Annotated in this window: 97 protein-coding genes and 6 pseudogenes (2 of these 103 cut by a window edge); 87 read left to right on the plus strand and 16 right to left on the minus strand. The window is 47.5% G+C overall.

The genetic code is table 11. The features are described 5' to 3' along the window. The 5 genes from ACIFQM_RS05330 to ACIFQM_RS05350 all read left to right on the plus strand — a co-directional run. Positions 1–392 carry the end of a pyridoxal-phosphate-dependent aminotransferase family protein gene (locus ACIFQM_RS05330; protein ID WP_430065107.1) on the plus strand. The gene continues 841 nt to the left of window position 1, outside the view, so 392 of the gene's 1233 nt are visible here — the last part of the coding sequence; its start codon lies off the left edge, out of view; it ends in the stop codon at positions 390–392. A 6-nt stretch (positions 393–398) separates the two neighbouring features. After that, a complete protein-coding gene (locus ACIFQM_RS05335; protein ID WP_430065109.1) occupies positions 399–1817 on the plus strand; it encodes an NAD(P)-binding domain-containing protein in 1419 nt (472 codons plus the stop codon). A 103-nt stretch (positions 1818–1920) separates the two neighbouring features. Continuing rightward, on the plus strand, positions 1921–2373 hold the full coding sequence (locus ACIFQM_RS05340; protein WP_430048078.1) for a nucleoside deaminase: 453 nt from the start codon (positions 1921–1923) through the stop codon (positions 2371–2373). 249 nt (positions 2374–2622) lie between these two features. Continuing rightward, positions 2623–2778, plus strand: coding sequence for a hypothetical protein (locus ACIFQM_RS05345; RefSeq protein WP_430039284.1), 156 nt, complete (start codon positions 2623–2625; stop codon positions 2776–2778). A gap of 174 nt (positions 2779–2952) precedes the next feature. After that, complete coding sequence (locus ACIFQM_RS05350) at positions 2953–3462, plus strand: hypothetical protein (protein WP_430039282.1); 510 nt, start codon at positions 2953–2955, stop codon at positions 3460–3462. A gap of 80 nt (positions 3463–3542) precedes the next feature. On the opposite strand, the gene ACIFQM_RS05355 is transcribed toward ACIFQM_RS05350, so the two are convergent. After that, positions 3543–4169 (minus strand): FMN-dependent NADH-azoreductase, encoded by a 627-nt coding sequence (locus ACIFQM_RS05355; RefSeq protein WP_430039280.1) that lies wholly within the window; start codon positions 4167–4169, stop codon positions 3543–3545. Positions 4170–4444: 275 nt separating this feature from the next. Here ACIFQM_RS05355 and murI point away from each other — a divergent pair, with 275 nt between their 5' ends. The 4 genes from murI (at position 4445) to ACIFQM_RS05375 (ending at position 8488) form a co-directional block, all read left to right on the plus strand. Next, positions 4445–5248: a glutamate racemase gene (murI, locus tag ACIFQM_RS05360; RefSeq protein ID WP_430039278.1), complete on the plus strand. Its 804-nt coding sequence runs from the start codon at positions 4445–4447 to the stop codon at positions 5246–5248. Between the two features lie 155 nt (positions 5249–5403). Further along, on the plus strand, positions 5404–5826 hold the full coding sequence (fosB, locus tag ACIFQM_RS05365) for a metallothiol transferase FosB (protein ID WP_430039276.1): 423 nt from the start codon (positions 5404–5406) through the stop codon (positions 5824–5826). Between the two features lie 65 nt (positions 5827–5891). After that, the gene (locus ACIFQM_RS05370) at positions 5892–7292 is read left to right on the plus strand and encodes an MATE family efflux transporter (RefSeq protein WP_430065111.1); all 1401 of its coding nucleotides are present in this window, start codon (positions 5892–5894) and stop codon (positions 7290–7292) included. 215 nt (positions 7293–7507) lie between these two features. Further along, positions 7508–8488: a S8 family peptidase gene (locus ACIFQM_RS05375; RefSeq protein ID WP_430065113.1), complete on the plus strand. Its 981-nt coding sequence runs from the start codon at positions 7508–7510 to the stop codon at positions 8486–8488. Between the two features lie 263 nt (positions 8489–8751). Here the strand turns inward: ACIFQM_RS05375 and budA are convergent, their stop codons facing one another. Next, positions 8752–9498, minus strand: a complete 747-nt coding sequence (gene budA, locus ACIFQM_RS05380; protein ID WP_430039270.1) for an acetolactate decarboxylase — start codon at positions 9496–9498, stop codon at positions 8752–8754. A 110-nt stretch (positions 9499–9608) separates the two neighbouring features. Further along, positions 9609–11306 (minus strand): acetolactate synthase AlsS, encoded by a 1698-nt coding sequence (gene alsS, locus ACIFQM_RS05385; RefSeq protein WP_430048081.1) that lies wholly within the window; start codon positions 11304–11306, stop codon positions 9609–9611. A gap of 527 nt (positions 11307–11833) precedes the next feature. Between alsS and uxaC the strand changes: the two genes are divergently transcribed. The 3 genes from uxaC to ACIFQM_RS05400 all read left to right on the plus strand — a co-directional run bounded on the left by uxaC (position 11834) and on the right by ACIFQM_RS05400 (position 15900). Continuing rightward, positions 11834–13258, plus strand: coding sequence for a glucuronate isomerase (gene uxaC, locus ACIFQM_RS05390; protein WP_430039268.1), 1425 nt, complete (start codon positions 11834–11836; stop codon positions 13256–13258). 149 nt (positions 13259–13407) lie between these two features. Next, on the plus strand, positions 13408–14808 hold the full coding sequence (locus ACIFQM_RS05395; protein ID WP_430039266.1) for a glycoside-pentoside-hexuronide (GPH):cation symporter: 1401 nt from the start codon (positions 13408–13410) through the stop codon (positions 14806–14808). Positions 14809–14895: 87 nt separating this feature from the next. Beyond that, entirely contained in the window at positions 14896–15900 is a 1005-nt protein-coding gene (locus tag ACIFQM_RS05400; protein WP_430039264.1) for a LacI family DNA-binding transcriptional regulator, read from the plus strand. A gap of 102 nt (positions 15901–16002) precedes the next feature. On the opposite strand, the gene poxB is transcribed toward ACIFQM_RS05400, so the two are convergent. After that, positions 16003–17727, minus strand: coding sequence for a ubiquinone-dependent pyruvate dehydrogenase (gene poxB, locus ACIFQM_RS05405; RefSeq protein ID WP_430039262.1), 1725 nt, complete (start codon positions 17725–17727; stop codon positions 16003–16005). Positions 17728–18000: 273 nt separating this feature from the next. On the opposite strand from poxB, the gene ACIFQM_RS05410 reads away from it, so the two are divergent. The 3 genes from ACIFQM_RS05410 to ACIFQM_RS05420 all read left to right on the plus strand — a co-directional run bounded on the left by ACIFQM_RS05410 (position 18001) and on the right by ACIFQM_RS05420 (position 22146). Then, positions 18001–19494 (plus strand): tagaturonate reductase, encoded by a 1494-nt coding sequence (locus tag ACIFQM_RS05410; protein ID WP_430039260.1) that lies wholly within the window; start codon positions 18001–18003, stop codon positions 19492–19494. A gap of 17 nt (positions 19495–19511) precedes the next feature. Then, positions 19512–21011: a UxaA family hydrolase gene (locus ACIFQM_RS05415; protein WP_430039258.1), complete on the plus strand. Its 1500-nt coding sequence runs from the start codon at positions 19512–19514 to the stop codon at positions 21009–21011. 277 nt (positions 21012–21288) lie between these two features. Then, positions 21289–22146, plus strand: a complete 858-nt coding sequence (locus ACIFQM_RS05420; RefSeq protein ID WP_430039256.1) for a DNA-binding protein — start codon at positions 21289–21291, stop codon at positions 22144–22146. A 191-nt stretch (positions 22147–22337) separates the two neighbouring features. Here ACIFQM_RS05420 and ACIFQM_RS05425 read toward each other — a convergent pair whose 3' ends face one another. Next, entirely contained in the window at positions 22338–23228 is an 891-nt protein-coding gene (locus ACIFQM_RS05425; RefSeq protein ID WP_430048051.1) for a hypothetical protein, read from the minus strand. A 222-nt stretch (positions 23229–23450) separates the two neighbouring features. Here ACIFQM_RS05425 and ACIFQM_RS05430 point away from each other — a divergent pair, with 222 nt between their 5' ends. The 5 genes from ACIFQM_RS05430 to ACIFQM_RS05450 all read left to right on the plus strand — a co-directional run bounded on the left by ACIFQM_RS05430 (position 23451) and on the right by ACIFQM_RS05450 (position 30245). Beyond that, the gene (locus ACIFQM_RS05430; RefSeq protein ID WP_430039252.1) at positions 23451–24263 is read left to right on the plus strand and encodes a DUF3891 family protein; all 813 of its coding nucleotides are present in this window, start codon (positions 23451–23453) and stop codon (positions 24261–24263) included. A gap of 468 nt (positions 24264–24731) precedes the next feature. Further along, the gene (locus ACIFQM_RS05435; RefSeq protein WP_430039250.1) at positions 24732–25877 is read left to right on the plus strand and encodes a glucose-1-phosphate adenylyltransferase; all 1146 of its coding nucleotides are present in this window, start codon (positions 24732–24734) and stop codon (positions 25875–25877) included. A 23-nt stretch (positions 25878–25900) separates the two neighbouring features. After that, on the plus strand, positions 25901–27004 hold the full coding sequence (gene glgD, locus ACIFQM_RS05440; RefSeq protein ID WP_430065115.1) for a glucose-1-phosphate adenylyltransferase subunit GlgD: 1104 nt from the start codon (positions 25901–25903) through the stop codon (positions 27002–27004). A gap of 46 nt (positions 27005–27050) precedes the next feature. Beyond that, positions 27051–29504 carry a glycogen/starch/alpha-glucan phosphorylase gene (locus tag ACIFQM_RS05445; RefSeq protein WP_430065117.1) on the plus strand — a complete coding sequence of 818 codons (2454 nt, stop codon included), beginning with the start codon at positions 27051–27053 and terminating at the stop codon, positions 29502–29504. A 189-nt stretch (positions 29505–29693) separates the two neighbouring features. Beyond that, complete coding sequence (locus ACIFQM_RS05450; protein WP_430039244.1) at positions 29694–30245, plus strand: DUF2062 domain-containing protein; 552 nt, start codon at positions 29694–29696, stop codon at positions 30243–30245. Positions 30246–30437: 192 nt separating this feature from the next. Here ACIFQM_RS05450 and ACIFQM_RS05455 read toward each other — a convergent pair. Then, positions 30438–31125 (minus strand): annotated as a pseudogene (locus tag ACIFQM_RS05455) (Rpn family recombination-promoting nuclease/putative transposase). A 167-nt stretch (positions 31126–31292) separates the two neighbouring features. On the opposite strand from ACIFQM_RS05455, the gene ACIFQM_RS05460 reads away from it, so the two are divergent. The 3 genes from ACIFQM_RS05460 to ACIFQM_RS05470 all read left to right on the plus strand — a co-directional run bounded on the left by ACIFQM_RS05460 (position 31293) and on the right by ACIFQM_RS05470 (position 36716). Then, positions 31293–33968, plus strand: coding sequence for a YhgE/Pip family protein (locus ACIFQM_RS05460; protein ID WP_430065119.1), 2676 nt, complete (start codon positions 31293–31295; stop codon positions 33966–33968). 285 nt (positions 33969–34253) lie between these two features. After that, the gene (locus ACIFQM_RS05465) at positions 34254–35228 is read left to right on the plus strand and encodes an aldo/keto reductase (RefSeq protein ID WP_430039240.1); all 975 of its coding nucleotides are present in this window, start codon (positions 34254–34256) and stop codon (positions 35226–35228) included. 276 nt (positions 35229–35504) lie between these two features. Beyond that, positions 35505–36716, plus strand: coding sequence for a GTP-binding protein (locus tag ACIFQM_RS05470; RefSeq protein WP_430039238.1), 1212 nt, complete (start codon positions 35505–35507; stop codon positions 36714–36716). 30 nt (positions 36717–36746) lie between these two features. Here ACIFQM_RS05470 and ACIFQM_RS05475 read toward each other — a convergent pair whose 3' ends face one another. Next, positions 36747–37622, minus strand: a complete 876-nt coding sequence (locus ACIFQM_RS05475; RefSeq protein WP_430039236.1) for a LysR family transcriptional regulator — start codon at positions 37620–37622, stop codon at positions 36747–36749. A 154-nt stretch (positions 37623–37776) separates the two neighbouring features. Here ACIFQM_RS05475 and ACIFQM_RS05480 point away from each other — a divergent pair, with 154 nt between their 5' ends. Then, complete coding sequence (locus ACIFQM_RS05480) at positions 37777–38106, plus strand: antibiotic biosynthesis monooxygenase family protein (RefSeq protein WP_430039234.1); 330 nt, start codon at positions 37777–37779, stop codon at positions 38104–38106. Between the two features lie 111 nt (positions 38107–38217). Here ACIFQM_RS05480 and ACIFQM_RS05485 read toward each other — a convergent pair whose 3' ends face one another. Beyond that, entirely contained in the window at positions 38218–39087 is an 870-nt protein-coding gene (locus ACIFQM_RS05485) for a DUF421 domain-containing protein (protein ID WP_430039232.1), read from the minus strand. 250 nt (positions 39088–39337) lie between these two features. On the opposite strand from ACIFQM_RS05485, the gene ACIFQM_RS05490 reads away from it, so the two are divergent. The 15 genes and pseudogenes from ACIFQM_RS05490 to ACIFQM_RS05560 all read left to right on the plus strand — a co-directional run bounded on the left by ACIFQM_RS05490 (position 39338) and on the right by ACIFQM_RS05560 (position 52317). Then, positions 39338–39607, plus strand: coding sequence for a glutaredoxin family protein (locus ACIFQM_RS05490; RefSeq protein WP_430039230.1), 270 nt, complete (start codon positions 39338–39340; stop codon positions 39605–39607). Positions 39608–39700: 93 nt separating this feature from the next. After that, on the plus strand, positions 39701–41041 hold the full coding sequence (locus ACIFQM_RS05495) for an LLM class flavin-dependent oxidoreductase (protein WP_430039228.1): 1341 nt from the start codon (positions 39701–39703) through the stop codon (positions 41039–41041). Between the two features lie 17 nt (positions 41042–41058). Continuing rightward, the gene (ssuE, locus tag ACIFQM_RS05500) at positions 41059–41586 is read left to right on the plus strand and encodes an NADPH-dependent FMN reductase (RefSeq protein ID WP_430039226.1); all 528 of its coding nucleotides are present in this window, start codon (positions 41059–41061) and stop codon (positions 41584–41586) included. A 111-nt stretch (positions 41587–41697) separates the two neighbouring features. Further along, positions 41698–42585: a LysR family transcriptional regulator gene (locus tag ACIFQM_RS05505; protein WP_430039224.1), complete on the plus strand. Its 888-nt coding sequence runs from the start codon at positions 41698–41700 to the stop codon at positions 42583–42585. Positions 42586–42786: 201 nt separating this feature from the next. After that, positions 42787–43638 (plus strand): transporter substrate-binding domain-containing protein, encoded by an 852-nt coding sequence (locus tag ACIFQM_RS05510; RefSeq protein WP_430039222.1) that lies wholly within the window; start codon positions 42787–42789, stop codon positions 43636–43638. 77 nt (positions 43639–43715) lie between these two features. Continuing rightward, positions 43716–44492 (plus strand): amino acid ABC transporter permease, encoded by a 777-nt coding sequence (locus ACIFQM_RS05515; protein ID WP_430039220.1) that lies wholly within the window; start codon positions 43716–43718, stop codon positions 44490–44492. Then, positions 44489–45199: an amino acid ABC transporter permease gene (locus tag ACIFQM_RS05520; RefSeq protein ID WP_044645547.1), complete on the plus strand. Its 711-nt coding sequence runs from the start codon at positions 44489–44491 to the stop codon at positions 45197–45199. The genes ACIFQM_RS05515 and ACIFQM_RS05520 overlap by 4 nt, the downstream gene beginning before the upstream one ends. Beyond that, positions 45196–45948, plus strand: coding sequence for an amino acid ABC transporter ATP-binding protein (locus ACIFQM_RS05525; protein ID WP_430039216.1), 753 nt, complete (start codon positions 45196–45198; stop codon positions 45946–45948). The genes ACIFQM_RS05520 and ACIFQM_RS05525 overlap by 4 nt, the downstream gene beginning before the upstream one ends. A gap of 15 nt (positions 45949–45963) precedes the next feature. After that, positions 45964–46980 carry an LLM class flavin-dependent oxidoreductase gene (locus ACIFQM_RS05530; protein ID WP_430039214.1) on the plus strand — a complete coding sequence of 339 codons (1017 nt, stop codon included), beginning with the start codon at positions 45964–45966 and terminating at the stop codon, positions 46978–46980. Positions 46981–47036: 56 nt separating this feature from the next. Continuing rightward, the gene (locus ACIFQM_RS05535; protein ID WP_430039212.1) at positions 47037–48194 is read left to right on the plus strand and encodes an amidohydrolase; all 1158 of its coding nucleotides are present in this window, start codon (positions 47037–47039) and stop codon (positions 48192–48194) included. Between the two features lie 246 nt (positions 48195–48440). Then, positions 48441–49376 (plus strand): dockerin, encoded by a 936-nt coding sequence (locus ACIFQM_RS05540; protein ID WP_430039211.1) that lies wholly within the window; start codon positions 48441–48443, stop codon positions 49374–49376. Between the two features lie 372 nt (positions 49377–49748). Beyond that, on the plus strand, positions 49749–51158 hold the full coding sequence (locus tag ACIFQM_RS05545; protein WP_430039209.1) for a discoidin domain-containing protein: 1410 nt from the start codon (positions 49749–49751) through the stop codon (positions 51156–51158). A gap of 64 nt (positions 51159–51222) precedes the next feature. Next, positions 51223–51402: pseudogene (locus ACIFQM_RS05550) on the plus strand (diguanylate cyclase); the annotation flags it as partial. A 49-nt stretch (positions 51403–51451) separates the two neighbouring features. Then, positions 51452–52196: pseudogene (locus ACIFQM_RS05555) on the plus strand (ABC transporter ATP-binding protein). Next, positions 52150–52317, plus strand: a complete 168-nt coding sequence (locus tag ACIFQM_RS05560) for a hypothetical protein (protein ID WP_430048083.1) — start codon at positions 52150–52152, stop codon at positions 52315–52317. The pseudogene ACIFQM_RS05555 and the gene ACIFQM_RS05560 overlap by 47 nt, the downstream one beginning before the upstream one ends. Here ACIFQM_RS05560 and ACIFQM_RS05565 read toward each other — a convergent pair. Continuing rightward, a complete protein-coding gene (locus ACIFQM_RS05565; RefSeq protein WP_430039207.1) occupies positions 52292–52879 on the minus strand; it encodes a TIGR00730 family Rossman fold protein in 588 nt (195 codons plus the stop codon). The two genes, ACIFQM_RS05560 and ACIFQM_RS05565, sit on opposite strands and share 26 nt — an antisense overlap. Positions 52880–52973: 94 nt before the next feature. Between ACIFQM_RS05565 and ACIFQM_RS05570 the strand changes: the two genes are divergently transcribed. The 12 genes from ACIFQM_RS05570 to ACIFQM_RS05625 all read left to right on the plus strand — a co-directional run bounded on the left by ACIFQM_RS05570 (position 52974) and on the right by ACIFQM_RS05625 (position 69512). Further along, entirely contained in the window at positions 52974–53294 is a 321-nt protein-coding gene (locus ACIFQM_RS05570) for a MazG nucleotide pyrophosphohydrolase domain-containing protein (RefSeq protein ID WP_025685550.1), read from the plus strand. A gap of 299 nt (positions 53295–53593) precedes the next feature. Next, positions 53594–53863 carry a 30S ribosomal protein S14 gene (rpsN, locus tag ACIFQM_RS05575; RefSeq protein ID WP_134909863.1) on the plus strand — a complete coding sequence of 90 codons (270 nt, stop codon included), beginning with the start codon at positions 53594–53596 and terminating at the stop codon, positions 53861–53863. 235 nt (positions 53864–54098) lie between these two features. Further along, complete coding sequence (locus tag ACIFQM_RS05580) at positions 54099–55091, plus strand: cation diffusion facilitator family transporter (RefSeq protein WP_430039205.1); 993 nt, start codon at positions 54099–54101, stop codon at positions 55089–55091. A gap of 205 nt (positions 55092–55296) precedes the next feature. Next, entirely contained in the window at positions 55297–57213 is a 1917-nt protein-coding gene (locus ACIFQM_RS05585; RefSeq protein WP_430039203.1) for a hypothetical protein, read from the plus strand. Between the two features lie 16 nt (positions 57214–57229). Beyond that, positions 57230–59140, plus strand: coding sequence for a glycosyl hydrolase (locus ACIFQM_RS05590; RefSeq protein WP_430039201.1), 1911 nt, complete (start codon positions 57230–57232; stop codon positions 59138–59140). 54 nt (positions 59141–59194) lie between these two features. Then, complete coding sequence (locus tag ACIFQM_RS05595; protein ID WP_430039199.1) at positions 59195–60316, plus strand: glycoside hydrolase family 88 protein; 1122 nt, start codon at positions 59195–59197, stop codon at positions 60314–60316. 392 nt (positions 60317–60708) lie between these two features. Next, on the plus strand, positions 60709–61227 hold the full coding sequence (locus ACIFQM_RS05600) for an RDD family protein (protein WP_430039197.1): 519 nt from the start codon (positions 60709–60711) through the stop codon (positions 61225–61227). Between the two features lie 375 nt (positions 61228–61602). Beyond that, positions 61603–63570, plus strand: a complete 1968-nt coding sequence (locus tag ACIFQM_RS05605) for an ATP-dependent DNA helicase (protein ID WP_430039195.1) — start codon at positions 61603–61605, stop codon at positions 63568–63570. Continuing rightward, positions 63564–63863 carry a DUF6509 family protein gene (locus ACIFQM_RS05610; protein ID WP_430039193.1) on the plus strand — a complete coding sequence of 100 codons (300 nt, stop codon included), beginning with the start codon at positions 63564–63566 and terminating at the stop codon, positions 63861–63863. Before ACIFQM_RS05605 ends, ACIFQM_RS05610 begins: the two co-directional genes overlap by 7 nt. 282 nt (positions 63864–64145) lie before the next feature. Then, positions 64146–65069 carry a PLP-dependent cysteine synthase family protein gene (locus ACIFQM_RS05615; protein WP_430039191.1) on the plus strand — a complete coding sequence of 308 codons (924 nt, stop codon included), beginning with the start codon at positions 64146–64148 and terminating at the stop codon, positions 65067–65069. A 1-nt stretch (position 65070) separates the two neighbouring features. Then, the gene (locus ACIFQM_RS05620) at positions 65071–66207 is read left to right on the plus strand and encodes a bifunctional cystathionine gamma-lyase/homocysteine desulfhydrase (RefSeq protein ID WP_430039189.1); all 1137 of its coding nucleotides are present in this window, start codon (positions 65071–65073) and stop codon (positions 66205–66207) included. A 557-nt stretch (positions 66208–66764) separates the two neighbouring features. Next, positions 66765–69512, plus strand: coding sequence for a PHB depolymerase family esterase (locus ACIFQM_RS05625; protein ID WP_430039187.1), 2748 nt, complete (start codon positions 66765–66767; stop codon positions 69510–69512). Between the two features lie 122 nt (positions 69513–69634). Here the strand turns inward: ACIFQM_RS05625 and ACIFQM_RS05630 are convergent, their stop codons facing one another. Beyond that, positions 69635–70552 carry a hypothetical protein gene (locus tag ACIFQM_RS05630; protein ID WP_430039186.1) on the minus strand — a complete coding sequence of 306 codons (918 nt, stop codon included), beginning with the start codon at positions 70550–70552 and terminating at the stop codon, positions 69635–69637. A 445-nt stretch (positions 70553–70997) separates the two neighbouring features. On the opposite strand from ACIFQM_RS05630, the gene ACIFQM_RS05635 reads away from it, so the two are divergent. From ACIFQM_RS05635 to ACIFQM_RS05695, 13 genes are all read left to right on the plus strand, one after another. Continuing rightward, on the plus strand, positions 70998–72803 hold the full coding sequence (locus ACIFQM_RS05635) for a vWA domain-containing protein (RefSeq protein WP_430039184.1): 1806 nt from the start codon (positions 70998–71000) through the stop codon (positions 72801–72803). Positions 72804–72827: 24 nt separating this feature from the next. Next, entirely contained in the window at positions 72828–76217 is a 3390-nt protein-coding gene (locus tag ACIFQM_RS05640) for a tubulin-like doman-containing protein (RefSeq protein WP_430039182.1), read from the plus strand. A gap of 3 nt (positions 76218–76220) precedes the next feature. Beyond that, the gene (locus ACIFQM_RS05645; protein ID WP_430039180.1) at positions 76221–78587 is read left to right on the plus strand and encodes a transcription initiation factor TFIID; all 2367 of its coding nucleotides are present in this window, start codon (positions 76221–76223) and stop codon (positions 78585–78587) included. 70 nt (positions 78588–78657) lie between these two features. Then, on the plus strand, positions 78658–79947 hold the full coding sequence (locus tag ACIFQM_RS05650; protein ID WP_430039178.1) for a vWA domain-containing protein: 1290 nt from the start codon (positions 78658–78660) through the stop codon (positions 79945–79947). An 18-nt stretch (positions 79948–79965) separates the two neighbouring features. Continuing rightward, on the plus strand, positions 79966–80619 hold the full coding sequence (locus ACIFQM_RS05655) for a beta-mannanase (protein ID WP_430039176.1): 654 nt from the start codon (positions 79966–79968) through the stop codon (positions 80617–80619). 16 nt (positions 80620–80635) lie between these two features. Next, a complete protein-coding gene (locus tag ACIFQM_RS05660) occupies positions 80636–81901 on the plus strand; it encodes a TRAFAC clade GTPase domain-containing protein (RefSeq protein WP_430039174.1) in 1266 nt (421 codons plus the stop codon). Further along, positions 81898–84867: a hypothetical protein gene (locus ACIFQM_RS05665; protein ID WP_430039172.1), complete on the plus strand. Its 2970-nt coding sequence runs from the start codon at positions 81898–81900 to the stop codon at positions 84865–84867. Before ACIFQM_RS05660 ends, ACIFQM_RS05665 begins: the two co-directional genes overlap by 4 nt. A gap of 185 nt (positions 84868–85052) precedes the next feature. Further along, a complete protein-coding gene (locus ACIFQM_RS05670) occupies positions 85053–85520 on the plus strand; it encodes a MarR family winged helix-turn-helix transcriptional regulator (RefSeq protein WP_430039170.1) in 468 nt (155 codons plus the stop codon). 81 nt (positions 85521–85601) lie between these two features. Beyond that, entirely contained in the window at positions 85602–86984 is a 1383-nt protein-coding gene (locus ACIFQM_RS05675) for an MFS transporter (protein WP_430039168.1), read from the plus strand. A gap of 80 nt (positions 86985–87064) precedes the next feature. Beyond that, positions 87065–87634 (plus strand): hypothetical protein, encoded by a 570-nt coding sequence (locus tag ACIFQM_RS05680; protein ID WP_430039166.1) that lies wholly within the window; start codon positions 87065–87067, stop codon positions 87632–87634. A gap of 68 nt (positions 87635–87702) precedes the next feature. Beyond that, positions 87703–87852, plus strand: coding sequence for a 50S ribosomal protein L33 (rpmG, locus tag ACIFQM_RS05685; RefSeq protein ID WP_007430271.1), 150 nt, complete (start codon positions 87703–87705; stop codon positions 87850–87852). A gap of 93 nt (positions 87853–87945) precedes the next feature. Beyond that, entirely contained in the window at positions 87946–88413 is a 468-nt protein-coding gene (locus ACIFQM_RS05690) for a hypothetical protein (RefSeq protein WP_430048072.1), read from the plus strand. A 22-nt stretch (positions 88414–88435) separates the two neighbouring features. Beyond that, a complete protein-coding gene (locus ACIFQM_RS05695; protein ID WP_014281334.1) occupies positions 88436–88678 on the plus strand; it encodes a type B 50S ribosomal protein L31 in 243 nt (80 codons plus the stop codon). A gap of 267 nt (positions 88679–88945) precedes the next feature. Here ACIFQM_RS05695 and ACIFQM_RS05700 read toward each other — a convergent pair whose 3' ends face one another. From ACIFQM_RS05700 to ACIFQM_RS05710, 3 genes are read right to left on the minus strand one after another with little or no spacing between them, the layout of a single operon-like run. After that, positions 88946–90058 (minus strand): CobW family GTP-binding protein, encoded by a 1113-nt coding sequence (locus tag ACIFQM_RS05700; RefSeq protein WP_430039162.1) that lies wholly within the window; start codon positions 90056–90058, stop codon positions 88946–88948. Positions 90059–90076: 18 nt separating this feature from the next. Next, complete coding sequence (locus ACIFQM_RS05705; protein WP_430039160.1) at positions 90077–91054, minus strand: TIGR03943 family putative permease subunit; 978 nt, start codon at positions 91052–91054, stop codon at positions 90077–90079. 8 nt (positions 91055–91062) lie between these two features. Further along, positions 91063–92064: a permease gene (locus tag ACIFQM_RS05710; protein WP_430039158.1), complete on the minus strand. Its 1002-nt coding sequence runs from the start codon at positions 92062–92064 to the stop codon at positions 91063–91065. Between the two features lie 256 nt (positions 92065–92320). Between ACIFQM_RS05710 and ACIFQM_RS05715 the strand changes: the two genes are divergently transcribed. The 5 genes and pseudogenes from ACIFQM_RS05715 to ACIFQM_RS05735 all read left to right on the plus strand — a co-directional run bounded on the left by ACIFQM_RS05715 (position 92321) and on the right by ACIFQM_RS05735 (position 96354). Continuing rightward, entirely contained in the window at positions 92321–93334 is a 1014-nt protein-coding gene (locus tag ACIFQM_RS05715) for a CobW family GTP-binding protein (RefSeq protein WP_430039156.1), read from the plus strand. A 35-nt stretch (positions 93335–93369) separates the two neighbouring features. Next, positions 93370–93576 (plus strand): annotated as a pseudogene (locus ACIFQM_RS05720) (ABC transporter substrate-binding protein); the annotation flags it as partial. A gap of 234 nt (positions 93577–93810) precedes the next feature. Continuing rightward, positions 93811–94518, plus strand: a complete 708-nt coding sequence (locus tag ACIFQM_RS05725; RefSeq protein ID WP_025685519.1) for a metal ABC transporter ATP-binding protein — start codon at positions 93811–93813, stop codon at positions 94516–94518. Continuing rightward, the gene (locus ACIFQM_RS05730; RefSeq protein ID WP_430065122.1) at positions 94464–95312 is read left to right on the plus strand and encodes a metal ABC transporter permease; all 849 of its coding nucleotides are present in this window, start codon (positions 94464–94466) and stop codon (positions 95310–95312) included. Before ACIFQM_RS05725 ends, ACIFQM_RS05730 begins: the two co-directional genes overlap by 55 nt. 49 nt (positions 95313–95361) lie before the next feature. Next, a complete protein-coding gene (locus ACIFQM_RS05735) occupies positions 95362–96354 on the plus strand; it encodes a metal ABC transporter substrate-binding protein (RefSeq protein WP_430048074.1) in 993 nt (330 codons plus the stop codon). A 215-nt stretch (positions 96355–96569) separates the two neighbouring features. Here the strand turns inward: ACIFQM_RS05735 and ACIFQM_RS05740 are convergent, their stop codons facing one another. Then, positions 96570–96821 (minus strand): helix-turn-helix domain-containing protein, encoded by a 252-nt coding sequence (locus ACIFQM_RS05740; protein WP_430039150.1) that lies wholly within the window; start codon positions 96819–96821, stop codon positions 96570–96572. 170 nt (positions 96822–96991) lie between these two features. Here ACIFQM_RS05740 and ACIFQM_RS05745 point away from each other — a divergent pair, with 170 nt between their 5' ends. The 6 genes from ACIFQM_RS05745 (at position 96992) to ACIFQM_RS05770 (ending at position 100060) form a co-directional block, all read left to right on the plus strand. After that, entirely contained in the window at positions 96992–97345 is a 354-nt protein-coding gene (locus ACIFQM_RS05745; RefSeq protein WP_430039148.1) for a hypothetical protein, read from the plus strand. A gap of 404 nt (positions 97346–97749) precedes the next feature. Next, positions 97750–98112, plus strand: coding sequence for a response regulator (locus ACIFQM_RS05750; RefSeq protein ID WP_430039146.1), 363 nt, complete (start codon positions 97750–97752; stop codon positions 98110–98112). A gap of 158 nt (positions 98113–98270) precedes the next feature. Further along, positions 98271–98759, plus strand: a complete 489-nt coding sequence (locus ACIFQM_RS05755) for a hypothetical protein (RefSeq protein ID WP_430039337.1) — start codon at positions 98271–98273, stop codon at positions 98757–98759. 335 nt (positions 98760–99094) lie between these two features. Then, on the plus strand, positions 99095–99382 hold the full coding sequence (locus ACIFQM_RS05760) for a transposase (protein ID WP_430046442.1): 288 nt from the start codon (positions 99095–99097) through the stop codon (positions 99380–99382). Positions 99383–99419: 37 nt separating this feature from the next. Then, on the plus strand, positions 99420–99563 hold the full coding sequence (locus ACIFQM_RS05765; protein ID WP_430065124.1) for a helix-turn-helix domain-containing protein: 144 nt from the start codon (positions 99420–99422) through the stop codon (positions 99561–99563). A 182-nt stretch (positions 99564–99745) separates the two neighbouring features. Next, the gene (locus tag ACIFQM_RS05770) at positions 99746–100060 is read left to right on the plus strand and encodes a zinc ribbon domain-containing protein (protein ID WP_430039142.1); all 315 of its coding nucleotides are present in this window, start codon (positions 99746–99748) and stop codon (positions 100058–100060) included. Between the two features lie 45 nt (positions 100061–100105). Here ACIFQM_RS05770 and ACIFQM_RS05775 read toward each other — a convergent pair whose 3' ends face one another. Then, entirely contained in the window at positions 100106–100981 is an 876-nt protein-coding gene (locus ACIFQM_RS05775; protein ID WP_430039140.1) for a hypothetical protein, read from the minus strand. A gap of 336 nt (positions 100982–101317) precedes the next feature. Here ACIFQM_RS05775 and ACIFQM_RS05780 point away from each other — a divergent pair, with 336 nt between their 5' ends. Both ACIFQM_RS05780 and ACIFQM_RS05785 read left to right on the plus strand, forming a co-directional pair. After that, the gene (locus tag ACIFQM_RS05780) at positions 101318–101512 is read left to right on the plus strand and encodes a hypothetical protein (protein WP_014281351.1); all 195 of its coding nucleotides are present in this window, start codon (positions 101318–101320) and stop codon (positions 101510–101512) included. A 12-nt stretch (positions 101513–101524) separates the two neighbouring features. Next, the gene (locus tag ACIFQM_RS05785; protein ID WP_430039136.1) at positions 101525–101860 is read left to right on the plus strand and encodes a YolD-like family protein; all 336 of its coding nucleotides are present in this window, start codon (positions 101525–101527) and stop codon (positions 101858–101860) included. A gap of 132 nt (positions 101861–101992) precedes the next feature. Here the strand turns inward: ACIFQM_RS05785 and ACIFQM_RS05790 are convergent. Beyond that, a pseudogene (locus ACIFQM_RS05790) lies at positions 101993–102193 on the minus strand (aminoglycoside 6-adenylyltransferase); the annotation flags it as partial. Positions 102194–102375: 182 nt separating this feature from the next. Between ACIFQM_RS05790 and ACIFQM_RS05795 the strand changes: the two are divergent. The 10 genes and pseudogenes from ACIFQM_RS05795 to ACIFQM_RS05840 all read left to right on the plus strand — a co-directional run. Beyond that, positions 102376–102687: pseudogene (locus tag ACIFQM_RS05795) on the plus strand (aminotransferase class III-fold pyridoxal phosphate-dependent enzyme); the annotation flags it as partial. Between the two features lie 51 nt (positions 102688–102738). Further along, entirely contained in the window at positions 102739–104208 is a 1470-nt protein-coding gene (locus ACIFQM_RS05800) for an MDR family MFS transporter (protein WP_430065126.1), read from the plus strand. Between the two features lie 25 nt (positions 104209–104233). Then, the gene (locus tag ACIFQM_RS05805; protein ID WP_430065128.1) at positions 104234–106195 is read left to right on the plus strand and encodes an IucA/IucC family protein; all 1962 of its coding nucleotides are present in this window, start codon (positions 104234–104236) and stop codon (positions 106193–106195) included. Then, entirely contained in the window at positions 106186–108075 is a 1890-nt protein-coding gene (locus ACIFQM_RS05810; protein ID WP_430065130.1) for an IucA/IucC family protein, read from the plus strand. The genes ACIFQM_RS05805 and ACIFQM_RS05810 overlap by 10 nt, the downstream gene beginning before the upstream one ends. Next, positions 108069–108830: an HpcH/HpaI aldolase family protein gene (locus ACIFQM_RS05815; RefSeq protein WP_430065131.1), complete on the plus strand. Its 762-nt coding sequence runs from the start codon at positions 108069–108071 to the stop codon at positions 108828–108830. Before ACIFQM_RS05810 ends, ACIFQM_RS05815 begins: the two co-directional genes overlap by 7 nt. A 24-nt stretch (positions 108831–108854) precedes the next feature. Beyond that, positions 108855–110087, plus strand: a complete 1233-nt coding sequence (locus ACIFQM_RS05820; RefSeq protein WP_430046423.1) for a type III PLP-dependent enzyme — start codon at positions 108855–108857, stop codon at positions 110085–110087. Positions 110088–110221: 134 nt separating this feature from the next. Continuing rightward, positions 110222–112267: an IucA/IucC family protein gene (locus ACIFQM_RS05825; protein ID WP_430065133.1), complete on the plus strand. Its 2046-nt coding sequence runs from the start codon at positions 110222–110224 to the stop codon at positions 112265–112267. A 106-nt stretch (positions 112268–112373) separates the two neighbouring features. Beyond that, the gene (locus ACIFQM_RS05830; protein WP_430065135.1) at positions 112374–113990 is read left to right on the plus strand and encodes a helix-turn-helix domain-containing protein; all 1617 of its coding nucleotides are present in this window, start codon (positions 112374–112376) and stop codon (positions 113988–113990) included. Between the two features lie 97 nt (positions 113991–114087). Then, complete coding sequence (locus ACIFQM_RS05835) at positions 114088–115092, plus strand: ABC transporter substrate-binding protein (RefSeq protein ID WP_430039120.1); 1005 nt, start codon at positions 114088–114090, stop codon at positions 115090–115092. A gap of 110 nt (positions 115093–115202) precedes the next feature. After that, positions 115203–115343 carry the 5' end (the start) of a FecCD family ABC transporter permease gene (locus ACIFQM_RS05840; RefSeq protein WP_430039118.1) on the plus strand. The gene runs 864 nt beyond the window's last position, so 141 of the gene's 1005 nt are visible here — the first part of the coding sequence; its start codon is at positions 115203–115205; its stop codon lies beyond the right edge, outside the window.

Consider the following 115343-nt stretch of genomic DNA (forward strand, 5'->3'; position numbering starts at 1 on the left):
TCGTATTGGAAGAAGGGTTGGAGCAGCGTTTTGCCCGCCATCTGGAGCATGAAGCGGCATTGGTGGCTGGAATTCGTGCGATGGGATTAACGCTGTTTGGCGATCCTGGCTGCAAGATGCCGATGGTTACGTGCGTTAATATACCGGACGGCGTTGACGGCGAATCTGTTCGGACGATGCTTCTTCACGAATTCGGCATTGAAATCGCCAGCTCGTTCGGGTCGCTCAAAGGGAAAATATGGCGGATCGGCACTATGGGGTATAGCTGCAATAAAAAAAATGTGCTGCACTTGCTTGGAGCGCTTGAGGCCGCATTGCTCCGTCATCGCGTCCCCGTTCATATCGGAGCTGCTTCGCAGGCCGCATTGGACGTTTATAGCAGAAAGGAATGAGCAAGCATGAGCCTAAAGGCTTTAAACGAACGGGTAATAACCGATCTTTCGTATCTCAACTTCAGGGGACCTAACTGGGTTCGCCCCCTGAGCCATCCTGAGGGGCATGTCTATGACGTTGTGATCGTCGGCGGCGGACAATGTGGTTTGGGCGCAGCCTTCGGCCTTTTGCGAGAACGTGTTTCCAACATTCTCGTTATCGACGAAAACAAGGAAGGCTCCGAAGGACCGTGGGAAACCTATGCCCGCATGGTGACGTTGAGAACACCCAAGTATTTGACCTCCATCGACCTGGGGATTCCTTCGCTGACCTTTCGCTCCTGGTGGGAGGCACAAGCCGGGCAGAAAGGCTGGGAAGAGGTGGTCAAGATTCCGCGGAGCGACTGGATGAATTACTTGCGCTGGTATCGAAAAATCCTTGATCTGCCTGTGGTTAATGAGGTCAGGCTGAAGCAGATCGAGCCCGTGGAGGGTGGGGTTCACCGCCTGCATATCGAAGGGGCGGGAGCGCCATCTGCTCAATTGCTGGCCCGCAAGGTTGTGTTGGCCACCGGTATTCAGGGCGGCGGAGAATGGTATGTTCCGCCCGTGATTGCTGATAAACTGCCGCACCGCCTATATGCCCACACCTCGGAAACCATTGATTTTGATTCGCTGAAAGGTAAGAGAATCGCTATATTGGGCGGTGGGGCTTCGGCCTTTGATAATGCCAATTTCGCACTAGCCGAAGGAGTGGCTGAGGTCCATATTTTTGTTCGCCGAAAGGAACTGCCCAGGATCAACCCGATCCGTCAAATGGAATTGTCCGGCATGATTGAACGGTTTGCTACGCTGTCGGATGCCGAGAAATATGCGGTGATCGCCCATTTTTTCAAGCACAGTCAGCCGCCGACCAATGACACCTTTGAGCGCGCGGTTTCATGGCCCGGTTTCCAATTGCATTTGGGTGCGCCATGGCTTGATGTGGAGGCTGCGGACGAAGGGGCGACAGTAACTGTGCCTCAAGGCAAATTTACCTTTGATTTTCTTGTTATCAGCACAGGTCTCCTCTCTGATCCGGCTTTGCGACCGGAGTTGAGGCTTGTCGAAAGCCACATTGCTCGTTGGGCAGACCGCTATAAGGCCCCGAAAGCAGTAGCTAATCCCTTGCTTGATGCACATCCTTATTTGAGTCCGGGCTTTGCTTTCTCGAGCCGCGATGACAAGGACCCAAAACTGCTGAATGGACTGTTTGCTTTTAACTATGCTGCTTTGGTCAGCTGCGGGCTCTCGGCTTCTGCCATTTCTGGCATGAGATTTGCTATACCCAAGCTCGCGTCGGCAGTAGCAGATCAGCTATTCATCGATGATCGAGATGAGATTCTGAAAGACTTCTTTGCCTATGATAAGGCTGAATTTGTTGGCGAGTGGCCGAAAAAGGCATGAACCAAGGGTTAAAACTAACACAAGGCTGATACTATCGTTTTTATTGGATGAATGACCTTGAAATGAATAGCAGGAGGATGATCCCGTGAGTAATGAAAACTTAATGACTCAAGCAATCCAGTTAGCCCAGCAAAATGTTGTTTCTGGTCATGGTGGCCCGTTCGGTGCCATTGTAGTTAAGGATGGGAAAATTATCGGAAGAGGGGTTAATGAAGTTACCTCGTACTGCGATCCTACAGCACATGCAGAAGTACAGGCTATACGAGAAGCATGTAAGCATTTAAATGATTTTCAATTAAATGGTTGTGTGATCTATACAAGCTGTGAACCATGTCCAATGTGTATTGGGGCCATTTATTGGGCAAGACCTGATGCAGTCTACTACGCATGTACAAAAGAAGAAGCAGCAATCATCGGATTTGACGACCAATTTATATATGAACAAATTGCTTTGCCTATGGAAGATCGTTCAATAATTATGAGTCAAATATACTCGCCCAAAAGCAAGCTGCCTTTTGAAACATGGAGCACATCAGTTCAAAAAATAGAATATTAATACTATCATTTACTGAAATTATGAATATTTCTTACTAAACTATTAGTATCCTTTACATCATAAGTCAACATGATTGCCACCATTGATTGAAGTTCGATGGTGGCTTGTTATGGTGCATGATCGTATGGACACTTAAGATACGAATAATTTCGGCTGAAAAAGGGTACATATGTTATAAACAGAACAATGATTAGGCAAATTCAGGACAAGCTTGCGGATTGAATATATTTTACAAGAGGAGGAGCAGCTATGAAAATTATCATTACGCAAAAGGAAGCTGCCGACAAAGGAATCTGGACAGAGATTATGAGTATGTTCGCTGTAACCAAAGAGGACGAGGTATGGCAAAATGAAGAGTTTATTCTCACCGAAGAACAGGCACGTCAGGTCGGATTGATCAAATAAAAAGCCGTAGATAAGACATGTAAGCAAGTTTTAAGACCAAGTCTTAAAAAATCGTAACTTCTTTTTTATGGTTCTGATACACTTTTTAACCGTACAACGTTTATAGTAAGTGCATAAGGGTAATGAAGCTTACAGACACCGTGTACATACCCAGACGGTAAGGAGAGATCAGACATGATGAGACTAGCTTCGAAATGGACAATATTGGCTTTAATGATGATGCTGATGACGGCAGTGGGAGCAACAGCACAAGGCTACACGCCCGTAACACCTGCTGAAAATCAGGAGACCGTATATATAAACCAATTGGAGATGCATAACGGACAAATCTATTTGTCGGCAGATCCGATTGAATGGTATGAAGGTAAGGCAGCAGACAAGGCGTTCTTGGAGCATGAAGGAAACACAGGATTGGACGGAGCACCAGACGGTTACTACATCGTGAATAATTCCGTGCAAAATGACGTGTACCAGGTTGCCCCAGATGCTTCGGTAGAGGTACAAATTTATGATCATACAGGTCGCATAGAAGATACAGATGTAAAATGGAATGAATCCATCCCTTTGGCACAGTTTGAAAAAGATTTTGCCAAAAAAGATGTATTGGATCTCAGCCAATTTCCATACCATGTAACGTTGCGTGAGGGTAAGGTTGTTAAAATCGTGCAGCAGTTTATTCCTTAATATACAAGGTATTGCATAACAAATAAGAGGATATCCATCCCAAATAGGGGCGGATATCCTCTTCTGTCATATATATGGATTTAGAAGGATTTTGCAGCTTCTGTTGCACTTTGTACAGCAGCTTCAACAATGGCTTGTGCTTGATCTGGAGCTTGGTTATGTCCTTCCAGTACAACCTTCACGATGTCTTTCACACCGAAGAAGGATAAGATGTTGCTCATGAAGTTCAAAGACATTTCAGCAGCAGCAGCAGGGCCTTCGGAGTATACGCCGCCTCTTGCATTCAACAGGGCTACTTTAGTTTCAGTTACGAGACCAACTGGACCCTCAGCAGTGTATTTGAACGTTTTACCAGCTTGGTTCAGGTAGTCAATGTAAGTATGCAGTACAGCTGGAATCGTCATGTTCCAAAGCGGGAAAGCGAATACGACTTTGTCTGCCGCCAGGAATTGATCAAGGTAGCCGTTAGCTACGCCCGTCAGGCGAGCTTCTTCAGCGTTCAGCTCCAAGCCTCTAGCGGATTTGAACATGCCGTTAATCATGTTGGCGTTCAAATAAGGAAGCTCGACGGAGAACAGGTCCAGTTCAGTGATTTCATCGGATGGATGGGAAGCTTTGTAGCTTTCCACGAAAGCGTTATACAATTTAACGGTTGCCGATTCTTCGGCTGTACGATCATTAGCTTTGACAAATAGTACTTTAGACATGATTTATTTCCCCCTAGGTAAGTTAAGTAAGTCATTTACCTCGTAATATTACAATATAAAGATAATATCTGTCAACACTTTTATATTAAATTAATTTTAATAAGCTACTTAATTTTTTTCACTGTAAAATTCATGTGTTTCTTTTGCAAAATATCAGTTTTGCGGTAAAATTTAAGTATGAGCTGAGTTAGAAGAATGGATTCCATAGGCGAAAATGAAATTACCATGTAGTCAGCAGAATAGGTACATCAGATGAACGAAAAAAGGTGAGTAGCTTGAAGATTGGTTTTTTTGATTCAGGATTGGGTGGAATTACAGTATTATCTGAGGCCTTACGACGGCTGCCAAACGAAAATTTTGTATACTTGGCGGATACGCTTCATGTTCCTTACGGGACGAAAACACCGCAGGAGGTGTGCGGATACGTCAAGGCTTCGGTACAAACGATTTTAAAAGAGGATGTTAAGGCGCTGGTCATTGCCTGTAATACAGCCACGAGTATCGCGGTTGCGGAGCTGAGGAACGAATACGATATTCCGATCATTGGCATGGAGCCGGCCGTGAAGCCTGCGGTGGAGATGAATCGAGCGAATGGTAAAAGAGTGCTGGTGTTAGCGACGCCGTTGACATTAAAACAATCCGGTTTTGCAGCGCTGGTGTCCAGAGTTGACGATCATGGAAGTGTAGATTCGTTGCCCTTGCCCGAGCTGGTGCATTATTGTGAGCAGTTACATTTTGACCGGACAATAATGGCTGAATATTTTAACCGCAAGCTGTCTGCGTTCGATCTGACCTTATACGGTACGGTCGTTTTGGGGTGCACACACTATCCTTTTTATAAGGAGATCTTGAAGGGGCTGCTGCCTTCCCATATTCAGCTAATCGACGGGAGTCAGGGAACGGTCAGACGGTTAAAACAGGTGCTGTCTGAGCGCAATTTGCTGGTATCTCCGGCAAAAGCAGGTCAATCGCAGGAGGGACACATTACGTTCCTGTGTACCAGTCAGGATGAGGACTATGTCCATAAAATGGAGCGTGCGCTTGAAATTTATGCGGAGCATGAAAAGATTTCTTTTTAAAGCAGGTGCGGCTGGCGAACGGATTGAATCATAGCGATGAATCGTAGCGTCAGTCGCGTAGTGAATCAGAGGCATGATGGAGGGGAGGCTTCGATCAATATACAGAAGCGTGGACTTATTGGCTGAACAGGGTTCGCTGAAAGGAATAGGGTAATATGAGTATACAAGGATGGAATCATATTTGCTTTTCGGTGTCAGATTTGGAGAAGTCGATACATTTTTATCAAAATGTATTAGATGGAAAGCTGCTTGTCAAAGGACGTAAGCTAGCTTATCTGGACTGTCTGGGCATGTGGCTGGCTCTCAATGTGGAGGAGGATATTCCGAGAAATGAAATTCATCATTCCTATACGCATGTTGCATTTTCGGTAGCGGAAGCGGATTTTGAGGATATGCTTAACAAGCTGAGAGCTTTCAATGTCACAATTTTGCCCGGACGAGAGCGGAATGAACAGGACAAAAGGTCAGTCTATTTTACAGATCCGGACGGACATAAGTTTGAATTCCATACAGGACAATTGCAGGATCGCCTGGAATATTATAAAAATGAGAAGAGGCACATGACTTTTTATGATTGAGTAAGCGGTATCCATATGAATGTCCGAGCATATACAGGGTTCACATCTGGGAGGAATACAGAAGTATGTCACTTTCGCAGGAAAGCGGCTCCAAGCAAGCACAAGTCGTGAAAACGATGACAGTTTTTGCAATCACTTGGCCGATCTTTATAGAAATGCTGTTTCATATCTTAATGGGTAGCGTGGATACGTTCATGCTGAGCCATGTGTCGGACGAGGTTGTGTCAGCTGTGGGTGTGTCGAGACAGCTGATTGAATTTACGATTATTTTGTTCAATCTGCTTGGTCTTGGAGTAGGTGTCATCATCGCTCAGCTATTGGGTGCGCAAAAGCATGTGGATGCGAGCCGTGTAACGGCCTCGGCCCTGACCTTCAATCTGGTATTCGGTTTGGCGCTGAGCTTGATGTTTATTGTAAGCCGGGATTTTCTGCTGTCCTTTTACCATATTACCCCGACGATTAAGGAAAATGCCGAGATCTATATGATGCTGGCAGGGGGTTCGCTGTTTCTGGAAGCGCTTATGCTAACCGCAGGTCCGGTGATTCGTTCACACGGTTTTACGAAAGATACGATGATCGTGGGCATTGGTATGAACATTTTGCATATTGTGGGGAATGCGTTGCTAATTTACGGCTGGTTTGGTCTGCCGCAAATGGGCGTGGCTGGAGCAGCGATTTCAACAGTAATTAGCCGCGCTGTAGCCTGTGTCTGGATTTTTATATTGCTGTACAAACGTGTAAGTGCGCCGATTCGCCTCCAGTATTATGTACAGCTTCAATGGAGCAAGCTGGTGGCCATCCTGAAAATCGGCATCCCGGCGGGACTGGAATGGTTGTCTTATCAGCTCAGCCAAATGATGGTGACCCGGTTTGTCAGCTTCATGGGCACAACGGCGATTGCTACTCATTTTTATACGAATACGATTGTGTACTTTTTTATGGTGTTCGGCATGGCAGTGGGCGAGGGGACGGAAATTATTGTTGCTCGCCTGATAGGTGCAGGAGATAAGGAGAAGGCGTATCACCAACTGCTGCGTAGCCTGAAATGGTCACTGGTCATTACGATTGCGGTGATTGTGGGGGTATCCTTTTTCCGATATGAAGTGATGGCGATCTTTTCGGATGAGCCGGCGATTATTCAACTGGGGGCAGCGATTTTGCTGTTCTGTATATTGCTGGAGCCGGGCCGTGTGTTCAACCATGTCGTCATTAACTCCTTGCGGGCGGCGGGGGATGTACAGTTTCCCTTGATGATGGCGATCATCTCGATGTGGGGGATCAAAATTCCATTGGCATATGTGCTGGGTATTCATCTGGGATATGGTGTGCTTGGGGTGTGGATTGCGCATGCCTGCGATGAGTGGGTACGAGGCATTTTCCACTACCTGCGCTGGAAAGGTCGGAAATGGCAGCACAAGTCGCTGTTGTCCAAGGTTGAGCTTCAAGCGGATTCGTTGTCAGGCTGACACTTGATGCTGTAGTTGCTCAGGCACCACTATACATAGGCATTCTCCATGGATATGGGGGATGCTTGTTTTTTTACAAAAATAAGCAAAAAGGGGATGTTCAAGATTTCCAAAAATTGCTAGAATATAGTAACCTCGAACAAGAGCTTCAGTAGAGGTTTTCAAAGTTTCAGAGACGGATGGTTTCCGATTGAATCCATGAAGGAGGGAATAGGATGGAACGCAAAGTGCATATCATTCCTTACCAAGTGATCAAGCAGGAGCGACAGGTGAATGAAATACCGCGAGGGGTGGAGCTGATTCAGGCCCCTGCGATGTGGAGCCGAACCCGAGGCCAGGGAGTGAAGGTGGCAGTACTGGATACGGGCTGTGATGCGAACCATCCTGATTTGAAGGAACGCATTATTGGTGGCCGGAACTTCACGGATGATGATGACAGTGATCCAAACATTTTTACGGATTACAACGGTCACGGTACGCATGTGGCAGGTACAATCGCGGCAGCAGAAAATGAGGATGGTGTGGTGGGTGTCGCCCCGGAGGCGGATTTACTCATTATCAAGGTGCTGAACAAGCAAGGCTCCGGTCAATACGACTGGATCATTCAGGGGATTCATTATGCGATTGAGCAAAAGGCAGATATCATCTCGATGTCGCTTGGCGGCCCCGAGGACGTGCCTGAGCTGCATGAAGCGGTGCAGAAGGCGGTAGCGAACCATATTTTGGTCGTCTGCGCAGCAGGTAATGAGGGTGACGGTGACGACAGAACGGACGAGCTGGGCTATCCTGGCTGCTATAATGAGGTGATCAGCGTAGGCGCTGTAAACTTTGACAGACATGCTTCCGATTTCAGCAACTCCAACAATGAGGTGGATTTGGTTGCGCCGGGAGAAGATATTCTGTCTACCATTCCGGGAGGAAAATACGCGACCTTCAGCGGTACTTCAATGGCTACTCCACATGTGGCTGGGGTTTTGGCGCTGATTAAGCCGTTGGCGAACGCGAGCTTTGAACGGAATCTCACCGAGCCGGAGCTATACGCCCAGCTGATCAAACGCACCATTCCGCTCGGCCATTCTGCCAAGCTGGAAGGCAACGGTCTGCTGTACTTGACGGCAGTCGAGGAGCTTTCCCGTATTTTCGACGCTCAGCGTGTAGCGGGAATATTGAGTGCAGGATCATTACATGTTAAATAAGCCGTAACTTCTGTTATATAGCGGTTCTCCTGAGGGGGAGCCCCAATGCTCGAAAGTACAATATATAGACGCACTAAACCGTTTCGATCAATATATTGCTGATTTGAAATCGTTCTTAGGATTTATGCAAAATACTCTATTAAAAAGATCGCAGCCGGAGAGCATCAAGCATCTCTTCCGGGCTGCGATCTTTTGGTTTCTGTAGGAGGTAGAATCTCATTTATAACAAATTCCATTGTATCTTCATGAGTCATACCCTGTGATTATTGCGCACCCTCAGTAATGGCGATTTCTTTCTCCAGATTTTCTCTGGACAGATTGGCGGTCAAATAATCGAGTGTATTGGGCAGGACGAGGTGCAGATTGGATTTTTGACAAACACGGATTGTGCACTTGTCGACAACAAAATCAAAGACATGCCCGCCTCCGGTACGCTCGTCGTTAATAAAGTGCAAATGGAACCCGGCCACTCCAATTCCTTGAGCATATGCAGGTGTCCAAAACCCGGTAATTACGCCGGAAGCGTCGTTAAAAGTGAAGGTGGGCTGTGATTTGGTCGCTTCGATAAAAGGTTTGTAAGGCTTCACTTGGTGAGGCACGGTGCGTGTCTTCACTTCACGAAAAGTGCCATCCATACGGAAGGCGTAGAACAGATTACGACTTGGAAACAGCTTTAGCAGCAGGGCTTCCAGCTCTTCACGATGTATGGGATGGTCAATAGTATATGTGAAATCTTCGCGGAAAAAGGTGACAGTGGAAAAGGGAGTTGTCTCTTCCGGTTTTACACGATGGGCCGTACCGTCTGGAAGCAAGTGATAAAATTCGCCATCAAACGCAATCATCTCACCATTCAGTTGATCGAAGGTGCCGAGCCCGAAATCCCCGTGCTTTTGCAGTTCCTTGAAGGTAACGACTCCGTCATAAAGACCATCCAATAAAGCGAGCATGGTGGACGTTTGATAAATATCATGATCAGTTTTTTGCTTTGTTTCCAGTTCTGCAACGGTCATGGAAATACACTTCCTTTTGTGATTGGATGCATTTATTTTCTTTCTTTTTCATAAAAAATGTTAAACGCCATTCATTGTCACCAAGTCGTCACGTTTGGGCAACTGTGAAGTCAGTTTAACTGATTGGGCAGCAGTTTACGTCCCAGCTGGATATTATCCTGATAATCAATCGGAATATCGACGACCACGGGGCCATCGGTATGTAGTGCCTGTTGCAATACGCTTTCCAGTTCTTCAGGGGAATGCACACGCAATCCGGTTGCCCCGAAGCTTTCGGCATATTTTACGACATCCACATCTCCAAATTCTACGCCGGAGGTTCTGCCATATTTAATCCGTTGTTGAAAAGCGACCATGTCGTAGGTGCCGTCTCTCCATACGATGTGTACAAGTGGGGAGTTGAGACGTACGGCGGTTTCAAGCTCCATGGATGAGAAAAGAAATCCTCCGTCGCCGGAAATGGAAACGACTTTTTGACCAGGATTGACGAGAGTGGCAGCAATGCCCCAGGGAAGAGCTACACCCAGCGTCTGCATCCCGTTACTGAACAGAAGGCGACGCGGCTCATAGGATCGGAAATACCGGGCCATCCAAATGTAGTGGGAACCCACATCGCAGGTGACCGTGACATGATCATCAATCAGGCTGCGCAGAGTACGAATGAATTGTAATGGATGAACCAGATAGTCGTGCTTGCGGACAGGGGCGGCAGCTTGTTCGTTTAGATCGTGGCGGAGACGGTTCAGTTGGGCGCATGAGGTTTCAGACAGCTTTAATGCAGGCAATTCTTCTGCGAGACTGCGCACGATCAGAGCTATATTCCCGATCAGTTCGTAATCCGGTTGATAATCATGGTCGATATCCGCCTGATGATCATCCAGATGAATCAGGGTTCGGTTTGCAGGAATGTTCCAGTTTTTCGGATCGTATTCAATGGGGTCATAGCCAATGGTCAGCACCAAATCTGCGGCTCCAAGGAGCATGTCACCCGGCTGATTGTGGAACAAGCCCACTCGGCCAAAATAATGTTCCTCCAGTTCGCGGGAAATGGCTCCGGCAGCCTGGAAGGTTTCAACGACAGGCAGATCTGTATTCTGAATGAGTGCGCGGATGGCTGTTGTAGCTTCGGGAGTGCTGGCTTTCATACCGAGTAAGAGAACAGGTAACTTGGCATGGCTGATTTGGCCAGCTACTTGTTTGATAAGTCCGGCTGGTGCGGTTCCAAGCTGTGGGAGGGAAAGCTTCTCAATGGCGGTTACTTCGGATGACGAAGTCAAAACGTCCTGGGGTAGACTTACAAAGGTTGCTCCAGGCTGTGCTGAGGTCGCAATCCGAAATGCGTTGGTAATGGCTTCTGGCACACTATCGGGATGCTCCACTTCCACACTGTATTTGGTGATAGGCTCGAATAACCCGGCGCTATCCATGGATTGGTGGGTGCGCTTCAAACGTTCGGATCTTGGAACTGCACCAGCAAGAGCGACGACGGGATCACTTTCCGCATTTGCGGTGACAAGTCCTGTAGCCAAATTCGATGCACCGGGGCCGGAGGTAACGAGACATACGCCAGGTTTACCCGTTAGGCGACCGACGGCAGCTGCCATAAAGGCGGCATTTTGCTCGTGACGGCATACGATCAGCTCCGGGCCGCGTTCTTGAAGGACATCAAATACCGAGTCAATCTTGGCACCTGGAATACCAAAAATGTGTGTTACACCTTGTTTAATCAAGCAATCGACAACGAGGTCAGCTCCTTTTGTACCGGTTTTAGTATGGATAGCTTGCACTTTTGTGCTCAACGCGATCACCTCTTCTTTTGGAATATGATAATGACTTACTTTCAATGTAAAACATTGGTTGTATATTACAATTATAATACATAAACTGGTATTTTCAAGAGAAATATTTTCTGAAAAAGATTGAAAATTTATAAAAACGTTTTCAAAGAGCGGTTCAAGAGGGAAAATCAAAAAAATGAATATAGAGTCTGTGCAAGCCGCGCTATAGTCTGAAAATAAAGTTGGACGGAGTAAACAGATCTGCTGAAGCTGAGGCCAGGTCTTTTTTTTGCTCCTTCTCATGATAAAAATCACTTTCCTCTGCAAAGGATAGCGGTTACAATATAATTGTTGTTAACGTAAACATTAAATTTAAGGAGAAGTAATCAAGGGTGATTCGACATACAGGTATCGTATTATAGCGGTTTGATCTGATATAATCAGGTAACCTGCTATGCGTCATTGAATGCTATTACTGGATAGCAGAAAGATCGAATTCATTTTTGTTCACGTTAACAATTATCAGGAAACATGATTATAGAAGGGATGAATGAGCCATGACCAAAGCATTTTTAGACGACAACTTTTTGTTGAGCAATCCGACTGCTGAAATTTTGTATCATCAGTACGCCAAGGATTTGCCGATTCTCGACTATCATTGTCATTTAAGTCCACAGGAAATTTACGAAAATAAAACGTTCAAAAACATTACGGAAGCATGGCTGTACGGGGATCATTACAAGTGGAGACTCATGCGGGCCAATGGAGTTGAAGAACGCCTGATTACCGGAGATGCGGAAGACTATGACAAATTTTTGGCTTGGGCCAAAACCGTACCTACACTGATCGGCAACCCGCTGTATCATTGGACGCATTTGGAGCTTCAGCGCTTTTTTGGTGTCCATGAGCTGTTGAACGAACAGAATGCGCCTGTAATTTGGGAAAAGGTGAACCAAAAGCTGCAAGGAAAGGGCTTTGGGGCACGTGATCTGATTGTGAATTCAAAGGTAACCGTTGTGTGCACTACCGATGATCCGACGGACCATCTCGAATATCATAAGCAAATCGGCAAGCTGGCTGATTTTCCGGTGGCTGTACTGCCAAGCTTCCGTCCGGACAAAGCGCTGGAGATTAATCGTGAGACATTCCAGCCCTGGGTGGCTCGATTGGGTGAAGTGAGCGGACTGGATGTTTCCGGTCTGGAAGGGTTTTTGAACGCGCTGGCGAGCCGGGTACGTCACTTCCATGCTGTCGGAGGACGGGTGTCCGATCATGCGCTGGATACAGTCGTTTATGAAGAAACGACACGTGAGGAAGCGGCAACGATATACAGCAAGGCGCTGGAGGAAGGTAATGTAACTCCATTAGAAGAAGCGAAATACAAATCGTACGTTCTGGTATTCCTTGGAAAACAGTATGCAGAGCATGGCTGGGCTATGCAGTACCATATTCACGCGCTGCGTAATAATAACACTGCCATGTTCCGGCGCTTGGGACCAGATACAGGCTATGATGCGGTTAATGACGGCTCCATCGCTCGTCCGCTGGCGGCATTGCTGGACGCACAGGAGCTGGCAGGTGGTCTGCCGCGAACTATTTTATATTCGCTCAACTCAGTTGATTATCCGGTGCTGGCAAGTCTTGCAGGCTGCTTCCAGTCCGGCGGAACAGCAGGGAAAATCCAGTTTGGCACTGCATGGTGGTATAACGATCATATCGAAGGCATGCAGGAGCAGATGAAGCTGCTGGCCAACTATGGAGTGCTGTCTCGCTTTATCGGTATGCTAACGGATTCTCGCAGCTTCCTATCCTACACACGGCACGAATATTTCCGCCGGATACTGTGTGATCTGATCGGAACGTGGGTACAAGAAGGCAAGGCGCCTGAGGATCTGGAGCTGCTTGGAGAGATGGTACAAAATATTAGCTACAACAATGCCAAGCAATATTTTAATTTCCCGACGGTGGTACACAGCAAGTGATGCTATACAGGATGAACTTGTAAATTCACATTTCAATAGATACCCTTGCCTGGAGTATGTTCAAGCTCCGGGTAAGGTGGATTGAAAACAGAATACGTATCCATTAAGAATGTGAAAGTAATCACAAAAAATAGAGGAGTGAGCAGGGTATGGGAGTGCCTATCGTTCAGGAGAGCATCCAAACTGACAACAAGACAGGTGAGCATATCAGCCTGAAAGAAAAGATTTCTTATGGTATGGGTGACTTTGGAAACGGATTCATGTTTGATCTGGGACAGTTGTACCTGTTGAAATTCTTTACGGATGTAGCAGGCGTTTCAGCAGGAGCAGCCGCAGGTATTTTTCTGGTCAGCAAGCTGTTTGCTGCCATCTGCGATCCTATTGTCGGGTCCTTTGTCGACTATCGCAAGCATATTGGTCCACGCGGGAAATTCAGACCCTTTCTTATCGTTGGAAGCGTCCTCCTTGCTATTCTTACGGTTCTTACCTTTATTTCGCCGAACATCTCACCAACGGGCAAGCTTATTTATGCCTATGCGTCCTATATGATCTGGGGAGTTGGGTATTCCATTGTGAATATTCCGTATGGTTCACTAGGGGCGGCTATTACGCAGGATACCATTCAACGTGCTTCATTATCTTCCTTCCGTCAGGCAGGCTCACTGGGAGCATTATTCGTAACCAGTGTCATCGTTATGCCGCTTATTTTACTGTTTCCCAACCATCATGTGGGATATCCTATTGTGATGGGAATCATGTCATTCATTGGTGTGATCGCTTTTATGATATGCTATCGGGGAACGAAGGAACGTATTGTTAGTCAGTCAAGTCCCAAGGAAAAACTCTCTTTTGGCGTGATCGTGCATACCTTTACGACCAACAAGCCTCTGTTGGTACTCGTGTTGATGACGATTTTTACCATATCCGCGTACAATATCAAGTCCGCGCTGCTGATCTATTTTGCCGAATATAATTTGGGGCATGTAGAATTAATGGCTTATATGAATTTTATTATTATTGGTTCGTCGTTGCTGGGTGTGTTGTTCTTGCCCAAACTGGTGCGGCGCTTCGGTAAACGAAAAACAGCCATGCTTGGGATGCTGGTCAGTGTCATTGCCGACTCTATGAACTTCTTTATGCCATCGAATGTATATATTTTCACCATTCTAGCCAGTATTTCGTTCATTGGTATTAGTATTCCTAACGGGGTTACCTGGGCCTTTGTCTCCGATATCATTGATTATGGTGAATGGTCATCCGGGGAGCGGAAAGAAGGGATTACTTACTCGCTGTTTAATTTTTCACGCAAATTGGCTCAATCCTTATCCGGCTTTCTTTCCGGTATCGGGCTGGCGTTTATCGGGTATGTCCCGAATGTGGTTCAAACCTCTGGAACGCTGCTCGGAATTAAGGCGCTGCTGTGTCTCTATCCTGCTGTTGCCCTGCTCATTGCCATGCTGGTAATCGGTAAAATGTACAAGCTGACAGACAGCAGACATGCAGAAATGGTTCAAGAGCTACAGCGTCGACATGCTGATAACCGCGTATAATTTGTGAAAGTCTTCTTTTCCGGGCGGCTCTTGTGGTATGGTGGGTATATAATTTTTTAGAGCCTCAATAAAGAAAGGATACGTATTATGGCAGCTACCATTAAAGACATTGCCAAATTGGCGAATGTTTCCCATACGACCGTCTCCCGGGCGCTCAACAACAGCCCCTTGATCAAAGAAGATACCAAACGCAAAATTATGGAGCTGGCGGAGCAACTCAATTACATTCCGAATTTTAACGCCAAAAGCCTTGTCCTCCAGCGCTCGCATACGATTGGTCTGTTTTTCACCAGTATTTCAGAAGGCACAAGCTCCAGCTTTTTTGCAGACACCATCCGTGGAGTGAATCATGTCATTGGGGTGGATTACAATCTGTTTGTGCGAGGGATTGACGATTACGCCGATTTTTCGGCCATTCACCGCAAGCGTTTTGATGGCATCATCCTGATGAGTCAGAGCGAGGCGGACAACCCGTTTATTTATCATGTGCTTGGTCAGGGCATTCCGCTCGTCGTGCTGAATCGGCAGGTGTCAGGAGCAGGCATTGTGAATGTCATTTCGAACGATAAGGAAGGGTCTTATGAGGCCGTTTCCTTTCTCATTGAAAGCGGGCATGAGCGCATCGCGATCATTGAAGGGGTAGAAGGCTTTAAGTCCACCCAGCAACGGCGAGAGGGTTTCATGAATGCGCTGATTGACAGTGGCAAGCCGATTCGGCACGAATATATTATGCATGGCCATTATGACACCGAAAGCGGAAGCCAGGCGATGAAGCAGTTGCTTTCCCTGAAGGAACCGCCCACGGCGGTGTTTTGCTCTAACGATGATATGGCTATCGGGGCGATGAACGCCGTATTCGAGCACGGCTTAAAAGTACCAGACGATGTCTCGGTCATTGGATTTGACGATATTGGCTTTTCGATGTATACGACCCCGCCGTTAACGACGGTCAAAAGACCGATTGAGCAGATTAGCGCTCGTGGAGCCGCATGTATTTTGGAAAGGGTCCAGTCACCGTTGAACGAGGGCGAGCTTATATTTATGGAAACCGCGCTCATGAAGCGGAAATCGACAGCAGACAGGCAACGTTAAACTTGATGATGTTGGAAAAAAGCGAACCCAAAAGGATAGGTTCAGTGCATAACGCGCTGTTCCTGTCCTTTTTTTGTTAAAATATGTGCGAGTGTGGCAGCTTTATCGTAAAAGATTTGTTTTCGCCAGTTCAACAATTTCGTCACCGCGCCCGTTCAGCACAGCTTTCATCATCCATAACGTAAAGCCTTCAGCCTGTTTGAGATTAATCTTGGGCGGCATGGATAGCTCCTGACGATTGACCACTACATCCACGACTACAGGGCCAATGTGAGCCAATGCCTGTTGAATCGCGTCCTCCAACATCGCCGGATCTTCGACTCGAATTCCCTTGAGACCCATAGCTTCCGCCACAGCGCCAAAATCAGGATTCACCAGCTCGGTGCCATTTTCCAGAAAACCGGCTGCTTTCATTTCCAGCTCAACAAAACCGAGGGCGCCATTATTGAAAACAATGACTTTTACAGGTAACTGATGCTGTTTCAGGGTAAGCAGATCGCCCATCAGCATCGTCAGTCCGCCATCGCCAGAAAGAGCAATAACCTGGCGGTCAGGCTCAGTGGCTTGTGCCCCAATCGCTTGCGGCAATGCACTTGCCATCGTTCCATGATTGAAGGAGCCGATAAGTCGGCGTTGACCGTTCATTTGCAAATAACGTGCTGCCCATACAGTGGGAGTACCAACATCACAGGTGAAAATGGCATTTTCATGCGCGGCGTCACTGACGACCTTGGTGAGATATTGGGGATGGATTGGTGTATGACCCGGTTTACCAACCGCTAGCTCATCCAACTCCTGACGCACCTTGGTATAGCGGGAGACGGTTTTTTCCAAATGCTTGGAATCATGCTCTGTCGTTAAATGAGGAAGCAGTATTTCCGACGTTACTTTTACATCCCCGCACAGCCCATACGTTAAGGGAGTGCGTCTGCCGAGGTGGGCAGGCTCAATATCCACTTGCAGCACAACTGCATTTTCGGGATAAAATTGTCTGTAGGGAAAGTCTGTTCCGAGCATAAGCAGGACGTCACAATCCATCATCGCATGGTATCCGGAAGAATACCCGATCAGCCCCGTTAGGCCTGCATAATAAGGATTGTTATACTCCAGATATTCCTTGCCCCGAAGGGCAACTACCATAGGGGATTTCAGCTTGTTGCACAGTTGCATGAGCAATTCGTGGGATTTCGCACAGCCGGAGCCGCATAACAAAGTGATTCGTTTGCCTTGATTCAGATACTCGGCCAGCCGGGAAATTTCCGAAGCTGATGGATGCACCACAGGTGTAGTGGGATGGTAGACATGTTCAGGAATAGGCGCCTTTTCTGCTGCTAAAGCGGCCACATCGCCGGGAAGAACAATGACAGAGACACCTGAACGTGAAACCGCCTGTTGTATAGCCATTGTAACGGTTCTTGGAATTTGTCGTGGAGTTGTAATGACTTCACAGAAGTGGCTGCATTCCCCGAAAAGATGCTCGGGATGTGTAGCTTGGAAATATTCGCTTCCAATTTCGTCGCTTGGAATATGGGCCGCAATAGCGAGTACAGGTACCCGATTGCGGTGACAATCATATAATCCGTTAATAAGATGCAGATTTCCGGGACCACTGCTACCGGCACATACTGCAATGCTGCCGCTTAGATCAGCATCTGCCCCGGCTGCAAAGGCAGCCACTTCTTCGTGCCGTACATGAATCCATTCAATTTGACCGTCACTGCGAATGGAATCGACCATATTATTTAAGGAATCTCCAACGATACCATAAATTCGCTTGACCCCAGCATTGACTAAAACCTCTACAATGGTATCTGCGATTGTCTTCATAGATGTTCCTCCTGCCTAGTAAGTAATGTTATCCTGCCCGTGCTATCTTGCATCTATTCTAATAAGCCTTAACCGCCTTGGTTCAGGTGCGAAACAACAGGAAGATAGTCATAGCTCCGCGAATAGTTGCATAATTTCATATGTTAACGTGTTCATATTATTGTCATTAATATTTCAAAAAACCAAAAATATTGAGAAAACTGTTTTGTTAACGTGTGCATTGTGATAGAATATGATTGAAATCATTAAGGTAATTATGGGAGGTTACTCCGGATGAAACAAGTAGATGAACTAGACCAACTAAACAGAAAAAACTTTATCGTAACAGAGCCGCATCCTGAGAGGGTGCTGCAATTTGGGGAAGGGAATTTCCTGCGTGCTTTTGTAGATTGGCAATTTGACAAAATGAATAAGCTAGCCGATTGGAATACGGGTGTTGTCGTGGTACAGCCGCAGGCAGGAGGTCTCGTAGAGAAGCTTAATGAGCAGGATGGTCTGTACACGGTTATTCTCGAAGGGATAAAAGACGGGCAGGCCGTGAAGGAGCATACCTTGGTGGAATGCGTCACCCGCGGGCTTAACCCTTACGGCTCAGATTGGTCAGAATATGAGGCGTTGTCTCAAAAACCGGAGCTGCGCTTTGTCGTATCGAACACGACGGAGGCAGGAATTGCTTACGTGCCGGAGGATCGGCTGGAAGATCGCCCGCAAAAGAGCTTTCCAGGTAAGCTGGCTGCTTTGCTGTATAAGCGCTTTCAATTTTTTAATGGAGATCCAGACAAGGGCCTGGTTATCATTCCATGCGAGCTGATCGACCGCAATGGAGATGCGCTCAAGGAAATTGTATTGAAGTATGCAGATCAGTGGAAGCTTGGTGCTGAGTTTACAGCCTGGCTGGAGAAAGCGAATACGTTCTGTAACAGCCTCGTGGATCGGATTGTGCCGGGTTATCCCAAGGACCGGATCACAGAGATTCAAGCAGAGTTGGGTTATGAGGACAGTCTGGTCGTTGTCGGTGAACAGTATCACCTGTGGGTCATCGAAGGACCACAATGGCTCAAGGAAGAATTGCCTGCTCATCTGGCTGGACTGAACGTACTGATTGTCGACGATATGGCGCCATACCGTACACGCAAGGTGCGTATTTTGAACGGGGCACATACGGCGCTCACACCTGTCGCTTATTTATATGGCTTGGATACGGTAGGGCAGGCGGTCGAGCATGATGTCGTGGGTGCTTTTATTCAGTCACTTATTCGAGAAGAAGTGATTCCAACACTGGATTCGCCAGCAGCGGAATTGAATGTATACGCCGATGATGTCATTGAACGGTTTCATAATCCGTATGTGAGTCATTATGTTATGAGCATTGCACTGAATTCGATATCCAAGTTCAAGACGCGTAATTTGCCTTCCCTGCTTCAATATGTAGAGCAGCATAAGGCATTACCTGTCAAAACAGTATTTTCGCTGGCGTCCTTATTCATATTTTACCGGGGAAAGAGAGACGGCGAACCGATTGCTTTGGCAGACGAAGCGGAAGTGTTGACCGCGTTTGGCGAGCTGTGGAGCGGATATGACGGAACACTTGCCGGAGCGAAGCAATTCACGGCACAGATACTGGGCAAGCAGACCTGGTGGGGGCAAGACCTGAACCAGATTGCAGGATTGGCTGAACAGACGGCACAGCATGTGTATGAGATTACAAGCAGGGGAATGAAGGAGACGCTGGATTCTCTAACCGGGAACAGCGTGCCCAGAGCATAAGCAAGGAGGGGACTGAAATGCTGGAATTCATTCAAATTCATGATCAAGATAACGTGGCTGTCGCTTTGCGCGATTACAAGCAGGGCGAGACGCTGGCGTGGGGAGCGAAAGCAGAACAGCGTGTAGAACTGGCTGAGGATGTGGCGCGTGGGCATAAAATTGCATTGCAGGACATTCCCGAAGGTGGAAATGTGCTGAAATACGGATATCCGATTGGCCATGCCATTCAGCCCATTCAGGCAGGGCAGCATGTGCATACGCATAATACAAAGACGAATCTGACGGGCGTGGAGGAATATACTTACAAGCCTAAGCCAGCGCCTCATTTATATGAACAGGAGAGTCGCACATTTCAGGGGTATCGACGAAAGGACGGTCGCGTGGGCATTCGCAATGAGTTGTGGATTGTGCCAACGGTCGGTTGTGTGAACGGGATTGCCGAGCTTATTTTAAATCGTTTCAAGCAGGAAGCGGGCGATATTTCGCCTTTTGAAAATGCACTTGTGCTCAAGCATAACTATGGTTGTTCCCAGTTGGGAGACGATCATGCATATACGCGCACGATCTTGATCGATGCGGTGAAGCATTCCAATGCGGGTGGGGTGCTGGTTCTTGGCTTAGGCTGCGAGAACAATGAAATGAAGGAGTTTAAGGAAGCCATCGGGGAATATGACCCGGAACGGGTAAAGTTTTTGCTTTCCCAGGAAGTATCGGATGAAGTGGAGGAAGGAGTACGGTTGCTTCATGAAATTTATGCGGCTGTGCAGGAAGACCGGCGGGAGCCAGTACCTTTAGCTGAGCTGAATATCGGGCTGAAATGCGGCGGCTCTGACGGCTTGTCCGGTATTACCGCCAATCCGCTGCTCGGCCGGCTGTCGGATTATATGGCTGCGCAGGGCGGCACGACGGTACTCACTGAGGTGCCGGAAATGTTCGGCGCGGAGACGATTCTCATGGAACGTGCGGCAGACGAGGAGGTATTCGGCAAAATCGTGCATCTGATTAACGATTTCAAGCAATATTTTCTGGATTACAAGCAGCCGGTATACGAAAATCCGTCACCAGGTAACAAAGCAGGGGGCATCACGACACTGGAGGATAAATCGCTGGGCTGTACGCAAAAATCCGGCTCTTCCACGGTCACCGATGTTATTCAGTACGGGGAGCTTCTCAAAACCAAGGGACTCAACCTGCTCAGCGCACCGGGGAATGATCTGGTTGCTTCTTCGGCGCTTGCGGCAGCGGGCTGCCAGCTCGTTATTTTCACAACTGGACGCGGTACGCCTTTTGGTTCCTTCGTTCCGACAATGAAGGTTTCGACCAACTCGCCGCTGTATAAGGCCAAACCCCATTGGATCGACTATAACGCCGGTTCACTGGTGGAGGATGTTAGTATGGAGGATGCGCTCCGCAGCTTTGTGGATTACATTGTCGATGTAGCCAGCGGAACCTGGGTGAACAACGAGAAGAACAATTTCAGAGAGCTGGCTATTTTTAAAAACGGTGTTACGTTGTAAAGGATTACAACGAATGGGGAGGCGGAAGAATTCCGTCTCCCTTTTGGAAAACAACAAATGAACGATTGAAGCCCACCAAATCCTTAAATCCCATTTACCTCTGCGTAAATGGGATTTTTTCTCATAAAAAGCTTGCGGCATAGTTGGTTTTATGATATAACTTAATTAAGTGTTAATTACGTAATTAAGTTATTTTATGAGTCATATTCAATAATTCTTTGGTTTGGCGAGCTTTCTATTTTGTGAATATGAAAAGTCGGACAAGGAGGTGGGGAGGGTGGATGAACTTGTTCACTCCGACATCACAGATTTAGATACACTTGTTAATATGATTAAGCTGTCATTTTCGTTTAACGATGGAGCCAATATGATTGCATTATGTGACCATCTGTACCACCGTGCCAGCCAGAAGTATCAGGTGTTACAGTTCTACAAAGCGCACAAGAAACCCGTACAACCCATACATACCAAACGTCCACTAGTATATTACTATGGATACAGTCATCTGATGAAAGGAATGGCCTTCCAGAAACAGGGCAAATATGATGAAGCCCGAGATTGCATCGAAAAGTATGCGGAATTGGGCTGGTTTAATGGTCTTGATCCTCACGGTGAAGCGGAGGTCGAATATTATCGCCATGCTGCCAAAGCCAATCTGTATGCCCTTGATATTTTGTCAGGCTGTTTGGAAGTGTTGCAGGAGTATATTCAATTTCTTCAGGACAATCCGGAGGAGCTGTTACCGGGGCTTCTTTCCATCGTGGAAGGGGCAACCAGGCAAGACTATTCTTTAGAGACTGTGCTTGAGCCCTTTGCTGAACAAATTGACGATTTCAAATATCTCGAAGAGCCTGTGAATGTGTCTTATTATTTTCGCTTCTGCTATCAACTGTCTCTCTATTACATCAAGCAGCAGCAGTTCACGGTTGCACTGGACTATATTCTGCAATCCCTCATGCTGTCAGATACCCTGGGTATGGAACATGAGCATGAGTTCAGGAAGTGTACCGCCATATTTGAGATTTTCAGATCCCAAGCAACGGCAACACAGCAAGACCAATATATAACTATTTTAAAAGGAGTGTTAAAGGATGAAAAAATTGATTTCACAGCCTCTGTCGCTCAGTCTGTTTAGCTTGCTGGTGTTTGTTACAGGTCATGACCTCATTTCTGTGTTTTATCATGGAGCAAATCATTAATTTGGACAGAACTAAGTAGAAAAGAAGTTCTCCAGCAAGTAGATATTTGATGTAAAAGTATGCCAAATAAGCAAGTAAGCTCATTAGGAATCGGGCTTGCTTGCTATTTGGCGTCGTTATATGAACATTAAGCAGTTGTAGACTTATGCAGAGCACCCTGCTCTGATGGATGCAATGAAATTTTCAACTGCTGGTAGGCCGGGAATGTTTCTTCCAAAAGGTACGGTGCACTTTTGAATGCCGCATCCAATGCCCGTAGAAAAGAACCGACGAACTGCTCTGGAGAAAAGTAAATGCTTTGCCCGATCATATGAATGTGATGCTCATTATGATCCCGGTTGCTCACCGAAAGCAATAATCCCTTACCCTGAAAACCCGTTTCGATCGCACGTACTTTATTTATGCTTGAGAGCAGCATTTCTGTTTTTAACGCGCGGCCCCGTTCCTCTATAAACACGGAAATTAGGCGTTTATCCGTCACGATCATAATTTGGTTCCCCCGAAACGTATGGGTAAGATGCCCAAAATCTTTATACACGCCAATCGTCTGCTCTTGGGGAGAGATGATCCCCAAACGTACAAACTCAGCCAAGTCGGCGGCATCAGGCTCCTGATGATTTTTAATCCGTTTCTTGATACTGAACTGAAGGGTCAGAATACCAAAGATGGCTACGACAAAAAGGACCAGCCCGCCGCTAAGCACAGTGAAATTCAGGACAATAAGAACTCCTAGCAAGCATTGCACCCAGGTGATATAACGCAACTTTTGCTGAACGGTACGACGATAGTAGCGGAAGCGTTTTCCCGGTTGATATTCCACAGAAAATTTCGTCATCCCGCGCATAAGCGTTAAGCTATAGATACATAAAATAGTAGCTCCAACTGTAATGAGAGCCAAGAGCCACTCTTGAGCAACTATGCCAATGAGGGCGCACAGCCCGCACAGGATGATCCCCGCCCAGCAGGCAACTCTTTTAATGCGAATCTGTTTTTGAATCGAACGAACTAATTCATCCATTTTTCTTAATCCTCCTGATCTAGATGTATAGGTAATGTTTGGAATAACATGTGGTCTTATCGTATCATTGGATAGTCTTTTTCGTAAATCAGAAAGAAGGTGGCGGAAAACTTCACTGCCTTTTTACCCTTATCCTGATATAATAAAAATAAGTATAACCATGCCTTCAAACAGAGTTTTTTACACGAATTAGATGAATGGCCGGACGGAAGGGGAGAGCATATGGTTATTTATGAAACGGACCAAGCTTATATGATGACGACGCAGCATGACCATGCCCATATTTCAGGGGAGCTGGCTTTACAGTGGGAAGAAAGTGCCTTTAAGAATCGACGGCATAAGCAGGATTTTGTATATGCTGCTCGGGAGCATGACCGGGGGTGGATTGAGTTGGACGCCGCTCCTTTCTGGAATGATCAGGTATCTGCACCCTATACATTTATTGATTTTCCACTCCATCCACGTTTTGTGTTCTATCGTCTCGGGATTGATGAAGTCGAGCAAGTGAATTCCTATGCCGCGCTGCTATGTAGCCTGATGTACAAGGAGCTAGTCGGACGGACCGAGCATAAGGATGCTCAGGACAAGCAAGTGACGCGTGCTTATCTGGAGGCAGAGGAACAGCGTCGGGGCAGGCTCAAACAGGAGATGTCATTTGGTGTAACCTTTGACCATCAGGTGCGGACGGATGTACGCAGAATGTTGTTCTGCGACGAATTGAGTCTGTTTCTGTGCAGTCGGGAGCCGGGTACACCTGCCGCAGATTATGAATGGTTCGCTAACGGCTTAAGCTTTCCGGCGGTTCGCCATGAATGCGGGAGAGTCCGGGCTGAGTGGCTGTCGGATCAGGCTGTTGGCCTTTCCTATTTCCCTTTTACAGGCAAGGTGAGAATAACCCATACCTTCAAAAAGGTAGATAAAGAGCAAATTCGTACAACAGGTCTTTTACAGGCCTACCGATCCTCCGAATGGACGCATCGAACCTTTACCGTCGAACATATAATGGAAGTAGAAGAACATCAGGAGAATGCCTGACCGTCTTCAAATACTGCTTCGAACGGACATTTTGTTCATGGAGGCAGAGGAAGTCAGAGCAGAGCCCCCCTGAATGACTATTCAGAGAGGCTCTCTTTTTTCTTGGATTAAAGCTTTACCATTTTGTAGATGTTCTCGCGCGCCCCTTTATTTTTCATCAGATATGCAACACCCATTCCCAATGCAGCTGCCACCCATTTTTTATTCTTCATGATTCATGCCTCCTTATGCTCGTGTTGTCATACACTTACGATTTAAAATCATCCAAAATGTGAAATGATGAACGGGATTTCACGATTTAGTGCTTCATTGCGCCCGTTCCGCATAACTATGATTTTACCCTTTCCATCAAATCTTACCCGTTCCTTCGGCCATGAAACGATTACGACTGCCTATTCACGTTTAATGGATATTATCAAGTATCCTGCCGCAATGGCTTCAGAGGCACATGACAGGGAGGTCTTTGTTATGCGAAAGAAGGAAGTAGTGGCCATGCTGCTCGCTGGCGGACAAGGCAAAAGACTCAAAGGACTGACCCGAACACTTGCCAAACCGGCTGTATTTTTTGGAGGAACCTATCGCATCATTGATTTTCCCCTCAGCAATTGCACTCATTCCGGTATTGATACTGTAGGGGTGCTGACCCAATATGAGCCGCTGGTGCTTCATTCCTATATCGGTGTCGGCAGCGACTGGGATTTGGATCGCCTGAACGGAGGAGTTTTTGTTTTGCCCCCGCATGAAAAGGAAAATGGAAACAATTGGTATCGAGGTACGGCGGATGCTATTTATCGGAATCTGCATTTTTTGGATCAGTACGACCCGGAGCATGTACTCATTTTGTCAGGAGATCACATTTATAAAATGGATTACAGTCGCATGCTCGACTATCACAAGGAAAAGGGAGCAGACTGCACCATTTCCGTCATTGACGTCACAATTCAGGAAGCCAAACGATTCGGGATTCTGAACGCCGATGATAATCTGAAAATATACGACTTTGAGGAAAAGCCGGAACAGCCGAAAAGCACGCTGGCCTCTATGGGCATTTATTTGTTCAAATGGGAGGTGTTGCGCGAATATCTGCTGGAGAGCGCGAGCGATTCTGAATCCTCGCATGATTTTGGCAAGGATATCATTCCGTTGCTGCTACAGCATGGGCGGTCGCTGTATGCGTACCCGTTTGCCGGATACTGGAAGGATGTAGGCACCATTCAAAGCTTGTGGGAGTCCAATATGGATCTGCTGGCTCAGGACCCGCCGCTGAACCTAAATGACTCTTTCTGGCGCATCTATACCCGTAGTCCTAATCAACCGGCTCAGTATATCACCCAACGAGCGATTCTGAAAAACAGCATTGTGAATGAAGGCTGCGTGGTGGATGGAGAGGTCAGACATTCTGTGCTATTTTATGGAGTTGAAGTAGGTGAAGGGAGTGTTATTACCGATTCTGTCATTATGCCGAACGTCAAAATTGGCCGCAATGTACGTATCCACCGGGCCATTGTGAGCGAAAACATAACCATTGAAGACAACACGGTCATCGGATCTGAGGGCAGCTCGGATGAAGTTATTTTGTTCGATCAGGAAAGCCAGCTTCATGCACGAATATAACCCGGATAAGGACGGTGTCCGCTATGAGCCGACTCATTGGAGTCATCAACCTGGATCACGAACTGGATCAGTTGAAGGAATTGACCTATTTCCGGTGTGGGGCCGCAGTTCCCTTTGCCAGTCGATATCGGCTCATTGATTTTACCTTATCCAATATGATGCATGCAGGGGTGCATGATATTGCACTGTTCATCCGCCGCAAATACCGATCGCTGCTGGATCATCTGGGTGAAGGTCGGCCTTGGGATTTGGACCGCAGACGGGGCGGACTGTTTATTTTGCCACCGGACTGGAATGATCCTACGGATGCATCCCTTGGAGATTTGCAGCATGTACACAACAATCTGGACTTTTTTCATCGCTCATCAGGTCAGACGATTGTTCACGCCGGAACCCAGCATGTCAACAAGGTTAATATTGAGGATGTAGCCCGTTACCATCGGGAGAAGAATGCGGACGTCACCCTTGTGTACAAATCCATAGAACGGCTCGAATCTGAGCACGCTCCGTGTGTTCGGCTGGAGATTGACGAGGACGGACGGGTGACAGGCATCCATAAGGAGCAGGATCATCATAATATTTATCTGGAAATTTTCGTCATGGACAAAAGCCTGTATCTTGATCAGGTAAAGCATTGCATTGCTCATCAGGATAACCATTTTTTTCGGGATGCTATTCAAAAAAATCCAAGCGGTCTGCGCATTTATGCATATCCCTATGAAGGCTATCATGCAGTGATTAATTCCATTGAGAGTTACTATAAAAACAGCATGAAGCTGCTGGATCAGCAGCAGTATCAAGCACTGTTCCAGAACCAGCCGGTGCATACGAAGATCAAATATGAAGCTCCGACCCGATACACAGACAGCGCTGAGGTGGATCATTCGCTTATTGCCAATGGCTGCACGATTGGGGGGAAGGTTGAGAACAGCATCCTTTTTCGCGGGGTACGGGTGGAGGAGGGCGCACGCGTAAGCAACTCGATCATTATGCAAAAATGTGTCATCCGTAAAGGCGCAGTGGTGGAAAATGTGATTTTGGATAAGGATGTGCAGCTTTCACCGCATCGTACCTTGATTGGAGATACCAGAGTTCCCTATGTCATTGCCAAAAATAGTGTGATTTAAAAGTATGCTTGAGCATTTAAAACGGAAATAACAGGAGGGCACACCTTTGTTCAGCAATAAGGAAGCATTTAAGCAGGCTTTTCGAGAGCAACTGGTCGGAAGGCTGGGCAAGCCGATGCAGGAAGCTCAGGCAGAAGGTGTATACAAGGTTTTGGGCGGTATGATTCGCGAACAAGTCGGCAAGAACTGGGCGGAAACGAACCAAGCCTATAAAGAAGGACAAGAGAAGCAGGTCTATTACTTTTCACTGGAGTTTTTGATAGGCCGTCTGCTGGGCAACAATATGCTGAATTTGGGCGTGCTGGATATGGTCCAGCAGGCACTGGGAGAGCTGGGCTGGGATCTGGAAGAGATTGAAGAGCAGGAGGCAGACGCGGGGCTGGGTAATGGCGGTCTTGGCCGTCTGGCTGCTTGTTTCATGGATTCGCTGGCATCCCTTGGCTACGCAGGACATGGCTGTGGCATCCGTTATAAGTATGGTCTGTTCGAGCAGCGCATTGTGGATGGAAATCAGGTGGAACTGCCGGATTATTGGCTGCAAAAAGGAAATGTATGGGAGGAGCGTCGCCCTGACAAGAAGGTCGAGGTTCAGTTCTGGGGCCGTGTGGAAACTCGGTCGGTGGACGGTCGGCTTGTATTTGAGACACAGGATGCGGAGACGGTCTGGGCCGTTCCGTACGATATTCCACTGGTGGGCTACGGACATGCGCAGGTGAATACGCTGCGGATCTGGAGCGCGGAATCAGCGCTTGATCCTGTTCGAGGGCCGATTCGAGGCGAGGGCGGCTACTATCGCTTTCTCGACTATAATCGTTCGGTGGAATCCATTTCGGCGTTCCTGTACCCTGACGATTCGAATTATGAGGGCAAGCTGCTTCGCTTGAAGCAGCAGTATTTCCTGTGCTCGGCTGGCTTGCAAAGTATTTTGCGGACGTTTGAGAAGCTTCGGTTGCCATACAGCCAGTTGCCCGACAAAATAGCGCTGCATATTAATGATACACATCCGACGCTCGTTATACCGGAGCTTATGCGTATTTTGATGGACGTGAAGGGCTTGGGCTGGGACGAAGCGTGGGATATTACGACGCGGACGGTTTCATATACGAATCACACGATATTGAGCGAGGCGCTGGAGCAATGGCCTGTCAATATGGTGCGGGAGCTGCTTCCGCGTGTTTCCCTGATCATTGAAGAAATGAACAAGCGCTATTGTGCTATGCTGCTGGAGCGTTATCCGGGTCAGGACATTAAAATTGGCGAAATGGCAATTATTCATGGTGAACAAATTCGTATGGCCCATCTGGCAATTGTCGGCAGCCACAGTGTTAACGGGGTGGCTGCGCTACACACACAAATTTTGAAGGAGCGGGAAATGAAGCCGTTCCACGAGCTGTACCCTGGCCGTTTTAACAATAAAACGAACGGGATCGCCCATCGCCGCTGGCTCATGCACGCGAATCCCGAGCTGGCAAGCTTGTATGATGAAACGATAGGCACACGCTGGAGAACCCGTCCACGCGAGTTGATCGACCTGCTTCGTTATAGCGGGGACGAGTCGTTCAAGGAACAGATACAGGTGATTAAGCGAAATAATAAAGTCCGGCTTGCCGAGCATGTTTTTGCGAAACAGGGCGTGCGACTGGATACGTCCTCGATTTTTGATGTACAGGTCAAACGACTGCATGGCTATAAGCGACAGCTGCTTAATATTTTGCATGTGATGCACATATACAATCAGCTCAAGCATAATCCTTCCCTGGAGGTGGTGCCGCGCACGTTTGTTTTTGGAGCTAAAGCTGCTCCCGGCTATTATCTTGCCAAGCAGACGATTAAGCTCATTAACAACGTGGCGGACACGATCAATCGGGATGTGGATGTCAGGGACAAGCTGAAAGTCGTTTTTCTGGAAAATTACTCGGTTTCACTGGCGGAGCTGATTATTCCTGCGGCAGATGTCAGCGAGCAAATTTCCACGGCAGGCAAGGAAGCTTCAGGCACCGGGAACATGAAATTTATGATGAATGGTGCACTCACTCTTGGTACGCTGGACGGAGCCAATGTAGAAATGCATGAAATGGTGGGCAATGACAACATGTTCATTTTCGGACTGAAGGTGGATCAGATCGAGGCGTATTACCGGGACGGACAGTATTCAGCGCGCAAAACAGCCAACAGCGACGAACGACTGCGTGAAGTGCTGGACCAACTGGTGAATGATGCTCCTTTTACGCGGCATGAACGGGAATTTGAGGCTATTTATCAATCCCTGATTGATCACAATGACGAATACTTTGTGCTCAAGGATTTTGCGGCGTATGTAGAAGCTCAGGTGTATATCGAGCAGGTGTACCAGAATCCGTCTGAGTGGACGCGGCGTACTATTGTAAACATGTCACATTCTGGCAAGTTTTCCAGTGATTTCACTATTCAGCAGTATGCAGACGATATTTGGAACATTGTACCTCTCCAAAACGATATCAACAAGCGAATCTTGTCCTAAAACGGCGAAACAGGCGGAATGACATTGCTTTTCGAACGCTGAGGGTTATAATGACAGTATAGACATAAGTAAGGATGGGTAGCTGTAACCTCATTCCTGAACTTGAATTGTACTGTTAAAGGGGTCCTCCTATTGATAAAGCTCAATCCGAACAGGCTCATACCTAAGCAATCAAAGAAGAAATATAATATGTTTCAAAATATATGGCGGGCGATTCGCCTGAATTTTATCAAGCTGCTGCGTGCGCCGGGTGGAGTGAAGAAAATTTCTCTTGGCTTTGCCATCGGCTTTGCTCTGGAGATGATTGTTATCTCCACGGCTTCCCTGGTGTATCTCGTGTTTTACCCGGTTGTTCGGCTGTCTGGCGGCTCGTTGCCTGCGGCAATTGTGGGCAATGTTGTAGGCAAGCTGACCTTTTTGCCAATTGTTCTGATGCCGTTCGCCAAGCAATTGGGCGCTTGGATTTATCCGTCCCATTACCCGGTACATGTACGGGGAGGCAGGCTCCATGAGCATTCCTTTATGGAGCTGTTTCATGGCAATTGGTCTGTATTTAGAGACTTGCTGCATGGAGGACTGCACATTTTGATTGGCATGTCGATTTTCGGTGTGGTGCTCGGGGTTATCTCGTATTTTGTCATTCAAGTTCTGTATAACCGTTCGCTGCACAAACGGCTGGAAAAGCGGAAATTGCGTCATGGCGCAGCCTTTTCAGCGGCCAGACTGTTGAAAAACGGATAGTGTAGCGAGGAAGAAGCTCCTTAAGCCTATGAACTAGGTCTGAGGGGCTTCTTTTGGTTTGTTAGTGATGGGAGAGGGAATGACATGAACGTGTTTGCCAGGATCACGGCCAATGAACGAGGAGTGGTAAGGCTAAAAAGGTTAGAGAGAACAAGGCGAGTTTTCAGGGTTAAACGCTTTGTTAAAAATAAATTATTGTATCGGTTTCAATGATTGAACCTCGGATTCAGATAATCCGCTCGCTTTGGAAATAACTTCAATTTCAATACCTAAAGATAGCATGTTACTTGCGATTTCAACAGCTTTTTGACGCTCGCCTTTAGCCAAACCTACTTCTAGCCCCTTTTTCAGACCTTTTTCCGTGGCCCACTCAATCATGGAAGCTTCGTCATGAAGGTATTTTTGACGTTCCTCGTACAAACGCCGCGCTTCCCGATCCTGACTTAGGAACTCAAGTGTATCCATCGCTTTTTTTAAAGTTGGTTCATTCACGGTAAGCACCTCCCAGTTGGATTTGAATATTGATAGTGACACATTTTTTGAGTTCTTTATAGGTTTGACGTTCTTGTAACTGACCTGAATATCTTTTACTCCAGTAAAACAGAGTTCGTTTTTCAATATCATATTTATTAAATAGCTGCATTTCCACGTTAATATGCTTGCCTGTTGCCGTTTTGGCCCAAATGTCAAAAATGGATTGCTTATCAAGTGGAGCATCTTTATCCGTATAAGGATTCAGCAAAATGATTTCAGTTAATGGCGACTCGCCTGACTCCGCGAAAGTATGATTGAGAAAAGCCAAGAGTACATCTTTATTGTCTTCACTGCCAAAAATACGTTTAAACACAAAGTCATTTCGTGGGTCCAGTAGCTCGCTCATTCAAGATCATCTCCATTCCCATTTATTATATCAAGTACCCCGCATATTATTGAAGGAGAGCTTGTGAGTATGCACACAATAATTGGCTTCATTCGTTCGAATCGTTTACAATACGTGTGCATACAACACTGGACTACAGGTTAATGTACATACAAGGAGTGGTGAAGTTGCGGAAGATATGGCAAATCTACTTAACAGACTGGAAAAATGTATTTAAAGTATCAACCGGGACTTTATTGGTCATTGGTATTATTCTTTTGCCTTCCGTCTATGCATGGGTAAATTTGAAAGCAATGTGGGATCCTTATGCAAATACATCTGGTATTAAAATTGCAGTAACGAGTCAGGATCAGGGTGCTGAGGTAAACGGGAAGAAGCTTAATATCGGTGACGAGGTTTTGCATAACCTTCAAAATAACAAGAAACTGGGCTGGACCTTTGTCAACGAAGCAGAAGCGCGAAAAGGTGTGCTGAACGGAGATTATTACGCGAGTCTGCTCATTCCAAAGGATTTTTCCGAAAAAATTACGAGCGTGCTCACGGAAAATCCGCAAAAGCCAGAGATTGATTACGCCGTCAATGAAAAAATTAATGCGGTCGCACCGAAAATTACATCTTCGGGGGCAAGCGCTCTGACGAATCAGATTAGCCAAAACTTTATTGAAACCGCCAGTCAGGCCGTGCTAACCAAGTTAAAGGAAGCCGGGGTGAAGCTGGAGGAGGAGCTGCCCACCATTCGCAACATGGAGAACCGGGTGCTGGAGCTGAACAATCGACTGCCGGATATCGACAGGTTAGGCAAGCAGGCAATCGAGCTGGAGCAGAATTTGCCGAAAATGAAGGCACAGGGACAAAAGATCATCGCATTGAAGGAGAAAATCCCTGAAATTAACCGTGCTGGCGATCTGGTGCTCAACATTGAAAAAAACTTGCCCGAGCTGGACAAGGTGGCGGCGGCTATTGTAGATATACAAAAAAGGCTGCCGGATATTCAAAAGGCCGGGGATCGGATCGTGGAGCTGGATCAAAATTTCGGTAAAGTAGAAAGCGCATTGGCTACAGCATTGGAGGACACGCAAACAGCGCTCAAGGTCATTAATGCCGCACAAAAAGCGTTGCCGGAAGTACAAAAAATTGCGGATACGGGCAAGGATTTTATAAACGGATTGCTTGACTTTCTGGATAAAAATGATGGCGCGCTTGATTCCATCGGAACGGTGGTCAAAGAGGATTTACAGTTGGTACAGCAAATGGCAAATGAAGTTTCGGAGATCACAGGGATTATCCGTGGTGTTGATTTTGATCCTAAAGCAGCACAGGCTGCGGTGAATCGGGTTAGCGGAAGACTGACCACTGCCGTGGGGGTGCTGGATCGCATTTCTCAATTGCTGTCCCGTGTTAACGGATATTTGCCGAGTCAGCCGCTGGATTCGCTCATTACTCGTGTGAGCGGTGTAGAGGACCGTTTCCGTCGCTTAAATAGCACGGTTACAAGCATCGGGGATGCCATTCAGCGCGGCGAGAAGCCTGCACAACATCTGCTGGATAACGCTGACCGCCTTGCTGGAGAAATCAGCCGCTGGATTGACAGCATTTTGGGCAACTATGATACGGAATACGCACCAGCCATTCAAAAAGCGCTGGATCAAATGAAGACCGTTGCCCGCAATTCTGCGAATGTGCTGAATACGGCCCAAGAGCAGCTACCGAATATTGAAAAAATATTAAACGACGCTCAGGCTGCCGCACAATTCGGTCAGGAAGAACTAACCCGTCTCCAGAGGGATCTGCCGCAATTCCGGCAAAAGCTGCATGAAGCGGCTACAACGATTCAGGGACGCATGGGTGAATTTACGAATGCAGTAAACAAAGCAGCGGACTTCGTGAATAATGATTTGCCAGCAGTGAAAAGTAAAATTCATCAGGCGGCGGATTTTGTGCGCAACGATTTGCCGAAGGCGGAGCAACAGTTTGTCAAAATGGCTGACCTGATTGAGAACAAGTTTCCTGAGGCAGAACATGCGGTGCACCAGGTCGCCAATTTTGTGAGAACGGATCTTCCTGCTGCTGAGGATTCCATACGTCAGGCCGCAGACACGATTCGCAAGCTCAAAGGCGAAAATGCCCTTGGACGGGTCATTGCGTTGCTCAAGGGGGATGTGAAAAAGGAGAGCGATTTTCTCGGCAGTCCGGTTTTATTGAAACAGGAGCGTATTTATCCGATTCCGAACTATGGTTCTGCGATGTCGCCTTTTTACACTACATTGTCGATTTGGGTAGGGGCGATGCTGCTAGTGTCGATGTTCAGGGTAGATGTGGAAGACCCGGAAGGTAAATACAAAAGCTACCAGGTCTACTTTGGACGGCTTATGACGTTCTCCACGATCGGTATATTTCAGGCGCTTAGCGTGTCGCTTGGTGACTTGTTCCTGCTCGGGGCATATGTGGATGCCAAAGTGTCATTTGTACTTTCCTCCATACTGATCAGTCTCGTATTCACAGCTATGACCTATACACTGGTTTCGGTGTTTGGCAATATTGGGAAGGGGCTGGCAGTTATCTTGCTGGTGCTTCAGTTCTCCAGCTCAGGGGGCACATTCCCGATTGCGACGAGCACGCCGTTTTTTCAAGCATTGAATCCGTTCGTTCCTTTCACCTATGCGGTTAGTCTGTTACGGGAAACGGTAGGGGGGATGCTGTCTTCGACAGTGACACGAGATGTGGTGATGCTGTTTGTATTTATCGGGGTTTGCTTCCTGTTTGGATTGGTATTTAAGAAGCCGCTCAGCAAGTATACGAAGAAGATGGCTGAGCGAGCGAAAGAGACGAAATTGATTCCTTGATGGTTAAAAAGAGAGAGAGTTACGGTGGTTGGACTGATCGGCTCCGCTGGGGCTACCACCGTAAAGTCACGTTCTTTTTAACATACGGCGGGTAGTATGAGGGGAGTTGGCCTCGCGCTGATGGCTTCGGCAGGGTGTGGGGCTTTTTTGCGTGTGCTGCCAAACCTTAAAATGCATTTCGGGGTGTTTCAAGGTGGTGTTTTCTGGTTAATGAATTAAGTATGGTCTTTTTTGGTATGTAATTTATATGGTATTTAAAATTCTTAGGCAAAGGCGGTAGGCGATATGGAGTATTCATACTTGGGAAAGTCAGGCTTAAAGGTTAGTCGGTTGTGTCTGGGCACGATGAATTTTGGACCGGAAACCGAAGAAAAGGAAGCGTTTAAAATTATGGATGCTGCGCTGGATGCGGGCATTAATTTCTTTGATACAGCCAATGTATATGGTCATGATCGCAAAGGGTGGACGGAGGAAATTATCGGACGCTGGTTCCAGCAGGGTGGCGGAAGACGCGAGAAGGTCGTGCTTGCGACGAAGGTATACGGGGATATGAAAAATGAGAACGACGGTCCGAACACAGGATCAGGCTTGTCAGCTTACAAAATTCGCCGCCATTTGGATGCTTCTCTGAAACGTTTGCAGACCGATCATATCGAGCTGTATCAGATGCATCATGTTGACCGAAACGTGTCATGGGATGAGCTGTGGGGTGTATTCGAGTCGGTTGTGGATCGGGGACAGGTCGATTATATCGGCTCCAGTAACTTTGCGGGCTGGCATATTGCTGTGGCGCAGGCCGAAGCGAAGGCACGCCGTTTTTTGGGGCTTGTATCCGAGCAGCATTTGTATAACCTGAATGAGCGTTCTGCTGAGCTGGAGGTATTACCTGCGGCTCAGGAGTTGGGACTCGGCGTTATTCCATGGAGCCCGCTGGCTGGCGGATTGCTGGGACGTAATGCATTGGCAGGCACAGGCTCACGTAGCGCACGTTCCAAGGAAAAGATTGAACAAAATCGTGGGAAGCTGGAGCAATTTGCAGCGTTATCCCGCGAGCTGGGCGAAAAGGAAGACGTAATTGCGCTGGCTTGGGTATTGTCTCATCCGGCCGTAACGGCTCCGATTATCGGCCCACGGACCTTGGACCAGCTGGAGGATGCTCTGCGTGTGCCTGAGGTCAAATTGAGCGAGGATGTGCTTACCAAGCTGAATGAGATTTTCCCTGGCCCCGGCAAACCTGCGCCGGAAGCCTACGCATGGTAATTTAGCATCTTCCTATCGAAGACAAGAAGCGAATCACAAAGAAGCAGCAGATCAGGAGTAGTCTCCTGAGTCTGCTGCTTTTTTTTCTAATTGCCCTGTCAAAACCTGAACGATAAGCGATCATGAACAGAATAGCAGAATCTTACCGAGGATAAGGATGAACAGTTGACAAGGCGAAAGGGATCAGGTATATTACTGAATGTCTGTTAATAGTAATTATTACGATTTAAAAAAGTGTGATGAAGATGAGGTTATATTAAAGGGAGTGTACCATCAATGAATAAGAAAGTAATACCGGTAACGGTACTGAGTGGATATTTGGGGGCAGGGAAAACAACGATTTTGAATCATGTGTTAAACAATCGGGATGGAATAAAAGTGGCCGTGATCGTCAATGACATGAGCGAAGTGAACATTGACGCCGAACTGGTAAAAAAAGAAGGTGGCTTGTCCAGAACAGAAGAGAAACTGGTTGAGCTGTCCAACGGCTGTATTTGCTGCACATTGCGTGAAGACCTGCTGCTGGAAGTCAAGAAGCTGGCGGAACAAGGCGAGTTTGATTATATTCTAATCGAATCCACAGGGATCAGCGAACCTGTGCCTATTGCTCAAACCTTTACGTACGCCGATGAAGGGACAGGCATTGATTTGGCTTCCCTGGCAAAGCTCGATTGTATGGTGACTGTGGTTGATGCGAACCGTTTCTGGCATGATTTTGAATCAGGAGAAACACTGCTGGATCGTAGGCAGGCTACGGGAGAAGACGACACGCGTGACATTTCGGACTTACTGATTGACCAGATTGAAACCTGTGATGTACTGATTTTGAATAAATGCGATTTGGTGCAGCCTTCGGAGCTGGACAAACTTGAGGGTGTGCTGCGCAGATTGCAGCCTGAAGCCAGAATCATTCGCGCTTCCAAGGGACAGGTTGCTCCTTCGGACATTTTGAACACGGGATTGTTTAACTTTGACAAGGCCAGCCAATCCGCCGGATGGATTCGTGAGTTGGAGCTAGAGAGTCATACACCGGAAACGGACGAATATGGAATCAATTCCTTTGTATATCGCCGCAGAAGACCGTTTCATCCTGCCAGATTGGCTGAATTTATGAGCTGCTGGCCGGAGGAGGTCGTTCGCGCCAAAGGTTTGGCCTGGATTGCGACCCCTCAGGATTGGGCGGCCAGTATCAGCCAGGCAGGGCCCTCCATTCAGTTCGGACCGGCAGGAAGCTGGCTTGCGGCGTTGTCCGAGGAAGAACGTCAGGAGATCGTCGCGGCTGATCCTGAAGTTTTAGATAATTGGGATGAGCAATGGGGCGATCGCATGAACGAAATTGTCATGATTGGTATCGGAATGAATCAACCGGAACTGGAAGAAGAGTTGGATGAATGTCTGCTGAACGATAGCGAAATGGACATGGACTGGTCAGGCTTTGAAAATCCATTGCCATGGCCGACAACGGATGAATCGTCATCTATAAATTAAAAGGTGTATCCAATTTACAGAAATAGCATGTCATATGGACTTAGTGATCCACTCAGCAATGAAGTCCATACATTTTTTGGCGGCTGGAGAAACATTCTTTAAAGAAGAGGTAGCGATACCAATAGTGCGGGAATGTTTTCCTTCCAAAGGCCGAATACAAAGTTCATAAGGATTTTGAACTAAAATCATTTCCGGAAGAATACTTATGCCCAGCCCGTTTTGCACCATAGCCATAATGGCATGGTCATCCTCTAATTCATATTTAATTTTCGGTGAAATGTTATGCTGTGAAAAAATATTTCGCACATCGGTGTCACAGCCTGCAACAGGCATAATGAAAGGCTCATCTATGAGCTGATCCACACGAATGGCGGCTTGCTCCCTAAGAATATGATTGGAAGGAAGCAGACAAAGCATTCTTTCTTCTTTTAGTGGCAGCGCCTCTAACGTGTCTAACGTGGGTAGGTTTACGAAGCCAAAATCAGCCTCCCCGTTGGCTAACCAGCTTTCAATTTCATGGTAGTTCCCATCGAGCAGTTTCATCTCAATAAGAGGAAACTGCTCGTTGAATTTTTTTATAATACGGGGCAACCAATGAATAGATACACTTGAGAACGTACCTATTTTTACGGTTCCGATTTCCAATCCTTTAATTAAAGCTACCTCTTGATAGAGCTTTTCGTCCATTTGTATAATCTCTCTGAAGTGCTTCATTAATCTTTCTCCGTTGTTGGTCAATCTGATGCCTGAACGACCTCTGATCAGAAGAGTCAATCCTATTTCATGTTCTAAAGCAGAAATGGCATGGCTAATGGCAGATTGTGTTAGCTTGAGAAGTTCTCCTGCTTTGGTGAAGCTTCCTGTTTCAACTACGCTAAGAAAAACCTTATATTTAAACAAATTCATGTATCCTCCTGCGTTAAATGAAATATATTCATACATAGTATCATATATATTCATTTTTTTTATCTTAGTTTTGTGGTTATAATCGAACTTGAGGATTTTGCAAAATCCAGACTTAAGAAAAAGCTGATAACCATTTCATTTCTGGGAGGTACCTATGAATTCAATTGCAAAAACGCCACAGCCCCCTTATTATGCTGCTATCTTTACTTCTGAACGTACTGAAGGAGATGGCGGATATGGAAAGATGGGAGACAAAATGGAGGAGCTGGCTGCTGACCAGCCTGGTTTTCTGGGCATGGAAAGTGTTCGTGACCACAACGGAGTAGGCATCACGGTTTCTTATTGGGAATCCTTAGACGCTATAAAAAATTGGAAACAGAATGAGCTGCACAAGGTAGCACAGGAGAAAGGGAAAGCTGAATGGTATAAAACGTTTGGTTTAAGAGTGAGCAAGGTAGAACGAGATTACTTTTTTACAATATAAAATAGATGAAATGATTAAAATCAAAGGGAGCGCCTTTTCAGCCATTTATGGCCTTGAAGACGCTCCCTTTGGGTTACCATGCTCGTATGCTTATGTCATAGACTTGTATACTCAGGGTTCAGTTGGATTTATCGGCTTCATTTCCTGAATTGCTTGCTTTAAGCTTTGTGAGCATTGCTCAAAAAGCTGCTTGCTTTGCTGCTCACTGGAGCCCGTTGCCAGCTTTTGCAGTTCAGTCGTGCATTGTTCCAGCAGCGTCAGCACGGCTTGATTAGAGTCCTGTACCTTGGACATCTGTACGTTATCGCTGTATTGGTCAATGTATAACTCCCCTTGCGGGTCCACCTGTGCGAAAAATACGTCTTTGACCGTCAGGCTCTTTTCCTTCAGCTTTGCATCCAGCCATTGTTGAGTAATTCCCATGTATGCCATTTGCTGCTCCATGAGTTGTCCATCCATAATAATGGCTGTGGGTTCCTTCTCTGGTAGTTGCCGCATATTCAGATCCTTAGGCGTTAAGGGCTGTTTTTCTTTGGTTAACAGCACATTGACTTCACCGCTGGTCTCCATAAGGGCAAATTCTACGTCAGATACCTTGAATACATTCTTGCTCCGCAACTGCTCCATGAGTTCATCCAGGGTCAGTCGCTCTTTTTTCAGATTGTCTTCTAAAATTTTGCCGTCCTTGATCAAGATTGTGGTTTTCCCATCGGCAAAATCTCTGGCCTTCTTGCTTTTAATTTGCAAAAATTCAATGCCCAGTGTCGTCAGAACCCATACCGCTAACGATATAGTGCCCAAGTACCAGGAGGACTCCCGTTCCAATGGAATAGAAGCAGCCAGGTTACCGATCGTAATACCCGTTATATATTCAAACAAGGAAAGCTGCGATACCTGGCGTTTTCCGAGAATTTTGGTAATTAAAAATAATATAGCGATAGCCATTAATGTGCGCAAAGAAACCTCGGCCCAATCCTGCATATATTCAACCTCATTTCATCTCATTCTGCCGCAAGTGCGCTAATATTCCAAGCATGTCCGCACCAAGGTCTGTTTAAACTCCAAGTATTCTTTTTAGTTCAGTTTAACTAACATTAAAATTTTCTATCGTTGCATTATCAATGTCTATTACACAGGCGATTGACGGAATAGGGTGGGCAGGATACATTATAACTATAATTCTTATTTAATTCATCGGAATTATAAACATTAAGTTCACGGAGGTATGTATATGTCATCCAAACCTAAAGTTGTATTGTGGTCTAAAACAGGCTGTCATTTTTGTGGAGAGATCAAATCGTATCTGGAATCCCAAAATCAGCCTTATGAAAATATTCAAGTGGACGGAAATGATGCCCTGCGTGACGTACTGGAGACTAAATATGGTGTTCGCTTTGTCCCTGTTGTTGAGATAGGCGGGGATAACAAATATGAGGCGCTGCTCAACCCAGATCTGGAAGAGCTGGGTAAAGTGCTGGAAAGCTACAGTCAAGCGGTATAAGCCAGCGGGAAAAGGTGAGAAGGCTACGCTGCCTTGAAAACCAATGATTTGCCGTGGGGTAACAATAATTTTCATGAGAGGTGTGAACAGTTCATGGCGAAACACAGACAAATCAAATTTGGTGCCATTATTCATGGTGTTGGAGGTAGCATGACAACTTGGCGTCATCCTGAAGTGCCTGCGGACGCGAGTGTTAATTTTGAATTTTATAAAACACAGGCGCAAAAGGCAGAGGAAGGCAAGTTTGACCTTGTTTTTATCGCAGACGGTTTGTTCATTAACGAGAAATCCATTCCTCACTTTCTGAACCGTTTTGAGCCGATTACGATTTTATCCGCTTTGGCCGGGGTAACGAAGCATATCGGGCTGGTTGGCACGCTGTCGACTTCCTACAGCGAACCGTTTACAGTAGCACGCCAATTTTCTTCCATTGACCATATCAGCGGAGGACGTGCAGGCTGGAATGTGGTGACTTCCCCTTTGGAAGGCTCTGCCCTTAACTTTAGCAAAGGCGAGCATCCGTCACATCCACAGCGCTACAAGATTGCGGAGGAATATTTGCAGGTAACCAAAGGACTGTGGGATTCGTGGGAAGAAGATGCGTTCGTTCGTGATAAGGAATCCGGCGTGTTCTTTGACCCTGAAAAGCTGCATACCTTGAACCATAAAGGCGAGTTTTTCTCTGTGCAGGGTCCGTTGAACATTGGACGATCCAAGCAGGGACAGCCGGTTATTTTCCAGGCAGGCTCCTCGGAGGATGGAAAAAATCTGGCCGCCAAGGAAGCGGATGCTGTATTTACGGGACATGACTCGCTGGAGGAAGCGCAGCAGTTTTACCGTGATGTGAAGGAACGGGCGGTACGCTATGGCAGATCCGAAGAGGATATTGTCATCTTGCCGGGCATTTCACCGATTATCGGCAGCACGACGGAGGAAGCAGAGCGCAAGTATGAGGAAATTACCAATTTGGTGACGATTGAGGCTGCTTTAAAATTTTTGGGTCGTTTCTTCGATCATCATGATTTCTCACAATATCCGCTGGATGAGCCATTCCCAGAGCTAGATGGTATCGGCAGCAATTCCTTCCGCAGCGGCACGGATAAAATCAAACGGACGGCCAAAGAGCAGAATCTGACGCTGCGCGAGGTGGCATTGCGTTCGGCAACACCTAGAACTGCGTTTATCGGTACAGCTGAACAGGTGGCGGATCGGGTGCAGGAGTGGTTTGAAAGAAAAGGCGCAGATGGATTCATTATCGGTTCTGATGTACCGTCGGGTCTGCACGATTTCGTAAACCTGGTGGTACCTATTTTGCAGGAGCGCGGCATTTACCGTCAGGATTATGAATTTAGCACATTGCGTGAAAACCTGGGTGTACCGATTCCTGAGAACCGCTACACAGCTGCTAAATCTAAAGTGAAGATAGACGCATAACAGAAGGAGGGAAAAGCATGTCCAAGGTTGTCATCCTGTCAGGCAGTCCGTCTACACAATCCCGTCTATACGGCTTGATTAACTATACGACCGAGCAATTGCAGCAGGCTGGAGCGGAGGTCACATTGCTGAATGTGGTCGACTTGCCAGCCGAGGATCTGGTGAGGGCTAACTTTAACAGTCCCGATATTACAGCAGCACTTGCATTAATTGCAGCAGCAGACGCCATTATTGTAGCATCTCCTGTGTACAAAGCCGCCTATTCCGGCTTGTTGAAGATATTTTTGGATTTGGTGCCGCAGGAGGGGCTGCGAGGTAAGCCCGTACTTCCTTTATTTATCGGAGGCACGCTGGCTCACCTGCTGGTCATTGATTACGCTTTGAAGCCAGTGCTTAACGCGTTGGGAGGAAGACATATTCTCGGCGGTGTGTATGCGGTAGATCAGTGGGTTGAACGCTTGCTGGATGGAGCATACGGGCTGTCGGAGGAACTGGTTTCACGGCTGGATCGCTCTGTAAAAGAGCTGACGGAGCTATTAAAGTAATAAATATTTTCAATTTTTACATTGACAGGGCGTTCAGTGAGTTTTATGATACAAAAAACCAAGTTAACGCATTGGATAAAATGTATTTTAAACTCACTGGGGGACTTGTGTATGAATATCGAGAATATGGAAGCCTTTGTATACGTGAATCATTATGGCAGTTTTAACAAGGCTGCAGATGCGTTGTTCTTATCACAGCCCTCTGTCACAGCCCGGATCCAGACGCTGGAGCGTGAGCTGGAATGCAAGCTGTTCGACCGCCAAAGCAAGCAAACCATTTTGACGGAGGATGGACGAAAGTTTCTTCCTTATGCGGAGCAAATGCTTCAGGTGCTGCAAAAAGGGAAGCAGAAGCTTCAACAGCGCAAAAAAACTCCTCAGCAAATTCGAATCGGCTGCACGATATCGGTGTCGAACTATATCATTCCTGAGATATTAAAGCAGCTCCGCGCTCGTTATCCGGAGATTAACTACAAAATTGTGACGGCAACGACGGATCAACTGGTACATAAGCTATTGAACCGTGAGGTAGACATTAGTTTTGTCCGTAAAGTGATGCATCCGGCCATTCGTACGCTTGCTTTTTATGAAGATCCCATTTCCCTGTATGTATATGACGGTCACCCGTTTATGAAGGCTGGAAAGGCCAGCATACAGGATATTCAGCACGAAACGCTGGTGTTTTTTGAATGCGGATCACTGGACTGGATGAGGATTCATCGGTCTTTTGAATCACTGGAGCAGCCGCCGGATATTGCCTTTCAGGTAGATAATGTGGTTACAGCCAAGAAGCTGGTGCTGGAAGAAGCAGGGATTGCCTTTTTGCCGGACGTTTGTGTGAACCGTGAGGTGAAGGATAAAAAACTGTTTCGCATTCATGTACCAGAGGTAGCTGAGTTGTCCATGCAGATTAGCATTGTGGCGACCAAGGAAGACTGTGCGGTGAGCTCGGATTTTGCAGATGCATTGACAGAAGGTTTTCGGGGTGCTGTTTTGTAAACCGTTTTGCAAATGTGAGGAGTTTGCAAAAATCCGGAATGGATGAAATGTTCTAGTGCCGGGTGGATTGACGTAAATGAGCGCAGGTGTTAAATTAGTCACATCCTAAAACCGATTAAACTCATAGGAATTATTGATTAATGTGGCAGCTACCATGTATGTCGCAAACTGCTGATATACAAAGAAACGAGGGGGATTCATATGAAAAAGTGGTTTGCAATATTGTCTGTTATAGCGATTATTCTGGTGTTGGCTGGTTGCGGCTCCTCTGATAACGCGTCTAGCGCGTCCGGTTCCAACGATGACGTGAAAAAAATGATTGTAGGTACAGGCACTCAATTTAAAAATGTATGCTTTATCGACGAAAACGGAAATTTAACAGGCTTTGACGTTGAGCTGATTAAGGAGCTGGACAAGCGCCTGCCTCAATACGAATTTGAATTCAAAACGATGGACTTCGGCAATCTACTGCTGAGTCTCGATGCCGGTAAAATTGATCTGGTATCGCATCAAATGGAAAAAAACCCGGCGCGTGAAGAGAAGTATCTGTTCAACAAAAATCCGTACAGTATTTTCCTGAACAGAGTCGCTGTAGCGAAGGATAACAATACCATTCACTCGATTGATGATCTGAAAGGAAAAAAGATACTTACCAGTCCGACCAGTAATGCGGCGTATGTGTTGAAGGAATACAACAAGACACATGGAGATGCCCTGAACATTGTCTATACAAGTGGTGCAGCCAATGATACGGTGCAACAGATTACGAGCGGCCGTATAGATGCTACCATTACGACAGACTTCGCGAACCGCTTTAATACCGATGAAAAAGGAGAAGTAGCTCTGAAAACCGTCGGTGATCCTTTGACTCAATCGGATGTGTTGTATGTACTGAACAAAAATGAGCAAGGATTGGCAGATGATCTGGATAAAGCCATTCAGGAAGTAAAAGACGACGGTACACTGTCGAAGCTGAGCATCAAATGGCTTGGAGAAGATTTCACGAAGTCTCTGGAAGATGTGAAAAAAGAAGGAACAACCAGCAAGAAGTAGCGATAAGCTTAAATATTTCAGCGGTCAGGGTACCCCGTGTATTCTGACCGCTGATGTATAGGAAAGGAGGCATGCATATGAGCAGAGAGTTTAATATCGATTATGTTTTTAGCTTTATCCCGAAAATGCTGTCTTATTTACACATCACATTGTTTATTGTGGCTAGCTCGCTTTTGTTAGGACTAATCATTGGCCTGCTGGTTGCGCTGCCTCGTATGTATAATATTCCATTTCTCAAACGTGTCTCTCAGGTGTATGTTTCATTTTTTCGTGGAACGCCTATTCTGATCCAGCTCTTTCTGGTGTATTACGGCTTGCCTGAGCTACTGAAGCTGGTGGATATCAATTCCTCCAGATGGGATGTGTTGTGGTTTGCCATAGCAACCTATGCGCTAAACAGCGGGGCCTTTATTTCCGAGATTATCCGATCCGGTGTAGAGGCGGTAGATCGGGGACAAATCGAGGCAGGACAGTCCGTCGGCATGTCAGGCTATCAGACTTTTACACGTATCATATTGCCGCAAGCGCTGGCTGTTGTGGTTCCGGTATTTTCCAATCTGGTGATCGCCAATCTGAAGGATACTTCGCTTGCGTTTACCATCGGAGCTATGGAGATGACGGGGAAATCGCAGACACTGGGCGCGGCTACCCAGCATTTTGTTGAAACCTATATCGCGTTGTCTCTTATTTATCTGGTCGTCAGTCTGATTTTGCAAAAGCTGTTCAAGGTACTGGAAAATACGCTTCTCAGGCATGAGCATCGGGATACAGTCCAAAGCGAGCCCAAGAAACGAAAAAGTTTTGTGGTGCGTTATCTGGCCCTTCGTCTTAGCAAAGGAGGCAAGAGCATATGAGTCTGGATTTTGGATTTATATATACAGCCTTTCTGGGGTTGTTCTCGGCGTTGCCCAACACGTTAATCATTACGGTGGTCTCCGTACTGGCGGGACTGGTCATCGGAATTATCACGGCTCTGGCCCGAATTTATAAGGTGCCTGTGTTGTCCCAGATTTCCCATGGCTACGTTACCTTTATCCGGGGTACGCCGATGCTGATGCATTTGCTGCTTATTTATTTCAGTTTACCTTTGTTCATTGATGCGGGAGCCAAGCATTTTGGCTGGTCGTTTCATTCCAAAGATGTTCCCTATATGGTATTTGCACTCATTTCGTTCTCGATTACAAGTGGCGCGTATATGTCCGAGGTGGTCCGTTCCGGGATTCAATCGGTGAACCGGGGGCAAATCGAGGCGGCTTATGCGGTTGGCATGACGACGTGGCAGGTGCTGAGACGTATCGTCTTTCCACAGGCGTTCGTGGTTAGTCTGCCGAACCTGACGAATTCTGTTATTGGGATGCTGCATGGCTCTACGTTGGCCTTTACCGTTTCCGTTACGGAAATCCAGGCTCAGGCTGAAATTTTAGCATCTACAAACTGGAAGTACCTGGAGGTTTATATCGCGGCAGCACTGATTTTCTGGGGTTTGACGGTGCTGATTGAACGAATTTCCGGCTTGGTGGAGAAAAAAATCAATGTGTTTAATGGGGGGAGAGCATCATGATCCGTCTGCAAAATATCACGAAATTGTTCGGCAAGCATGAGGTGCTCAAAGGCATTGATTTAACTGTGAATAAGGGAGAGGTCGTTGTCATTCTCGGACCGAGTGGCTCGGGGAAAACGACGTTGCTGCGCTGCATCAATTATCTGGAAAAGCCGAATGACGGGGAGGTCAGCATTGGCGATTTTACGGTAAACTGCAAGCGACCTGCGAAGAAGGATATTTTGGCTCTGCGCCAAAAAACGGCCATGGTCTTCCAGCAATACAATCTGTTCAAGCATAAAACGGCGCTGGAAAACGTGATGGAAGGGCTTGTCGTCGTCCGTAAGGTGAAGCAGGAGGAAGCGAAGAGGATCAGTATTGAAGTGCTCGAAAAGGTCGGATTGGGCGAAAAGCTGGACCATTATCCGAGCCAGCTATCCGGTGGACAGCAGCAGCGTGTCGGCATTGCGCGTGCTTTGGCGCTGAACCCGGAAGTGATTTTGTTCGATGAGCCGACATCGGCGCTAGACCCTGAGCTGGTCGGTGAGGTGCTGTCGGTTATTCGCAAGATTGCAAAGGAAGGAATTACGATGATTGTCGTCACGCATGAGATGGGCTTTGCACGGGATGTCTCCAATCACGTGGTATTTATGGATGATGGCCACATTATCGAGGAAGGCAGCCCGGACGACATTTTCAATCATCCCCAAGAGGAACGGACGAAGCAATTCCTGAAACGGATTACACCGGAATATAACTATTCAATTTAGACGGGAGAGGGAGACATGAGTATTAAAATCGGAGTATTGGATCAAAGCCCTATACACGAGGGAGAAACGGCGGCACAGGCGCTTCGAAACACGATTAAGCTAGCGCAGCGTATAGATGAGCTGGGATTTTCACGCTTTTGGGTATCGGAGCATCATGATTCTGAGCAGGTTGCAGGCTCTTCGCCGGAGGTACTCATTTCTCATCTGCTGGCACGCACCGAGCGTATTAAAATCGGTTCTGGCGGAGTGATGCTTCAGCATTATAGTTCTTATAAAGTGGCCGAAAATTTCAATGTACTGGCGTCTCTTGCACCGGGTCGCGTAGATTTGGGCATTGGACGTGCGCCGGGCGGTCTACCGAAATCCACACAGGCGTTACAACGCGACGTGCATGATGCGCCTTCTCTTGAAGAAAAGATTGATGAAGTGAGCCGTTATATTCATAATATTCCGTCTGAAGAAGGACCGCTAGCAGGGCTACAGGCTAATCCAATTCCGGAAACACCAGCGGATATTTATGTTTTGGGCACGAGTGCAGACAGTGCTGGAATTGCTGCACGTTTGGGGTCGCCTTATGTTTTCTCGCAGTTTATAAATAGTAGCGAGCAGGTCGCATTGGATGCATTCCGCACGTATCGGGAGTCATTCGATTATAGTCTTGGTCGTGAGCCGAAGGTTCTTTTTGCACTATCCGTCATTGTAGCTGATACTTCCGAGGAAGCTGCGGAGCTGGCAGGTGAGCACAAGCTGTACAAAATTCATCTGGCCAGCGGCAAAACGGCTACGGTGGGCACGCTGGAAAGTGCAGAGCAGTTCGGTAAGCAATCGGGTGAAGAATATACAATTGAAGTTACACAGGCGCAAATCAATAAGGGAAATAAAGAGGAAATTCATGCTGCATTGACGGAAATTCAAGCTAAATATCAGGCTGATGAGCTGATCGTAACGACAGGAATACGGGATATCGGAAAGCGCGTCCGCTCATTTGAACTGTTGCATGAAGCTTTTGCTGGTTTGCCTGTTCAGTCCTAGATGTTGTTGGCTTGAGAAAGTTGTAACCATTTTGGAACCACAAAGGAGGAATAGGGATGAGCGGATCAACCGGGACAAAGGAGCGGGTTTTGGAGCAGAGGCTGGTGGACATTCGTCGCCATCTTCACCGAAATCCCGAGCTATCTAACGAGGAGGTTGAAACTACCGCCTATATCCGCCGTCTGCTGGAAGAACAGAACATAACCATCCTGGATGTGCCGCTGCGCACCGGGCTGGTAGCGGAAATCGGCGGGCAGCAGGAGGGGCCGATTGTAGCGCTTCGCGCGGACATTGATGCGTTGCCGATTCAGGAGGAGACGGGCTTGCCCTATGCTTCACTGCATCCGGGCAAGATGCATGCCTGTGGGCATGATTTTCATACGGCATCCCTCTTCGGAGCTGCCGTATTGTTAAAAGAGCGGGAGCAGGAGCTGAAAGGCACGGTTCGCCTGGTGTTTCAGCCAGCGGAGGAAAAGGCGAGAGGAGCAGCCCAAGTGCTGGACAGCGGTGTGCTGGCAGGCGTGCAGGCCATATTCGGCCTGCATAACAAGCCGGACCTGCCTGTAGGCACGGTCGGCATTAAGGAAGGCCCGCTGATGGCGGCGGCAGACGGCTTTTACATCGAGGTAGAGGGTCTGAGCACGCATGCGGCAGTGCCGCATGCAGGGATTGACCCGATCGTCGTGTCGTCGCACATCATTACGGCGCTGCAATCCATCGTGAGCCGGAGCGTCAACCCGCTGGACAGCGCGGTGATTAGCGTGACGAAGCTGCACAGCGGCAACGCCTGGAACATCATTCCGGACCGTGCCCATCTGGACGGCACGATCCGGACGTTCGATGAGAACGTGCGCGCACAGGTGGCTGAACGCTTCGAGCAGGTCGTAAGGGGCGTGGCTGATGCTTTTGGCACTAAAGCGAACATCCGCTGGATCGAGGGACCGCCACCAGTACTGAATGACGGCAAGCTGGCCGTCATCGCGGAGCAGGCGGCCCAAGCGGCCGGTCTGGAGGTTGTTCGCCCCGTGCCTTCCTCGGCGAGTGAGGATTTCGGGCTTTACCAGAAGAGCATCCCCGGTGTGTTCGTCTTTGTCGGCACTTCGGGGAGTCAGGAATGGCATCATCCAGCCTTCGATCTGGACGAACGCGCGTTGCCGGGAACGGCGAAGCTGCTGGCTTCACTGGCAGAATCGGCATTAGTATCCATAGAGTAGAGATGTGAGTCTACTCTTTTTCAATGCTAGGCCCCTTCTTATGTAGAGAAGGGGTTTTTAATTTGTTAAACGAACAAAAGAATTACCTTTTTCTAAATTATAAAGGAAAATATTGACGAAATAGCATCCTAATGATAATATAAAATTGTATTTTTTTTCAAATCAAAAGAAAGGGGAGAGATAAGAGATTCCGATTGCTATTTTATGAATACAACAATCAAATAAAATGATATGGAGGTTAAAGAAATGCCGAAGAAAAAAGGAATGATCATGGCTTCTTTTTCATTGGTAGTGGCTGCTTCTTTACTGGTTGGCGGGGCTAATGTTGGTGCAGTAGCTTCTAATTTGGAAAGCACTTCTGAAATAGAGTCCACGAGTGTTAGCTTGGCTGCTACGGACATACCTGCAAAATTTAAGCCATCCGTAGAATGGGTTTGGAAGAATAGAATCGTCAAAGAAGGCTCGACCAACCGTAAAAATTTGATTTTTGATCAAATATATGCGGGAAAAGGGACGCTAAATTATGTAGTGCGCTGGCAATCTCCCAAAAACCTCACGCTTCAGCAACGCAAGGATATGGCTTCCATGCTGAGTCGCCAAGTCAATAATTGGAATAAGCAGTTGAAGGGGTATGATGGCTGGTCGTATGACAATATTACAGTAAAAATAGTAGGCTGGGCCGTTGCAAATCCGTCTCAGATTCTTAACAAACAATCAAATGAAATCGTTTACACTGACACGATTACAGATGATTTAAGCAAAACGAACCCGAGTATCCCTGCTAAGCTTCCAGGTGCTCCTGACGCGCTTTCCAGATTTGAGCATTTTACAGATCCAAACTATGCTTATCCTGGTGGCTTGGACAAGCGGTTTGATATGTATTTATGGGGGACAGCCAATTTTCAAGGTGGAGCCGGTGGTGACTGGGGACAACGCATGCCCGATGATTATATCCTGAGCACCCTGAACTCTGATGAAGTCCATATTACAGAGCATGAGATGGGGCATGGATTTGGCTTGCCAGACTTTTATGAAGAAAGTGATCGTCCACCCGGTGGGTTTCCTACGCCAACCATTATGTGGGCCGGAAATTCTTCCAAGATAACAGAGTGGGATACCTGGATGTTGCGTTATACCTGGAGCCAGGTCAAGAAGGATACCTCTCGTTTTCCTACCCGATAAAAGATACGTAGAATAGTGCAAAGAAGCTGATGAAAAGGACCGTTTCTTCCAAAATCAAATTCTGTGATGGAATTGATTTTAGTGGAGAAGCGGTTTTTTCGTTTCACAAAATACCAGTTTCTTGAACATGAAGGGGCGACTTCGTTCCAATATGATATCGAAATACCTAATTTAATTCATTAAGGAAAATATTGACGATGCAATAATCCAGTGATAATATGATTTGAGATTATATTACAAAAAACGACAAGGAGGATTGATAGATTATCGTTGATCTCATAGATCATACAAAAACACGAAAAACGAGGTGATTGAATTAATCGTTTCAGGAAAACTACCGTAATCATATTAAATAGTTATGGAGGTATATGTATGTTGAAGAAAAAAGGAATGATGGCAGCTTCTTTTTCTGTGGTGATTGCTAGTTCATTACTGATGGGAAATGCTAGTTTTGTATCGGCGGATGCGCATATGAATGGGAGTGCCGTGGTTGCGGCAACAAGTAACTCGACACTGGCTGATATGCCAGCTTATCTCAAATCATCAGTGGAGTGGGTTTGGAAGAATAGAATGCTGACCGAAGGCTCGACTAACCGTAAAAACTTGATTTTTGATCAAATTTTTGCGGGAAAAGGAACTCTAAATTATGTAGTGCGCTGGCAATCTTCTAAGCCAGTTACGCTTCAACAGCGTCAAGATATTGCCAGAATGCTAGGTCGTCAGATGAACCATTGGACGGAGCATCTCCAGGGATATGATGGCTGGCCCTATAAGAATATTAAAGTGAAGGTGGTAGGCTGGGCTGTTGCCGATCCTTCACTGCTGCTGGACAAGCAGCCAGATGAGGTTGTTTATACGGATACGATTGCAGATGGATTAGCTTCCGAGCAACCGGAAATTCCTGCTGCCCTTCCCGTTGCGCCTGATGAAATATCCAGATTTGAGCATTTTTCAGACCCCAACTATTCGTATCCGGGTGGATTGGACAAACGCTTTGATATGTATCTCTGGGCTACAGAAAATTTCGGTGGGGGAGCCGGCGGCGACTGGGGACAGCGTATGAGTGATGAATACATTCTGAGCACGTTGAACGCTGATGAGATTTTGATTACCGAACATGAGATTGGGCATGGATTTGGATTAAACGATTTCTATGAAGCACACGAGCGTCCACCGGGCGGCTTCCCAACGAACACCATTATGTGGGCTGGTGATTCCGATCATATCACCGACTGGGATATTTGGATGCTGCGTTATACCTGGAGTCAGATCAAAAAGGATACTTCTCGTTTTCCAAGCACGACTAAAGACGACGAGGGTCCAGTTGTAACAGATCCGAATGAAATCGTGAATATTGCGCCTGCGGCAACGGCTAGCAGCTCTTATACTTCATCTTGGGAAAATGTGAGCGCACTCAATGACGGCTTTGAACCGGCCAATTCCAATGATAGAAGTCATGCTGTATACGGCAACTGGCCTGAGGTGGGAACGCAATGGGTTCAATATGATTTTAATCAAGAACATATGCTATCTCAAACGGATGTCTATTGGTTCAAGGATGGCTCCGGCATTGATGTTCCCAAGTCTTACAAGATTAAGTATTGGAACGGTCAAGGCTGGTCTAATGTCAAGCAGGCCAAAGGATTGGGAACTGTGGCAGATCAATATAATACGACCACTTTTACACCTGTGAAAACAACGAAATTAAGAATTGAAATGGTATCCAAGGGTTCCGCATCTACCGGAATTCTGGAGTGGAAAGTAGCAGCTATTAATAAATAACTCTATAAAGCTCAGCTTATGCTAAACAAGGTTGTCTCTTGCGATATTGCGGGAGACAGCCTTCTTTAATGAATATATCTGGAACTCGTTTTTACTGGCGATTGTATCGACCTTCCTGACTTGGGTAATTGCCGTCATAATTGGTGTGGTTGCTGCTTATAAGCAGTATTCGTGGTTCGATACCCTCGTCATGGTGGTGATTTTTGCTGCGATGTCTGTTCCATCTTTTTTTATCGGGCTGTATGCTCAATACAGGTAGTGCGGAGTACATAAGAGGTAGGTGATCTTACACCATGAACAATGTACTTTTGAGTGAGCATTTAGGCACTCATTTTTATACAGAAGAAGGCACGGTCAAGGCGGTGGATGATGTCAGCTTCCGTGTGAAGTCGGTGGAGACGGTATGTATTGTCGGCGAATCAGGCTGTGGCAAAAGCATCACTGCGATGTTAATCATGGGTCTGATCCAGAGCCCTGACGGTAAAGTGGCAGGCGGAAGCATCCGTTTTGAGGATACCGATCTGCTGGGGCTTAGCAGAAATGAGATGCGCACGATTCGCGGTCATGAGATATCTATGATTTTTCAGGAGCCGATGTCATCGCTGAATCCGGTCATGACCATTGGGGAACAGTTATCCGAGCCGCTAGTCGAGCATTTGAAAGTGGGCCGCAAGGAAGCGCACTAGCGGGCGTTGGAGCTAATTCCCATATGTCTCTGATGCTGATCACCCATGATCTGGGCGTTGTTGCAGAAATGGAAGATTACGTCATTGTGATGTACGCAGGCAAGATTGTCGAGGAAGGCGAAGTGGTACAGCTATTTAATCATCCCAAGAGCATCCTTACACGCAAGGATTGCTAAAATCCAAGCCGGTGCTAAATCAGCGTCAAAAGGAACTGTACTCCATCCCTGGACAAGTGCCTAATCCACTGGAGCTGACAACATCCTGCTATTTTCATGACCGCTGCTCCAAGGAAGTACCTCTCTATCGTGAGGCTCGACCAGATCATTGGGTGGCTTGCCATTTGGCTGAATGAAACGGCAGACCGTTCACTGTATCAGATCGGTTCTGCTGTTTCAGCGGCTTCTTTGGATGTTATGAATATATTGATATTAGACGGGATACGACAAGTTACCGGGTTTGTTTTTCTTCAATAATGTAAGTTTTCTGGGTAGGCGGTTCATATGTACTAAATTGGTCAAGTAAGCCCTTTGGGTCTGTATCCACAAGTGCCATTGTACGGTATTTTTCATGCAGAAATTGCTCCGCTGACATATGATTAAATAATGAAACGAGAGGATCATAAAAAGAGTTAATGTTTAAGAGTCCGCAAGGTTTATTATGGAGTCCTAGTTGAGCCCAGGTGAACATTTCAAAAAATTCTTCCAACGTTCCTGGCCCGCCTGGCAAGGCAATAAAGCCATCTGCCAACTCAGTCATTTTAGCTTTTCTCTCATGCATGGAGTTTACAATGATAAGCTCTGACAAGTTCTTATGGGAGATTTCTCTGTTTTCCAAAAAACTTGGTATGATGCCGATTACATGTCCGCCTGCTTCTAATACCGAATCCGCAACAGCTCCCATGATGCCAACACTTGCCCCTCCATAAACAAGCGTGATATTGCGTCTAACCAATTCTCTACCAAGGGATTTGGCACCTTCTCTATAAACATCAGCTGCTCCATTACTTGACCCACAAAAAACGGCTATTTTTTTCACTTTGTAGCGCCTCCTCGTAAAATGTTCATCATCATATTATACCTGACTTTCAATATTTGATAAACTTGAGAAATGAAAATGGAGGCTGGTGAAAATGAATATTGCTGAATTCCAAGAGTGGGTAAAAGATTACTATGAAAGCAGGGGCTGGTCAGAGTTAGATATTTTTATTCGTATCGGCTTTTTAGCAGAAGAAACGGGCGAGGTGGCACGAGCGATAAGAGCTTTGGAAATCGGTAGAGATAGACCTGACGAATCAAAGGGCTCATTTGAGGAAAACAAACAGGAGCTTATTGAAGAATTAGGAGATGTATTAGGCAACCTAATTGTAATAGCCAATAAATATGATATTCCTTTAGAAGAAGTATTTCACTCCCATAAAAAGAAACTATCAGAACGTTATTCTAAAATTTAATTTCTTTCATTTACGAAAGAGCAATGATAACACGATGATATCTCAATAGCGGCGGCAGTCTGAAACTTTTATGTTCAAATTTCAGACTAACGCTGTTTTTTTTCATTCGGTTAGTTTAATCCATTATGTTCATAGGACATCAGATTGGGTTGACAACCCACCCGAAACATCGTTATATTAAATGATAATCGTAACTATTACTATTTATATGAAAATTATGTCCATTTCCGTGTTCGTCCATCCAGTGGCAGGGGTGGAGAGCCTTCATGATTGGCATATATCACAAGGAGGAGCTTTACATGGCTAAGAAGTCGAAAGTAGTAAAAGAGAAGAAGCGTCAGGAAATTGTAACTAAATATGCAGACCTGAGACGTGAACTGAAAGCAAAAGGGGACTACGAAGCATTACAGAAGCTTCCGCGTGACTCTTCCCCGACTCGCCTGAAAAGCCGTTGCGAGCTGACAGGCAGACCGAGAGGTTACCTGCGCAAATTCAAGCTGTCCCGTATCGCGTTCCGCGAACTGGCTCATAAAGGCCAAATTCCAGGCGTTACGAAAGCAAGTTGGTAATCAGGTCATCTGTGCTCTTAACCTGATGCAGTGTATCACAGAGGGGTGAACAGGGAATGCTTCGCGTCACAGGATGACGTGGAGCATTCTTTTTTTATGGCATTTAAATCGCTGTTTGTATTGCTTCTCCCCGAATGGTTAGGTAAAATATGGACGGGTTAAAAATAATACATAACAAAAGATTACATAATGTGGCGATATCAAATTATGTATACCTCAGGAGGAAAGCTACAGGATGGATGAGCAGCAGAAAAAAGATTCATTTTGGAGTCTGGTGAAAAAGGGGAACAAGTCCTCAGGCTCGGCGGCACTGGGTAATACCGGTATTGCGATAATTAAGGGGATTGCTTTTGCCTTGACAGGCAGCGGTTCCATGTTTGCCACCATGATGCATTCGATTGCAGATGCGGTGAACCAGGTGTTTGTATTCGCTGGCAGTGTGCTGGCAGAGAAAAAGCCGACAAAGCGCTTTCCTACTGGCTTTGGACGGGTGATTAACCTGTTCTGTATGTTCGCGGTTATTGTCGTAACGATCATGGCTTATGAAACCGCGTTGGAAGGCATCCATTTGTTGCAGCATCCGGCTGAATCCACGCATGGATTTTGGATTAATGTGGTGGTCCTGATTTTGTCTCTGGTGGTTGACGGGTTTGTATGGAGCAAAGCGATGAAGGAAGTGCTGCATGAATCCAGAATGGAGGCGAAAGGGTTCGGCATTTTCACCTCTGCGTTTCGCAATGTGGGACGTGCTGCACCGCCAACTCGTCTGGTGTTTTATGAGGATCTGGTAGCAACAACGGGTGGTGTGCTTGCTCTGCTGGCTGTTGTGGTTACCTCGCTGACAGATTTTAAACTGCTGGACGGGATATCGAGTATTCTCATCGGTTGTCTTATGGTAGGCGTTGCGTTTCGGGTTGGCTACGACAATATGGTGGGCTTGATTGGAGTATCTGCTCCCCCTGATATCGAAGAACGCGTGGCATCCATTATTCTTGCAGATACGCATGTGACGGATATTTACCAAATGCGTATTTTGCAGGAGGGACGCTATTATCACGTAGAAGGGCTTATCGAGCTTACACCAGGAATGACACTGGCAGATGCGGACGATATCAAATTCAGAGTCGAGGATGCTTTGTTGCGTGATCCTAATATCTCAGATGCAGCACTTGGTATTCTGGAGGATGACGGGATTAAAAACTGGAAATCAGAAAAGCCCAAAGCCTAGAAACGATAAATCCAGGCGAATCTGGACGAAGCTTGGAAATAGCGTAAAACAAGAACTTCCATGACCAAAGCAACGTGGCGTGGAGGTTCTTTTGCGTTTTGCGATATTGTTCTCTACCCCTTTGAATTTAGGCGGATTGTTAGATACAATGAAAGCGTTAACAAAAAAGGCGAAAACGAATGTGTCTCATGGGGAGGAAATACAAATGAGTCTTCTGAAGGAGGCTTGGCCTGCTTCGCGGCTCGTCACGGTGCTGGCTGGCGGCGCGTCAGATGCAGCAAGGCAGCGGTTAAGGCATGAGTGGACGAAAAGACTGCGGGTGACTGTTTCTGAGCCGAACTATACCGGGCTTTGGAAGGATATTGAGCGTGTCTGTGAGAATAACCGGGAAACGCCATGGCCGACGCTTTCGTTGTCTCTGTTCCGGCAGTTTGCGAATACAGGGGAGCGCAAGCCATATGAGGATGTGTACTTTGAACGGCGTGGACGACTGGTTGCCTTAGTGCTGGCCGCCGTTGCCGAACCGGAGTCTTGGCGGATCCAAGAGGTGGAAAGCGGTCTGCTGGACATCTGTGGGGAGTATACATGGGCACTTCCTGCACATGTCAGCGAAGAGGACACGGTGACGCCGCCCTGGCAGCAGGTGGATTTATTCGCTTCCGAAACCGCGCAAACGCTGGCTGAAATCATTTTGCTGCTAGGTGAGCAACTGGATAGTCTTGTGGTCGCTCAGGTGCGTGGTGAGGTAGAACGACGTGTTTTAGAACCTGTATTCTGGGAGCCGCGTCATTTTCAGTGGGAAACAGCGGATCACAACTGGGCGGCTGTATGCGCTTCTGGCTGCGGAATCGCTGTGTTGCTGCTGGCAGAAGACGATCCACGCAAGGCTGCGGCTATCGAGAAAATGCTCGGTGCGCTGGACTGCTTCTTGGCAGGGTACAGGGAGGACGGTGGTTGTCCCGAAGGAGTCGGCTACTGGGTGTACGGCTTTGGCCATTTTATCTATTTTGCCGCCATGCTGGGAGAACTTACCGAGGGGGCTGTGGATGTCCTCAGCTCGGAAAAAATTAGGCAAATAGCAGCCTTTGCGGAGCGGGTTCATCTGTCGGAAGGCATTTTCGCCAATTATTCGGACAGCAGTGAAACCGAACGTCTTCCTTCCGGACTTATATCTCGTTTGAATGCTTTGCAGGGACGACCGTCTACACTGCCTTTCCGCATACCGGGTCTACTGGAGGACCCTTGCCGTCGTTGGGCGCATGTATTGCGAAATTTGGTCTGGACGGAACCTTTGGCCTTTGGGAACAGTGAGGCTGTAGTCGATTATTTGCCACAACTCGGGTGGTTGATGTGCCGCAGCCAAAGCCACAACCACAGTATATGTGGAGCTTTGACAGTTGAACAGGGCCCAATATTCTCCTTTTCAGCTAAGGGGGGGCATAACGATGAACCGCACAATCACAATGATCTGGGACATTTTATCCTTCATGGCGGTGGTGAAAATCTGCTGTGTGATCTGGGAGCCGGCTTATATACTAAAGCCTATTTCTCACCGGGGCGAGAGTCGATCACCAACATTTCCTCTGGCGGTCATTCTGTGCCTGTTATTAACGGGATCATGCAGCAATTAGGTGCAGAGGCACAGGCAGTTGTGCGGGATATTGCCTTGGGAGAGCAAGGGGCCGCACAGGCGGGTACAGGGCTTAAGCTGGATTTGACATCTGCGTATCCCGTAGAGAAATTGGCACTGTTCACCCGCTCATTTGCATGGCATGTGTTGGAGGGGAATGAGGGGGCGAAGCTTACCGTCACAGATCATTTTGAGTTTGAGACGTCTGACGGGAGCATACAGCCGTGGGATGTGCAAGAGAACTTGATCAGCCGTATTCAGCCTTATACGGGAACAGGCTTTGTGGAATGGAAGGGAGTGAATGCAGCGGTCAGGCTGGATTATGATGCCAGCGTGCTGCGTCTGGAGGTGGAGGCTGTGCAGCATTTGGATCATGACGGGGGACCGTTTGTGTTTTATAAAACATCGTTAGGGCTGGCCTCGGATCGCTGTGGCGGCGCTGCAAGCATGGATTGCGAGCTGTTTTTTACCATAAATCATTCTTCATTTTGAATGGGAGGCTGACAGAATGAATAAACTGCACACAGGCAACGTGTATCCTTGGCAGACGGAGCTGGAGGAATTTATAGAACGGTTGGAAATCGGGCTGAATCGAGTGGAGGACGGCTGGACTCACCAACGTAAGCTTGCTGTGCTGGAAAAGCTGGTTCGTGCTTATACCCCGCATCAGGATGAGAATGGGGCCATCATCGACCCTCATTCTGATAGTGAACGGTATTACTCAACTCCATCCTATGCTTTGGCAGCGGCGGTACTGGTCAAAGAAGGTCGGTATGACTTGCTCGAATCCGCTGCTGCGGCTTTAACGCATAGCATCGCATGTGTGGTGGAAGAGAGGGCCCCGGATCACCATCCAGACTTTTTTCCGATCATGATGATGGGGGCATATCGGCTGCTCAAAAACCTGCTGCCAGAGCAGGCCACAGCATGGAAGCAGCAGTTGAGCCAGATTCAGCCGGAAGATACCTACATTTTTACGATGAGCAAAATGAAAAATCCGAATCGTATGATCAACTGGAACGCGATTATGATTTCCGGTGAGTTTATGCGTGCGGCAGAAGGAATTGCCGCGGATTCGGAATGGATGGAGACGTATATCCGTAGTTATCATTTGCCTCGCTTTACCGGATTGGGATTGTATCAGGATGGTCCGCTGGACCGGCCCAATAGCCCGTTCGCCTACGATATTGTCACACGCTTTCATCTGGGTGTGATGCTGGAGGCGGGATATGATGGCGGGTGTGCCCCTGAACTGCGCGATCATCTTCACAGAGGAGCGCTCAGCTCACTGCTGACGTTATCCCCGCACGGGGAAATTCCGCCGCGTGGAAGAAGCGCTCAGCATCAGTGGAATGAAGCGGCGGCGGCCTTCGTTTTCACGACACATGCGCAGCAGGCTTTTGCAGCGGGCGAGCATGGGCTTGCAGGCGCATTCCGGCGGGCAGCGGACCTGTGCTGGCAGGCAATTGGCCGCTGGCAGACCGACGAAGGCAAGCTGCATATCGTCCGCAACCATTATTCGTCCGAGGCTCGGCATGGCTTCGAGGTGTACTCGAACCATACCTGCTACAGTCTGTGGACGGCTGCTGCGCTGGCTTATACACTTCTGCACGGAGCGGATTTGGAGCGCATTTCACCATGCTCAATTCCGGCGGAAATGGGCAACCGAGTGCTGGAAACGGACGGCTGGTTCCAGACCGTCATTGCGACCGTAGATGGGCAGCAAATGCTCGTGCAGACATCGGTCAATGACCCGTACAATATTCCCGGCATCGTGCGTATTCAGCGTTCCACGCTGCCTCCGCTCATCGGTCCGTCCTCGGCGGGGCATGCAGACCGCGGCTTTACAGGCTTTGCGGAAGGGGATATTTTCCCGCTCAGCTATACCCCGGCCTGGCAAACGGAGGATGGGAAATGGCACAGCCTGTCGGAAGGCATTCCCGGCACGCTGGGGTTCGACCGGGATGGAGGTATTGATCCGTTGGACGGTGGGGGATCGGTACAGATGGAGCAAAGCACCACATCTGATGGAGAGACTGATTTTACGTTGTTGTGGAAGGGTCCGTTTCCGGGCGTGTGGGAAATTCGAACGCAATATCGGCAGGTACCCGGCAAAATTGAGGTGACATATGAGCTTCAAGGCAATATTCAGGCTGTGGGGGCACTTATTCCTTTAATGGCGTATGACGGACGGGAACGCAGTGTCATTCACCATGTCATGTCGGCAGGTGAAGAAAAGGAAAGCATTCGGGTGGAATATGCAGGTGCGAATCTGGAAGTTATTCCAGCAACGAAAGGAACGAATGTCGTGTGGCCAGAAGATCTGGCTGCTGTGGCCTGTCGAAATGGATTACTCAAGGGAGCACGTTTGGAATGCGAGGGTAGCCGTATCTCTTTTATTATTCATTTGCCAGCATAAATAAGGACCGGAACAATCGGATTTTAACATGTGGAAAAGGGAGAGTGAAGAGCAATGACTGAAACAGCAGCATGGCTGGAACAATCGTGGGAGCTGGCCTTGGACAAAACGCTTGCCTTGGCGGCAAGACTGGGGAACGCCTTTCCACATGTTGCAGAAGGTGGACGTTATGATCATCGTGAGGAAGAATGGTGGACGGCAGGCTTTTATCCAGGTTTGCTGTGGCTGGTAAATCGGGCACGTCCTGACAGCGGAGCTGCCAGCATTGCACAGCAGTGCGAGGAACGTCTGGAGAAGGTGCTCTACAACAGTGAAGCCGTAGACCATGATCTTGGCTTTATTTGGCAGCCCAGCGGTGTGGCAGCCCATCGGTTGACTGGAGAGTTGGAGTCCAGAAGACGCGGGTTGTTAGCCGCTAACCTGCTGGCTGCGCGTTTTAACGTGAATGGCCGTTTTATTCGCGCGTGGAATTTCCACGCCAAGGACATGGATACGCGGGGCGTAGCGATTATAGACAGTATGATGAATCTGCCCTTGCTCTATTGGGCTTCGCAGGAAAGCGGGGACCCGCGTTTTGCCGCTCTGGCTGTGCAGCATGCTGATACCGTAGCGCGTGAGTTTGTCCGTGCTGACGGTTCGATTGCGCATGTGGTCGAGTTCGACCCGGAGATTGGAAAAAAACGCGCCGAGCACGGCGGACAGGGATTTGCACCCGGCTCTGCCTGGGCACGTGGCACGTCATGGGCTTTGTACGGTTTTACGCTTTCGTACGGGTATACACGCGATTCGCGTTATTTGAAGGTAGCCGAGAGCACGGCAGACTTTTTCCTGTCCCAACTGGGCGATGCTTGCCTGCCTGTGTGGGATTTTAGAGCGGAGGAGGGACACCGCGAAGCTTGGGATTCGTCTGCTGCGGCGATTGCAGCGAGTGGCCTGCTGGAGCTAGCAAAATATTCGACGCGTGCGGAGCATTTTACGACGGCAGCAGCATCCATTCTCAAGGGCTTGCATGAGACATGTACAGCATGGGAGCAGGATCATGAGGGACTGCTCATGAATGGAACTGTACATTATCCCGAGCAAAAATACATTAACGTGCCCATCATCTACGGCGATTATTTCTTTGTCGAGGCACTGGCAAAATTGCGTGGAGAAGAAGGCTTGTTTAGTGTGTAATTCGGGATGCGGAAAATCTACGGCAGGCCGGACTATTATTTGCGTAGGTATCTTGTAGGGCCGATGAAGGCAGCGTGTGTGTAATTTCATTTACATATACGCTGTTTTTTTATAACCGAAATAGCTGATTCAATTCGATGCTAAAGAACTACTTCTAGCAGGAGAGAGGAGATAGCTTTGTCTAGTTCATACTAAATCAGAGTAAAAATATTGAAGATAAGCTCTTAGCTCTTATAAAATTTTCATTTTAATGCATGGATATAGGTCCTCTTGCTTGTTTATAAGAATTGATTCGTAAATTGACAAATGAGGTAGGCATCCGTATGATAACTTCTTGGACAAAGGGATAAATTGGGTTTTAAATCTCATTTAAAAAGGAGTTATGCATCACCATGGAAACTGCTAATGATAGTGAAAAACAGATATACGGAGGGTTTTGGAAACGGACGGCTGCATTTTTGATTGATCTGATTATTTTAATTGTAATGGTTCTTTTAGTAAGCGGAGTATTTTACACGATGCCATTCCTGCTGGACATGGAGGAGGTTGGCTTCATAAAAGCATTATATATATTGTGGCCACTGATTTTTTGGCTCTTAGTGCCGTGGCTGTATTGTGTGCTTTGGGAGTCATCAAATGCACAAGCAACGCCGGGCAAGCTTGCGTTTTCTCTTATTGTCGTGAACGAGGAAGGAAAACGGCTTGGATTCATGCACGCTTCGGGGCGTTATTGGGTTAAAGCCATATCAGGTGCGATTGCACATATTATATATATCGTTGTTGCTTTTACTCCAAGAAAACAGGGACTACACGATTTCTGTGCCAAAACCTTGGTTGTGAATAAAAAAGAGCTGCAACGACATGAACAGCATCCGTCTTTATCACCAGTATCTACGAATGTCATGAATTGATGAACAGAGAAATTTAGAAAACGATTCCTGTAACAAATTCCGAATTTGATGAAGCAAAAGTAAACAAGGAACCAGCTATTGCCCTGAAAGCATTAGATGGTTTCTTCGTTTTTTCATTATGCCATGAAAACCTCCCTTGCTTAACCTACCTCTTTATCATAGCTTTTCCCCAAAAATGCGATTATAGCGGCCGTTTGCAGTGTAGCGGAGGATTGAGTTTGGAGAATCGCCCTTTGTTTTACGGAGAAATCTCTTCCTTCTTCATAGCGAAATAAAAAAATGTGAGCTGTTCGTACAGTTTCCATGTTCTTTTTAGGTTGTTTTGCGTTATAATGAAAGGATGCACATTATGAACGAATTGGAGGCACAGCCCGATTGACTACTTATCCTTTTGCCTTTGATCCGTCCAAGCCGTTTATTGAGCAGGCAAGTGACTGGATTGCGGATGTATTTTATGAAGTTTTGCCTGAAGTCGGCTTTGAGGTTCGGGATGAACAAATTTATATGGCATTCCAGTTGGAGCGTGCCTATAAGGAAAAGAAAACGATTTTCGCGGAAGCAGGTGTGGGCACAGGCAAAACGCTGGTGTACCTCCTGTACGCTATTGCATATGCCCGGTACATGAGAAAGCCCGCGATTATCGCCTGTGCGGACGAGTCGCTAATTGAACAACTGGTGAAGCCGGAGGGAGATATCGCCAAGCTGGCGCGGCATTTGAGCCTGACGATTGATGCCCGACTGGGTAAGTCGCCGGATCAATATATTTGTCTGAACAAGCTGGATAATGTACGAAGCGGATTGGATGATGACGCGGATGTGTTCCGTGATATCTATCAGGACCTGCCGGATTTTGTCCATTTTCCGGATACGCTACAGTCCTTTACCCCTTACGGGAACCGCAAAGAGTATCCCGAGCTAACGGACGGACAGTGGAGCAGACTGGGCTGGGATGTATTTCAAGATTGTCTCGTTTGCCATCAGCGGCATCGTTGTGGACAGACGTTGTCCCGCGATCATTATCGCAAAGCGGCAGATCTGGTGATCTGCTCTCATGATTTTTATATGGAGCATGTATGGACCTATGAGGCGAGAAAGCGTGAGGGCCAGCTGCCGTTACTGCCGGAGCACAGCTCTGTTGTCTTTGACGAAGGGCATCTGCTGGAGACAGCGGCGCAGAATGCACTCACTTATAAGCTTAAGCACGCTCAATTTGAGGCTATTATTACCCGTCTGCTGGAGGGGGAAGTGCGAGAGTCGCTGGCAATGACGATTGAAGATGCGATATCCCAAAGTGAAGCCTTGTTCGCTGTGCTCGATAAGAACAGTCAGCCGGTACAGGGTTCTAATCGCAAGGAGTTTACTTTGAATGAGTCGCTGATTCAAGAGGTAAACCGCTTTGGCGAACTGATTGGCACGATTGAAGAGGAGCTTGTATTTGAAAGCGGGTTATTTTCTCTGGATGAGTACCAGGTCAAAATCGTGGAAGAGCATCTGGAAATGATTCAAACGGCGCTGGCCTTGTTTAAGCGTCCGGAACTCCTGATTTCGTGGGTGATGGAGGATCAGGATGGATTAACGCTTGTGGTTATGCCCAAGATGGTAAAGGAGATTCTCAAAGATCGAGTATTTGCGCAGCATATACCGATTGTATTCTCATCAGCTACACTTTCTGTGGAGAGCTCCTTTGATTATATGGCGCAAAGCCTCGGTATAGAAAATCCGCTCACGTTTTCCGTTGCTTCACCGTATGATTACAACGATCAGATGCAAGCTTCATTATATCCGTTGCAGGCGGGGCATGATCCAATCCAGAGAGCGTTGGCTCTGCTGGAGAAATCGCAAGGAAAAGCGCTTATCCTGTTTCCTTCACACGAGGAACTGGATGCATTCAGAACGGGTCTCGCGGCTTACCATGAAGCGTTTGCTTTTCGTTTTCTGTATGAAGGATCGGCTGAAATCAGCCATCTGATCTCATCTTTCCAGAATGATGAGGAAAGCGTCTTGTGTGCTGTAACGTTATGGGAAGGACTGGATATTCCAGGCCCGTCCCTGTCGCACGTCATCATCTGGTCGCTGCCTTTTCCTCCCAATGATCCGGTTTTTACGGCACTGCGCAAGGATGCGACAGATCCGTTTATGGAGATAGATATGCCTCACATGGCACTCAGACTCAGACAAGGCATCGGGCGATTAATTCGCTCCCGTAATGATCGGGGCTGGATATCCATCATGGGCCAGGATCTGAACCGCGAAGAAGTACGTACACAGGTTTTACAACTACTGCCTGCGGGCGTAGAATGCACTGTAATCGAAGGAAATCCGGAGGGAATGAAGACATGTTAAATTTTACATCGTACACGGTAGATCAGATTAGAGACGCTTTTGGTATTTTGAGTGGGCAGCGTTATGAATTTATAATTGATGTAGAGGTTGAAGAGGACGACGAGCTATACACAGAAAACGGACTGTATATTCGTACGCTTTATTTAGTAGACGAGGAGAAAACAGGAATATTGAAATACGAGCTGATTGAAAAAGTTACGAACCGTTACATCGAGCTTGAGCTGGAAGAGGATGAGTTGCAGGCTGTCGAGAGCTTCTGCAAAGAGCATGTGCAGGACGGAGCCGTAAAGTAACGTAATAGATCGCTTGGCTGTGATTGCCACCGTATAACGAAGTAGGTAAAGGAGTTCTGATGTCATGGATCAGGCTCCTTTTTTTCATGCTCATTCAAGCAGGGGTGGGCTGTGAAAGAAGATATTTGACAAATGATTGAAATAAACATAAAATCTTATTGCACCAATACACACCGTATTACTATGCTTTTTCGGGGGATGACGGCGAGCTTCTCCGGCAATAGGTCGCTATTTTTTGACCATTGGTTTATTAGGATTCGCTATTAAAAGGAGCATGAAATCATGAATGTATATCATAATACCTTGGAATTAATCGGGCGCACACCGCTAGTAGAACTGAACAGCTATTCTCTGCCGAGGGGGATTCGTCTGTTCGCTAAGCTGGAATTTATGAACCCCGGTGGCAGCGTGAAGGATCGGGTGGGCAAGGCTCTGATTGAAAAAGCCTTAAAAACAGGTCAGTTGAAGCCGGGGGGAACTTTAATTGAAGCCACAGCAGGCAATGCAGGTATCGGTCTTGCGATGGCAGCGCTTCATTATAATATCTCGGTTATTTTTGCTGTGCCTGAAAAGTTCAGTCAAGAAAAGCAAGATTTAATGAAGGCGCTGGGAGCGCGTATCGTTCATACCCCGACAAGTGAGGGGATGAAGGGAGCCATCGAGAAAACGAAGGAGCTGGCTGCTGAATTTCAAGATGCCTATTTGCCGCGTCAATTCAGCAATCCTGATAATCCAGAGACTTATTACACGACAATGGGACCGGAAATTTGGAACGATCTGGACGGAAAAGTAGATGTATTTGTAGCAGGAGCAGGTTCGGGGGGAACCTTTATGGGGACCTCGCGTTACCTCAAGGAGCAAAATGCATCCATAAAAACCGTAATCGTAGAGCCGGAAGGTTCGATTTTGAACGGCGGAGAATCGGGTTCGCATAAAACGGAAGGGATTGGTATGGAACTGATTCCCGAGTTTGTGGACAAAGGTTATTTTAATGCCATTCATACGATTAGCGACGTCAATGCGTTCGACCGTGTCAAGGAGCTGGCAGCGCGTGAAGGACTTCTTGTCGGCAGTTCTTCCGGGTCGGCATTACATGCCGCTTTACTGGAAGCTGAGAACGCACCGGATGGCGCACATATCGTCACCATTTTTCCAGATAGCAGCGAACGCTATCTGAGCAAAAAAATATATGAAGGCGGGATATAAAATGAAACGTAAAACAAAGCTGATTCACGGCGGCCTCCCCACCGATCCGCATACGGGTGCAGTTAACGTTCCTATTTATCAGGTAAGCACTTATGAACAAGAGGAAATCGGCGTTCATAAAGGCTACGAATATTCGCGTACAGGCAATCCGACTCGCTTTGCACTGGAAGAGCTGATCAAGGAGCTGGAGGAAGGAAAACGCGGTTTTGCTTTCGGCTCGGGGATGGCAGCGATCCATGCGGTATTTTCACTGTTTAATGCTGGAGATCATATTTTACTGACCGATGATGTATACGGGGGCACCTACCGTATTGTAAGCAAGGTGCTTAACCGGATTGGCATTGAGGCTACATTTGTAGATACGACGAACCTGGAGGCTATCTCCCAAGCGATCCGTCCGAATACGAAGGCACTGTATGTAGAAACGCCTACGAATCCGCTGCTGAAAGTTACGGATATCCGTACGGTTTCGGAGCTGGTGAAAAAGCATGACCTATTGCTGATCGTGGATAATACATTTGCCACTCCATATTGGCAGACACCACTTACGCTTGGAGCCGATATCGTTATTCACTCGGCTACCAAATATTTGGGCGGGCACAGCGATGTTGTAGCCGGTCTGGCTGTTGTGAACAGCGACGAGTTGGGTGAGCAGCTTCATTTTCTGCAAAATGCCATTGGTGCTATTCTCGGCCCGCAGGATTCCTGGTTACTGATCCGCGGTATTAAAACATTGGGTCTGCGTATGGAAGCGATTGAGCAAAATGCCAAGGAAATTGCGATCTATTTGGAGAAGCATCCGAAGGTTAACAAAGTGTATTACCCTGGACTGGAAAGCCATTCGCAGCACGAGCTGTCCAAAATTCAGGCCGATGGCTTTGGCGGTATTATTTCCTTTGATGTAGGTAGCGATGCCAATGCGGTCGCACTACTGAAAAAACTGAAATTTTTTACGCTGGCTGAGAGCCTGGGAGCGGTTGAAAGTCTGATTAGTGTTCCGGCACGTATGACACATGCCTCCATTCCGGTAGAACGCCGCGCAGAATTGGGCATTACCGAAGGACTGGTACGGATCTCCGTAGGGATTGAAGATCTGGAGGATTTAATCGAGGACTTACAGGTGGCATTGCAAGGCTAAGAATCGTTTTGACTATTTGGATCTACTTAATTATGCGAAACAACTAAACGATATAGAGTGGCAGAGAAGCTAAGGATTCTGAAATTAATGCGTTATGGCGGCATTTTGACCAGATCAATGATAGATTATTGGAGTAGTTTGATCTTCTACGGAATAGCAATAATTCTGTGGAATTCGCGAAAATCAGTTAAATAATAATGCTCAATACAAAGGAATTATTTTGAAGTTTGTTCCATGTCGCGCATCATCGTCATGATCTCCATTGTTTTCTCTCCAATTTTGAAAGTAGTAACTTTTTTCTAAACATACTATACCCTAGTGTGGATAGCAATAATCACGACAGATATAAATAGGCTTAAATGTATAGAAATTTTCAATAACGAAGTTAAGCACTCTGCTTTCTTCGTTTTTCTGTTTTTTAAGCATAGCCTCTTTTTTTTGGAAGAAGAAAGGAGTACGCAAAGGCGATAACGAATAGCTTTATATAGTTAAAATGAATGTTAACGGAGTATTATCGCGACGTCTCTGAGGAAACAAAAACCTGGAGGGGGAATGTTATGAGGTTCACGCATCTGGAAAAAGCAACAACTGTGCTGTTGGATCATCCGGTTCGTCTGACGTCTGCTTATGCAGTCGGTCCGGTCAAGCTGCCGGAAAATTGCGGTGTGGGTAGGGCATGGTCCGATCTTTTTACCCCTGAGGAATGGGATTTGGAAAGGGCTTGTAATGAAGAGGGACTGGAGCTTTCGGCTGGAGGAACGGCATCGTGCCGCTTATTAACTGATCTGGACCCCCGAAACGCAGAATTGAATTTAGGTGTCTTTCCGCCCCTGAATGAGCAAGAAAGGCTTTTGCTGGTTTCCAATCTTCACTGCGAGGCAGCACAGGAAGTGATTTTCAGACCGTTTGAAGGAACAGGACAAATTTGGGTGGACGGCATATTGGTTTATGCGGAATCCGGTCCTTTGCGCTTGGTTCTGGAGGAAGGAAATCATACGGTGGTGGTCGTTGCAGCCTTTATTCCCGATGAAGCTCGCTCTATTCGGATTAGTGGAACTCATACGTATGATAGTGCAGATGTGACGGAGCTGCATCAGGAATTCGTAGAGCGCAATATACGTTTTCATATGGCATGGCTGGAGGTGGAGAAACCCGCTGGCAGGGAGGGGGAAGACAGTCCAATCTCTTTTTATTTGCTGCGCAAGGATCGCATAGATCTTCCTGTAGATCAGCCGTTATGGGTTGAGGTAACGAATGATGAGGGAACATTGCTGGACCGATTTCAGGCGGTTTGGGAGCAGGAGCAGCAATATGCCTGGGATGAGGAAGTTACCGGGAATACGGGAATGCTGCATTTTACGGTTACATATCAGGACCATGAGGCAAGAGAGCATTATTTTGTGTACTCGATGCTTGTGCGGTCTTTGTTGGCGGTTGTGGAGGGATTGCAAGAAGAGTACGACCAGTATAATCAATTCTATAATATAGATGCTTCTGGCTCTGCGAGGAAATTACAGGCAAAAGGCTTGCTGGAGGAGCTGAAAAGGTTAACGGCTTTGCCGGAAGACCCTTTTGAAGTCTGGGATATTCGCATTGTGCGGGAATATATCAAGCTGCTAAAACAGATTTTCACACATGCGTACATGGAACGGCCTCAGCATCCATATCGGGAAGATAACATCCTTTTGTGCCCTGACGGGATTGGCGAAGGCTTTTTTGTCTCTCGTTTGGACAACAGCCTGCAACGCTACACGATACAGCTTCCCCGAAGCTATTCGGCGGATCGGCAGTATCCTCTCATCGTCCTGATGCCGGGCAAACGGTATGAGCTGGGTCTGCCAGATTTTCAGAAACGGGGCTTTGGACAGGGCTGGGAAGAGGAAGGGATATTCGTCACTTTTTCGTGCCGTGGAGTTACGCTGGGCAGTTACATTGGCGAAGCCGCTTTTCTGGAGGCGCTGGATGTTATTCTGCAAGCGTACCAGGTGGATAAAGACCGAATCTATCTGACGGGCTATTCTAACGGCGCATATGCTGCCTGGGCGATGGCACAGGCTTATCCTTCGCGTTTTGCGGCTATTGCCGTCATTGCTGGTGCACCGCATCCGAAGCATCTGATGAACTTACTGAATATGCCCATATTCAATGTGATTGGAGATCAGGATTACTTGTTTGCGCAAGCTTATACGGCTCCTGAAACCGAGCTTTCATCCGACCATTATAAAGGAGTAGTGGAACGGTGTGCCAACCATTGGGATACACATGAGCTGAGGCTTTTGGACGGTGTACTGAGCTGGCTTATGCAATGGAAGAGAGTAATGGTACCTCAGCGTATTGCCTACCGAACGGAGCGGGGGAGACATAACCGCGCGTATTGGCTGGAACTGACGCAAGTGGATGAAAACGAGGAATATGCCGAGCTGTACGGTGAATTAAGCCAAACGGGTGAACTGGATATTAGAGCCATCCACGTCGATGAATTTATTATTCACCTCTCACATGAGATCCTGCCATTGGAGCTTGCCCATGTCCGTATTGGTGCGCGGGTTTTCGTGTTGGATTTGCTAGAATATAACCGCTTTCGCTTTGTTAAAATAGAGTCGCGGAAACGCCCCTCACCTGAATATCGATTGATTGCTGAACGCGGTAGCGTAGCGTATGGAAGTTATGGAAAAGAAACGGATGACAAAACGGCATTGTGCAGGTTAAAAAGCGCAGGTCGGAATCCTTCTGGCCATGGTATGGGAGTGCTCGACGTTTATATGGATCGTCTGCATATTGTCCTTCCCTCCAGCTATGCTTCACCCGAAGAAGAGCAGGCGGTAAAACGGACGGCGAAGGCTTTGGCCAGCCCACGCACAGCGACCTGGAATCCATATATTGACGTTCATTATCCAGTGACGTCCTCTCACATGATTTCGGAGGAAGAACTGGCTGACAGTAACGTTATTTGCATCACTTCGGGCTTGTCCAGACATGAGCTGCTTCAGCGGCATCAAGCCCATTTGCAGATCACCTGTACGGAAAAAGGGTATATACTGGACGGCGATTTTACGGCAGGCGAGTATTGTCTTTCGTATATCCAGCCTGCCCCGTGGTCCACAAGCCAACAAATGCTTGTTGTGGCGACCAATTCTCCCCGCATGCTAGGTAAAAACCTGTTCACGCGCAGACTGATTGTGCCTGGTTATTTTAACGGTCTGCACCCGTATTTGAACAAGGATATTATCGTGTATGACAGCAAGGGTGTGCGGGCTTTTAATTTTAATTCCATAAATCATGCGCAGCAAAAGCTGCAAGGTTGAACCAAAAGCCGTAATTAAAAAACCGTCCGGAGGCACGCTGGCGATCCTGACGGTTTTTTGCTGCTTTATTGCAGTGGTTTGTCGTAGTCATAACGTCATATATAGAAGGGCATTAGGACAAATCAGTTTTTATACTGCTCCATCAGATATACGATCTTGACCTCATCGGCCAAATCGCCAAAGGGTTCATAAGGATTCTCCTGAATGATATGATATAAACGCTGAACTCGTTCCTTCGGCAGTTTGCGCACATATCTGGAAATAAAACCGGAGTGCGTGACCACGTAGCGCTTTTTACGGACAGCCGCACTGGCAACACGGACGAGAATATCCTCGCCTCCTGCCATTTCCAGAATGCGACGTTCATAAAAGGTCACGTAACGGAACGTCCGATCCTTAATTAGCTCGCGATTTAATCTGGCAATCTCTCCGATATATCTGACCATAAGCGGTTCAAAGCTTTTGATCAGGAGAGGGTCGAGCGTTAGCTCCATATCCTTGCGGAGAACAAAGGCTTGCAGCAAGGCGACCTGTTGGAGCCTTATCCGGTCGTTGTGGATGAGTGCGGCAATCTCGCGCAGCATTTCATAGGAAACACGCTCGCTGAGCTGTCGCAGGGCAACCGCATTTTTATGATTGATGTTCAGGCCCTCTTTAATCTGCTCAATGCGGCCTCTGAACAGGCGTATAAGCTGCCTGCGCTGCTCATAGGAACGAATACGCTGCTGTAAAAACACCAAGGGTAGCAGGAGAAGTGCGCCAACGATACCACACAGGAGCATTTGCTGGGTTGAATGGCCGAAAAAGACGGCGGCGATCAGCAGCACGATGCCGAAGGCTAGGTCCTTGCGAAAATAAAGCTTGGCTCTATGGTGGGCATATTGCTCTACAGGAACCAGTGCATTCCGACCGCAAGACGTACATTTATCTTCCCATAGGGCAGTAAACTGTCCGCAACGCTTGCATATCCGCAGTCTTTGGTACGCATGCTCGGTGTGGATAAACGGACGAAATTGTACAGGTTGCTTGGCACTACTCATTGCGATCACTTCTCAGGTTCAGCAGGGCTAGAAGCTCGGTGTCCATTTGTGTAATCGAGGGAGCGCGTTTTTTATGTATAGAGTAGATGATTAATTTGATGGCGACAAAAAGAAACAAAATCGCCAAACATCCGTATGAGATCATAGTGTACTTCCTCTTTCTGCTCAGATTTTTACAGCGATATTTTACAAGGGCGGGTTTCGCTTCTGTTATTTTTGTCGTATAAAGGAGAAGGCTGGTGCCCGATTGCCCTTGTTGGGGTATAATTATATCACTACTGCAGGATATTGGTAAAATCCCGCGGTATAATAGACTTTTTGGCAGTATTCAGGCTATTCGGGCATGATTTTCAGCTGGCTCTCATGTAAAACTCATTATAATTTAATAGTAGGGGAGTACAACTGTAATTTAGAATGAGAACTAACCGGCAAAGGGGTACAAGCGATGTTTAGTAGAGACAGAAAATGGTTTTTGGTCATCGGAATCATATGTGCAATGATCATGACCTCAATTTCGGCATGGCAGCCGCAGACGGCGAAGGCCGCTTCAACCTCCGCCTCCAAGGTGGATGCGGTGCTGGTTGTCGATGTGAGTAATTCCATGAATACCAGTGATCCAGGCAAAATTGGCAATGAAGCCATGAAAATGTTCATTGATATGCTGTCGACGCAAAATGACAAGGTCGGCATTGTAGCGTATACGGATGTCGTACAGCGCGAGAAGGCTTTGCTTAATATTACGTCCGAAGCGGACAAGCAGGAACTGAAGTCGTTCATTGACGGACTGAACCGGGGGGCGTATACTGACACCTCCGTAGGTGTCAAGGAAGCGATCCGCATTTTGCAGGATGGCAAAACAGCCGGACACGCGCCTATGATCGTTATGCTGGCCGATGGTAACAACGATTTAAATAAAACGACGGGCAGAACTGAAAGCCAGTCCGATCAGGATATGGCGAAGGCTGTGGCCGAAGCTAAAAATAGCGGCGTTCCGATCTACACCATTGGTTTGAATGCAGACGGAAAATTGAATAAAAACAAGCTCGCAGACATTGCGCAGCAAACGGGCGGTAAATCTTTTATTACAAGCTCGGCGGATGACCTGCCGAACATCTTGAGTGAAATCTTCGCCAGCAATTTGAAGCTGAAGGTTGTTCCTTTGAAGTCCATTACAGCGAACGGCAGCTATCAGGACGTTACGGTAACTGTACCGAACGATAGTGTGCTGGAGGCTAACATTTCGATTATGTCCTCCAAGCCGGTGGATGCGAGACTGATAGACCCGTCGGGCAATACCAAGCCGATTCCTTCAAGTGATGTACTGCTGTCCAAGTCGAAAAGCTACTCGCTGATAAAGCTGCTCAAGCCTGTGGCTGGCGACTGGAAGCTCCAGGTCAAGGGAGTCCAGCAGGATCAGATTGATATTAATCTGGTGTTCAACTATGATTTGGAGCTGAAACTGGACGCACCGCCTGCCAAAGCTTACAAAAAAGGTGACGCAATCCAAATTCGTTCCTACCTGACGAGTAACAATCAGCAGCTTCAGGATCAGGAACTGTATGCCAATATGAATGCAGTTTTGAAGGTCAAGGACCTCGATTCCGGTACAACGAATGAGGTTCCATTGAAAAATGAGGGGGATGCCTTTACTGGCTCCTACACGATACCGGATGAGCATGACTATGAACTAACCGTCAGAGCAGAGGAAAAGAGCTTCTATCGTGAAACCCAGCCTGTGACCATCAGTGCCAAGGCTGTGGTGGGCAGTGGCACGAATAACGGGACTACGCCAGCGCCGGCAGCACCTGCCGAGAAGTCCAAGCTGCTGCCACTCATTCTTGCAGGGCTGGGACTGCTTGTTCTGCTGGTTGCCGCATTTTTCATCTGGAAGGCTGTCAAAAAAGCCAACCGTGGCTTCGTTGGACAAATCGTTCTTGAAATCCGGGACGAAAATACCGGTGAAAAAACGTATCCGCAATACAAAAAGCTGAACACCTTCCGGGGTAAATTCAATCTGCACCAGTTGCTGCAACTGGCACCGGAATTTGCCGGAACCGATAAGGTGGTGTTCACGCCAGGCAATCAGGACCGTATCATGGTGCGCAGCACTTCGGAGATTACGATTGAAAAATCCGGACGCGCTGTAGATACAGGCAGTGGTCTTGAACTGAAAAACGGCGATCGTCTGACGATTCCGCTGGCAAGCGTGGACAAAACCATTTTGCTGGAATTCATTTCAGTAAACAGCTAAACGAACCCTTAGGAGGTCAAATCTATGAAACCAGTAGTTAGAGAGCATATCCAGCAATTAGACGTATCACTCGGCGGAGGGATCGTAAGCGATAAAATCAGGGTTGATACCATTGATAATCCCATTTTGATTATCGGACTCGGAGGGACGGGTATTGATGCCCTCCTCCGCTTGAAATATCAAATTAACCGCAGATTCAAGCTGCCGGCAGATCCGGTTTCCAAGAAAAAGAGCGAGAAGCCGGACAACGTGGAATTTCTCGCTTTTGAAACGAATGAGCAGGATCGCAACAAAAAATATAAAGGGATCGGCTTGGACCCAATCAACGAGTTTGTACTGCTGTCCAATGCGGAAATCGGTGGCTTGCTGCAAAACCGCAGCATTTTGGAGCCATACATTACGGATTGGCTGTCACCCGAGCTGAGCATTACCGATGGCATGAACGGTGCGGCAGGGGTGCGGCAGGCTGGACGTTTGCTGCTGTTCACCAAAATTAATCAAGTCGTGCAAAGCATTGACAAGAAAATCAAAACCCTGTCTGAAGGCACCAATAAGAAGCTGATGGTGTTCCTGCTGTCCGGTTTGTCCGGCGGTACGGGGAGCGGTACCTTCCTCGATATCTCGTATATCGTCAGAGGGATTATTGAGCGTGATTACGGCTCCGCAGGTATAGACCGTGTAAATACATTGGGATATCTGTTTACGCCGGACATTAACCTGGCGAACAAAAGCCTGAGCGAGCATACACGCGAATATATTAAAAAGAACGGCTATGCCGCGCTCAAAGAGCTGGACTACTGGATGAATGTGGACAGCCGCGGAGAACGGTTCAAGCAGCAGTATGGCAACATTTTGACCGTGAATTCACCGCTGCCGCCGTTTAATCTGTGTCATCTCATTTCAGCGACGAATACCGAAGGCAAGCTGCTGGAAAACGCCTATGATTACTGCATGAATGTTACCGCCGAGAACATCACCAACTTTATGGCAAGTGAGGAAAAGCAGTCAGGCGAAGAGTTTGCGATTCATGACTATATCAGCAACATCCGTACCAATATTGCACAAATGAACAAGGCATATCCTGCCAACTACGATTACAATATTATCGGGGCTTCATCGGCGGTACTGCCGATGGAGGAAATGACGACATATCTGGCCTACCGGATGTTCGGTAAAATGTCCAAAATGTTCGAGCAATCGCCGAATCAAGAGGATGTGGAGAAGTTTGCCCGCAAGCTGGGTGTCGATCTGGACAGCATGATCAAAAACTTTGAATCTCGTGTTCCCGAACCGCTGCCAGGCTTTGAAAACAGCGAACGATTAAGCTACAACAATGTGGTCAAAATGCAAGTCGTGAATATGGACACAGAGCTGGAGCAGACGTTCCTGACCCGTGCACGTGAGGAATATATCAAGGCGAAGAAACAGCTTCCGGGTGAAATTACGGGGCAGTTTACCGACCAAATCCGTCGGATGTTCCTGCATCCCGAGCAAGGGCCGTTCTATGTGTCCCGTATGATTTATACGGAAAAAGGCTTTAGCTTGCTGAAAATGCTGCTTTCATACATTGAGACGCTGCGTGAATCACTGCATCGTATCCCAACGGATATTGAATGGGCGCGTGAACAGGCGGACGAAAAGCTGGGCGACGCCAAGAGCGCGTTCGTGTCCAAGGATAAAAAGAAAAATGCATACATTGAAGCGAAAATCAATGAATACTGGCTTCGGGCCGATGTGGAGCGTACAGAGCAGCTTATTGAATTTTATGAAGACCTGTATGATCTGCTGAATAAGGAAAACAGTCGCATTTATAATGTATTTACTGAAATTTTGAATGCTCTGAGCGCGATTTTCGAGAAGAATGGCGATCTGCTGATTAACGGCGAGGAGCAGTCCGATCACAGAGGCAACAAGACGTACTACTGGAATCTGGTCAGTGTGCCGGATATTTCCGAAGTCGTAACCAAGCTGCTGGATAAGCGTGATGGTGACGATCTGATTCGTGATTTTGCCCAAGAGTTGTTAGAAAATTCAGATCAATGGGTGAAGGATCAGGATATCGACATCATTAGTTCCATCTCCAACTTCCTGACCGACAAGTTCGGTGATCTGATTACCCGTTCGATGGAGGATTTCCTCGTGATGAAATACGGGCAGGATGAGGCCATTGACAAATTCGTGGAGCGCTATATTGCAAGTAAGCTGGATGAAGAAGCTGTGCCTGTGTTCCATCTGAGCAATAGCTCGGGTAACCTGTATTTCCCGTCATGGGGCTTCGTCTCGGTTCCGGTGCAGTCGCCTAACATTCTGAAAGGTGTTCGCAATTATCAAAATAATGCCATTGGTAAATCACACTTTACAATTAAGGAAAGCGAAGTCCGTAACCGGATTTTCTGGCTCAATACGCGCAATGGTGTGCCGTTGTTTGTATATACACCGCTCAAGGTGTATGAAGAAAGCTATGAAAAAACGATTCTTGACCGCGAAGGTATTGGCCGTCATCTGGTACAAACAGGCCAGAACAACTGGACGAATCTGCCGTCACCGATTCCTGAAAAATCGTGGGGAGAGACGTATGTCAATTCGCGTGTGCAAGCTTACAATGCCCGCATCCGTAACGACTTCGACCGTGCCAAGTCACTTGGCGTGATCCGTGAGAAGGATGTTGACCAGAATACGAGCAGCCGCTTTACTGTGCTGCGTTCACGTGCGCTGGATCTGAATGGTCTGCTGGCAGGCTACGATATGCGTTTGCAGGAATCCAAGCCGAATCTGGGTGAGGTGAAGAGAGCGTGGTCCGAGCTGAAGCGTCTGCTGGCTGAAGGGCTGGAACAGGCGGGAAGCAAGGACATCTTTGGCAGCATCAATGAAGAAATGGCGAAGGAAAACCTGATCCGTTCACCGGAGTTAACGCAGGTGGTTCGTGAAGAGCTGGCGAAATATACTCAAATGGAAGCGAAGGCCGCCGAGCTGGAAGCCTTGCTGGGCAAATATCAGGATGAGGAAAAATGGCTGGATCAGTTCATTCAGGCACTCTATACCGACACGATTACGAAGAAAGGCGCTTTATACGTCTATGACCGTGACGAAGAGGAAGAGGCTTGGGAGCCATTTGCCAATGTCATGAAGAGTCGTAATTACGTGGAGTTTGAAGTGTTTACGAACTTCCGTGGTCTGCAAGAGAAAAAATATGCAGCCCTGATGCGTAAGGCGGACCGCCGTGATGCTGTACTGACTTCGTCTGAGGATATTACGCCGCTCTTGGCGAAGCTGGATGAACTGGCTGCAATCTACTTGGAAGCCCGGAATCAATTGGAATATGAAAAGGTGGAGCTGGCTAACGGAGCGGATCTCTATGCGTTCTACGCTCAAATGTCCGGGAAACTAAACGATATTCGTAGAAAGTTGAAGTAAAGTATGAGAGAGCAGCTGTTACGTTATGCGGCTGACTATGCAGCCGCAGAGGATCAATTCATCGGTAGCGGGGATGGACGCAGCAGCATCCATTTCCCGTCCGTGTTTCTTTTTATCGGTGACCGTATGGGCCCGGTGATGAACACCATTGAAGATATCAACCGGACCAAGTGGGATAACAGTACGGGGGTAACGTACATTCACATCCGGTCGCAGGAGGAGCCTGCCACTGTAGATTGTCCGGTGGGTGCCATTGTCCATGCGGTAGCAGTACCGGAGGAAAGTAGCCACAAAACCGGACGACGTGATTTGCATCAGGCTTTTTATACACATGAATCGCAGTTGATTGAGCTTAACAACGCGTTGCGCCGGGCTAGTGGGCACTTGGCGGATTACGGTCGTTTGTATTCCTCGTTCGAGCGTGTCCATTTGTCGATCCTGACGACAGCCGACGATCCCATGAATGTATTGGTTCCCGAGATTACGTTGTTGGCGGAATACATTTTTGCGCAGTCCTTTAAGTCGGTACAGATGGATCTGTACGTATTAGTCAGCGAAAGCGATCAGACAGCCCAATTTGGCTATAGCAGCGCAGCGTCAGTCGCTTTTATGAGGGAACTGGACTATATCCAAAGTCCAGATTATACGTTCACGGCGCCACTGCATATGACTGAGGACAAACTGACCATTCCAGTATCGCATGCTCCGTCGCCGTTGTTCGATCTCGTCTATGTGCTGTCCGACAAGAACGAACGCGGTGTAACGGTGCCGAATAGCCTGCGAGAGAGCTGTGATATCATTTGCCACATTCAGCTTCTCAAAAACCGCTATCAGGCGGGAGATTCCTATCGGTCACAGGATGGCGGGTACAACAATACATCGTTTAAAAACAACATTATGACGGAATCCGGGCGGCAGGGCTATGTGTCGGCCGGATTTTCCCGGGTCAAGCGCCCTAATGAGTCGATTGCGCTTACAGTGCTGCATCACTTTTATGTGAAGCTGCTGGCGCGTATGAGAACAGAGCAGGAATGGGATATACGCGATAAGCTGGATTATTTCGGCTTGGATGCTGCCGAGCGCAGCCGTACACGTAATGACCTCGTTCCTGGTAATGAGGTCATTACGGACATGAGCGCTTTAATGACCAGCGGAGCCAGCTACGGCTCGTTAAAGCGAATGACGCTGCGCGAGGCGGAGGAAGCCTTGTTCGGACAGGGCTGCGAAGCCTTTTTTCGCGATAATTGTGAACGGATCGTACACAAACGGTTGGGGGATTTTCAGGCGGAATTACGTCTGCAAACGTCTGTGAACGAATCGGCTAGGGAGCACCCCGAGATCGGTTTGTTCGAGCTTACGGACTGGACGGATGAGAATAAGACCGGGAATGTGCTTACCGTCATTCGAGGACTGATTCGAGATACGTCCAATGACTTGCAGATCAGCGCTGCTGAGCTGGATGCCCTGTATAGCGGACGAGTGGAAGACCAACCCTTTCAACGTTTGCCGCTGATGGATAAACATAATGTGCGCAGCTTGATCCGTTACCTGATCGAGACGGTCTATGGTCACAAGCTAAACATGCTGTGGATTCAAACGGACCTGGAGCTACTTCGCCGTTATGAGCTGGCTCTTGAAAAATGGCATATGCAGGCGAAGCATATTACCGTACAGCTTGCCAATCTGGAGCGTGATCTGCATCAGGCTGCAACGGACAGCGTCCGTCAGGCTGACAGCTATACAGGTCAAAACCTGTTTGAGTACTATGAGCGTGTGACGGAGGATGTCATGCGTGAGCTGGAGACCAAGCGGGGAAAAGCTGTATTCTTTGATGCCCGGCACATGGGTCCTGTATCCGGTTTGTTGGATGGCGGTCCGTCCAAGCTGGTGGATCGACTCACACAGACTTGCCGCACCCTGATCCTCAGCGCACAGCCGTTTAACCAGACATTCGAGGAAGAATTGCTGCGGCGGGCGAATGTGGCTGCTGCCTATGAAAACCGGCTGGTCGTTCCGAAGGATGAGCTGTTTAAAAAACTGTACCAAACGCTGGAGGAAAACGGCGGTATTAACGTACGTTTGCTGGATTACACCCATGAGCATCGGTATGAGGAAAAATATTTTTTTGGTGACTATGAAGGCGAATTTCTCCCGTATGCGCTGGATGTGGATATTACCTCGCGTATTTACAAGCTGGGGTTTGTGCATGAGCGTCGCAGCAGCGGGGTAGAAAAGCTTCATTTGATGGGTGGTTTCCATCTGGAGGATCTGATGGTCTACCGCAACGGCAAGACGTATTATGAGACATATATCGCGAATGGTTTCGTGTTTCACGGGATCAATGCGGATCGGCTGCCGGAACTGCGGTAGCAACATAGTAATCCCACGAGGAATTTTCAAAATCCTCCTACTTTAATTATGGAAGGAAGCAACGATTCTTATGAAGCAGCGTAAATTTAATGTTCTCCTGCTGCTGTTCGGCTTGCTGGGCGCCGTAGTCGGCTTCATCATTGGAGAGCTGATTCTTAACAAACTGATAGGGTACTGGCCACATATCATCGTGATTGGGCTGTATTTTGGCATCATGGCGCTGTGTATTGGTCTCGGATGCCTGCTCGGCGAATGGATTTCGCCACAACTGAACGGGCCGTCATGGCGGCAGCGTTACTCCGGTCTGTCCTGGAAGCTGCTGGTCCCTGCTACGCTGGTGATGCTTTTCGTAGCAGGGCTGTTGCTGGAGTTGGGCTATCAGGTGAACCCGGAAGGTCGCAAAAGCGTACAGGATCTCGTGCTCGTCATTGATAATTCCGGGAGTATGGAACAAACAGATCCCGACAATGAACGTCTGACAGCCGCCAAGAGTCTAATTGGCCAAATGGATGGAGACAAGCGGGTAGCCATTGTTTCCTTTGAGTCCACTGCGCAGTTGGTTCAGCCGTTTACCCCGATTGGCACAGCTGCGGAGAAGCAAGCCGTTTATGCCAAAATTGACAGTATGCAGACCTTAATAACAGGCGGCACAGAAATCGGTCTTGCTTTGGATGAAACCATCAAGGAAATCGAAACTCAGGGTAATGCGGATAAGGGCTCTCTCGTCATTATGCTGTCTGACGGCTTTAGTGAGTTGGATACTCGGACGGCATTGGCTCCTTACATCTCCCGGCAGATTCCGATTAATACGATCGGGCTGAAGCTCGCTGAATCCGATGGTATAGCATTATTGCAAAATATTGCTGGGCTGACGGGCGGAGCCTACTCCAACGTAGCGAATGCCCAAGGTCTTGCTCAGGCGTTCGGTAAAATTTATGACAAAATCGGCGACCGTACACTGGTAACAGAGCGAACAGGTGAATATGCGGACAGTCTGTATTTTGCCATTTATCGTGTTACTGCACTGGTGATTATCGGCGTCCTGCTGGGATTGGCACTCGGACTGATGTTCGATAACCGTTTTCTGGCGCGGAATTTCGCGATTGGCGGGGTTCCTGCCGGATTGCTGGCTGGCTTTATTTTGGAAAAGGGCCTGTCCGGCTCGTCCATCGGTGATTTGCTGATTCGTTTGGTGGCAGCGCTCGTATTGGCGAACCTGATCGCCGTCTTCTCGCTCGTATTGCCAGTTGCGGAAAATACTCGCCGTTCTTCCGGCGGAGGAAGCCCTGGTAACCCATCAGGTAGCCGGAGAGGGGAAACGGAAGGCCCGCCGCGCAATCGACGCAGCAGTGGATTTTAGAACGGGAGGCTGGAGCTAATGCAGTATAGGGATGCACAGCCCGGTGATCCTGCTATTTCGGAGCTGAGCCACAAAATTGACGACAACCGGGTTGTGCTTCGCTGGCAGTGGCCAGAAGGAATCGCCGTGGTATATATTGCGAAACAATTAGCCGATCCGGGTGTGAACGGGCAAGAAGACGCCGAAGCGTTGCCGGCTTTTTCAAGCCTTAAGCTCTTCACACGTGAGGAATACAAGGCTGCTGGCAGCTACCGTGACCGGATTGATGGCATTGGACGCGTTCGGTATACCGTGTATCCGGCTGTACGGGAGGACGGAGATACTTTTGTAATCCGTCAGCAGGATGGAGCTAACCGACTGGAGCTGAGCACGGGTAAAGCTAAAATCAGATATGCGGTCCACCACAAAAAAGGCTGGTTTCGCAGCCGCAAAACGGTGCAGATTCAGGTGACGGCTGAAGTTCCTGTTCCGCAGGAGGCGCTTTGCTATGTGAAAAAGCGTGGTGGCTATCCGGCAGACCAGGAAGACGGAACCTTGTACCCGTTTACGGCACCGTTTGTCGCGGGACGGAATGTGTTGCCCGCTGTCGAAGTGGGCGGAGATGAATTTGTGCGGCTGTTTTTTACGGACGGCCAGAAATATGGCACGGTATATGAATTAGTCCCTGAATGAAAGGAGGCCGCAACCGATGAGTTTTCTTAGCAATTTATTCAGAAGAAAGCCGCAGGCAGCACCAAGGCCGTTATTTTATGATATTGTGTGCCCTTATTGCTTTAGTAAGTTTTCCCCGGAGGAAGTTGTATTCCGTGCTTCTCATCACCGTGAGGATGACGAGGATTATGCTTTGGGCGAGGATGAGCTGCTGAACAAATACCGGGAGCGCTTTGGTTTGGACAGTGTGCATGATATGGAGGCCATTCTTCACCCCCTTGATGTTCCTGAGGAGCATCGTTTGTACTCGGATCATGTACTGTCAGGTCTGACGGATCGCTACGGCGAGCTGACACGTCGCAGATTATGTCCACATTGTCATAATGAGCTGCCAGTGACCGCTGGCAAGGTGCCGAGTAATATCATTTCGATTATTGGAGCTTCGCAGGCGGGGAAATCTGTCTATATGACCTCCCTGATTCATACGTTGCAGCATGTTACAGCCGATCATTTTGATGCGGCTTGCATGCCGCTCAATGCGGAGATCAGCCGCAAGTTCCGTACGATGTATGAGGAACCGTTGTTTGAGCGAGGGGATCTGCTGACCTCTACACAGAAAGAAAAGATGCAGGAGCCTTTTATCTTCCAGTTTGTGTTTAAGGATGAGGAAAAGCCGCCACTGACGCTGGTGTTCTTTGATGTCGCCGGTGAGGGGATGGTCGATCAGGACTATCTGGGTTTACACGGACAGCATATTAAAAACTCGGCGGGCATTTTGTTTATGGTTGATCCGCTGCAAATCCGCTCTATTCGGGAGCGTATCAAGATCAACATCGGCGACAAGCCGGGCGAGTTTGTTTCGCAATATGATGAGCCGCGTGATGTCGTACTTACGATGTTCGGTGATTTTATCGCATATCAGGAAAAAGGGAAGACGGACATTCCAACCGCCATTGTCCTGACCAAAAGCGACATGCTCACTGCGCTGGCAGATGAAGAAGGCACGTACATCAAGACGAACAGCAATATTTTTAATCCAATGGAGCACCGGAAGTATATGGATTTGGATGAGTTTGCTAATATTGATGGCGAAGTTCGACGGTTCATTGAAAAGGTCGATAAGCCGTTCAAGGGCACGATGGATGTGTATTTTACAGATACGGCCTATTTTGCGGTTTCCGCCTTGGGCAGCAATCCGGTAGATCAAAAGCTGCAAGGGTTGGTTAGTCCGATCCGTGTGGATGAGCCCTTCATTTGGCTGCTTTACAAGCTGAAGTACATTGAGGGGAGAGAATCACAGTGAGTAATTCTACCTCTCATTTGATACAGCAGCAGATGTACACACGGGAACGGCGTGGTATTTTCCGTTCAACGGAAGGCTTCGATACGGTGGCCAATTCCAAGGGGCTGGACACTACCTTTATTAAAAAGGTGCTGCATCCCTTGTGTGTGTATGATGCGCCTGCTGCTTTAACAGCGCGTGGTGAGAAGCAGGAGAGCGTCTACCCGGAAGCCATGCATCTGGTACGGACGGAGTCAGGGGATGTGGTGCTGGGACGCAGTATCTACAAGGCAGCGGATTTTACCGGGCTGCGGAGCGCCTTTTTTACGCACAATTATGTGATTTCAGCCGGGCAGGGTGAATCTCCGTCTGATTACAAGCAGTGGCTGAACACATCTTTTGTCGATACTTACGATATTGAGCAAGGAACGGAATTGCCGGAATTGGAGCGTCTGCCGGGTGGGAGCGTATTTCCATCTGTTGATCCGTCTGGGGTGCTGTCTCAATTGCAGCTCGGTGAAGAAATGTTCAAGCAGCTTCTATATGCAGTCATGATGTCGGCTACTGGCCGTAAAAAGGTATATGTAGCACTGAACGTTCCAGTAGAAGCGGTGGCATCTTCAGCCAAGCTGCTGCTGGGTGTGTTGTATGCGGCGCTGCCTTATGCATTTCGCAACAGGCTCGGATTTCTTACATATGCGAAGGAGCCACACAGCAGAAAAGGCATTCATTTGATGTTTGTTGAGCCTTTCAGTTTGCGTCCCGGGGATCGGAATGTGGAAAAGGATTTTGTATTTGACCTGACGAACAGTGGTCGGGTACTCAATGTGGATGCAGAGCAGGTGAGACAGCCGTATTTTGACTGGATTACCCGTACGTTGTTGAATGGCGAGACGCCAGACGATTTTTTCAAATTTGCGGAGCAAATGCTGGCTGGCATGGAGGCAGGGCGTGACCTGACGCTATCCAGCTATCACGAGCTCATTACACTGTATAGAATAGAACAGGAAGAACGCGGGTTATATAACGAACGGCGCATTTCCGTACTGAGAAGCTTAACCGACTATTTATCTTCTCCCGATGCGTTGCCACGTAAAATGCGGCTAAATGACTTATTTCTGTCGTTTTTTGATCATGAATTTGATCGGGTGAAGGATGGATATATTCCTGATGTGGGTCTGGTTGACTGCTTCAAGGATTACTATAAAGTTCACGCGCGTAGCAGCGAGAATCGGTTGGTGGAATATTTAATCCGCTCGCTGAATAACGCCTATACCGCCAGAAATACGGAAGCTGTCACTTATATTTATCATACGATTGAAGAAAATCCTTCATTGGGCAAGTCGTATTTTACGAAGGTGCTGGGTAATCCGGCGCTCACAAAGCTGCTGTTTATTCCTTACATGGATAGCCAGATGAAAAGAACACCGGATGTGAAGGGGTTGCTGGCTGTCGTGCATGAATGGGGCAGTCGATATATTGAAGTATCGGCGAATGCCGATTTTCAGCTTTTAGCTGAGTCCGCATTGATGGGCAAACTGCGTGCCGAAAGAAAGCCGGTAGAGGCTGTGGCTGCTATTCATCAACGGTTGCAACAATGGGAAAGTAGCTCTACGGGGGGCCAACTCTCTCCACTGGAGCAATCCGGGTTAACGGAACGCTTGAAAGAAGCGTCGGATCGGTATTTGCTTACAGAAGTGGAGCTAAAGGAAATCTCACCTGATCAGGTCGTACAGATTCCGTTCTTGACACGTCCTGATTTGGTGCAGTGGGTTGGGAAACTGCAAGCCCCGCTCAAGGGACAGGCGGTGCGCTTGATTGCGGCCTACGATTGGTTTAGCACGGAGAACCCTGAACCGTCAGTACTGGAGGGCCTAGAGCCGGGCGAAGTGGAAAAGGTGCAGGACTGGGCTTACAGCTGGCTGCCCCAGCAGCTTGCGGAGGGTCATTTTGCCCGTCTGCTGCCCGCCTTCTATCGTTCCGATGGCACGGGTGAAGGAATACTGGATTTTGCCCGTCTGGTTAGCTCGATTCGCAAATGGGCGAAGGATAACGATACGATGTATCGTTTTATCCGCTGGTCGGAGGGACATGCCGAATTTGCTACGCCACGGGGCGGTTTTGAACCCGCCTATCGACGCGCGTTGCTTTTGTTCTTACAGAAGGAAGGACGCGAAGGGCTACATAAAAAAACGCTATGGCGTGAATATTTTGAGCCTGCCAAGCCTGTTTTTAAAAATTTCTATATGACAGCAAGGCGTGAGACGGATACACCTTTAGTCAAAACGCTTCGTCGCTTTCGCAAGGGTGGGGTGATTTCCGGGATCGTGCTTGTCGTCATTGCAGGCACGCTAGGCGGCCTGCAAGCAGCGGGGGTAATCGGCTCGGAAACCACGCCAGCACCTGTCACTACACCCAAGCCAGTGCAGCCGCCTGTAGTGGAGCCTACAGTACCCGTAAAGGAAGAGCCTACGGCGATTGTGACTCATGTGCCCAATACCAAGGCGACTACGAAAATGGTCAAGCTGCTGTTTGCTTTTCAAACATCGGCGGAGCAGGCGGCGTTTAAGCCTAAAAAGCTCGTCATTGTCGGTGCGGATCAACAGGAGTATTCATACGAAAATTTTACGCTTGCTGAACAGAACGACAAGGAAGCAGCCAGTAAAGCTAACACTGGTCAGTCCGGTGACGCGAAAACCGGCAGTGCCACTACAGGAAGCACGACAGCAGGGGGGGCTACTGGCTCAACAGTTGGGGGTACATCCAGCAGAAACAGCGCTGATCAGGCCGGAACGGTGACAGGCCAATCGGGCACAGCAACCGATGGAACCGGAACCGACTCTGACGCGCCAACCGAGTATGACCTGAAGCAGTATCCTTATCGCACACTGCTGACCATTTGGCAACGACTGGAGTTAGACGATGCTAGTACAGTTACGGTGGATAGAGAAGAGTACCCGCTGGTTCAAGTGAAAACCGCTGACTAAATGTTTTTTCATGTACAAGCAAAATGAAATAGAAATGAAGTAAAAGACGGGCTTCCTTACAGGGCTCGTCTTTTACTGTAATCACTTTTAATTTTCCGAAAGTATTGACACTAGATAGGCGACTGTTTAAGATTAGTTGGAATTCAAACCATTAAAATTCAATGATTGTGGAGGTTAGTAACGACATGGGAAGTGGAGTATATCCCGTTTGTCTCCCCTGGGAGGAAGAGAGCACGATATATTTAATTAAATGGATTTTTACAACAGTCCGCCGCGAGATTGAGACGGCCTTGCTTCCTTTGGGGCTTACCTCCCCGCAATCGCAGACGCTTTATATACTGGAAATGTCGCCTGGAGTGACCACTACGGATTTGGAAAAGCTGCTGCTTATTGATAAATCAAGCGTCACCAGCCTGATGAACGGGATCGTTAAGAAAAACTGGGCAGTACGCAAAAGTCACCCTCAAGATGCGCGTATGAAGCAGATTTATTTGACTGAGGAAGGCTTGAAAATTCACAAGGTAGCTGAGCATACAGTTGAGCAGATTAAAAGCTCGGTAGGCGTAATCTTATCTGTGGGGGAGTCAGAGACTCTTCGGGGTCTGTTGAAAAAAACACTTCACAATTACCGCCCTGCGAACGCCCGCGTTTGAACGGATATGCCCGGATAGGGGTACTCAAAAGCTGACTTCTTGCAGCATAGATAAGATTTTACAGGAGAGGGAAGAGACCGGATGATAAAAGAACAAACTTATCCCAATGCGGATAAGCTTATGCGTGTGTTGGCCTTCACACTTGTTTTTTCAGTGATGAACGCCTTTATGTTTAATGTAGTCATGCCTGTGATTCGCGAGGAGTTTCATATTAGTGCTTCCGATGTGAGCTGGCTGCTGACCGGCTATATGATTGTGTATGCGGTTGGCTCCGTGACTTATGGAAAGCTGGCGGATAAATACCGTCTCAAGGATTTACTGACGTTTGGGATTATCTTTTTTGCGTTAGGTTCACTTATTGGTCTGTTGGCCAATCAATTTTGGATGCTGATTGTAGCCCGTCTGCTTCAGGCCGCAGGGGCTGCTGTTATTCCAGCGACAGCTATGATCATTCCTGTCCGTTATTTCTCTGCTGAAAAAAGAGGACGCGCCTTGGGCATTACTGCAATCGGATTGGCACTGGGTACGGCGCTGGCTCCGATTATTTCCGGTTTGATTACAGGCTTTGCAAGCTGGCGTTTTCTGTTCGTTATTTCCATGCTGCCGCTTATCGCCTTGCCATTCTTTCGCAAATATTTGGACAACCAGCGTGGAGAGAATCAGAAATTTGATTTTCTCGGTGGATTGCTGCTGGGCGGAACGGTAGCCTTCTTACTGCTTTCCATTTCGCAAAGCAATATTATATTTTTTCTGGTCGGTATGGTGCTGTTTGCTCTGTTTATATGGCGGATCACTACCGCTAAAGAGCCATTCATTCAGCCCAAGCTGTTCCGCAACAAGCAATATTCTTACGGATTGTTTATAGCCTTCTTGGGAGCAGGGGTTAGCTTTGGGCTGCCGTACCTGGCTCCGCAGTTTCTGAACAGTCTCAATCAGCTTACGCCTGCAACAATTGGATTGATTATGTTTCCGGCTGCCATTGCGTCGGCTTTGCTTGGTAAAAGCGGTGGGCGTTTGGCCGATAGCAAAGGAAATTCATTTCTAGTCTATACGGCAGTTACGCTTATGTTTATCTGCTTTATCAGCTTGTCTACCTTTGTGGGCGCGTCTCCGTATCTCATTTTATTTTTGCTCATTTTCGGCAATGTAGGTCAAACCTTTATGCAGATTGCCATGTCTAACACGATTTCCCGTACCTTGTCGACGGATCAGATTGGTGTTGGAATGGGCCTGCTGTCTTTGCTGAATTTTATTTCCGGTGCAGTGACGACCAGTATTTTGGGTAAAACGCTAGATACCTCGTCTACCTTTCACCTGAATCCTGTCGTATCCAACGTGCAGGTGTTCAATTTTAGCAATATATTTACGGTTCTTGCGCTGATTGCGCTCGCGACCATGGGACTTTACGCCTTGCAGTTTCGCCGGGGCCCACGCCGCAATACGACTGCTGCCCAGCAAGGATAAACATTTTATGCAAACTCATGCCAAAACAAGGGTATAATATAGAAGGAAAAGTTCATCTACGGAAGGATGGAGTGTCCGGCATGACAAGAAACCTTCAATATGTACCCTATGGCTATGAGCCTCCAGTCGAGACGCATAAAGGGACTATGATCTATTATGATACGTTTGAGCAGATTACAGCTGGAGAGCTGGAGATTTTTGCTGAAACGGGAGCTGCGTTATCCTTTAAAAAGCTGGTACTGTACCCTTTACATGAGGAAACAGTCAGAAGAATGTGGAAGCAGCCGGTTCGCTCGTATTACAAGAGGGTGGACGACCTTGGGGAGTGGCAGCGGGAGCAGGCTTTGAGTGCTGTCGTAATTGAGAGCTGGGAAGGTAAACGCAAAAAGTATACGCCGATTGAAGCAGCAATCCGTTTTCTGGCGGAAAAATATACTCGCCCGCTTTTTCTGTATATGAGTCCTGAAACTGCAAATTTGTGTGCATCCTATGCGTCGTTCGATGAATGGATCAGAAACGTCAGATTGGTGCTTTCGAACGAGCCATTAGAACTTCATCCGAAGCTGGCACAGTACCGTAATCGCTGGAATACAGTAGAAGAAGCGATAAACCGTCAGCCAAAGGTTGACAAAGAGCAATATGAATTATAGAATAAAACTAATCGTAAAAATTACTATTGTAATTGTATACCATGTATTCCATTTAAGGAGGAAGAGAAATGCGCGTAATTGTTACCTTGGCATGCACCGAATCTGGTGACCGCAACTATACAACAACCAAGAACAAAAGAAATCATCCGGAGCGTCTTGAAATGAAAAAATACTCTCCGCGTCTGAAAAAGTATACGATCCATCGTGAAACTAGATAATGTAGGTTTGCTACATAGCAGCCTGAATTGTTTTGCGTCCTGAACGAAGCCTGAAATCTAATGAATATAGGGCTTCATGAAAGGAGCCATGGCATGGTCTCTCCACTTCATGATGAAGAAATCGTGTTAAGTTTGCAAAAGCCTGCGTTATGGAACCAGCGAAAACTTGAATTAGTCCAGTGGATAGAGCGTCCAAAGATAAAGCTTACGCCTAAGCGAATAGCTTTTTTTCATGGCTGTACGATAGATGTGGAGTTGCATAGTACGCTTTGCCTTTTGAATCGAAAGCACGTGGCAACCGAGTTCTCCTGTGCTGGTGTCAGCATTTGGGACGAGCCGGAGGACCATTCACTATATGCTTATATAACGATGAAGGCTGACGAAAGATCCGGGGCGTTCATGCAATGGGCGATGCGATATATGCGGCATCGTTTGCTTGTCGTTTACGAACCTGAGCGCAACCGTTACGATCTATCGTCTTTTTTTCTGGGACATAACCGTTCCTTTTGCCAACTGATGGAGTATTGCGCCAGTACGTTTGAGTTTGAACCCATAAAATAATATGAAAGCTTAGGTGAATAATATGAAAAAAGATCTTCATCCAACATTGAACAAAGTTATCTTTTTGGACCCTAGCTGTGGATTCTCTTTCTTGAGTGCTTCCACTAAGTATTCCCAGGAAACGATGGAATGGGAAGATGGCAACACCTACCCGGTTATCCGTGTAGATACTAGCTCCGCTTCTCACCCGTTCTTCACTGGTAAACAAAGAAACGTGGATATCGGTGGACGTGTGGATCGCTTTAACAAAAAATATAACCTATAGAACAAGACGAGCGTTATGTTCACGGATGATACAAATAATTCGTGAACATCGCTTTTTTTTATTATCTACAGATAGATACATACGCAAATGAGAACAACAAATCATTTTACACAATCGAAATTGAAGACTCTTAGTGGATATTGGTGTTTTGGATGAGATTTATGGTTATTGTGACCGTTGTACGGATCAATTGCGCAAGAAGCCTTAATGAGTGAACCCTCCGACAGAAGTGGAGGGTTCTTTTTTATATCAAACCAGATTTGTCTGTTAAAGCGAAATGAAGCACTGCTCCCATTGTTCGGTAATGGATGCTTTGTCCAGATGCTCCCCAATGAGCGTGACGTACCCCTGACTCACGGGGAATGCGGTGGGCTGCCACTCCAAATGACTTCCAGAATATTGCAAAAGCATTGTACCTTCGTGTGGAAGCACGCAATAGCCTTTCGCCCGAAGCAGCGAGGAACCAAGCCCGGTCAGGAAGCTTTCCAATCGTTGCTTTTCCAGCGGCTGTGGAGAATATTGATGCAGCGTTAAGCTCTCCAGACGGGAAAACGAATGGGGTTGGTTGGGGTCGCTGATGTGGCTATGACTGTGCGCAGAAATGACTTTGAATGCCGTACTTCTGGAGATACTGCCGGTTCGTCCGATACTTTTGGCGGAAGTAGGGTCGTCCGATGCGGCTGCATCGGTTCGTTGCGCCTGTGCTGCTGGCGTGGGTTGAGATACCTGTACAGGTTTTGTGGTAACGGATACAGAGGCCAGTACAGGCTCCAGCAGTGGTTCAAGGTCAACTTGACTATACTCAGCGGTTTGCAGCTTGGCCGTATCGTTGAGCTTGCGGATGCTCTTGACGACCTTCGTCACTTCACGGCTACTTGCCGCATCTGTCTTGTTCACCACAATGAAGTCTGCGGTGCGAAGTTGCCCGTGCAGGGTCCGAACCAGCTCTTTGTCAGCGGTGAAGCGGCTGTTGTATTCATGAAAAAGCTTAGCGTCCACAACACTGATGCTGTGAACCAGATAAAGTCGATCCGCCAGCAACGGGGAGTGAAGCTCTTCCAGCACTTGCTCAGGGTTGGCTACCCCTGTGGTTTCCATAAAGATCAGATCCGGCTCCTGACTGAGTAAGGTGTCCAGAGCGCCTGCCAGCTCACTTTTTTTGCTGCAACAAATGCAGCCCTCCAGCAGTCCTTCCACCGATACGTCGGGCATTTCTTCAGAAATAATGGCACCGTCTACATCGTATTCACCCATTTCGTTCATTAATACAGCGGGACGGAGCGGAAGTTGGCGGGTATGGGCCAGCAAGCGCAGAAGCAGTGTCGTTTTGCCGCTGCCAAGAAAACCGCTGATTAATATCACAGGAACCTTGTTCATCATTATTCCTCCTTGTTAGGGTTAGTGTGTTGCATTCAAGCGATCAAAGGTGGCTACCGAATCTGCCTGGGTATAAACATAAGGGGATTCCGGCTGTGCCACAGTGGTTATTTTCTCGGATCGAATTTCGAGTACGGGGGTATTGCCTTTCTCTGTGGCATGTAATGTGCCCTCAATGGTCACCCACGTATCCTTGTCAAAGGACGGGACCTTCTTGGATTGGACGATGATTCCGAATGGCATGGCATCGGCAGTACAGCACATGACAAGGAACCTTCCCACCGCAAAAAGACCTTTGCCCGGCAGGCTGCCGTCTTTGTAGACAAAGCCAGTCACCTGCACCTTTTTTCCTTCAAAAGCGTGCTTATACAATTCGATGGCTCCAATGGTTTCGGAAAAAATCTCCGGTTTGATTTGTATGATCGGCTGCTGATATAGACGTTTCGCCAGCTCGGCAAATTCTACGTTGTACTTATCAGGCGAAACGAACAGCTGATCCAGCGTTTCCTGACTCCATGTTCCCCCTGGAAGGGGTAAAGCTGGCGGGGGAAAGGCGGTCGATAAAATAGAGGAGGCCTGTGCTTTCGTGGTCTGTATATCTGTTTTGCGCCGGATCTCCGGGTTGGGATACGTGAAGGACATGCCTTTTTTGGCCGCCATATCACTGCCAAGCGCCTGATCGGGCAGCAGCGACCCGAATAGCAGCGGAATGAGCAGCATTCCGTATACAAGCGTTTTTTTGAACCAGCTTTGCGGTAACGGATGCTCGCAATCACATAAATCCTCATCTGCTCGCTCCCCGGCTATGCCGTGCCATGCCATGGCCAGAGCGATAAACAGCAGGGGCACAGGGCAGAGCAGGAGCAGCTTTTGCATTTGCGGAGCCAGATAGTAATGAAGGGAATTCGAGCGGCTCAAGGTGATGATATACACAGCCAATCCAATCATGAAGAAGGAGCGCATGCCATACTGCCAGCGGATGCTAAAGGTTGAATTCACGTTCGTATTCACCTCCCCAATAACCATTCAGCAGCTATAGAGCCCACCAGAACAAGCGAAACAATGAGCAAGCACAGAACGGCGACAAATTTGGTGCGGAAGGTGCTTAGCAGCATGAGCGTGCCCTTGAAATCCAGCATCGGACCGAGTACAAGAAAGGATGCCAGCGGACCCAGTGTAAAGGTATGCGAAAAAGCAGTAGCCACAAAGGCATCGGAGGTGGAACACAGGGACAGTACGTAGGCAAAGCCCATCATAAAGGCGTACGAGCCAGCTGTTCCACTGCTTAACGAAAGCATTTCATCACGTGGGATGAAGGTCTGGATGGAGGCTGTCAGCAACGCGCCGATAATGAGATATTTGCTCATGTCCAAAAATTCGTCGCCAGCATGTACAAAAAAGCCCCGCCATGTGCGATTGTGGCGATGAGTTTGGTTGTTCTGCTTTGGCTGGTTAAAAGAGAGCAACGACCGTTTGAGCGGATGCACACGCACAAAGGCATACACGACCAGCCCAATGATCGCGGAAACGACAAAGGCCAGCCCCATTCGAACGGCAGTGACCTCAGGATGGGAAGGGAAGGCCATCATCGTCGCAGCCAGCACCACGGGATTGATAATCGGCCCGCTTAAAATAAAGGTGATGCCCATATAGGCAGGCATTCCTTTGAGCATCAATTGGCGAACGACAGGGATCATGCCGCATTCACAGATGGGAAACAGCAGACCCAGCAAAGAGGCCAGCAGGACACCCGGCACAGGATGTGCAGGCGCTATTTTGCGAATCCATGTTTCCGGTACGAGCCATTGTAAAAGGGATGAGACGAGTACACCGATAAGGAGAAACGGGACAGCTTCCAGAAAGATGCCCATAAATACCGTTTTTAACGGTTGCAGTTGACTCATATCTAACGAACGAAGCCATCTGGGAGATAGCGTAACAAGCACAGGGATGAGAAAGGCAAACGGAATCAAAAAAGGTAGCATCTTCAACAGCGTACTGGTTTTCATTCCACGGCTCCTTGGAAATAAGGGTTCTTATCTACAACCTATGCCTGTCATGGGACAAACATGCCCGCTGGTAGCGTCTGGAGTACTCCTTTATGGACAAGTTCAAGCGTGGTCATCTATATAATTGTGTTCTTTAATTGGACAATGAGCTGTATTAATTCGTAAATATAACGATTAAAATTCGACAAACGATTGCAAGAAGGAATTTTTTACGGTACGATCCTTATTAAAACGTTGTAAAGACAAGGAGGATTTTATGATACCGATTGTTGTTTTATCCGGATTTTTGGGCAGCGGTAAAACAACTCTTCTTCAGCATGCGCTGGCTTACTATAAAGGGCAGGGACTCAAGCCGGCTATTTTGATGAATGAGTTGGGCGATGTTAATTTGGACGGCAGTTTGGTGAACGGCCAGGCTCCCATGAAGGAAATGCTTAGTGGCTGCATATGCTGTACCATTCGCGGAGATTTGGGCGTGGAGCTGATGAATCTTGCTGAGGAATATAAGCCGGACGTGATTATCGTAGAATGTACCGGAGTGGCTAATCCGATGGAAATTGTAGATGCGGTGACAGATGCCTCCATCTATTCCTCAATGATTTTACAATCCGTCATTACGGTGGTGGATGCGCGTCAATTTCTGGATTTTGCCTCGGGTCACGAGAGAAACAAGTCGTATCGCTTAATGCAGGATCAGCTTCGATGCGCTTCCAAGCTGATTATTAACAAGACCGATTTGTTGGCTGCGGGCGAGCTACAGAAGGTACAGGCACTCGTAAAAGAAATAAATCCATACGCACTGACGGTGAGTACGCAAACAAGCGACGTGGACGCGGGTATCTTTTTCTCCCTTCAAGGAGAGGAACGTATGCACGTTTCGCGGCAAAAGGAGTCCATAGCCGATAGCGGGAATGATCACCATTATGACCACCAGCATAGTCATCACGAACATGGGGAGCATTATCATTCCTACGACCATGTAGTTGTTCACACGCACTTCTTTGGGCAACCTGTGCCACGCTCCGAGTTTGAACAGTTGTTTCGCAGTTTGCCAGCTGAAATTTACCGAGCCAAAGGAATTGTACGTTTTCTGGAATCAGAGGGTCAGATGATGTTCCAGTTTGCCTACCGGGAGTTGGAAATCATTCCGATTCGCCCGCAAAAGCCAGTGAATGATGTAGCCGTCGTCATGGGCGAAAATTTCTCTGCTTCCGAGATTGAAGAACGGTTGAGAAAGCTGGAAGCAGCCGGAGAACCGTACACATATTAGAAGACGTATAACAGGACATACTAAATATTGGACATATTGTGAAGTGCAATGCTGACGTCATTGTCATTCTGGACTATGGAGATACATCGCTGGTGGATAAAGAGAAGCTGCTGCTGAGCAAGCCCGCTCTGGCTGGTGTGGAAGCGTTCAAAAACAAACGATTTGCAGAGCTGTCTCTGTCCGTAGCGACTGAAGGTGTGCGTGCGCCGATTGCGCTGAAAACCTTGGCTTTCAGCCTGTAACGGGACAAAGTAAAGTAAACGAGTAAAAGATCTACAAAACATTGACGAACCTTTCCTAAACTGTTAAACTTGCTAATGCGTAAAGGTTACGTTTATCAAACGCTTATTTTTTTATTATCTAATCGTAATAATTACGGTAGATGGTTTAATGAGAATAAACGACCTGGAGAATCTGCGCGGAGGTATGTCGCTCAGATGGCTCCAGGCTTTTTAAAGGAAAGGGAGATTTGCGTCATGTTATTAGCCTCACTGGAACAAGTTACATTTGGCTACGGGGATGTTCCTAACCTGGTGGATGCCAATGTTGAAATTTTTTCTGGCGAATTTGTGGCCATTACCGGGCCAAATGGGGCTTCCAAATCGACAATGCTCAAATTGTTGCTCGGTTTGCTTCAACCTTGGAAGGGCAAGGTGTTTATGTCCGACCGCACAGGTGAGGGAAAGAAGCTTGTTGTTGGATTCGTATCGCAGCAAATTGCTGCTTTTAATGGCGGATTTCCAAGTACCATCCTGGAATTTGTCCGTTCAGGAAGATATACTCATGGCTCCTGGTTGCGCCGCATGCGGCCTGAGGATCATGATCTGACAGAGCAGGCGCTTCGTCAGGTAGGCATGTGGGATTTGCGTCATCGTAAAATCGGCGAGCTGTCCGGTGGACAGAAGCAGCGCATCTGTGTGGCACGAGCGCTCGCTCAGGAATCGGATTTGCTCATTTTGGATGAGCCTACGACCGGTATGGATCAGGAAAGCCGCCATCACTTCTACGATCTGATGAATCAGCAGGTTAAGGAATATGGAAGAACCGTAGTCATGGTTACCCATGGACTATCGGAAGTGCAACATTATCTGGATCGTATTATTGAACTTGAGAGGAAGGAAGATGGCGGATGGAAATGCTGCACTACGACTTCATGCAGCGGGCATTTTGTGCCGGTGGGGTAATTGCACTGCTGGCCTCGGTGCTTGGAGTGTACCTGATGCTGCGGCGTCAGGCTCTGATGGCGGACATGCTATCGCATGTATCACTGGCAGGGGTGGCAGCGGGTGCCTATTTGGGCATTAATCCGACAATAACCGGTTTTATTGTAGCTATAATCGGAGCGATTATCGTTGAATACGTCCGCAGGTCTTATAAAACGTACAGCGAGATTTCTGTGGCCATTATTATGGTAGGTGGCCTGTCGACGGCTGTGATTCTAATGAATCTGAATCAGAGTATTAATAAAGGCTTTTCTGCTTATTTGTTCGGTTCAGTGGTGGCGGTCAATCAGACAGAGCTGATGTTGATGATCGCAGTGGCTGTGATCGGGGGTATTTTCTTTTTCGTATTCCGGCGTCCTTTGTATCAGATTACCTTTGATGAAGAAACGGCGAAGACAAATGGCCTTCCTGTCAAATCTATTTCATTTGCGTTTAGCATTTTGACAGGGATGATTGTAGCCGCTGCAATGCCGATTGTCGGTGTGTTGCTTGTCTCCTCACTGATTGTGCTACCGGCGGCATTGGCCATTCGAATTGCACCGAGCTTTTCCGCAGCCATCTGGATATCTATGGTGACTGCATTGACCGGGGTATTTTCGGGTTTAACGGCGTCGTATGAACTGAGTACACCCCCAGGGGGGACGATTGCCATGGTGCTGTTATTATTCCTGATCGTGGGAACCGGTATTCAAAAGCTGGTCCGCAAACTGGGTAAACAGCAGGCCTCCCGGCAGAAGAATGCAGCACGCCAGTGAATGAAACAGTTCGTATTCTTAAAAACCAAACAATAAAGGAGTTATGAGCATGAATACATGGTTCAAAAAATCATTCGTATTGTCTGCGGGGCTGGCACTTATTTTGTCCGGCTGCGGAGCCAAATCTGATCATACAGCTACCAACACTCCCCAAACCGAGCCGAATCAGGCACAAACGACGGACAGCGGCAAAAAGCTGAAAGTGGTTACCACTTTTTATCCGATGTATGAGTTTACAAAGCAGGTCGCTGGAGATCATGCTGATGTAACCGCGCTGATTCCTGCTGGTGCGGAGCCGCATGACTGGGAGCCAAGCGCCAAAGATATGGCACAGGTGAAGGATGCCGACGTTTTTGTATATAATGGTATTGTCGAAGGCTGGGCAGAGCAGGCTTTGAGCAGTGCGTCTAGCGACAAGCGTGTTGTGGTCGAAGCAAGCAAAGGGCTGAACCTGATGGAAGGTACTGCTGAGGAAGAAGGAGAAGCGCACGCTGAGGAAGGTCACAGTCACGATCATGTGCTGGACCCTCACGTATGGCTTGATCCGGTATTGGCCCAAAAGGAAGTAGAGTCCATTAAAGCGGGTCTTATCTCTGCAGATTCTGCGAACAAAGCAGATTATGAAAAAAATGCTGATGCGTACATCGCTAAATTGAAAGAGCTGGATATCGAGTTTAAAACAGGTCTGAAAGATGTAAAACGCAAAGACTTTATTACCCAGCATACGGCTTTTGGTTACCTGGCTAAGCAATACGGCCTGACCCAAGTGGCGATTTCCGGACTATCTCCGGAGCAAGAGCCTACACCAGACAAGCTGGCGGGCATTATCAAATTTGCTAAAGAAAACAATGTGAAAACCATTTTCTTTGAAACCCTTGTTGATCCAAAGGTCGCTGAGACCGTAGCTACTGAAATCGGTGCAAAAACCGATGTACTGAACCCACTCGAAGGGCTGACGGATGAAGACAAGCAGAAGAACCTCGACTACCTTGGCGTTATGAAAAACAACCTGGAGGCTTTGAAAAAGGCCCTGAATGAATAAGACTGTAAACTGACATTGGAACGACTCCAGTGTCAGTTTTTTTATGTCTGTATAAGCTGAATTCAAAAGTTATCTATCGTGCCACTACGCATCTGGATGGTGCTTCCCATCGCCACCGCCTTAGTAAAATCGTATTTTACAACTTTATTATTATATTTACTTATTGCTATAAGCAGTTATCTCTATTACGTAGACCATAAAAAGCGATCTCTCCATTAGACAGAAGAGAGATCGCTTTTTGCGTTGCGTGGGATATATTCCAGAACATCGCTCAGGTTATGTCTCTGACCTGTAAGTTCTTCTAATGTGTCGAGAATATGACTTAATGTTTCCAAATCTATGCGTTTTGTCTTACCATCGCACATGTCGTAAATTAAGTTCGGTCGAACTTTTGCTTCGCGAGCCAAGGCATTTTTTGTGATTCCTGCTTTGACCAATGTTTCTTCTAACTTTATGCTTATCGCCAAAAATAATCACCTCTTATTAATTATTTTACCCTGTTAGTAAGCATTATGAAATAATCATAATATTTATAAAAAATCTTTTTAACAAAAGGAATTGCTAATTACATTTGCTCGGTTATAGGCTAAGTTTTGATCTGGTTAAATAAAATTTTTTAAGAAAAGAGGAGAAGAACATGTCAGACATTGCTATGCTTGAGAAGATTGTGATTGTTCATGTATGGGAAGAGGAAGAACTTGATTATGAAACGAGTGAGGCTTATCTTATTAAGCCAGGATATGCTGTGTATGTTCTAACTGGTGCTGTTCATTTGGCAAGAGTGGAGAGAATTTATCAAACGGGTTTGCATCGTTTTTACGTGGAGGATCGTAGCACTGCATCTATTCAATTAGCATCTTGTGTAACAGGAGACATACCTGTAAAGATACAAGAAATTGTTATGAAGCTATTGAGTAAAAATGCATTAGATTGGCTTACTTGTGATGTAATGCATGGTATGATAGGGGGTTTTGAATTTGAAACATTATAATATAGGCTACATATTCCAAAGTTAGAAATCCTAAAGAAATAGAAATTGTCAACCAAAACGGGTTCATAAATTCACATGAAAACGGAGTAGGCGGAATGGCACGATAGGTCACTTCTAAGTCCAGCTTATATAGTGCTAAGGTTCCAGTGGATACCTAGTACTTTGTGATCTTTACTTTACAGGAATAATTTACGTCATTATGAAAATCTGTTTTGAAAACTAATTCAATAGTATCTAGTTTGAAATTCCGTTTGTAATCCAATGGTAGCGTTTTTATTTTTACAGATTTTTTCTATTAACTTCAGTTATTATTTCACCGATATTGAAACTTGGATAGGCATTTTGTTCAGCAGTCAGCATCTGAATGAAGAAGTACGATATATAAAACGACAGGAGAGATTACCTTGGCAACCATTATAGTCGTCGACGATTCTTTATTTATGAGATCTGTACTTAAGGATATTTTTTTGGATTTGGGTCACTCTGTTATTGCGGAGGCGGAAAATGGGTATGATGCTGTTTTGAAATACTCGAACCTTCGTCCAGATTTAATCACCATGGATATCAATATGCCCAAGATGAATGGACTTGAGGCTGTTGAAAAGATTATAAGGCTGGATCCCGAGGCTAAAATTTTAATGTGCTCTGCTTTGGGTCAGCAAGAAGCGATTATCAAAGCATTTCAGGCAGGTGCAAAGGATTTTATTGTTAAACCATTTCAAATGGAGAGAGTTGTGAATGCAATCACAAAAATATTTGGTAGTTGATTAATCGGGTTAACCGTACCCATTCATGATGATGGCTGCAATCCATAAGTTGAACAAGAGAGCATTTCTATGACATAAGATTTTAATTTACATAAATATGAAGCATCTTGAAAATGAGTAAGAGGGTTGTGATTTAAATGAATGTGGAGATGAATAGGATGAGTAATCGGGTTTTGTCTCAAAAAGTATTTATTGATGAACTGATCACCACGATTAGGAAAGGAGGGCTTGTCCCGGTATGCTATGAACGCCTTATTAGCGAGCAACTAGAAAGAATAGATGCTCTTAACAGTGAACTTACCGCGCGCATAGAAGGGGTGGAAACGGATTTAATTCCTAATGCGACATATTCCATTCCCTTTTCCAATGGTGACATTATTTTTCTTGCTCGTTACATTGTACTCATCGGGGACAACACGGAGGGCTACTTTGTTTTTTACAGAGCTGAAGAATGTGAAAATCCGGAAGAGTACCATTTTATAACAAGCTCTTACCAGCTTCCGAATTTGTTGCCTGAATTATCTCTTATGCTAAAAGAACATAGCGCTAATGAGCCTGTTGATATCCTGAATTATTGGAATGGCCAAGCCTATCCATTGAAAAGCTTGAATAAAGAGGATATCAAGCTGTCCACCTACGAATTTTAATCGCATCAGCGGTTTAATTCTGGAGAAGCGTTAAATGGCAAGCCCCTTGGAGGCTTGCCACTTTTCTAATGTTAAGAACTGTCCAACTTCGAGGGAGTGTTACATATTGAATTAGTTGTGGACGTACTGTACTATAAAAGGCCTTTATTATTATTTAGGACGAGCGGACTTTCATCTTCACTATCTGTAACTCCAAAATCATTGTATCTATTTGAGTATCAACTTGGTTCTGGTAGACTATCTGTATGACAAAAGAAAATATAAAGTACGCTAGAACATACGTTTACAACGTCAATTATCACATCGTTTGGTCGGTTAAGTAACGCCGATCTGTACTGTCAGCAGAAATTGAAGCCTACCTTAAAGAACTGTTCCAAGAAATTGCTCAAGAAAAAGAATTTGAAGTAGTCATGATGGAGGTTGGCGAAAAAGACCAAATTCATGTTTTTGCATCAGCACGCCCCCAAATAGCTCCTTCCTATATTGTAAAAATGTTGAATGGAATTTCTGCAAGAAAACTATTTCTGAGGTTCCCTCAATTAAAAAAAGATTATGGGGTGGACACCTCTGGAACAGCAGCTTTTTCATTGAAACCATTGGTCCTATCTCCGAACAAGCCATAAAGAAATACATCGAAAATCAAAAGAAAGGAGACGGCTAATGCAGAGAACCTATAAATTCCGTCTATATCCAACCAAAGAGGAGCAAGGGTACATTCATTTCGCGCTGGAACGTTGCCGTCTCCTCTATAATCGTTTGCTCGCCGAACGAATCGCTGCTTACGAGCAAACGGTACATACCTGAACTCAAAAACGTCCATTCCCAAGTCCTTCAAAATGTCGTTGAGCGGTTGGATAAGGCGTACCAAGCCTTTTTTCGCCGCGTCAAAAATGGCGAGAAAGCGGGCTTTCCGAGATTCAAGCCTGAAAGTCAGTACAACTCCTTTACCTACCCGCAGAGTGGGTTTTCCATAGAAGGAAAGCAACTTGTGCTTTCCAAGATCGGCGATGTACGCATTCGACTTCATCGGCAGCCGCAAGGAACGATCAAGACGTGTACCATCATGGTTAAGAATGGCAAATCAACTTATTCAATTCGTGACGTACAAGGCTGAAAGCGCCAGTCGTCAGGTTGTGCAAGTGAATCCAATTGGCACATCGCAGCGATGCTCCAACTGCGGAGAAATCGTCAAAAAATCACTTGCTGTTCGTGTCCATCAATGTCCTTGCGGATACGTTGCAGATCGGGATGAAAATGCAGCTATTAATATATTGAAACTAGCCTTGCAGAACGTATCTTAATCTAACGCAATCAGGCTAGGAACTAGCCTTCAAGGAGGAACGAGGTTACGAGTCCTGATGATTTGAGAAGCTCTCCAATTCTTTGGAGAGAGGTTCACATGCATATTCGTTTACTTCGAATGTCACAATTTTATTGAATATTACATAGTCTTTGCGGCTGTTGAAAGGGCCCTTGTTATTGGTATGCCTATCAATGGCGAAGAAGGAAGCACCCCGTCCGGCATCTTTAGCGTCATACCACTGAATGAAAGAGGCTAGCTCCTTCTTGCTTATATCAAATTCTTTTTCAAGCCCGTTATCCATAGTCACAACCAGAATTGCACGGTCACCACTCGGCTGTGAGGGTTCGGAGGGTTCAGAGGGCTTTGACGGTTCGGAAGGTTTAGTTGGTTCAGACGGTTCAGGAGTTGGCGCTACCTCGACAGGTTTAAAGGGAAGTAACGACCCATCCGTATCAATTGCGTATATAAATAAATAGTTGGGTGTATTATTTACAAATTCAACAGAGTGCTCTCCTTGAGGCAAGTTTAATTTTTCGTACATGATTTTACGGGCTGCTACGTCACTTCCAGTCAAAGAAAAGTTATCAACCTTAACACCATCTATAATGACATCAATGCTGCTGGAACCAGACCACCAAGTGGTAGAAATTAATCTTAATTTAGTACCTGTAAAATTAAACTTTAAACTGGTTCCAGATTTTTGCCAGGGAGAAGTCCAGGTGATTGGGCCAGTATTATCACGAAACCAATTACCACCAAGATAGGTAATCTCGGGCGTATTTGCTTCATAACGAGACCATCCTTCTTCCGGTTTATTAAGGACATCCCCCTTAGCAGCAGCATATGTGCTGTGGCTAGTACTAAAAAAGAGAACCATCATCCAAACCACCGTGAATAAAGTTAGCTTTACAAATTTCATAATCATTACACTCCTTAAATTTTATTTTCTTACCAAGACTACAAAAAATGAAAAGTATTGTCTAAACATTAATACCTATATTTATAAATAAATGTTTATAAAACCCATATATATTGGAGTTTGGAATATTCTACGTTCCAGATTATAGGATTAATACTATGATGTTCTATTACATGTGGGCTGGAATTACGATTGGGAAGATTCATTTTTGATGTCAAAGCGTGCTAAATAATCCCCTGAGAGCATCCCATTCTCTCAGGGGATTATTTAACATTGATAATCAAACGCATGTTCGCATATAATACAAACAAACGTTCTGATAAGGAGTGAAAGAGCATGCTGGAAAAATACGTGGGACAGATCGTGGAAATCGTGTATATGGACCGGAAGGGCAAGCTGTCTCAGCGGCGCATTGAGGTGCATCGTGTGCGGAATGGTTTGATACGGGCCACTTGTTTACAGACAGGCCAGCCACGCGTTTTTCGATTAGATCAGGTACTGGCATGGCATCCGGTAACCAGAACAGCATAGGAGGCGTTTACGATGGGGAAAAAGCTTGAAGGGAACGGCATATGGGAAAGCTCTCGCATGATCTTGCCTGAGCATCGGGATGCATATTTGCGACTGATGAAGGAGCAGGGGAGACGCGGCAAGCCGACACTGGACGATCAGGAAATGCAGCAGATTGAGCAGGCGATCATCATTTCCTATAACGAGCGGAAGCCCATTACGCTGCGGGTATTCAATCCATTTGATGACGAGGAGCTGTGCGGGTTTGTGACGGTGATTAACACGAGTCGGCGGGAAGTGAAGCTGTCCCGTGGAGAAGAGGATTTTAGCTGGATTAAGCTGGAGGAAATTATAAAGGCAGATATATGAGCATTATGAATCAGTAATGGTAAAAGGAGGGGTTCAGTTGAAAATAAGTAAAAACAATGGTGAACGAAGCCCATCATTTTCCGATCTCGCAACCGGAGCGAGCAGCGCACTGGCTAAAGCAGCACATATAAATCATATCTGACTGGTCTTTTCATTAAAAATATCCTTCGCATCTGCTGGAAGAGCTTGTACATGATGAAGATAGTTCGTAACACGTTGATCATCCTGAGTCGGGTATTCATAATCATAATGATTAGCCACCTCCAGGGCCACTTCTCTGAATAAGTCACCCATCCTAAAAAGTGCCTGCCACATGTGTTCATAATCTGCATTCCTGATCCTGTCAGGAAGAAATGCAAAAGAACCACAGTTCAAAATGGTCGAAATGACGATTTTCATTGTGGTTTTTTATTCTATTTTAGGAATTAAAAACAGTTTTTGTCCAAATTCCGGTCTGAAATGTCCATGGAATCAGGATATTTATTCCATATAATAAGGAGGTGAATTAATTGAAAATGATTATCAATATCAAAGGAGTGATCGAGTTGCCAAAAGCTACTACTGCTATCTCGCAAAATACTCGTTATCTGGAGAGTCAGGCTGTACGGGAATCCAATGCCAGATCCTACCCCTCCCGTATCCTCATTGCCATCGCCGAAGCAGAGGGCATTCATGTCAAGGATATAGATGGAAAAATATATTACGACTGCCTGACCGGGGCCGGAACTTTAGCATTCGGTCATAACCATCCGGTGGTCATTGAGGCGATCAGGAAGCTGCTGGATCACAAGTGTCCTTTGCATACGCTCGATTTGACTACTCCGGTGCATGTGGCCTATACCGGGTTGCAGCACGGTCATGGTTAAGCAGGCCGAGGGATGAAAATATGGGCTGTGTCCGAGCAATGGAAGGTCGTCATCACGGTGATGCTCGGCACCTTTACGGTTTTGCTGAATAACAGTTCGCTGAACCCGGCGATTCCGTCTTTCATTAAAGTATTTCATACGAACGCTGCTACGGCGAGCTGGCTCATCACTATTTTTCTAATCACGATGGGTATGACGATGCCTTTAACCGGGTATCTGGCAGATCGTTTTGGAAAAAAGAAAGTATATCTGAGCGGACTAGCGCTCTTTGTCACAGGTTCCTTGCTCGGCTCGTTATCATGGGGGCTTACCACTGTCATCCTCTGTCGGGGACTGCAAGGGATGGCAGGCGGGCTGATGATTCCGTTATCGCTGGCGCTGATTTTTGAAGCCTTTCCCAAGGAGGAACGCGGTAAGGTTACGGGAATCTGGGGGATTGCGATTATGGCGGCTCCGATGCTCGGACCTACGGTGGGAGGAATCGTGCTATCTCTAAGCAGCTGGCAGGTGCTTTTCCTCATAAATGTGCCAACCGGACTGCTGGGATTGCTGCTGGGGATGCGTTATTTAACAGCTGCACGTAGCAATCCGTCGCGCACCTTTGACAGCAGCGGATTTATAACGGTCACGTTGGGTGTGGGGTTGATTCTGTTTGCGCTGGGCAGGACAACGACAGCTGCGGATCTGATTGCCCCGCTGCATATTCTGCTGTTCCTTGCAGGAGCGGTTTTGCTGGTTCTGTTCGTGCGAATGGAGCTGGTAAAGGAACAGCCATTGCTGAATGTGCACATTTTCAAAATACCGACCTACAGCTTAAGCGTCATCGTGGCGAGTGTACAGGCGATTGCGATGTTCGGCAGCATTTTTCTGGTTCCGATGCTGGTTCAACATGTGTATGGCTATGACGCCATGATGACAGGACTTGTGTTTTTGCCTTCCGCTATATGTACAGGGTGGTTTGTCACGATAGCAGGCAAGCAATTAGATCGCAAGGGGCCAAAAGGAATGATCAGCACGGGACTTATCATCACATGTGCCGCTACGGCGATGCTCGGTATGCTCCAGATGAATTCACCGCTGTGGATGATCTTCGTCCTCATGATGCTGCGGGGAATTGGGCTGGGTCTGTCGAATATACCTGCCACAACGGCCGGGCTGAATACGATTCCCGATGAGCTGGTAGCCCAAGGCTCGGCAATGAACAATGTGATGCGCAGACTGACCTCTTCCCTTGGAATGGTTGTGATTTCGATTTATTTTGAAGTTCGCAAGGTTCAGCTTCTGGCGGGGGGCTATTCGGTGGAAACAGGAACGCTGCAAGCGATCAGGGAAGGCTTTATCGGGATGAGTATATTGATTTTACTCACGATTCCCGCCGCTTTTTTCCTGAAGACGCCTGACTTCCTTCGTAAAAATGGAGCGCGTCGTACATCCAGTGATACCCCGAAAGCGAAAGCGTCTGCGGCTACACCCAAGGTTTGAACAGGAAGGGAGAGAAAGAGTATACATGCTGACACAATCAACGGAGGTTTCCACGATCGCTGGAGAGCTGTCCAAAAGCAGGATCTGGGCGGAGCAAGCGACACTGCGGGCCCTGGTCAACAGCTATCTGAGGGAAACACAACAATTTGACCCAAGAATCAATGGGGAAGCACCTGAAATAAGGGTAATTCTGCCGCGGATCGGGCTGGAAATCACAGGAACTCTACACCATTTCTCTGCAACTGGCCAACATGTGTATGGGAGTACTTGGTACGAGGTAGAAGAAGGTGGGGCGCACAGGTCCCTGGAGATGGATGGAGTGATACAAAGACTGCTGGACGAGATAAGCTATCACGCCAAGCCCGAGCAACGGGAAGCAGAGCAGCAAAAGATGAAACATCGCATTCGTAACAGCATGCACAAAATGACGCTCTTTATGGATCACCATACGAAGATCACAGGCGAGAGCAAGCCAAAGTCTTTCTCAAGTGCAGAAGCCCACCTGACGTATGTACGTTCGGAGCAGTCTTTGCTGATCGGACACCCTTTTCATCCTTTTCCGAAAAGCACGGAGGGTTTTGCCGATGATGAGCTTCCGTTATACAGTCCCGAGATGGGTGCGGCGTTTCCGCTGTATTATTTCGCGGTTCATGAGGATAACGTGCAGGAGGAATGGATTGGTGAAGAGCATCGCAGGGATGCCATTGACCCGTTTGTGCGGCTCCATACTCGGCGTCAATGGGGAGAGGAGTTGGCGCGATATCGCATTTTGCCTATGCATCCATGGCAGGCCGAGCAGGTGTTGCGTCAATCCTGCATTCAAAGTTTGATGCGTCAGCGGGTTTTGATTCCATTGGGCGCGCTAGGTCCTGTCGTTTATCCAACTTCTTCGATACGAACAGTATGGGATTTGAAAACCGGAAACGGCTATAAGCTGCCGCTGCATGTGCGGATTACCAATCTGGTGCGTGACAATACACAGGAGCAGGCTCGGCGTACATTGGATGCTGCGAAGGTCATTCACGAGCTTTCAGCCGACTGGTCGTCCCATATCCAATCCGAGTCCTTCAAGGTTCTGACAGAAACGGGATACAGCCGCGTATACTTCCAGCCGAATGAGGAAGCGAAACGCACGGAGAGTCCTGAGTTTACTAAGGATGCAGGGCTTTCACAGGTCACCACCAGTGATGCAAAGTATGACGCAGGACATGAGTATAGCCCGGCGGCAACAGAACGAGGAACAGCGACGGCTCAAGAGCTGGAGCAGCTGTCTGACCAGTTTACGGTTCTTTATCGTCCGATGGATTTGAACCCTGAATCCACCTATGTACTGGCTTCCTTGCTGGAGCCGTTGCCGGGTGAACAGGAGCCGCGGCTTATTGGAGTGATTCGGGACAATGACCCGGGAAAAAACGGAAAACGGCCTGACCTGTTAGCTTGGCTGGAACGGTATCTGCACGTATCCATGGTGCCCATGCTGCGTTTGCTTGCGGTGAAGGGTATCGCCTTCGAGGCCCATGTACAAAATTCACTTCTGTCCCTACAGGACGGATGGCCGGAATGCTACTATGTACGGGATTTGGAGGGCGTAAGTATTGTGCGTGAACAGGCCGAGGCAGCCGGGTGGGTCGGTTCACTGATTGCTGAGGATAGTCCTGTATTGTACGGTGCAGAAGAGCCGTGGATGCGTACCCGTTATTATTTCTTTGTTAACCATTTGGGGGCATTGATTCATGCCCTTGCAGTTCATGAGCAACACAGTGAGCAGGAGTACTGGAGGGTGGTAAGCAAGGTACTGGAGCGATTACAGGAACAAGATGCAGGCTCTTGCCCCCGTCTAGCCGCCTATATCCAAGATTTATTGACCGCACCTACGCTGCCTGCCAAAGCCAATTTTACAAGCTGTTTTCAGTCCAGAGGGGATACGCCTTCGTTTATCCCGATCCCTAATCCAATTCATTTTCGTGAGGTGGCTTCATGTCTGTAACCAACATTTCGGATCATAATTTCTCCACAAGCAATCTTTCTACAGCTCCCGCCAGCAACGCTTCGACCACTCAGCGCTTTATTCAGGCGCTCCGCTCGGATACCTTTACGCAGGTGGAGCAGCGTATCATCCGGCAACTGATTCAGGCATTGCTATATGAAGAAATTTTGCCCTATGACATGCATAGCGATTCCGTGGATAACGGCGATCCACATTTTATACTGTCCGGCAAGGACATTACAGGTCGCCCCGTCCAATACCGTTCTGTCGGAAAACGGATGCACAGCTTTGGGCGCATTCGGCTCGTTCCTGTTCCCGTCATTCGAGTTGGGACAGACGGAAGCGAAACGACAGCCATGCTCGCGGATTTTGCAAATGAGGTCCTCAGTGCCGCACAGCAGGGTGAACGGCTTCAGCGCTTTATCGAGGAATTGGAGCAGACCTTGCTAAAGGATGTACAGGCGCAAAGCTCCTTCACCGCGCCATTTCTGGCGGATGACCAGCGTCGATATGATGAGCTGGAAGGCAATTTGGGGGATGGGCATCCCTACCATCCATGCTACAAATCCAGGATCGGCTTTACGCTGGCAGATAATGAACTGTATGGTCCCGAGTTCAAGCAGACGCTCCGTCCTGTTTGGCTGGCTATCGCCAAGAGCCATAGCCGGGCAGGACAGTCGCAGGCGATTGAGTATGAAGCATTTATTTTCCAGGAACTGGGGGAAAGTGAAGTTGCGCGCTTCCAAGCCTTGTTAACCAGCTACGATCAGCAGCCGGAGGCCTATCGCTTCATGCCTGTTCACCCGTGGCAATGGCAGCAGATCATTTTACCCCGTTTTCATCAAGAGCTGGCAAATCAGCGGATCGTGTGGCTCGGTGAAGCGAGCGATGTGTACCAGGCGCAGCAGTCGATCCGCACATGGTCCAACCGGACGACACCGGAGCGCGCATATGTGAAGCTTTCGCTCAGCATTACGAATACCTCGACCAGCCGGATCATGGCTGGACATACGGTGCTGAACGGAGCGCTTATCACGGACTGGTTGCATGGTTTACTGGAACACGATGAATATGCCGCACAGCAGGGATTCTTTGTTTTGCGTGAGGTTTTGGGTATCACGTATGACTATGAGCAGCTTCCCGAATACCGTCAGGCGAAAACCTACGGTTCATTAGGGACGGTCTGGCGGGAAAGCATCCATGGCTATTTGCAGCCGGATGAGGATGCGATTCCTTTTAACGGACTATGTTATGTGCAAAAAAATGGAGTGCCCTTCATTGATCCGTGGATACAGCAATTCGGCGTAGAGGAATGGACCCGGCGTGTGCTGGAGGCCACAATATCGCCGATTATTCATATGCTGTATGCGCATGGGATTGGTATGGAATCCCACGGCCAGAATATCATTTTGATCCACCGGAACGGGCAACCAACACGGGTGGCGCTTAAGGATTTTCATGATGGTGTCCGGTTTTCTGTGAAGCATCTGACAGAGCCGGAGAAATGCCCCGATCTTCATCCTGAGCCGCCAAGTCATGCCCGGATTAACCGCAATTCGTTTATTAAAACGAGCAACCCGGACGATGTACGCGACTTTTCTTACGATGCTTTTTTCTTTATTGCAGCCGCCGAGCTGGCGATGTTCCTGGCCGAACATTATCAGCTAGACGAGCAGCGCTTTTGGGAAATGTCCGCACAGGTCATTCATGATTATCAGCGCCAGCATCCTCAGCATGAGGAGCGATTCCGTCTGTTTGATTTGTTTGCCCCGACTGTACAGATTGAAGAATTGATGAAACGGCGGCTGCTTGGGGATGAGGACCTCCATTTCAAATCGGGAATGAATCCGCTGTATGCCTACCGGGAGCCAACATGCTGACTGTAAATCGGCTTCAGGAGAAGCTTCGGACAGGACAGGAGGCATTTGGCCTCATCGCTTCCATTCCGGCGGCGCTTACGATCGAAATGATCGGACATGCCGGATATGATTTTGTGATCATTGATATGGAGCATGTCATGGTCAATCCCGAGACGGTGGAGCATATGATCCGTGCTGCGGAAGCCGCACAAATCACGCCCTTGGTGCGTGTGCCTGAAGTCGATGCCAAGGAAATATTGCGTGTGCTGGATAGCGGAGCACAGGGAATTGTCGTTCCGCATGTGGAGAGCAGGGAGCAGATGGAGATGCTGGTTCAGGCTGCTAAATACAGCCCGGAGGGCAAGCGAAGCCTGAACAGCGGCAGACCTGCCGCATTTGGCAAAGGAAATCTGGTGGACTACATGAATCAGGCCAATGAACAGATTATGCTGGTGCCCATGATTGAGAGCGGATTGGGTGTGGAACGCATCGCGGATATTTTGTCTGTACCGGGTATGGGCATGGTGCTGGAGGGAGCAGCGGATTTGTCCCAATCGTACGGGGTACCGTGGCAGACCGATGCAACGATTGTACAGGAGGGGCTACAGCGGGTCTTTGAAGCTTCACGGGAAGCAGGTATTCCGTACTGTGCCATTCCACGCAGGGACGGGGAATACGGCGCATGGGTGGAAAAAGGGGTTCATGCCTTCGTACTGGGTGATGAACGTGGAATTGCTTTTCGCGCCTTGCAAAAAAGAAGGTCTGACCTACGCTAGCTCTCAACATAAAGGAGGAAGAACATGAGTCAGCTTGTTACAGCATTATCTGGAGGACAGATCGTTCCGTATGTGAAAAAGCTTATCCAGCAAACACGGGAGCGAGAGCAGCAGCCGGTATGCGCATATATATATGACCTGGGCGCACTGAGAGAACGGGCACAACGTTGTGTGAGCAGCTTGCCCGACGATTGCAGTTTGTTTTACGCGGTCAAAGCTAATCCCGATCCTCATTTGATCGCCAGCCTGCTTCCCATCGTACAGGGCTTCGAAGCTGCATCTATTGGAGAGATTCGGACCATTCGCGAAGTGTCAGCCGACGTGCCGATTATTTTTGGAGGTCCGGGGAAAAAGGACGCTGAAATTGAGGAAGCGCTAGAGCGGAAGGTGATGCTGATTCATGCTGAAAGTCTGCATGAGTTGCAGCGTATCGGCTGGATCGCGGAACGCAGACAGCAGCGTGTATCTATTTTGCTGCGTATTAATTTGCGGCGTACCTTGCCGGAGGCGAGCATCACGATGTCCGGTCGGCCCACTCAGTTTGGTATCGACGAAATTCAGGTGCCGGAAGCGATCCGACTCCTCCAAAGCCTTCCGTATGTGCAGTTGGAGGGCTTCCATATGCATTCCCTGTCCAACAATCTGGATGCCCGGCTGCATGCACGAATGGTCGCTACGTATTTGCAGTGTGTGCAGGGCTGGATTCATGATCATGAGCTATCCATCCGCTATCTGAACGCGGGCGGCGGCTTTGGCATTTCGTATACCGATCTGGCGCGCAGGTTCGAATGGGATGATTTTATGGAGGAATTGCATCAAGTGTGGGAGGAGTACCGCATTCCCGACATCCAGCTCATTTTTGAGTCCGGGCGCTATATGGTGGCGCACTGCGGGTATTATGCGGCAGAAGTGATCGACCTCAAAACGAATCATGACCAGCATTACGCCATTATTCGCGGGGGAACCCATCATTTTCGATTGCCAGTGTCATGGCAGCATAATCAGCCGTTTGAGGTGGTTGCTGTTGACGATTGGCGCTATCCTTTTCCGCGCACAGAGCGGCGACAAACAGCGGTGACCATCGCGGGTGAGCTTTGTACTCCCAAGGATGTACTTGCGTATGAAGTGTATGTGGAGCATTTGCGGATTGGCGATGTTCTGCTGTTCCATATTGCGGGAGCCTATGGCTGGACGATTTCCCATCATGATTTTCTCAGCCATCCACATCCACATTTTTACTATATAAACCAAAATTGAGAGTTACCTATAGCGCCACTACGCAGACGGATGGTGCTTCCCATCGCCCCAGCCCCCGGATTTCTAAAATAAAGCCTATGATCAGGGTCGAAATCCGTAAAAGCAGCATTAACATGAAGGAGGAATGAATCCATATGAAGTACACAACAAGCACGACCCCGGTGCTTTCATCCGAAGAAACAACGCTTTTACAGAAGAAAAAGCAGGCTGAAAACCATGTCATGCAGGATCTCATCAATACATTGCTGGCGGAAGGATTTTGGGAGCATGCCGATATTGAACTGTTGTCTATTTCGCAATGGCAAAGCTACTATACTACCGTCCATCCTGAATTAGGCGAGCTATTTTCTTTTGCCGATCCTGAAGCTATTGCGGCTCCAAAAGAGGAAACCTCTCCAAACGGTCGTTCTATAAGCCTTTACCGCTGGTGGGTGGATCGGGAACAGCAGCACAGTCTCATTTTTCCCGTACAAGCTGCGGTGGTTCAACCCTATCGCTATCTACAGTCGAGTGGTGTGTATGAAATTCGGCGGTGGTCAGAGGCTGGTGGGTTTGGTGCAGAATTGCTTCACCCCGTATCGCTGATGCAGCATGTGATTGAGGGATGTCTGGATGAAGAATACCGCCAACAGGAGGGAGTGGGACGGTTTGTCCAGCTACTGGAGCAATCCATTGAACAGACCACATGGTCGCTGGATAGCGGACTGACGGATGAAAATATACTGGAGAAATCGCCCTCGGAGGCTTTTCAACGATTGGAGCAGTATTCTTCGCTGCGTGATCGTCCGTTTCACCCCGCATCCAAGGCCAAAACGGGCTTGAACGAGGAGGACTATCGCCAATATATCGCTGAATTTGGGCAAGACATCACGCTGAGCTGGGTGGCGCTCCGAAAGGATGCGGTGATGACCGGAGTGGGAATCGCACAAGGACCTCATTTTACGGACATAGAAACAGAAACAGTAGCAGCGGCAGTCGAATCGGACACACAGCGTCCATACGATGGGCAGCAGCCAGAAGACCTTCTTCTGTCCAGCTCCGAGCGTCAGCTAGTAGAGCAGGAGATGCAGGAACGCGGATTAGCAGCGGATTATATTGCAATCCCCGTTCACCCGTGGCAGCTCACGTATATGCTACCCCGGCATTTACATACCGAGCAGGTGGACAAAGTATGGATTCCACTGGAAGTGAAGGTCGGAGCCTTTCAGGCAACCTCGTCTGTGCGCTCCCTGTCACCCAAGGATGGCGGGCCCAATTATGTCAAGCTGCCGCTGGGCGTGTTTTCGCTGGGCGCATCCCGCTATCTCCCTGCGGTGAAGCTGATTAACGGAGATCGCGGACAAGCCATGTTGCAGCAAGCCAAGACGCGTGACCCGCAGCTTCAGGAGCGCTTATTTTTATGCGATGAAGGCTCCTGGTGGGCCTATATGCCGGAAAATGTCAGCCTGTATGATGATCCACCCCGGCACCTGGCAGCGATGACGCGGATTTATCCGCACGAATTGATCCATGCTCCTGCTGTTCGCCTGATTCCCATGTCTGCGTTGGCCGCAGGCCAGCATCATTTTTTCTTGGAATGGGCCACTGAGCGCGGACTTCCAGACACGGCAGAATCGGTAAAACAACTGTTCGGTGAAGTATGCTCGACATTTTTTGAAATCATGCTGCGCTTGTATCGGATCGGGCTTATGCCTGAAATCCATGGACAAAACTGTGTGCTGGTCTGGAAAAATGGCAGGATCGAGCATATTTTGCTGCGTGACCATGACTCGGTACGTCTGCATCTGCCCTGGCTGACAGAGCAGGGAATAGCCGATCCTGAATACCAAATCCGGCCCGGCTATTCCAACAGCCTATATAATGAAACACCGAGGAAACTGCTGTTCTACCTGCAAACCCTTGGCATTCAAGTCAATCTGTACGCCATTATAGATACTCTTAGCAATGTTTATGGAATAGATGAGTTCACTTTGTGGTCTGTACTAAAGCATCAATTGGAAGAAGCGATCCAACGTGTGCCCTTCAAGGCTGCCGTTCGTCAGGAAATCGAGCATATTTTATTTGAAAAGCCGGACTGGCCGCTGAAGCTGCTGGTTAAACCCTTGCTGGAGCAGTCCGGCGTACCCGGCAGCATGCCATCTGGTCAAAGCCGCATACAGAATCCGTTTCATCATTTATAAGCTTGAGTGCAATTCCATTTTGCAAAATCCGACCCAGTCTATATATAATGAAAAGAGTTCTCATAGAATCGAGAATAATTATCGATATATAGAAAGGCTGGGAGCCATGAATACGCAGGATCAATCCTTTATTTCATTTCTTTATAAACTGCAAGATATTCAGCATGTGTGCTCTGGTCGCTCTTCCTCCCGGCAAGAAACGTCTTTTCATACCTTGTTATTATTCAATGAAGGCGAAGGGGATATAGTCATTGATGGAATGACGTATCCTCTTTACCGTCAAAAGGGCTTTATGCTCGCTCCCGGCGCAGCCATGAAGCTCCATATGTTGTCCGGCGCTCCAGCGGATTATTACATCATCCGTTTTCTTGCATTACAACCGTCCGGGGAGCCGGATCGTTACATACCCGCACCAGCGCTTGGACCGCATGAATGGATCATTTCCCACTTTCGTTTTGTGATGGATATGGTCGAGGAGATCAAGAGGAAGCATCATTGTAACAGTGTGTGGGACCAAATGAAGGCCAACATTGTATTTCAGGAAATGCTGATGTCCTTGTTTCAGCATACGAGCCGTGATCAGAAGCCTGATGTGCAGCAGGCGGTGACGCTGACCCTTCATTATATGGAGCAGCACTATGCTTCCGATATTACGCGGGACAAGCTGGCGGAGCTGGCAGGGATGAGCGCTGATTATTATTCGCGTATGTTCAAAAAATTGATCTGCAAAAGCCCGACGGAATATTTGACGGACATTCGTATCAATCATGCGAAGCAGGCGCTGGTGCTTACCCGTGATTCCTTCCGATCTATTGCTCACGGTGCCGGTTTTAGCGATGAGTTCTATTTTAGCCGCAAATTTAAAGCCGCGACAGGACGCTCCCCCTCAGCCTACGTGAATACAATCCGTTATTCGGATAAAATTGCTTCGCTCAAGCATCTGTTAACTGGACATTTGATTGCGCTGGGCATTGAGCCGTATGCGGCGGTCATCAACAAGGCTTATCCTGTCACCGAAGGCTTCCGCAATACCATTTCGGTGGGTGAGGTTCAGCCCGACCTGGAGAAGCTGATGTCAGCCCGGCCTGATCTGATTTTAACCTGTGAGTTTAGGGATTTTGAGAAGTCGAAAAAGGAAAAAATGTACGAGCAGATTGCGCCCACCGTCACCGTGCCCTTTTTTCAAAACTGGCGCACTCATTTTCAGTCGATTGCCCGTATTGTCGGCAAGGATGCGGAAGCGGTGGAATGGCTGGAACGGTATGAAACGAAGGCTGCGACCATTTCTCGAAAACTCAGGCAAAAGATCGGCGGGGAGACGGTGCTAATCGTCGGAGTGGGGAACCAGAAAATGTGTGTGTATGGACAGCGGAATGTGGGAACGGTGTTATACGGGGATTTAAAGCTGGCTATGCCTGCGGGAGTGGAGGATATTGTCCATTACCGTGAGGTGACGGTGGACGATCTGGCTGAATATGATGCGGATCGCATCATACTGACGTGTTTCCGCCATTATGGAAATGCCTGTGAAGAACAAACGATTCAGCAGGAATGTCTGGCACTGTGGCGCTCTCCTGCATGGCAGAAGCTAAAGGCGGTGCAAAGCGGAGCAGTACACCATATGTGTGATAGCCGACACCTGTATACATGCTATACTTCGTTGTCCCACGACCTGTTATTGGACAAAACGGTCACGTTGTTATTGTCTGATTCGTCCAAATAAAGGACGCTAACGTCCATGTTCATCATGGTCCCCCTCCCTATAATTAATAATGAGAATCAATATCATTATTGGCGATCTAAATAGGGGGAATAGAGAAATGCAAGCATCAGGCAAGGGGAGTATATGGATTGCGCTCATCGTTGTATTGCTGCTTTTATCAGGCTGTGGCACTGGAGGCGCGGGTAAGAGTGCGGATTCCGGTGGAGCGACTGGAACGGATAAAGGAACGACGGATACACAGGGAGCGGCTTCAACCGATTCGGTGCGTACCATTGAGCATGTGTTGGGTAAAACCGAGATTAAGGGGACACCCAAGCGGGTCGTAACGCTGTATAACGGAGCCAACGATGTTATGATCGCCTATGGTATAAAGCCTGTGGGGATTGTGGAGTCCCATGGAACGGAGCCTGTGTATGACTATTTAAAAAAGGATCTCGCAGGGATTCCCACGGTCGGGTTGGAAACACAGCCGAGCCTGGAGGAGATTTATAACCTGAAACCGGATGTCATCATTGCAACCCGATTCCGTAACGAGGCGACGTACCAGCAATTATCGGAAATTGCCCCTACCGTGGCCGTCAATGAAGTATATGAGTGGAAGGAAACCGTAAAACTGATCGGACAAGTGTTGAATCAGGAGGACAAAGGAACACAATTGCTGGCGGATTGGGATCGGCGTGTAGCGGATTTCAGGACGAAAATGGGTGACCGTCTGCCGATCAAGGCCTCCATTGTCAATTTCCGCGCGGACCATGCACGTATTTATTATATGGGCTATGCCGGGAAAATTCTGAAGGAGTTAGGCTTTACCCGCCCTCCTGCACAAGAAGGGGATCAGTGGGGAGTTAAAGTCAACAGCAAGGAAAGCATACCCGATATGAATGCAGAGACATTGTTCGTATTTAACTCCGGTAAGGATCCGGCTGCGATTGAAAGAAATGTTGAAGCCTGGACCCGTCATCCTCTATGGAAAAACCTTGATGCATACAAGAAAAATAGCATTTTTAAGGTCGACGAGGTGAACTGGAATTTGGCTGGAGGTTATCTGAGCGCGAATCGGATGCTGGATGATCTTTATAAAATGTATGATCTGAAATCATAAACCTACATGACAATAAGAACGACGGAAATACAGCAGAGGGGTGAGGGGGGATATCTCTCATCCTTCTTTTATGTTGTACCAGGCTGTTGGAAGAGTGAGGCTATGCAACGATGCTAACGACAAATGTAAGAAAATGGACTGGACTTGGTGTATGCCTGATTTTGTTGACAGGAGCTTTATCTCTTGGCCTACTGATGGGTAGAACGCTAATTAATTCAAATTTTATAATTTCTTCCTTATTTCATTATGAT

This window comes from Paenibacillus sp. NRS-1782 (genome assembly GCF_050467685.1).
Classification (GTDB): Bacteria; Bacillota; Bacilli; order Paenibacillales; family Paenibacillaceae; genus Paenibacillus; species Paenibacillus terrae_A.

What these genes read in the sequence shown, in the direction of transcription:
- ACIFQM_RS05370 (WP_430065111.1), top strand. Translation starts at nt 5,892, where the DNA reads ATGTCACTTTCGCAGGAAAGCGGCTCCAAGCAAGCACAAGTCGTGAAA.
- uxaC (WP_430039268.1), top strand. Translation starts at nt 11,834, where the DNA reads ATGACCAAAGCATTTTTAGACGACAACTTTTTGTTGAGCAATCCGACT.
- ACIFQM_RS05660 (WP_430039174.1), top strand. Translation starts at nt 80,636, where the DNA reads ATGAGTTTTCTTAGCAATTTATTCAGAAGAAAGCCGCAGGCAGCACCA.
- ACIFQM_RS05515 (WP_430039220.1), top strand. Translation starts at nt 43,716, where the DNA reads ATGAGCAGAGAGTTTAATATCGATTATGTTTTTAGCTTTATCCCGAAA.
- ACIFQM_RS05345 (WP_430039284.1), top strand. Translation starts at nt 2,623, where the DNA reads ATGAAAATTATCATTACGCAAAAGGAAGCTGCCGACAAAGGAATCTGG.
- rpmG (WP_007430271.1), top strand. Translation starts at nt 87,703, where the DNA reads ATGCGCGTAATTGTTACCTTGGCATGCACCGAATCTGGTGACCGCAAC.
- ACIFQM_RS05480 (WP_430039234.1), top strand. Translation starts at nt 37,777, where the DNA reads ATGAATTCAATTGCAAAAACGCCACAGCCCCCTTATTATGCTGCTATC.
- ACIFQM_RS05715 (WP_430039156.1), top strand. Translation starts at nt 92,321, where the DNA reads ATGATACCGATTGTTGTTTTATCCGGATTTTTGGGCAGCGGTAAAACA.
- ACIFQM_RS05695 (WP_014281334.1), top strand. Translation starts at nt 88,436, where the DNA reads ATGAAAAAAGATCTTCATCCAACATTGAACAAAGTTATCTTTTTGGAC.
- ACIFQM_RS05395 (WP_430039266.1), top strand. Translation starts at nt 13,408, where the DNA reads ATGGGAGTGCCTATCGTTCAGGAGAGCATCCAAACTGACAACAAGACA.
- ACIFQM_RS05670 (WP_430039170.1), top strand. Translation starts at nt 85,053, where the DNA reads ATGGGAAGTGGAGTATATCCCGTTTGTCTCCCCTGGGAGGAAGAGAGC.
- ACIFQM_RS05355 (WP_430039280.1), bottom strand. Translation starts at nt 4,169, where the DNA reads ATGTCTAAAGTACTATTTGTCAAAGCTAATGATCGTACAGCCGAAGAA.
- ACIFQM_RS05425 (WP_430048051.1), bottom strand. Translation starts at nt 23,228, where the DNA reads ATGGATGAATTAGTTCGTTCGATTCAAAAACAGATTCGCATTAAAAGA.
- ssuE (WP_430039226.1), top strand. Translation starts at nt 41,059, where the DNA reads ATGTCCAAGGTTGTCATCCTGTCAGGCAGTCCGTCTACACAATCCCGT.
- ACIFQM_RS05830 (WP_430065135.1), top strand. Translation starts at nt 112,374, where the DNA reads ATGAATACGCAGGATCAATCCTTTATTTCATTTCTTTATAAACTGCAA.
- ACIFQM_RS05350 (WP_430039282.1), top strand. Translation starts at nt 2,953, where the DNA reads ATGATGAGACTAGCTTCGAAATGGACAATATTGGCTTTAATGATGATG.
- ACIFQM_RS05800 (WP_430065126.1), top strand. Translation starts at nt 102,739, where the DNA reads ATGAAAATATGGGCTGTGTCCGAGCAATGGAAGGTCGTCATCACGGTG.
- ACIFQM_RS05745 (WP_430039148.1), top strand. Translation starts at nt 96,992, where the DNA reads ATGTCAGACATTGCTATGCTTGAGAAGATTGTGATTGTTCATGTATGG.
- ACIFQM_RS05765 (WP_430065124.1), top strand. Translation starts at nt 99,420, where the DNA reads ATGCAGAGAACCTATAAATTCCGTCTATATCCAACCAAAGAGGAGCAA.
- ACIFQM_RS05680 (WP_430039166.1), top strand. Translation starts at nt 87,065, where the DNA reads ATGACAAGAAACCTTCAATATGTACCCTATGGCTATGAGCCTCCAGTC.
- ACIFQM_RS05570 (WP_025685550.1), top strand. Translation starts at nt 52,974, where the DNA reads ATGAATATTGCTGAATTCCAAGAGTGGGTAAAAGATTACTATGAAAGC.
- ACIFQM_RS05810 (WP_430065130.1), top strand. Translation starts at nt 106,186, where the DNA reads ATGTCTGTAACCAACATTTCGGATCATAATTTCTCCACAAGCAATCTT.
- ACIFQM_RS05590 (WP_430039201.1), top strand. Translation starts at nt 57,230, where the DNA reads ATGAATAAACTGCACACAGGCAACGTGTATCCTTGGCAGACGGAGCTG.
- ACIFQM_RS05595 (WP_430039199.1), top strand. Translation starts at nt 59,195, where the DNA reads ATGACTGAAACAGCAGCATGGCTGGAACAATCGTGGGAGCTGGCCTTG.
- ACIFQM_RS05415 (WP_430039258.1), top strand. Translation starts at nt 19,512, where the DNA reads ATGCTGGAATTCATTCAAATTCATGATCAAGATAACGTGGCTGTCGCT.
- ACIFQM_RS05505 (WP_430039224.1), top strand. Translation starts at nt 41,698, where the DNA reads ATGAATATCGAGAATATGGAAGCCTTTGTATACGTGAATCATTATGGC.
- ACIFQM_RS05475 (WP_430039236.1), bottom strand. Translation starts at nt 37,622, where the DNA reads ATGAATTTGTTTAAATATAAGGTTTTTCTTAGCGTAGTTGAAACAGGA.
- poxB (WP_430039262.1), bottom strand. Translation starts at nt 17,727, where the DNA reads ATGAAGACAATCGCAGATACCATTGTAGAGGTTTTAGTCAATGCTGGG.
- ACIFQM_RS05635 (WP_430039184.1), top strand. Translation starts at nt 70,998, where the DNA reads ATGTTTAGTAGAGACAGAAAATGGTTTTTGGTCATCGGAATCATATGT.
- ACIFQM_RS05535 (WP_430039212.1), top strand. Translation starts at nt 47,037, where the DNA reads ATGAGCGGATCAACCGGGACAAAGGAGCGGGTTTTGGAGCAGAGGCTG.
- ACIFQM_RS05465 (WP_430039240.1), top strand. Translation starts at nt 34,254, where the DNA reads ATGGAGTATTCATACTTGGGAAAGTCAGGCTTAAAGGTTAGTCGGTTG.
- ACIFQM_RS05410 (WP_430039260.1), top strand. Translation starts at nt 18,001, where the DNA reads ATGAAACAAGTAGATGAACTAGACCAACTAAACAGAAAAAACTTTATC.
- ACIFQM_RS05585 (WP_430039203.1), top strand. Translation starts at nt 55,297, where the DNA reads ATGAGTCTTCTGAAGGAGGCTTGGCCTGCTTCGCGGCTCGTCACGGTG.
- ACIFQM_RS05600 (WP_430039197.1), top strand. Translation starts at nt 60,709, where the DNA reads ATGGAAACTGCTAATGATAGTGAAAAACAGATATACGGAGGGTTTTGG.
- ACIFQM_RS05825 (WP_430065133.1), top strand. Translation starts at nt 110,222, where the DNA reads ATGAAGTACACAACAAGCACGACCCCGGTGCTTTCATCCGAAGAAACA.
- ACIFQM_RS05805 (WP_430065128.1), top strand. Translation starts at nt 104,234, where the DNA reads ATGCTGACACAATCAACGGAGGTTTCCACGATCGCTGGAGAGCTGTCC.
- ACIFQM_RS05815 (WP_430065131.1), top strand. Translation starts at nt 108,069, where the DNA reads ATGCTGACTGTAAATCGGCTTCAGGAGAAGCTTCGGACAGGACAGGAG.
- ACIFQM_RS05780 (WP_014281351.1), top strand. Translation starts at nt 101,318, where the DNA reads ATGCTGGAAAAATACGTGGGACAGATCGTGGAAATCGTGTATATGGAC.
- ACIFQM_RS05400 (WP_430039264.1), top strand. Translation starts at nt 14,896, where the DNA reads ATGGCAGCTACCATTAAAGACATTGCCAAATTGGCGAATGTTTCCCAT.
- ACIFQM_RS05675 (WP_430039168.1), top strand. Translation starts at nt 85,602, where the DNA reads ATGATAAAAGAACAAACTTATCCCAATGCGGATAAGCTTATGCGTGTG.
- ACIFQM_RS05510 (WP_430039222.1), top strand. Translation starts at nt 42,787, where the DNA reads ATGAAAAAGTGGTTTGCAATATTGTCTGTTATAGCGATTATTCTGGTG.
- ACIFQM_RS05710 (WP_430039158.1), bottom strand. Translation starts at nt 92,064, where the DNA reads ATGAAAACCAGTACGCTGTTGAAGATGCTACCTTTTTTGATTCCGTTT.
- ACIFQM_RS05625 (WP_430039187.1), top strand. Translation starts at nt 66,765, where the DNA reads ATGAGGTTCACGCATCTGGAAAAAGCAACAACTGTGCTGTTGGATCAT.
- glgD (WP_430065115.1), top strand. Translation starts at nt 25,901, where the DNA reads ATGAGCCGACTCATTGGAGTCATCAACCTGGATCACGAACTGGATCAG.
- ACIFQM_RS05450 (WP_430039244.1), top strand. Translation starts at nt 29,694, where the DNA reads ATGTTTCAAAATATATGGCGGGCGATTCGCCTGAATTTTATCAAGCTG.
- ACIFQM_RS05775 (WP_430039140.1), bottom strand. Translation starts at nt 100,981, where the DNA reads ATGAAATTTGTAAAGCTAACTTTATTCACGGTGGTTTGGATGATGGTT.
- ACIFQM_RS05520 (WP_044645547.1), top strand. Translation starts at nt 44,489, where the DNA reads ATGAGTCTGGATTTTGGATTTATATATACAGCCTTTCTGGGGTTGTTC.
- ACIFQM_RS05730 (WP_430065122.1), top strand. Translation starts at nt 94,464, where the DNA reads ATGGAAATGCTGCACTACGACTTCATGCAGCGGGCATTTTGTGCCGGT.
- ACIFQM_RS05725 (WP_025685519.1), top strand. Translation starts at nt 93,811, where the DNA reads ATGTTATTAGCCTCACTGGAACAAGTTACATTTGGCTACGGGGATGTT.
- ACIFQM_RS05640 (WP_430039182.1), top strand. Translation starts at nt 72,828, where the DNA reads ATGAAACCAGTAGTTAGAGAGCATATCCAGCAATTAGACGTATCACTC.
- ACIFQM_RS05490 (WP_430039230.1), top strand. Translation starts at nt 39,338, where the DNA reads ATGTCATCCAAACCTAAAGTTGTATTGTGGTCTAAAACAGGCTGTCAT.
- ACIFQM_RS05540 (WP_430039211.1), top strand. Translation starts at nt 48,441, where the DNA reads ATGCCGAAGAAAAAAGGAATGATCATGGCTTCTTTTTCATTGGTAGTG.
- ACIFQM_RS05495 (WP_430039228.1), top strand. Translation starts at nt 39,701, where the DNA reads ATGGCGAAACACAGACAAATCAAATTTGGTGCCATTATTCATGGTGTT.
- ACIFQM_RS05755 (WP_430039337.1), top strand. Translation starts at nt 98,271, where the DNA reads ATGAGTAATCGGGTTTTGTCTCAAAAAGTATTTATTGATGAACTGATC.
- ACIFQM_RS05785 (WP_430039136.1), top strand. Translation starts at nt 101,525, where the DNA reads ATGGGGAAAAAGCTTGAAGGGAACGGCATATGGGAAAGCTCTCGCATG.
- ACIFQM_RS05545 (WP_430039209.1), top strand. Translation starts at nt 49,749, where the DNA reads ATGTTGAAGAAAAAAGGAATGATGGCAGCTTCTTTTTCTGTGGTGATT.
- ACIFQM_RS05645 (WP_430039180.1), top strand. Translation starts at nt 76,221, where the DNA reads ATGAGAGAGCAGCTGTTACGTTATGCGGCTGACTATGCAGCCGCAGAG.
- ACIFQM_RS05615 (WP_430039191.1), top strand. Translation starts at nt 64,146, where the DNA reads ATGAATGTATATCATAATACCTTGGAATTAATCGGGCGCACACCGCTA.
- ACIFQM_RS05610 (WP_430039193.1), top strand. Translation starts at nt 63,564, where the DNA reads ATGTTAAATTTTACATCGTACACGGTAGATCAGATTAGAGACGCTTTT.
- ACIFQM_RS05430 (WP_430039252.1), top strand. Translation starts at nt 23,451, where the DNA reads ATGGTTATTTATGAAACGGACCAAGCTTATATGATGACGACGCAGCAT.
- rpsN (WP_134909863.1), top strand. Translation starts at nt 53,594, where the DNA reads ATGGCTAAGAAGTCGAAAGTAGTAAAAGAGAAGAAGCGTCAGGAAATT.
- budA (WP_430039270.1), bottom strand. Translation starts at nt 9,498, where the DNA reads ATGACCGTTGCAGAACTGGAAACAAAGCAAAAAACTGATCATGATATT.
- ACIFQM_RS05530 (WP_430039214.1), top strand. Translation starts at nt 45,964, where the DNA reads ATGAGTATTAAAATCGGAGTATTGGATCAAAGCCCTATACACGAGGGA.
- ACIFQM_RS05735 (WP_430048074.1), top strand. Translation starts at nt 95,362, where the DNA reads ATGAATACATGGTTCAAAAAATCATTCGTATTGTCTGCGGGGCTGGCA.
- ACIFQM_RS05620 (WP_430039189.1), top strand. Translation starts at nt 65,071, where the DNA reads ATGAAACGTAAAACAAAGCTGATTCACGGCGGCCTCCCCACCGATCCG.
- ACIFQM_RS05835 (WP_430039120.1), top strand. Translation starts at nt 114,088, where the DNA reads ATGCAAGCATCAGGCAAGGGGAGTATATGGATTGCGCTCATCGTTGTA.
- ACIFQM_RS05485 (WP_430039232.1), bottom strand. Translation starts at nt 39,087, where the DNA reads ATGCAGGATTGGGCCGAGGTTTCTTTGCGCACATTAATGGCTATCGCT.
- ACIFQM_RS05655 (WP_430039176.1), top strand. Translation starts at nt 79,966, where the DNA reads ATGCAGTATAGGGATGCACAGCCCGGTGATCCTGCTATTTCGGAGCTG.
- ACIFQM_RS05700 (WP_430039162.1), bottom strand. Translation starts at nt 90,058, where the DNA reads ATGATGAACAAGGTTCCTGTGATATTAATCAGCGGTTTTCTTGGCAGC.
- ACIFQM_RS05690 (WP_430048072.1), top strand. Translation starts at nt 87,946, where the DNA reads ATGGTCTCTCCACTTCATGATGAAGAAATCGTGTTAAGTTTGCAAAAG.
- ACIFQM_RS05335 (WP_430065109.1), top strand. Translation starts at nt 399, where the DNA reads ATGAGCCTAAAGGCTTTAAACGAACGGGTAATAACCGATCTTTCGTAT.
- ACIFQM_RS05580 (WP_430039205.1), top strand. Translation starts at nt 54,099, where the DNA reads ATGGATGAGCAGCAGAAAAAAGATTCATTTTGGAGTCTGGTGAAAAAG.
- ACIFQM_RS05375 (WP_430065113.1), top strand. Translation starts at nt 7,508, where the DNA reads ATGGAACGCAAAGTGCATATCATTCCTTACCAAGTGATCAAGCAGGAG.
- ACIFQM_RS05820 (WP_430046423.1), top strand. Translation starts at nt 108,855, where the DNA reads ATGAGTCAGCTTGTTACAGCATTATCTGGAGGACAGATCGTTCCGTAT.
- ACIFQM_RS05630 (WP_430039186.1), bottom strand. Translation starts at nt 70,552, where the DNA reads ATGAGTAGTGCCAAGCAACCTGTACAATTTCGTCCGTTTATCCACACC.
- ACIFQM_RS05435 (WP_430039250.1), top strand. Translation starts at nt 24,732, where the DNA reads ATGCGAAAGAAGGAAGTAGTGGCCATGCTGCTCGCTGGCGGACAAGGC.
- fosB (WP_430039276.1), top strand. Translation starts at nt 5,404, where the DNA reads ATGAGTATACAAGGATGGAATCATATTTGCTTTTCGGTGTCAGATTTG.
- ACIFQM_RS05525 (WP_430039216.1), top strand. Translation starts at nt 45,196, where the DNA reads ATGATCCGTCTGCAAAATATCACGAAATTGTTCGGCAAGCATGAGGTG.
- ACIFQM_RS05650 (WP_430039178.1), top strand. Translation starts at nt 78,658, where the DNA reads ATGAAGCAGCGTAAATTTAATGTTCTCCTGCTGCTGTTCGGCTTGCTG.
- ACIFQM_RS05470 (WP_430039238.1), top strand. Translation starts at nt 35,505, where the DNA reads ATGAATAAGAAAGTAATACCGGTAACGGTACTGAGTGGATATTTGGGG.
- ACIFQM_RS05340 (WP_430048078.1), top strand. Translation starts at nt 1,921, where the DNA reads ATGACTCAAGCAATCCAGTTAGCCCAGCAAAATGTTGTTTCTGGTCAT.